A 109,594-nucleotide genomic window follows, 5' to 3' on the forward strand; every position below is an offset into this window, starting at 1 on the left:
GCAGGCAAACGCCGACCACCAGCCCGGTCAGCAAGCCACGGGCGGATTTGGACGATTTCGCCTGTTGCGATGGAGCCATCGGCTGAAAATGAACGAATTTCGTTGGGATCGGAGGGCCTTATAGCCCATCCGGCCGGGAACGCGAGCAGGATTGCGGTCAGGGTGCGCTCCCTTCCCCGCTTGCGGGGGAGGGTCGGGGAGAGGGTGCTTCCGCAATGGGACAGCCCCGATGAGGGGAGAGCCCTCACCCGGCGGGTTGCGCCGCCTCTCCCGCAAGCGGGAGAGGTTACACCGAGCCCGTCGCGCGAGCTCCCGGAAAACAAACGTCAAAGATACTTCTTCAAATCCGCCGCGGCTTCTTCCGGGGTTCGCTTCAGGTTGAACGGCGAGACGAAGCGGCCGTCGCGGTCCATCAGATAGATCAGTGCGGTGTGGTCCATGGTGTAGTCGCCGTCCTTGGTCGGGACTTTTTTGGCGTAGACCCGGTAGGAGGAGACGACCTTGGCGGTCTCGGCGGGATCGCCGGACAGGCCTTCGAGACGCGGATCGAAGCTCGACAGATACTCCTTCATGGTCGCGGGCGTATCCCGCTCGGGATCGACCGAGATGAAGACGGCATTGACCTTGTCGGCATCCTTGCCCATCGCGCGCAGCACTTCCGAGATCTCGAACAGCGACGTCGGGCAGACGTCGGGGCAATGGGTGTAGCCGAAGAAAATCAGCGTCGGCTTGCCCTTCAGGCTCTTGTCGGTGACGGCCTTGCCGTTCTGGTCGGTGAGCTGGAACGGGCCGCCGATGGCGGCCGGTTGCGCCACTTTGCTGACCCCGCCCATGGCCCAGAACATGATCAGGAGGCCGACAATGAGGCTTGCGGCAAAGGCGGTCGCGATCACCAGCGGACGGGCGGCGGAACTCATGAGCGGAAACTTCCTGTCGCGAATCAGAAGCAGGCGGCGAAACCGGTCCTGATCATTTCGAAGAACATCTGCGTGCCGTAGTGGAACCACAGCGCCAGCGCGCCGAGCACGAGCAATCCACCGATCGCCACGCCGGCCAACAGCAGCACGGACGGCGTCCGGCCGGCAGTGGGCGAATTGTCCTGGAGGCGATGTGCCGGATGTACTGGTTGAGCCATGGCAATGATGGGGGCAAAAGCCCGGGTTCCCAACCCTCAGATAGGCTTCGGCCCGCCCGTGGGCAAGGCGCCGCCAGCAGGGAAGCGCCGCCAGCAGGGAAGCGCCGCCAGCGGGCCAAGGCACTGCCGGCGGGCTAGAACGCCACAGTCAGGCCGAGAACGTCAGCGCAGGAGCTGGCCGCGGGCGGATTCGATCTGGTCCGCTTGCGGCATAGGCCGTCGCGACGGCTTGATCGCCGAGGCCTGGGCGTCCAGGTAGCAGGGCTTGTACATGGCCTGGAGCTGCCTGCCCTTCAGGAAGAGCATGTGCGGGGTGAGGCCGCCACGCTGGCTGATCCAGCGCTTCACCTGCGATGGGTACATCGCATAGAGCATCTGGGTCGCCTCGGCATTGGTAATGGCGCGGCCATTGCTGCCGAAATCCCAGGCCGCGTGGAAGCCAAGCGTCGCGCTCGAGGTCACGCAGATGCGGTCATGCGGGATCGCGCCGAGGACGATGGTGCAGGCGGAGGCGCAGAGGCCGTCGATGATGACGGTTTCGCCGGACTGACGCAGATCCTGGTACTTGTCGACGTAGGTTCCGATCCGGCCGCCGCGATCATCGGCGATCCGAACCACCGCGTGAGAAGCCCCCATGCCAGCGATCAACAGAACCGCCGCAAGCAACCCCGTCAGAAACTTCATTGGCCCCCGCCCCGGTCGAATTCGAATCTGCTTGTCAGGTGGTGATGCACGGCTAGCGTCCGTCGTAACCGAAGTTTTGTCTAGGCGGGCCGGCTCGCTCAAACCAAATTCAATTCCAGTGTTGCGTCCGCGCTGCACTCGGACAGTCTTTATCCCAAAGTGGAACAAGTTAAGGATGTCTTGCGCGCCACACACTTGATCTCAGTTACAACCGCTGGCTTCAATCCGGGCAAATACAGGGAATTTAGGGTGGGGGAATACATGGCTGAAGAGACGGACGTGATCGTCGTCGGCGCGGGACTGTCGGGACTGGTCGCCGCAACCGAAATCGCCGAAGCGGGCAAGCGCGTGATCGTGGTCGACCAGGAAGGCGAGCAGTCGCTCGGCGGCCAGGCGTTCTGGTCGTTCGGCGGATTGTTCCTGGTCGATTCGCCGGAGCAGCGCCGGCTCGGCATCAAGGATTCCTTCGCCCTGGCCATGCAGGACTGGATCGGTGCCGCGGGCTTCGACCGGGACGAGGATTTCTGGCCGCGGCAATGGGCTGAGGCCTATGTGGCGTTCGCGGCCGGCGAGAAGCGCGCCTGGCTGCGGGCCATGGGCCATCGCATCTTTCCCGTGGTCGGCTGGGCCGAGCGCGGCGGCTACGACGCCATGGGCCACGGCAATTCCGTGCCGCGCTTTCACGTCACCTGGGGCACCGGCCCCGGCATTGTCGAGCCGTTCGAGCGCCGCGCGCGAGAGGCTGCCAACGGCGGCCGGCTGAGCTTCAGGTTCCGCCACCGCGTCGACGCGCTCTCCATCACCAACGGCACGGTGGATGGCGTCGGCGGCGCGATCCTCGCCCCCGACAATGTCGAGCGCGGCAAGAGCTCCTCGCGCAACGTCGCCGGTGAGTTCTCGCTGAAAGCGCAGGCCGTCATCGTGGCGTCCGGCGGCATCGGCGGCAATCACGAGCTGGTCCGGCAGAACTGGCCGAAGCGGCTCGGTGATCCCCCGAAATTCATGATCTCCGGCGTGCCCGAACATGTCGATGGCCGCATGATCGGCATCACCGAGAAATCAGGCGCGCGGCTGATCAATCGCGACCGCATGTGGCATTATGTCGAGGGCATCCAGAACTGGTCACCGATCTGGCCGCGTCACGGCATCCGTATCCTGCCCGGGCCGTCCTCGATGTGGTTCGACGCCACAGGCACGCGGCTGCCGGCGCCGCTGTTTCCGGGCTCCGACACGCTCGGCCAGCTCCAATACATCATGGCGACGGGTTACGATTATTCCTGGTTCATCCTGACCCAGAGCATCATCAAGAAGGAGTTTGCGCTATCGGGCTCGGAGCAGAACCCCGACCTGACCGGCAAGAGCTGGCGCATGACGATCAAGCGCGCCACCAACAAGGGCGCACCGGCGCCGGTGGAAGCGTTCAAAAGCCATGGTGTCGACTTCATCGTACGCGACAAGATCGAGGACCTTGTTGCCGGGATGAACAAGCTTGCCGGCAGCGACCTTCTCAAGCTCGAGCACATCAGGATGCAGATCGAGGCGCGCGACCGCGAGATCGCCAATCCCTACGTCAAGGACGCGCAGGTGATGAACATTCACAATGCGCGCCGCTATATCGGCGACAGACTGATCCGCACCGCCTCCCCACACCGGATCCTGGATCCCGCGCAGGGGCCGCTGATCGCGGTCAAGCTCAACATTCTCACCCGCAAGACGCTGGGCGGCTTCGAGACCGATCTCGACTCCCGCGTGTTCGGCAGCGAGGGACGCGTCATTCCCGGCCTCTACGCGGTCGGCGAAGCCGCCGGCTTCGGCGGCGGCGGCGTGCACGGCTATCGCTCGCTGGAAGGCACGTTCCTCGGCGGCTGCCTGTTCTCGGGCCGCAATGCGGGACGTGCCGCGGCCAAAGCGGTCGGCTAGATCATGCGGCGGCTGCGCATCGCGGCGTTTGTTGCGGCATTGGCCGCCGCTTCGGTCGCATCCGCCGAGACGATCGACGTCAACGGCGTGAAGCGCTCCTACACCGCGCAACTGCCGGCGAAAAAGCCTGCAGCGCTCGTGATCGTCCTGCATGGCAAGACCCAGCGCGGCGCCGACATGGTCACGCGGACGGCGTGGCCGCAGGTCGCGAAACGAGAAGGTTTTGCCGTGGTGTTTCCCGACGGCCTCAACCACGCCTGGGCCGATGCGCGGACGAAGGCGGGACCCGCCCTGCGCGGACCACCGGTGGGTACCGATGATGTCGCCTTCATCGCAAAGCTGGTCGAAAAGCTGGTGGCCGACGGCACGGCCGATGCAAAGCGCGTCTATGTCGCCGGCAGCTCCAATGGCGGCGCCATGGCGATGACGCTGGTTTGCGCCCGCGCCGATCTGTTTGCCGCGGGCGCGAGCGTGATCATGAATCTCACCGACGAGGCCGCGGTCACGTGCCATCCGTCACGGCCGCTGCCGATGTTGCTCATCAACGGCACGGCCGATCCGCTGGTGCCTTACGAGGGCGGACGCGGATCGAGCTATTATGCCGCAGATGGATTCTGGTCGACCGACGAGACCCTGGCGTTCTGGCGCAAGCTCAATGGCTGCGAGACAGGTGACGCGGGGACGGTCGATCTGCCCGACAAGAATCCTGCGGATCAGTCCACGATCACCCGGATCACCTCGCGCTGCCCGGCCGGGCACGACGTCGTGCTCTATCGCATCAATCATGGCGGTCACCGCATGCCCGGCTTCGCCCCGGATGCCCGCTTCCCAAGGGTCGCAACCAGTCTGCTGGGGTCACAGAACAGCGACATCGACGGAGCCGAGACAATCTGGACATTTTTCAGTCAGCTTCCGTAAACGACGCATGCATCGGCAGGCAACGCATGCGCGCCGGGGGTGGCAGAGCCCGAGGCACTGGGCTAGACAGGGCCGCCATTCCAGTGAGGAGATCCCCCAATGAGCATCGAGCGTTTTGAAACCGGCCCGCGCATGAGCCAGGTCGTGGTGCACGGCGACACCGTCTATCTCGCCGGCGTCGTCGCGAACAAAGCCGGCGGCGAAAGCGTGACGAAGCAGACCCAGGACATCCTGGCGACCATCGACGGCCATCTCGCCAAGGCCGGCACCGACAAGTCGAAGCTGCTCTCGGCGACGATCTACATCACCGACATGAAAACCTTCGGCGAGATGAACGCTGTGTGGGACGCCTGGGTCTCGCCCGGCAACACCCCGGCGCGCGCCACCGTCGAAGCCAAGCTGGCGGCGCCGCAATACACCGTCGAGATCATGGTTACGGCTGCGAAGTAGTCGTCGAACATCGCAGGCGATGGAGCGCGATGACAACATCATCGCGCTCTTATTTTTTCGCGCAACGATGACCTCTGAGGTAATCGATCGGCGCGCGTGAACCTTCGATAGTGACGGTCAGCCGAATACGGCCCCATCGAAGGAGAGCCCCATGACCGACCCCATCACCATCGCCCGCCGCTACATCGAGCTCTGGAACGAGCGCACGGCCGGCCGGCGCCGCGAGCTGCTCAGCGAAAACTGGACGACGGATGCGAGCTATGTCGATCCCCTGATGAAGGGCGATGGCCGCGACGGCATCGAGGCGCTGATCGCAGGCGTGCAACAGCGCTTTCCCGATTTCAAGTTTCAGCTGATCGGCGAGCCCAACGGCTACGGCGATCACATCCGCTTTTCGTGGGGACTTGGTCCCGATGGCACCGACAGCCCGATCAAGGGCACTGATTTCGCCGTGCTGAAGGACGGCCGCATCAGAAGCGTGACCGGCTTTCTCGACCAGGTGCCGGCCGGAGCGTGAGACCGCTGACCCTCCTCGCCGTCGGCGGGAGGGACCCCACCCCTCGACGAACCCACCGCCACGGCTTACGTGTCATGCCGTGCCGCCCCGTATTCTCCAAACATCGGCCGAGCCGGCCGCGCTGCTGCCTGGCCGCTTCCAGCAATGGTTCGCGGCACGGGGCTGGTCGCCGCGCGCGCATCAATTGGCGCTGCTGGAAAAGGCGCGCGAGGACGCTAGCGCGCTGCTGATCGCGCCGACCGGCGCCGGCAAGACGCTGGCGGGATTTCTGCCGACGCTGGTGGAGCTTTCGACCGAAGCGGCCGAACGGAACGCAGGTGCGAAGCAAAGCCTCGTCTCCACCGGCCGCAGCGTGCAACGTTCCGGCGGCCTGCATACGCTCTACATCTCGCCGCTGAAAGCGCTCGCCGTCGACATCGCGCGCAATCTGGAGCGGCCGATCGCCGAGATGGCGCTGCCGATCAAGGTCGAGACCCGCACCGGCGACACGCCGGTATCGCGGCGCCAGCGGCAGCGGCGCTATCCGCCGGACGTGTTGCTGACGACGCCCGAGCAACTTGCGCTGCTGCTGTCCTCCGACGACGCGCCGTTCCTGTTCTCCTCCCTGAAGCGCATCGTGCTCGACGAGCTGCATGCGCTGGTGACGTCCAAGCGCGGCGATTTGCTCTCGCTCGGCCTTGCACGGCTGTGGCGCCTCGCGCCGCAGATGCGCGCGATCGGCCTGTCGGCAACCGTGGCCGAGCCGGATCAGCTCGCGCGCTTCCTGGTGCCGCAGCCCGGCGGCAAGGAAGCCGCCGCCGACATCGTGGTCGCCGGCGGGGCGGCGCCGCCTGAAGTGGAGATGCTCGACACGCGCGAGCGCCTGCCCTGGGCCGGCCACAGCGCGCGCCACGCGCTCCCTGAAATCTACGAGCTGATCAAGGCCAACAAGACCACGCTCGTCTTCGTCAATACCCGCAGCCAGGCCGAGATGCTGTTCCAGAATCTCTGGAGCATGAACGACGACGGCCTCGCGATCGCGCTGCATCACGGCTCGCTCGACGTCGCCCAGCGCCGCAAGGTCGAGGACGCGATGTCGGCGGGCAGATTGCGCGGCGTTGTCTGCACCTCCTCGCTCGACCTCGGCGTCGACTGGGGCGATGTCGATCTGGTCGTCAATATCGGTGCGCCCAAGGGCTCCTCGCGCCTGATGCAGCGCATCGGCCGCGCCAACCACCGCCTTGACGAGGCCTCGCGCGCGGTGCTGGTGCCGGCCAACCGTTTCGAGGTGCTGGAGTGCCGCGTCGCGATCGACGCGATTGCCGAGAACGCGCAGGATACGCCGCCGTTGCGCACGGGTGGCCTCGACGTGCTGGCCCAGCATGTGCTGGGCTGTGCCTGCGGCGAGCCGTTCCTCTCCGATGAACTCTATGCCGAGATTCGCACCGCGGCGCCTTACGCCGACCTGTCGCGGCAGGATTTCGACGACGTCGTCGATTTCGTGGCGTCCGGCGGCTACGCGTTGAAGACCTATGAGCGCTTCGCCCGCATCAAGCAGGACAAGGAGGGGCGCTGGCGCGTCGCCAACCCGAAGGTGCGGCAGAGCTACCGCATGAATGTCGGCACCATCGTCGAGGACGACATGCTGAAGGTGCGGCTGGTGCGCTCGCGCGGCGGCCAAGGAAAAGCGGGCGGTTCGACCGGCGTGATCGCGCGCGGCGGCAGGTTGCTTGGCGAGATCGAGGAAGCCTTCATCGAGGGCCTCAGCCCCGGCGATACCTTCGTGTTCTCAGGCGAGGTGGTGCGCTACGAAACCCTGGTCGAGGACCAGGTCTATGTCTCGCGCGCGCATGACAAGGACCCGAAAGTGCCGTCCTATATGGGCGGCAAATTCCCGCTCTCGACCTATCTTGCCGAGCGCGTGCGCCGGCTGCTCGACGACGGGCGCGCCTGGGGCGGCTTGCCGGAGCAGGTGCGCGACTGGCTGTCGCTGCAAAGGGACGTCAGCCAAGTGCCGGCGGTACGCGAGCTCCTGGTGGAGAGCTTTCCGCGCTCCAACAAGCACTATCTCGTCTGCTATCCCTTCGAGGGACGCCTCGCGCATCAGACCCTCGGCATGCTGCTGACGCGGCGCCTCGAGCGCGCCCGCGCGCGGCCGCTCGGCTTCGTCGCCAATGAATATGCCATCGCAGTCTGGGCGCTCGGCGACATGTCCTTCATGATCCGCGATGGCCGGATCGACCTCAACGCGCTGTTCGACCCTGATATGCTCGGCGACGATCTCGAAGCCTGGCTTGCGGAGTCTGCCTTGATGAAGCGCACGTTCCGCAACTGCGCGATCATCTCCGGCCTGATCGCGCGCCGGCACACTGGCGAGGAGAAGAGCCGCCGCCAGGTGCTGTTCTCGACTGATCTCGTCTATGACGTGCTGCGCAAGCACCAGGCCGATCATGTCCTCTTGCGCGCCGCCCGCGCCGACGCCGCCACGGGTTTGCTTGACCTGCGCCGCCTCAGCGACATGCTCGCCCGCATCCACGGCCGAATCACGCACCGGGAACTCGACCGCGTCTCCCCGCTCGCGGTGCCCGTGATGCTGGAAATCGGCCGCGAGTCAGTCTATGGCGAAGCTGCAGACGAACTTTTGGCGGAAGCCGCCGATGAGCTCGTCAAAGAGGCGATGGGATAAGAACGGGTTTTGACGTGACTGTTGGCGCGCAGGTATCGGGGGATGTCAACGACATGCGCGTGTCCACCGTCACCATCACCGACGTGACCTTCGCCGCCGATCTCTCCGGCGCGCTGTTCTGGGAAGAGCAGCGCCTGCTGGTCGTCTCCGACCTGCATCTGGAAAAAGGCTCCAGCTTCGCCACCCGCGGTGTGCTGCTGCCCCCTTACGATACGCTCGCAACGCTGAGCCGTCTCGCTGCTGCCATCTCCCGCCATGATCCGCGCACCGTCATCGCGCTCGGCGACAGCTTTCACGACCGAAAGGCGCATGAGCGGTTGTCGTCGGACGACCGCGATGCCGTCGCCGCGCTCCAAACCGGCCGCGACTGGATCTGGATCTCCGGCAATCACGACCCGATACTGCCCCGCGATCTCGGCGGCACCATCGCCGACGAGGTCGCGATCGGCCCGATCACCTTCCGTCATGAGCCCACCGGCGTGCGCGGCGAGATTGCCGGCCATCTTCATCCCAAGGCGCGCGTCTCCGCGCGCGGCCGCTCGATGGAGCGTCGCTGCTTCGCCTCCGACGGGATGCGCGCGGTGATGCCGGCGTTCGGGGCTTATGCCGGCGGCCTCAGCATCCGCGACGTGGCGTTCGCAAAGATCTTCCCGGCCAATGGCTTTGTCGCCCATCTCTTGGGCGACCGCCGCGTCCACGCCATTGCGGCCTCGCGCTGTTCCTGAGATTTCCTCGGAACAAATTAAGAACACTTTAGCAAGTCTTTGATATATCATTGTGATTCGGCGCGCTGCCCACAATATCTAGCGTCTGTCAGACTTTGCGAGGACTAGATGTCCACTATCGCCTTCGATCAATTTGCCCTCACCCGTATCGCCGATTTCGCGCGCTCGCTGTCGCGGCTGCATCAGGCCGCGGCGCGCCAGAGGATCGACGACGACCAGTTCGACCGCGAATTCAACGCGGTGTGCCAGTCGATCTGGGGCTACACCATCGACGATGTCAGCGATGCTCTGTTCTCGACCGAGGATCACCTGTTTCTCGACACGCTCGACGAAGCGCATGCGCGCATCTTCGCGGCTGAGCAGGGCTACGATCTCGTCGGCGATCAGGGCATGCTGACGGACTGGTGGGGCTTCTGCTGGATGATCCTGGCCGAGAAGCGCGGACTCTTGACGCCGGACAACCGCGCCGCCGCACGCGCGGCGATCGAGGAGAAATATCTGGCGGCGCCGAACGTGATCGGGGTGATCATCGGAAGGTGATCGCCGTGCCCCGGACAAAGCGCAGCCCGCCAAGCGATGCGCTGCAGTGCCGGGGACCCATCTCGCGGCATTCTGCGTCCCGGCTCTGCGTCGCGTCATTGCATGCCGCGCCGCGTCCGGGACACGAGAGCGAGTTAATCCAATCCCGCCCGCTTCGCCGATCTCTGCGCCGCCGTCTTCGGCACCGCCACATTGGACGGCGTCTCACGCATGATCTCCGCAGCGGGCGCATCGGCCGACACCGTTTCCGCTCGCACCGGAGCCACCTTCATCTCGCCGAGGCGCGCGCGGACCTGGGCGGTGAGGCCGGGATAGGACGCAACCGGGGTGAAGTCCGCCGCCTGGTCGTTGCCGACGCGGATGCCGGTATAGGCGACGAGGCCGTCAGTGGTGGCGATCACGTCGCCCGCTTTCAGGGAGGAGTCCAGCGCGAGATCGACCGGGGCAAGGCCGACCGGCTCGCGGCCGTTGCAGGTGCAGTCGGCGCGCAGCGCCTTGCGGTAGGCGAATGCGTTCTCGCTGTCCGCGTAACGCTCGCCGGTCTGTGAGGCGGCACCGTCGATCGAGGAGCCGAAAAAGACCTTGGTCGCGGCGGCAGGACAGAACGCCTGACACATCTGTGCCGGCGAGGTGAGGCCGCGCATCAGCGGAAAATATTTGCCGTCGCAGCTGCGCACGCAGAAGGCCGGGCCCGAACCGCCTGCCGCAGCGGACCGTGTCGGCGGCACATATTGCGGGGTTGCGGCATTTTGCTGGCCGGTGAAAGGATCGGCGTAGGAGCTCGCCTGTTGCGGCACCTCGCGCTGCGGCCGCTGCTGTTGCATGCCGCCGAAGAAAAAATCGAACAGGCCTTCGGCCGAAACCGGGGCGGGAGCCGCAAGCAGCGGTGCTGCCAGGGTAGCGGCTGCAAGCATCGCGCGACGCCGCCGGCGCGCATGGGACAGGACTGTACGCAACGCTCACTCCACCCGACGCTACTGAACCGGCCGAGATCCCAAGGGGGGTCTCAGCACATGATTCACCATAAGGCCGGATGGTAAATGAGCGGTTGAGGGAGAGTTGGTCTCGTGCCCCGGACGCAGCGCAGCGCTCCTTCAGCGGTGCGCTGCAGAGCCGGGGCCCATCCCGATGCGGAAACAGCTGGGTCCCGGTTCAGCGGCCCACCGTACCGGACGATGCTTCGCATCGCCGGAACGCTGCGCCGCGCCCGGGACACGGAAGGCCTCACGCCTTCAAGAATTCCGATGCCTTATACAGCGAACGGAACGGCAGGCCGGCCGCACCGAACGTATCGGTGGCGCCTTCCTCGCGGTCGACCATTGTCAGCACCAGCACCACCTCGGCGCCGGTCTCGCGCACGGATTCCACCGCCTTCATCGCCGAGCCGCCGGTGGTGGTGACGTCCTCGACGATCACGACGCGCTTGCCTGCAAGCGTCTCGCCCTTTGGCAGGCCTTCGATCGCGAGCTTGGCGCCGTGCTCCTTCGGCTTCTTGCGCACGAAGAAGGCTGCGATCGGATGGCCCTTGATCCAGGAGATCTGCGCCAGTGCACCAGCGAGCGGCACCGCGCCCATTTCGAGGCCGCCGATGAAATCGAGATTGTCGTCCTTCAGCGCCTCAAAGGTCAGCTCGGCGAGCAGGGTCGCCCCCTCGGGGTCGAGCATGGTCGGCTTGAGGTTGAAGTAGAAATCACTCTTGCGGCCCGACGCGAGCGTCACCTCGCCGCGGCCGAAGGAGCGCCGGCGGATGATTTCGAACAGGCGGGCGCGGGAGGCAGATTTCGACACGACGGTCCCTCGAACAGCTTTTTAGAGGAGGCGGAATTTATCCGCGACGGCCGCGACATTCCAGAGGGGGCGTCCCTCGTCAACAGGGATCGGCCGTCCAGGGCTGACGGTTGTGGGGGCGCGACCTTCTGGAGTAGTTGAGAGCCGAAGTCGGGCACGACGCCTCCTGGGAAGGACATGGGAATGACCATCGAGCTGCACACCTGGAACACGCCGAACGGCCGCAAGATCTCGGTCGCGCTGGAGGAGATGGGGCTGCCGTACAAGGTGATCCCGGTGAACATCACAAAGGGCGAGCAGATGGCACCTCGGTTCCTCGAGCTCTCCCCGAACAACAAGATCCCCGCGATCGTCGATCCCGAGGGCCCCGACGGCAAGCCCGTCAGCATCTTCGAATCAGGCGCGATCCTGCTCTATCTCGGCGAAAAGACCGGCAAATTCCTGCCGAAACCGCTTGGCGCCCGTATCCCCGTCTACGAATGGCTGATGTGGCAGATGGGCGGCTTCGGCCCGATGCCGGGCCAGGTGCACCATTTCATCGCGCTCGAGAACGAGCAGGACCGTGCCTACGGCCTGAAGCGCTACATGGCGGAGACGCGCCGGCTCTATGGAGTGCTCGACCGCCGCCTGGAGGGGCGCGATTTCGTCGCCGGCGACCTCTCAATTGCCGATTTTGCCATCCTGGGCTGGGCCTGGCGTCATCCTCGCCACAAGGTTGAACTGGCGGACTTCCCCAATGTCAGGCGCTGGTATGAAGCCCTGATGGCCCGTCCGGCGGTGAAGCGGGGGATGGACGCGAAGCTGGATTAGCCTGCCAGCCCCTCGTACCCCGGACACGAGCGCGAGGCTTACGACGGCGGTCAAGCCTTCTTCGCTTCGACCGCCATCCGCACCGCGAGCCCCGCCAGCACCGTGCCCATCAGCCAGCGCTGCACCAGCATCCAGCTCGGCCGGCTCGCCAGGAATAGCGCGATGGATCCGGCGGCGAGTGCGATCATCGCATTCACGCTGACGCTGATCGCGATCTGGATCGCGCCGAGCACGACCGACTGCACCAGCACGCTCCCAGCGGCGGGATCGATGAACTGCGGCAGCAGTGCCAGATACAGCATCGCGATCTTCGGGTTGAGCAGATTGGTGACGAACCCCATCGCGAACAATTTGCGCGGGCTGTCGATGGCCAGCTTCCTGACCTGAAACGGCGAGCGTCCGCCCGGCTTCACTGCCTGCCAGGCGAGCCACAACAGATATCCGGCGCCGGCGAGGCGCAGCGCGTCATAGGCAAAGGGAATGGCCAGCAGCAGCGCCGTGATGCCGAACGCAGCGCACAGCATGTAGAACACGAAGCCGAGCGCCACGCCGCCGAGCGAAACGATGCCGGCCGCGGGCCCCTGCGTGATCGAGCGCGAGATCAGATAGATCATGTTCGGTCCGGGCGTGAGCACGAGACCGAGGCAAATAAGGGCGAAGCCGAGCAGGGCGGAGGTGTGGGGCATGATTGAACCGGCGCGGGAGATAACACCGGTTCTAATATGCGCGGCGAAATGGGGCCATCACGCAATTGCTCGGAGGACAATTCAACTCTCGTGTCCCGGACGCGGCGCAGCGTGAACGGTGCGCCGCAGAGCCGGGAGCCCAGTTGGCGCGGCGTGGACCCCGGATCAGCAGCGCACCACGCCGCGAAGGGCGGCGCGCTGGGCAGCATCCCGCGGAAGCGGCCTCAATGCGCTTCGTCCCAGTTGTTCGCCGCGCGCGCATCCACATGCAGCGGCACTGATAGCAGCACGGCCGGGAACGGCGCGTCCTGCATCACGTGCTGCACGACGGGGATCGTCGCTGCGACCTCCGCGTCGGGCACCTCGAAGATCAATTCATCGTGGACCTGCAGCAGCATCTGCGCCGACAGCCTGTTTGCGGCGAGGGCATCCTCGACCCGCGTCATGGCACGGCGGATGATGTCGGCCGCGGTGCCCTGGAGCCGCGCGTTGATCGCGGCGCGCTCGTTGAAGGCGCGCACCGAGGCATTGGACGCCTTGATGTCAGGATAGTGCATCTTCCGGCCGAACAGCGTGGTGACGTAGCCGTGGCTCCGGCAGAAATCCCGCGTCTCGTCCATGTAGGCGCGGATGCCGGGGAAGCGCTCGAAATATTTCTTGATGTAGGCCGAGGCTTCCTCGCGGGCGATGCCGAGCTGGTTGGCGAGGCCGAATGCCGAGATGCCGTAGATGATGCCGAAATTGATCGCCTTGGCGCGGCGGCGGATTTCGCTCGGCATGCCCTCGATCGGCACGCCGAACATTTCCGAGGCGGTCATCGCGTGAATGTCGAGGCCGTCGCGGAACGCCTGCTTCAGCACGGGAATGTCGGCGATCTCCGCGAGCAGCCGCAGCTCGATCTGCGAATAGTCCGCCGAGACGAGCTTGTGCCCTGGCGTCGCGATGAAGGCGCGCCGGATCTTTCTGCCGTCCTCGGTGCGGACCGGGATGTTCTGCAGATTCGGCTCGTTCGACGACAGCCGCCCAGTGGTGGTCGCGGCCAGCGCGTAGGTGGTGTGGACGCGATGGGTCTGCGGATTGACATAGGTCGGCAGCGCGTCGGTGTAGGTCGATTTCAGTTTCGAGACCTGGCGCCACTCCAAGATCTTTCTCGGGAAGTCGTGGTCCTGCTCGGCGAGTTCGTCCAGCACTTGCGCGGTGGTCGACCATGCCCCGGTTTTCGTCTTGGTCCCGCCTGACAAGCCCATCTTGCCGAACAGGATGTCGCCGATCTGTTTGGGGCTGCCGACATTGACGGGCTCGCCCGCGATCTCCTGGATCTCGGCCTCGACGCGCGCCGCGGTCTGGGCAAAGTCGCCGGAAAGACGCGACAGCACCTGGCGGTCGATCGAGATGCCCCGCCGCTCCATGCGCGCGAGCACCGACACCAACGGCCGCTCCAGCGTCTCGTAGACGGTATTCATGTGCTCGGCGACGAGGCGCGGCTTGAGCACCTGCCAGATGCGCAAGGCGACGTCGGCGCCTTCGGCCGACAGCGCCGCCGCCTTGTCGACCGGCACCTGGTCGAAGGTGATCTTGCCCTTGCCGCTGCCGAGCAGCTCATTTTCTTTGAGCATGGCATGGCCGAACCAGCGCTCCGACAGCTGCTCCAGCGCATGCGAGCCGCGGCCGGCGTCGAGCACGTAGGAGATCAGTTGCGCATCGTCGATGTTGCACAAAAAGATGCCATGCTGCGCCAGCATCACAGCGGTGAATTTGACATCGAAGCCGATCTTGAGAATGCCTGAGGATTCCAGCACCGGCCGCAGGGCTTCGATCGCATCGCTGTGCCTGACCTGATCGGGCGCAAGGCCGGCGTCGAACAGGCCGGCACCACCGCCGGACTGCTTGTGCGCCAGCGGGACGTAGCAGGCCTCGTTCGGCGCCAGCGCCAGCGCGATGCCGCAGAGATCGGCCTGCATCGGATCGATGGAGTTTGCCTTGATCTCGATCGCGACATGGCCGGCATCATGGATGCGCGCGACGAATGCGTTGAGCTCCTTTAGTGTCTTGATCGTCTGGTACTTGCTGCGATCGACCGGAATCTTGCGCAGAGCCTCTTCGCGTGCGACGGCGAGCGAGATCGGTGCACCCTTCGGGCTCGCGGCCTTGTCCTGCTTGCCGGCGGATTTGTTAGGCTGGCCTGAGGCGGCTTGCGCTGGCGTGCCGGTCCCCGGTGTGGGCACGACGTCCGACGCCGGCAGCGGCGTAAACACGCTGGCGCCGCTTGCATAGCCGGGGTCGGCATCAACATTGGCGGGATCGATCTGCGAATAATCCGCGACGCGTCGCGTCAGCGTGGTGAATTCCATTGCCTTGAGGAAGGCAATCAGCTTGCGCGGGTCGGGCTCGTGGACGGCAAGGTCATCCAATGGCACCTCGAGGCCGACCTTGTCATCGAGCAGCACGAGCTGCCGCGAGATGCGAGCCTTCTCCGCGTTCTCGAGCAGCGCCTCGCGGCGCTTGGGTTGCTTGATCTCGCCGGCGCGGAACAGCAGTTGGTCGAGGTCGCCATATTCGATGATCAGCTGCGCCGCGGTCTTGATGCCGATGCCGGGCACGCCGGGCACGTTGTCGGTGGAATCGCCGGCCAGCGCCTGGACCTCGACCACCTTCTCCGGCGGCACGCCGAACTTCTCGATCACCTCGGGAATGCCGATGCGGCGATCCTTCATGGTGTCGTACATGGTGACGCAATCGGTGACGAGCTGCATCAGGTCCTTGTCGGAGGACACGATGGTGGCGCTGGCGCCGCGCTCGCAGGCCTGCCGCACATAGGTGGCGATCAGATCGTCGGCCTCGAAGCCAACCTGTTCGAGGCAAGGCAGGTCGAAGGCGCGCACCGCTTCTCGGATCAGCGAGAATTGCGGGATCAGGTCGTCCGGGGCAGGGGACCGGTGCGCCTTGTACTCAGGATAGATCTTGTTGCGGAAGGTGATTTCCGACTTGTCGAAGATGATCGCCAGATGCGTCGGCCGGTTGTCTTCGGGCATCTCGCGCAAAAGCTTCCACAGCATGTTGCAGAAGCCGAGCACAGCATTGACCTGCAGGCCGTCGGACTTGCGGTTCATCGGCGGAAGCGCATGGTAGGCGCGGAAGATGTAGCCGGAACCGTCGACCAGGAACACGTGGTCGCCCTTGCCGGCCGCCTTGGCTGCAACAGGTTTGGCAGCAGCGGTCGCCAGAGGCTCGCTCCCGGCGGCATTTGGCGCAGCCTTGGTGTCAGCTTTGGCGGAGGTCGTCGGGGATGTCTTGGGCATGGCCGCAATGTATGAATTTTTGCGGACTTTGACAGCCTTGGAAGGGGGATTTTTGAGCGGATTCCCACACCTCTCGTACGCCGCAACTTCTTCCTGTGGTTATGGCACCCGCTTTTCCTGGGGACGACAGCGATTGCGCAGCTACTCGGCCGCCTGCAACACCGGCCCCGTCTTCCTCGGTGCGATCCAGAATGCATCGGGCCGTTCGAACAGGAAGCGGGCATTGAGCAGCAAGGCGGTCTTCCAGATCGCGAGCGCACCGATCACCCCGGCGACGGTGACGATCAGCGAAACCGTGCCGATATCGGGAATGATTCCGGAGCGCAGCAGCAGCGTGCGCGTCGCCGCCATCGGCAGGAAGAAGGCGAGATAGATCACGATCGAATGTTCGCCGCAGAAGCGCAGGACGTTCATCCAGCGGGCGCGTGCGAGCAGCGTCCCGGTCGTGATGATCGCGCAGGCGCCGGCAAAACCGAGCACGAGCGAGACGATCATCCATTCGCTGGCCCCCAACACGACGAGGCCGGTATTGACCAGTGTCCAGGTCGCGAGCGCTACGAGCGCAAGCGCCGGATGCTTCCGCGCGCGATCCGACAGCGCGAACACGTAAGGCGCGAACAGATAGCCCGAATAGAAATAGACGAAACGCGAGCAGAACTCGTCGATGACGGTCCACCCCGTCGTGATGCGTGCCGTCTCCAGCGCGGCGGCGAGGAGCCAGATCGCGAGCGGCGGAATCCTGCGTGTCAGTTTTGTGACCACGAAGAAGATCGGCAGCAGATAGATAAACCACAGCGTTCCGAACGGCTCGACGAAGGATTCCAGATACGACAAGCCAACGTGCTGCCAGCCCGTCTCCGCCGCGAAAGCGGGCGCCTTGAAGCCGAACTGGATCGTCACCCAGACGACATAGAAATAAACGAAATGCACCAGCTTGCGGTCGAGATAGGTTCGCCAGTCCCGGTCGATCACCAGCGCCAGGAACAGGCCCGAGATCAGGAAGAAATCCGGCATCCGGAACGGCTTTGCGAAGGCCACGACAACATGCATGAAACCGGTCTCGCCGGCGGCGAACTCGACCCCCAGCACCGAATGCATCATCACGACCATGATGATGCAGATGCCCTTGGCGTAATCGACCCAGTCGACACGCGCGGCGGACGAGGCTTTGATGCCTCCGTTCCCTGCGATTGTGTCCGTTGGTGCCACGGTGTCCCTTTTCGAGGCGTGTTCCGCCCGTCCTGTTCGGGTGTGGGGCAGTGTGGGGCCCCAGCGGTTTCCGACTTCTTTACCGGTTCAATTCCCGTGCCGCTTTTTTGTCTCTCGGACTGTTCCCTCCCCTCGGGAAAATGCTAAACCGCCCCGCGTCGGGTTTCGTTAACCAATCTGAAACAGGGATTTTCATGCGTATCGCGATGATCGGCACGGGCTATGTTGGTTTGGTGTCCGGGGCCTGCTTTGCGGATTTCGGTCACGACGTCACCTGCGTCGACAAGGACGAGAAGAAGATCGCGGCGCTTCATCGCGGCGAGATCCCGATCTACGAGCCCGGCCTCGACGAGTTGGTTGCGACCAACGTCAAGGCCAAGCGGCTCGGCTTCACCACCGACCTGAAGAAGCCGGTCGCGGACGCCGATGCCGTCTTCATCGCGGTCGGCACGCCCTCGCGCCGCGGCGACGGTCATGCCGATCTGTCCTACGTCTATGCCGCCGCGCGCGAGATCGCGCAGTCGCTTTCCGGCTTCACCGTCGTGGTGACGAAGTCGACCGTGCCGGTCGGCACCGGCGACGAGGTCGAGCGCATCATCCGCGAGACCAATCCCAACGCCGACGTCGTGGTCGCCTCGAACCCCGAGTTCCTGCGGGAGGGCGCGGCGATCCGCGACTTCAAGTTTCCCGACCGCATCGTGGTCGGCACCTCCGACGAGCGTGGCCGCAAGGTGATGAGCGACATCTACCGTCCACTGTCGCTGAACCAGGCGCCGCTGATGTTCACGGAACGCCGCACCGCCGAGATGATCAAATACGCGGCGAACGCCTTCCTCGCGACCAAGATCACCTTCATCAACGAGATCGCCGATCTGTCCGAAAAGGCCGGCGCCAATGTCCAGGAAGTCGCGCGCGGCATTGGCCTGGACAACCGCATCGGCACCAAGTTCCTGCATGCAGGTCCCGGCTTCGGCGGCTCGTGCTTCCCAAAGGACACCAAGGCACTGATTAAGATTGCGCAGGATCACGACGTGTCGCTGCGCATCGTTGAATCCGTCTTGGCCGTGAACGAGAACCGCAAGCGTGCGATGGCGCGGAAGGTGAGCCAGGCGCTCGGCGGCTCGCTGCGCGGCAAGACCGTTGCGGTGTTGGGCCTCACCTTCAAGCCCGACACCGACGATATGCGCGATGCGCCGTCGATCCCGCTGGTGACAGGCCTGATCGACATGGGCGCAACGGTCAAGGCGTTCGATCCCGTCGGCATGGAGCAGGCGAGGGGCGAGCTGCCTGACATCACCTACTGCGAGGACGCCTATTCCTGCGCGGATGGTGCGGATGCGCTCGTCATCGTCACCGAATGGGTCCAGTTCCGCGCGCTTGATCTCGATCGGCTGAAGACCATCATGGCGCAGCCCGTCATCGTCGACTTGCGCAACATCTACCGCCCCGAAGACATGGAAGCTGCCGGCTTCACCTATGACAGCGTCGGTCGCCCGCTGGTGCAGGGCTGACGATTCGCTTTCGCGAATAATTTCGGCATGGCCGGGCTTGTCCCGGCCATCCACGTCTGTTTTCTAGTCCAAGACGTGGATGCCCGGCACAGGGCCAGGCATGACGAGTGGATAGACATTGCCCCGCAGCTTCGACACGCCTCTGCCGATCGATGCCGTGCTCGACGATTTGTCGCGCACGCTGGAGGCCAACAACGCCGCGGTGCTGGTGGCGCCGCCGGGCGCCGGCAAGACCACGCGGGTGCCGCTGGCGCTGCTGGACGCGCCCTGGGCAAAAGGCAAGAAGATCATCGTGCTGGAGCCGCGCCGCATCGCGGCGCGCGCCAGCGCGGACCGCATGGCCAAATCGCTGGGCGAGCGGCCCGGGGAAACCGTTGGTTACCGCGTCCGGTTCGGCTCGAAGATCTCGCGCGCCACGCGCATCGAGGTGGTGACCGAGGGCATCTTCACCCGCCAGATCCTCGACGATCCCGAACTTTCAGGCGTCGCGGCCATCCTGTTCGACGAATTCCACGAGCGCTCGCTCGATGCCGATATGGGCCTCGCCCTGGCCCGCGACGCGCAAACCGGCCTGCGCGAGGATCTGCGCATCCTCGTGATGTCGGCAACGCTCGACGGCGCGCGCGTGGCAAAGCTGCTCGGTGAGGCGCCCGTCGTCGAAAGCGAGGGGCGCGCCTTTCCGGTCGACACGCGCTATCTCGGCCGCAAGGCGGACGCACCGGTGGAGCGGCAGATGGCGGACGCGATCGCATCCGCGCTGCGCGCCGATGGCGGCTCGGTGCTGGCCTTCCTGCCGGGCGCCGCCGAAATCCGCCGCACCCAGAATTTCCTCTCCGAGCGCGTGCAGGACGCCTCGATCGAGATCGTGCCGCTGTTCGGCGCGCTCGATGCCGCCGTGCAGGACCGCGCCATCGCGCCGGCGCCCAAGGGCATGCGCAAGGTGGTGCTGGCGACATCGATCGCCGAGACCTCGCTCACCATCGAAGGCGTGCGCATCGTGGTCGATTCCGGTCTTGCCCGCGTGCCGCGCTACGAGCCGGACATCGGCCTGACGCGGCTCGAGACCGTGCGTGCTTCGCGTGCGGCGGTGGACCAGCGCCGCGGCCGCGCCGGCCGCACCGAGCCGGGTGTCTGTTACAGGCTCTGGGACGAGCCGCAGACGGCCTCGCTGGCGCCTTACACCCAGCCGGAAATCCTCAGCGCCGATCTGTCCTCGCTGGTGCTCGATCTTGCGCAATGGGGCGTCACTGACCTCTCGGCGCTGTCGTTCCTCGATCCGCCGCCCGCGCCGGCCTGGAAGGAGGCCAAGAGCCTTCTGGCCGAGCTCAACGCGCTCGATGGCGACGGCCGCATCACCGCGGAAGGCAAGAGCCTCCGTGCCTTGGCACTGCCGCCGCGGCTTGCGCGCATGATCGTGGATTCGCATCGTGCCGGCGAGGGCGAGGCCGCCGCGGAGATCGCGGCGATCATTACCGAGCGCGGGCTTGGCGGCGACAGCGTCGATCTCGAGCACCGCCGCGACCAGTTCCGCCGCGACCGCTCGCCGCGCGCGTCGAGCGCGCGCGACCTGGCGCGGCGCTGGGCCTCGCAGGTGGCGGCGTCGGAGAAGGCGGGGCCACAAGACGACATCTCGGCTGGTTTGATGCTCGCCTACGCGTTCCCGGACCGCATCGCGCGCAATCGCGGCAATGGCAGTTTCGTGCTTGCCAATGGCCGTGGCGCCGCCGTCGAGCAGACCTCCTCGCTCGCCCGCGCGCCCTACATCGCGATCGGCGAGATGACGGGAACGGCAGCGAGCGGGCGTATCCTGCTCGCCGCGCAAATCACCGAGGGCGAGATCGAGCGGCATTTCGCCGAGCATATCGAGACAGCCGACGAGATCTCCTTCGATCGCGGCGCGATGGCGTTGCGGGCGCGGCGCAAGCGCGTGCTGCATGCCATCACACTGTCCGAGGCGACGCTGGCCGTCTCGCCCTCGGAAGACACCGTGCGCATTTTCGCCGACGGCTTGATCGCCGCCGGTCTCGACCGGTTGCCTTGGTCGAAGGCCGCAAAGCAGTGGCGCGACCGGGTGATGTTCCTGCGCAAGACGGAGGGCGACAGCTGGCCTGATCTTACGGACGACGGATTGAGCGCGCGGCGTGACGACTGGCTGGTGCCGGCGCTCTACGACAAGATCGCGCTGAAGGATATCTCGCCGGGCGATCTCTCCGACGCGCTGATGGCGCTGCTGCCGTGGGAGATGCGCGCGCGGCTCGACCGCGAGGCGCCGACGCATTTCGAGGCGCCGACCGGAAGTGTGCTCGCGATCGACTACGAGGCCGAGCAGGGGCCGACCATCGCGGTGCGGCTGCAGGAATTGTTCGGTCTCAATATCCATCCCTCGATCGCAGCCGGCAAGGTGCCGCTGGTGCTGGAGCTGTTATCGCCGGCACAGCGCCCGGTGCAGGTGACGCGCGATCTCCCGGGTTTCTGGCGCGGCAGCTACAGCGCAGTGCGCTCCGATCTGCGCGGCCGCTACCCGCGCCATCCCTGGCCGGACGATCCGGCAAATGCGCTGCCGACCCGGCGCATCAAGCCGCGCGGGACGTGAGAAACACGGCGGCCCGTTAACCGTTCGCTCATCCTTTTCGCCAAAATGACACCGTCCCGGCCGCAGCTCCGCTCGCGGCCGGGCGTGCCGCGTGGTGAAATCGAGCTTTCGGCTCGGAAGTGGTGTAATGCGTAACATTATGATCTTCGCGGCCGTCATGATCGGCCTCGGTACCTTCATGGCCCAGATGGCGGACAAGATGAGCTCGGCGTCCGCGACGTCGGCGCCGCGCACGACCGTTGCCGTCGCGGCCGCGGCACCGACCGGGGGCCGCAGCCTCGCCATTTCCCGCGATGGCCGTGGTCACTTCCAGACCGAGGGCAGGATCGAAGGCCAGCGCATCGGGTTCATGGTCGACACCGGCGCCTCCGTGGTTGCGCTGAATGAGACCTCGGCCGCCCGCTTTGGCCTCCGTCCCTCGCGCAGCGAGTACAGCGCCACCGTCTCCACTGCCAACGGCACCATCAAGGCTGCCCGCACCCGCATCGCCATGCTCGATGTCGGCGGCCTCATTGTGCGCGACGTCGACGCCATGGTGCTGCCCGACGCGGCGCTGTCGGAGAACCTGCTCGGCCTCTCCTTCCTCTCCCGCCTCAAGCGCTTCGAATACGCCAACGGCCAGATGGTGCTGGAGCAGTAGGCCCGCCCGGAGGGCCCTCGACGGGGTTCCCGCCGGGCCAAACAGGGTGCTATATTCTGCGAATGAATGGCCCCGATGCGATAGCGATCCTGCGAAAGTCTGAGCCTGCTCTTCGCGAGCGCGGCGTTTTGCATGCCGCGTTGTTCGGCTCGGTGGCGAGGGGCGAAAATCACTCTGGCAGCGATGTCGATATCATGGTCGAGATTGATCCAGCTGCGCGGATTACAGTCTTCGACTACGTCGAGCTCAAAGAATACATCTCCAACCTCTTCGACGAGCCGGTTGACGTCGTCAATCGCGACGGTCTGAAATCATACGTCGCTCCTGCCGCGACGGCCGACGCTGTCTATGCCTTCTGATCGCACCGACGGGATCCTCCGGGATATCCTGCATCACATCGATTTGGCGATTGAGTTCGCCGCAGGTGCTGATCGCGACGCGTTCGCGGCGGACCTGCGGACGGTCTATGCGGTTACGCGATGCCTGGAGATTATTTCAGAGGCATCCCGTCGCCTGCCCGATGATGTGAAATCGCGGCATCCAGCCATCGCATGGAGGCAAATGGCGGCCGCGGGCAATGTCTATCGACACAACTACGAAGACGTTGCTGCCCATTTCGTCTGGGAGACTGTTCAACAGGCTCTGCCGCCTCTCAGGGAGGTCCTTGAAGAAGAGGTTGCCCGGCTACAGACTTAACCCCATTCTGGTCAGACATTTATATCGTGACGTCGGCACTTTCTTCGTTGCCAAACTGCCGCAATTAACGGCCATAAGCCTTCATTCCCGCCTTCCGCTGCGGCCCGGCATTCGCTAAGGCTGCATCATTTCCTGCCCCCTTTTCACGAGATCGTCGCAATGTTCCCGAAGCCGAAATCCGTATTGTTGCCCAACACCTACGCCTTCGAATCCGAGCCGATGGTGAAACCGACCGGCTTTCGCGAGTACGACGCGCGCTGGTTGTTCCAGAAGGAAATCAACCTGATGGGTGTGCAGGCGCTCGGCATGGGGCTGGGCGCGCTGATCGCTGAGCTCGGCGTCAAGCAGGAGATCGTCACCGGCCACGATTTCCGCGGCTATTCGGCTTCGATCAAATACGCGCTGATCTCCGGCCTGATGGCCGCGGGCTGCAAGGTGCACGACATCGGGCTGGCGGTGACGCCGATGGCCTATTTCGCGCAGTTCGATCTCGGCGTGCCTTGCGTCGCTATGGTCACGGCCTCGCACAATGACAACGGCTGGACCGGCGTGAAGATGGGCGCCAACCGTCCGCTGACCTTCGGCCCCGACGAGATGACGCGGCTCAAGGAGATCGTGCTCAATGCCGATTTCAAGAACAAGGCCGGCGGCTCCTACCAATTTCACGAGAACTATCCGGCGCGCTATATCGCCGACCTCACCTCTCGTTCGAAGCTGACGCGCAAGCTCAAGGTCGTCGCCGCCTGCGGCAACGGCACCGCCGGCGCGTTCGCGCCGCAGGTGTTGGAGGCAATCGGCTGCGAGGTGGTCCCGCTCGACACCGAGCTCGATCACACCTTCCCGAAATACAATCCGAATCCGGAAGACATGGAGATGCTGCACGCGATCCGCGATGCGGTGCTGCATCACAAGGCCGATGTCGGGCTCGGCTTCGATGGCGACGGCGACCGCTGCGGCGTCGTTGACAATACCGGCGAGGAGATCTTTGCCGACAAGGTCGGCGTGATGCTGGCGCGCGACATGTCGGCGATCCACAAGGACGCGCAGTTCATCGTCGACGTGAAGTCGACCGGCCTGTTCGTGACCGATCCGGTGCTGCAGAAGCAGGGCGCGAAGGTGGCCTATTGGAAGACCGGCCATTCCTACATGAAGCGCCGCACCAACGAGACGGGTGCGCTGGCAGGCTTCGAGAAGTCCGGCCACTTCTTCTTCAACAAGCCGTATGGCCGCGGCTATGACGACGGTCTGGTATCGGCAATCGCAATCTGCGACATGCTCGACCGCGCGCCTGGCAAGTCGATGGCGGACCTGAAGAACGCGCTGCCGAAGACCTGGTCGTCGCCGACGATGTCGCCGCACTGCGCCGACGAAACCAAATACGGCGTCATCGACCAGGTGGTGAAGCACTTCGAGGGCTTGCAGGCTAAGGGCGCCAAGATCGGCGGCCAGTCGATCCGCGATCTCGTCACCGTCAACGGCGTGCGCGTCACGGTCGAGGACGGCAGCTGGGGGCTGGTGCGCGCCTCTTCCAACAAGCCCGAACTCGTCGTCGTGGTCGAGAGCCCGGTCTCCGAGCAGCGCATGCACGACATGTTCGAGATGGTGAACAGCGTGCTGCGCACGCATCCGGAGGTCGGCGAGTACAATCAGAAGATCTGAGGTGTAAGCGAAGGCGCGCCTTGAGCCGCGACTTCCGCCGTCATGCCCGGGCTTGTCCCGGGCATCCACGTCCTTCTGCCTGTGTCGCTACGCGTGGATGGCCGGGACAAGCCCGGCCATGACGACGACCCATGAAGCCGCGCCAAGGAGTAAGTAGACTCTAAGCCGCCACCACCGCGGGGATCGGCAGCGTGGTGACCGACTTGATCTTCTCCATCGCGAAGCGCGAGGTGACGTTTTTCAGCGGCACCGCGCTGATCAGCTTCTTGTAGAACACGTCATAGGCCTGCATGTCCGCGACCACGACGCGCAGCATGTAATCGACGTCGCCGGCCATGCGATAGAACTCCATCACCTCGGGCATGGCGCTGACGGCTTCGGCGAACTTCTTCAGCCAGGCGTCGGAATGGTCGGAGCTCTCGACCGACACGAACACGGAGATGCCGAGCCCGATCTTGTTCTGGTCGACGAGGGCGACGCGCTTGATGATCACGCCGTCGGCCTCGAGTCGCTGGATGCGCTTCCAGCAGGGGGTCGAGGACAGGCCGACGCGGTCGCCGATCTCGGCGACGGACAGCGAGGCATCCTCCTGCAGCACCATCAGGATCTTGCGGTCGATGGCATCGAGGCGGCGGCTGGTCTCGGGGATCTGGACGGCGACGTCGGTCATTTGAAGAACTTTGTTCCATTTCAGGGGCTGATTTCCCTGATATAGAGAAAATCCTTCCACGACAAGCCCAAATCTCGGCGCGAGAGTGGAGTAGCTCTACGGTCCTCCGCGCAAAAGTCCTTCAACTTCAATGCGTTGAGGGGCGGCTTGGCCGCCGCCATGGCGGGTGCATTTCAGCGCCGCGGCGGCCGCGGCGAATCGCAGCGCCTGCCGCAGCCCCTCGCCCTCCGCGGTGCCAAGTGTGAACGCGCCATGGAAGACATCGCCGGCGCCAAGCGTATCGACCGCCTGGACCGGAAAGGCCGCAGTCTCTTCCAGCTCGCCCGTCTCGTTCAGCCAGATCGTGCCGCGCGGACCGCGGGTCGCGGCCAGGAAGGCGGGCGTCAGCTTGGCGAGAAGCCTCAGGGCCCCGCCGTCATCAGTGATCCCGGCGGTCTCCTGCACCTGCTCGCTGGCGAACAGCAGGTGCGAGGCCGCGGTGAGCAGGCCGTCCTGCAACGACATCGAGCGGTCGACGCCGACGACGACGGGAAGGCCGCGCCGGCGTGCCTCGGTGCAGAGCGGGATCGAGAACGCGGCGCAGCGGCTCTCGACGAGGACAGCCTGACAATCGTCGAGCAGCTTGTCGGCATCACCCAGCTCGACCGTCCAGAGAGCAGGATCGCGATAAATGGTCAGCGTCCGCTCACCGGTCGCGTCGATGATGATCGCCGAGACCGGCGTGCTCGCAGCCGGCATGCGCACGATATGGCTGGTCTCGATGCCTTCTGCGGTCATGCGTTCGAGGATGAAGTCGCTCGACATCTCGCGAGCATCGCCCATCGGTCCTGCGAAGGCGACGCGGCCGCCAAGTCGCGCGATCGCGATGGCGGCGTTGAGCGCATTGCCGCCGCAAATCTCGGCGAGATGCGTGGCGTTGGCCTTGCTGCCGGGTACGGGCACGGCCTCGACGCGAAAGGTCAGATCGCGCACCGGAATTCCGATGCAGAGGATGCGCGGCGCGGCCTTAAGTAGCGCCATGGGCGGTCAGCTCTTGTCGTGTACCCAGCGGCCGAGCAGGTGATGGGCGATGGCGAAGGGATGCGGGCCGGCGAACCCGTCCGGATGCGTCCGTGTCAGCATCAAGGCGGCCTCCTCGCGGGTGAACCAGCGCGCGTCTTCCAGCTCCGTGCGATCGACGACGATGTCTTCGCTCACGGCCCGGGCGCTGCAGCCGATCATCAGCGAGGACGGATAGGGCCATGGCTGGGTCATGTAATACTGCACGTCGGTGCATTTGATCCCGGACTCTTCGAGGATCTCGCGGCGCACGGCGTCCTCGATCGTCTCGGCAGCCTCGACGAAGCCGGCGAGGCACGAATACATGCCCGGCGGAAACTGCTTCTGGCGGCCGAGCAGGCACCTGTCGCCTGAGGCGACATGCATGATCACGACGGGGTCGGTCCGCGGGAAATGCTCCGCCTTGCAGCTCGGGCACTCGCGCTTCCAGCCGCCTTCCTTCATCGCGCTGCGCGTGCCGCAATTGGCGCAATAGCCATGGCGCTGGTGCCAGCTCACCATCGACTTCGCCATCGCGATCGCCGAGAGCTCCTCCGGGGCAATCGCGCCCTGCATCGCCATGCCGCGCAACTCGGTCAGGGTGTAGTCCTCGCGTCCCACCAGCTTCTCGGCGGCAGCCTGCGACAGGCCCATGCCGAACATCGCGGCGCCATCGCGCAGGCCGAGGAAGATCGTGCCGGGATTGGCGCCGCACTTCAGCGCCTCGTCGATCGAGAGCAGCGCACGCGTCTTGTCGCCTTCGCGCCTGACCAGGAGCGAGTCTCGGTAGACGACATAGGCGCGCGAAGTCGGCTTCTGCTCCATCGCGAACAGCTTCTCGTCGTCGCGGCGCAGATGCGCGGCGCGGTCGAGGATGTTGGTTACGAAGGCCGGCTGCCCCAGAGGAAATGCGTCGAATGCTGACATTATCGTTCTTTCAACCCAACCAGATCTTGCGGCGGAGCGCGCTGATGAAATTCTGAACCTCTGCGGTGTCATGCGCCAATGGCGGCATCACGCCCCAGACCGGCCGTGGCCAGGCGGCGTCACTGGTGCGGCGCGCGATGATGTGAACATGAAGCTGCGGCACGAGGTTGCCGAGCGCGGCGACATTGAGCTTGTCGCAATTGGTGATCTCCTTCAGCGCACGCGAGACGCGGGAGATCTCCGTCATCAGCTGCGCCTGCTGCACCTCGTCGAGATCGATGATCTCCACCGCGTCGGGACGCCGCGGCACCAGCAGCAGCCAGGGATAATGCGCGTCCTTGATGACCAATACCTTGGACAGCGGCAGATCGCCGATGTCGATGGTGTCGTCTTTCAGGCGGGAGTGCAGCGACCAGGCGGGTTCGGGCATACAGTGTTCTCTTGATTGATTCTTACCGTCGCAGAGACCTCGCTCTCAGACAACATCCGTATGCGCCGTGGTCCGTATGCGCCGGACTGGGCAAGCCACGCCGCTCTTTCGCTTGGAAACTGCTCCGGAAAGGGAAAGGAGCGATTCGGGCCAGGAAGGACCCAGCGGCTGCGGGAACAGCATTACGGCCCGCTTGCTTTCCGGTCCTTTTGGCCCCAAATAGGGACCGGGAGATTGGCGGTGGACGAGCCACTCGCCAACCGGGTCAGGTCCGGAAGGAAGCAGCCCTAACGAGGTCCGGATCGGGTCGCTCGTCAGTCTCCTACCTGTTTTTCGAGCGAAACCAGCGCCGGCGGCACCAGCCGCCAGCGCGCTCCTTTCCGCAAAAGCCGGCCAGAGACATTTCATTGCGGATCGATCGATGACCGACGCTGGCGCCCCTCCCAATCCCGATAGCGCCGGTCAGGCCGCCAACGCGCCTTACCGGGTGCTGGCGCGCAAATACCGCCCCTCGAGCTTTGACGATCTGATCGGCCAGGAGGCCGTGGTCCGCACCGTCTCCAATGCGTTTGAGACCGGCCGCATTCCACAGGCCTGGATCCTCACCGGCGTCCGCGGCGTCGGCAAGACCACCACCGCGCGCATCCTGGCCCGTGCGCTCAACTACGAGATGTCGGATGGCTCGGTGAAGGGCCCGACCATCCACATGCCGACGCTAGGGGTGCATTGCCAGGCGATCATGGAAAGCCGGCACATGGACGTGCTGGAGATGGACGCCGCGTCGCATACCGGCGTCGACGACGTTCGCCAGATCAACGACAGCGTGCGCTATGCGCCGGCCAGCGCCCGCTACAAGGTCTACATCATCGACGAAGTCCACATGCTGTCCACGGCGGCGTTCAACGCCTTCCTGAAGACGCTGGAGGAGCCGCCGGAGCACGCCAAATTCGTGTTCGCGACCACTGAGATCCGCAAGGTTCCGGTCACGGTGCTGTCGCGTTGCCAACGCTTTGATCTTCGCCGCGTCGACGCCGATGTGCTGATGAAGCATCTCGCCAACATTGCGGCCAAGGAGAGCGTTGAGATCGAGCCGGAGGCGCTCGGCATCATCGCCCGCGCCGCGGAAGGTTCGGTGCGCGATTCGCTGTCACTGCTGGACCAGGCGATCGCCCATGCCGCGGGCCAGGTGAAGGCCGATGCGGTCAGGCAGATGCTGGGGCTCGCCGATCGCACCCGCGTCATCGACCTCTTCGATTCGCTGGCGCGCGGCGACATCGCCAGCGCCTTCAATGAATTCCGCGATCAGTACGATGTCGGCGCCGATCCGGTCGTCGTACTCTCGGATCTCGCCGAATTCGTCAATTTCGTCACCCGCGTGAAGATCGTTCCCGCGACCGCCGACAACGTCGCCTATGGCGAGACCGAGCGCGTGCGCGCGAAGGAGTTCGCCTCGAAGATCTCGATGCGCGTGCTGTCGCGGATGTGGCAGATGCTGCTCAAGGGCATCACCGAGGTGCAGGCGGCGACACGCCCCGCTGCGGCCGCCGAGATGGTGCTGGTGCGCATTGCCTATGTCGCCGACCTGCCGACGCCGGACGAAGCGATCAAGATGCTGGAGCAGAACGGCGGCAGCTCGCCGGTCGTGAGCAGCGGCGGTGTTGCGCGCAGCAGTGCGCCGGCTGCGCCGGTGGCCTCCGCAGCGCCTGTTCGTATGCCGACGTCGTCGCCATCATCGTTCGGCGGTGGGGGCGCGCGGCCGCAGATGGCGGCGCCCGCACCGGATCCGCAAGCTGCTGCGCCCGTGTTGCGCGTCACGAGCTTCGCCCAGCTCGTCGCGCTTGCTGGGCAGAAGCGCGACATCATGGCAAAGAGCGCGCTTGAAGGCGATATGCGCCTCGTCCGTTTCGAGGAAGGCCGGCTGGAAGTCGCGTTGGAGCCGAACGCCTCCAAGACCATGATCTCCGAGCTCGCGAAGAAATTCGAGCTGTGGACCGGCCGGCGCTGGACCATGATCGTCTCGAATGAGGCGGGCCAGCCGACGTTGCGCTCGGTGAACCAAGCCGCCAAGCAGGAGCATGCGCGGACCGCGGAGGCCGATCCGCGCGTGCAGGAGGTGCTGTCGCGCTTCCCCGGCGCAAAGGTCGTCGAGGTTCGCAGGCTTGCCCCCGAGACGCCGGAAGCCAATATAAACGCTGACTATGGCAGTGACGATCCGCCCGACGGTTCCGACGGCGACGACGATCTCTGAGCCATTCTTTCTTTCCAAGGACACGCACCCATGGCTGATTTTCTCGGCATGATGAAGCAGGCGGCGCAGTTGCAATCCAAGATGCAGGAGATGCAGGAGCAACTCGCCAACGTGGAAGTCGAAGGCATCTCCGGCGGCGGCCTCGTTGCCGTGCGGATGACCGCGAAGATGGACGTCAAGGGCATCAAGATCGATCCCTCGCTGATGAAGCCGGAAGAGCGCGAGGTGCTGGAAGACCTGCTCGTCACCGCCATGGGCGATGCGCGCCGCAAGGCTGAGGCCGCGATGCAGGAGAAGATGCAGGCGCTCACCGGTGGGCTCGGCCTGCCGCCGGGGTTGTTCGGCCAATAATATGGGCGCTGTTGCAGGTCCCGAAATCGAACGGCTGGTCCAGCTGCTCGCACGGTTGCCGGGTCTCGGTCCGCGATCGGCGCGGCGCGCGGCGCTGCACCTGATCAAGAAGCGCGAAGCGCTGATGATGCCGTTGTCCTCGGCCATGCAGGTCGCGCTCGACAAGGTCGAGGTCTGCAAGAGCTGCGGCAACATCGACACGCAAAATCCCTGCACCGTATGCACCGATCCGAAGCGCGACCCGACCATCATCGTCGTCGTCGCCGACGTCGCCGATCTCTGGGCGCTGGAGCGGGCCAATGCCACGCAGGGGCGCTATCACGTGCTGGGCGCGACATTGTCGCCGCTCGACGGCGTCGGCCCGCAGGATCTGACCATTGACGCGCTGGTGGCGCGTGCCCATGATTCGCAGGTGCACGAAATCATTCTGGCGCTGAATGCGACGGTGGACGGCCAGACCACCGCGCACTACATCACCGACCTGCTTCAGGACGCCAATGTGAAGGTGACGCGGCTTGCCCACGGGGTTCCCGTCGGCGGCGAGCTTGATTATCTCGATGAAGGTACGCTATCGGCAGCGATGCGGCAGCGGACCCTGTTCTAGCAATCCCAAGATCTCACGGAACGGACGACATGACGAAACTTTTCGCCACACGATTAGCTTTGCTCGCGACAATGGCGATGCTGGCGAGCCCTGCCATCTCCGCGCAGCAGGGCGACGAAGCGGCGCCGCCGTCCAAGCCCGGCAAGCCGATCAACACCGGCGACGTGCTGTCGGGCGAGTTGAACGCGATGAAGGTGCGCGACGTCAAAAAGGCGGGCAAGCGGATCGCGATGTACCAGATCACCTCCGAGCCGCGCCGCCTGCCGGCGCCGAACGGACTGTGCAATCTCGAGACCGGGCCCGAGACGTTCCAGCTGGTCCTCTCCAGCGACGCGCAGGCCACGCAGTTGAAATCGTTCGTCGGCAAGGAGATCTCGGTCAAAGTCGACGAGATCGCCTGCGCCAGCGATCCCGGCCAGATGAGCGAAGCCGTGATCACGAAGTGGAGCTTGATCAAGAAGCAGTAGGGGGACACGCGCGCCACCCTCTCTGTCGTCATTGCGAGGAGCACTTTGCGACGAAGCAATCCAGACTGTCACCGCGGCGGCAGTCTGGATTGCTTCGCTTCGCTCGCAATGACGAAATTGAGAGAGTCGTCCTACACCCTCACCGGCCCCAGCGCCTCGAAATGCCCACGCCTCTGCAAGTACGTCAGCAACACCAGGCTCGGGATCGCCACCAGCACGCAGATCACGAAGAACAGCGGCCAGCCGGTGGTATCAGCCACGAAGCCGGCACTCGATGAGAGATAGGTCCGCCCAACCGCCGCGAGCGCAGTGAGCAGCGCATATTGTGTCGCCGTGTGCAGCGGGTTCTGGCACAGCGCCGAGAGATAGGCGACGAAGATCACGGTGCCGATGGCGCTGGTGAAGTTTTCGGCACAGATGGCGAGGGCCAAGGCCCATTGATTGGTGCCGACCACTGCCAGCCAGGAAAAGGTCAGGTTGGCCAGCGCCTGCACCACGCCGCCGATCCAGAGCGATGTTGCCAGCGGATAACGCCGCGCCAGGAAACCGCCGGCAAATCCGCCGATCAGCGTCGCAGCCAAGCCGACGCCCTTCACGATAGCCGCATAGTCATTGCGGGAGAAGCCGAGGTCGATCACGAACGGCGCGGTCATCGTGCCTGAGAAGGCGTCGGTGAACTTGAACAGGACCACGAAGGCAAGCGCGGCAGCTGCGTCCTTCCGTGACAGGAATTCCGAGAATGCGCCGACCGCCGCGCGCAGCACGCGCGCGAATGCGGTCTCTGTTTTCGTCGCAGCTTCGGCCAGGACCGATTGCCCGGGCTCGGTCGCGGCCAGCGCGGTGATCGTGCCGATCAGCACCATCGCAGCCATCACAACGTAGCCCCACATCCAGGCCGAGGTGCGGGTGATGCCCGTGCTCTCGAAACCCGAGACGATGAACAGTGCGCCCGCGGTCGAGACCAGCATGCCGATCCGATAGGCCGCGACGTAAGCGGCCATGCCGGCAGCCTGCTCGCTTTCAGGCAGGCTCTCGACGCGGAAGGCGTCGACCACGATGTCCTGCGTCGACGACATCGTCGCCACCAGCAGCGCGCCGAGCGCGACATAGAACGGCGATCGCGCCGGGTCGGTCATCGCCAGCAGCAGGATGGCGACGATCAGCAGCAATTGCGAGAACAGCAGCCAGCCGCGCCGTCGCCCGAACGCGCGCGTGAACAGCGGCACGTGCAGCGCATCCACCAGCGGCGCCCACAGGAATTTCAGCGTGTAGGGCGTGCCGACCAGTGCAAAGAGTCCGATAGTCTTGAGATCGACCCCGGCCTCGCGCATCCACACCAGCAGCGTCGAGCCCGACAGCGCCAGCGGCAGGCCGGAGGAGAAGCCGAGGAACAGCACGATCAGCACCCGCGGCTGCAGGTAAACGGCTAAGCCGTCGCGCCAGGTGGTCGCAGGAGCGGAAGTCGCGGCAGGGGAGGTCGCGTCGGGTGCGGTCATGGGGAGGTGTTAGCAGATTCTGGGGGCGGTGCCTCTGCTCCAGAACTCGTCATGCCCGGGCTTGTCCCGCCTGCGCGGCCGAAGCCGCTTCGGCGAGGCGAAGGCCCGGGCATCCACGTTCTTGGTGCGGCTGAAGGACCGTGGATGGCCGGGACAAGTCCGGCCATGACGACTGAACTTACTCCCCGGCCCGGAGTTTCCGCGGGAACAGCTCGGCAGCGCCGGTCGCCACGAGATGCGGGCCTTCGGGCGCATCTGCCTTGCTGAAATCCAGCTCCTCGATTCGTCCGGCGCGCTTTTCGATCTTGTCGGCGGAGATCAGCACCTGCCGCACGTCCTCATTCGCGTCGGCAAAATGTTTCTGCAGCTTGAGCACGCGGTCGCGCAGGCGCCCCAGATCGTCGCCGAGCTTGATCACCTCGGTGCGGATCTGGTCGGCGGCATCGCGCATGCGCGCGTCCTTCATGATCTGCTGCATCACCTGGATCGCGAGCATCAACAGCGAGGGCGACACCAGCACGACGCGGGCGCGATAGGCCTTCTGGATCACGTCGTCGAAGCCGTCGTGGATCTCCGCGTAGACCGATTCCGACGGCACGAACATCAGCGCCATCTCCTGGGTCTCGCCGGCGACGAGATATTTTTCGGCGATGTCGCTGACATGCTTCATCACGTCGCCGCGCAGGCGTTGCGTGGCGACGCGCCGCTCCTCGTCGGTTCGCGCATCGTGCAGCGCGGTCACCGCCTCCAGCGGAAACTTTGCGTCGATGCAGAGCGGACGCTGGTCGGGCAGGAACACCACGCAATCGGGCCGCTTGCCGGTCGACAGCGTGAACTGGAACTCGTAGGCGCCCTTTGGAAGTCCGTCCTGGACGATCGCCTCCATCCGCGCCTGACCGAAAGCGCCGCGCGACTGCTTGTTGGCGAGCACGTCGCGCAAGGTCGTCACCTGCGTGGTGAGGTCGGTGAGGTTCTTGTGCGCGCTGTCGATGATGCCGAGCCGCTCGTGCAGCGCGCGCAGGCTCTCCATGGTGTTGCGGGTCGAGTGTTCCATGGACTGGCCGACGCGATGGGTCACCGAATCCAGCCGCTCGTTGACCGCCCGCGCCATCTCGGCTTGGCGGCCGGCCAGCGTCTGGGTCATGGCATCGACCCTTCCAGAGGATTCGCTCTGCGCGTGCAGCACCTGGCTGAGGCGCTCCTCGAGCTCGTCGGCCCGGATCGCGTGCGCCATGGCGAGTTCCGCCCCGCGCCGCCCGGACCGCGCGAGGACCAGGGCGATCACCCCCAGCAGGACGAGCACAAGCGCACCAAAGCCGATCAGCGCGTGGATGGTGCGCACCGGCCAGTCGCCGAGCATGAAAATAATCTCGTTCATGCCCACCGTTCTAACCGATTCGCCGGGGTCCGCGAACGAATAGCGAACGCTTATGGTTAACCACTCCCTAATTTTTATGGTTAACAAAGCGCGAAGTTTTATGGTTAGCGGAGCGTTAACGGGTTCCTGGCCGCATTGACCGGCCGAAGGCAGCGGCTTAAATCGCGGCCATGGCCCTCAGAGAAATCATCATCCTGCCCGACAAGCAGTTGCGTCTGGTCTCCAAGCCGATCGAGAAGGTCACGCCGGAGATCCGCAAGCTTGCCGACGACATGTTCGAGACCATGTACGATGCGCCTGGCATAGGCCTCGCCGCGATCCAGATCGCGCAGCCGCTGCGGCTGATCACCATGGACCTCGCAAAGCGAGACGAGAACGGCGAGACCACGCCGCTTCCGCGCGTCTTCATCAACCCCGAAATCATCGCCTCGTCCGAGGAACTGTCGGTCTACGAGGAAGGCTGCCTCTCGATCCCCGAATATTACGAGGAGGTCGAGCGCCCCGCGAAGGTGCGCGTGCGCTTCACCGATCTCGACGGCAAGGTGCACGAGGAGGATGCCGAAGGCCTCTACGCCACCTGCATCCAGCATGAGATCGACCACCTCAACGGCGTGCTGTTCGTCGACTATCTGTCGAAGCTCAAGCGCGACCGCGTCATCAAGAAGTTCGAGAAAGTCGCCAAGCGCGCGGAGTGAGTTAGGTTTGGTGCTGCTCGCACTCCCCTGCGCTCCCTCCCCCCTTGTGGGGGAGGGCGGGGGAGAGGGGTAGCCCAGGCGGAAGTCTATCCATGATCTGAATCAAGTGTGTGCCGCGAAAGCTCAACCGAGAGAGCGCGTCGTGTGGCACCCCTCTCCCTAGCCCTCCCCCACAAGGGGGGAGGGAACGTACCGAGTGCTTGTCATGCCTCTCCGCCTGATCTTCATGGGCACGCCTGATTTCTCCGTGCCGACGCTGCTCGAGCTGGTCGCGCATGGCCACGAGATCGCAGCCGTCTACACCCGCGCGCCTAAGCCCGGCGGGCGGCGCGGCCTGCAATTGCAGCCGACCCCGGTCGAGGAGGCCGCGCGAAAGCTCGGCGTGCCCGTGCTGACGCCGAAAACGCTGAAGACCGAGGAAGCGGCGCAAGAGTTTCGCGCGTTCGACGCCGATGCCGCCGTCGTCGTCGCCTACGGCATGATCCTGCCGCAGGCGATCCTCGATGCGCCCAAGCTCGGCTGCTACAATCTGCACGCCTCGCTGCTGCCGCGCTGGCGCGGTGCTGCTCCCATCAACCGCGCAATCATGGCCGGTGATGCCGAGAGCGGCGTGATGGTGATGAAGATGGATGTCGGTCTCGACACCGGCGACGTCGCGATGGCCGAGCGGCTCGCCATCACCGACAGCATGACCGCGGCCGATCTGCATGATCGCCTGTCCCGGCTCGGTGCCGACCTGATGGTGCGCGCCATGGCCGCGCTCGCCCGTGGCGGGCTCCAGCTCAAGCAGCAGAGTGAGGACGGCGTCACCTACGCGGCCAAGATTGACAAGGCCGAGGCGCGGATCGACTGGACGAGGCCGGCGCGCGCGGTGCTCCGCCACATCCATGGCCTGTCGCCGTTTCCAGGCGCCTGGGCCGAGCTGACAGACGTCAGCGAGAACGCGCGCGTCAAGATCCTGCGCTGCGAGCTGGCGAAGGGCTCGGGCGCACCGGGCGAGGTGCTCGACGATCAACTCACCATCGCGTGCGGCGAAGGCGCGATCCGCGTCATCGAGCTGCAGCGCGAAGGCAAGGCTCGGATGCAGGCCACCGACTTTTTGCGCGGGGTGCCGCTCACGCCGCCAATGCGGCTGGCCTGATGCCGCGCTACAAGCTCACCATCGAGTATGACGGCGCGCCGTTCTTCGGCTGGCAGGTACAGGAGACGCTGCCTTCGGTGCAGGGCGCGCTGGAAGCGGCGGTGAAGGCAATGACCGGCGCGGATCTGCGCGTGCATGGCGCGGGCCGCACCGATGCCGGTGTCCATGCGCGCGGCCAGGTGGCGCATGTCGATGTCGACAAGCAGTTTCCACCGGGCCGTTTTCGCGACGGGTTGAATGCGCATCTGCGCCCGCATCCGATCGCGGTGCTAGAGGCCGAGATCGTGCCCGACAGTTTCGAGGCGCGCTTCTCTGCTGTGAAGCGCCATTATCGCTACCGCGTGATCAACACGCGCGCCAATCTCGCCCTCGACATCGGCCACGCCTGGCGCGTGCCGCGCCGGCTCGATGCCGACGCGATGCATGCGGCAGCGCAACGTCTGCTCGGCAAGCACGATTTCACCACCTTCCGCGACACCGAGTGCCAGGCCAGGTCGCCGGAGAAGACGCTCGATCAGCTCGACGTGCTGCGCGACGGCCGCGAGATCACGATCATCACCTCGGCGCGCTCCTTCCTGCACAGTCAGGTCCGCTCGATGGTGGGATCGCTGGTCTGGGTCGGCGACGGCCGCTGGACCGCCGACGATCTCTCCGCAGCGCTTGCTGCGCGCAACCGCGCTGCGTGTGGCATCGTCGCGCCGCCGGACGGGCTGTATCTGATGAAGGTGGATTATTAGGGCTTGATGCCGCCACAAGCGTTATGGCCGAGCTCGTCCCGGCCATCCAGCATCTTTCTTGTTTGCAGCGGCCAAGTACGTGGATGCCCGGGCCTTCGCCTCGCCGAAGCGGCTTCGGCCGCGCAGGCGGGACAAGCCCGGGCATGACGGCGGAGTGAGTAGCTGGCAGCAGAGCCTAGCCAAAATACCTTGCCAAAATCCCGCGATACACCTTCGTCAGCTTCTCCAGATCCGTCACCGGCACGCGCTCGTCGACCTGGTGCATGGTCTGGCCGACCAGGCCGAACTCGATCACCGGACAATAGCTGGAGATGAAGCGCGCATCCGAGGTGCCGCCTGACGTCGACAGCTCCGGCTTGCGACCGGTCACCTCCTCGATCGCGGAGACCGCGAGGTCGGTGAACGGGCCGGGCTTGGTCACGAACACGTTGGAGTTCGAGGGCTCCCAGACGATGCGTGCGCGGATGCGGTTGCCGCAGGCTGTTGTCAGCCGCGTCTCGACCAGCTCGCGCAGGCTCGCCTGGGTGTGGTTGTCATTGTAGCGGATGTTGAATTTTGCGCGGGCCTCGCCGGGAATGACGTTGCTCGCTTTGTTGCCGACGTCCACTGAAGTAAATTCGAGATTGGAAGCCTGGAACTGGGCGCTGCCGTGGTCGAGCGGCTCGTCGGAGATCGCGACGATCAGCCTGGAGATGTCAGGTACCGGATTGGAGGCGCGGTGCGGATAGGCGACATGGCCCTGCACACCGTCGACATAGAGCGTGCCCGATTGCGAGCCACGGCGGCCGACCTTGATGGTGTCGCCGAGCGTCTCAACATTGGAGGGCTCGCCGAGCACGCAATGATCGAATTTTTCGCCGCGCTCGGCGGCCCATTTCAAGAGCTTGATGGTGCCGTTGATGGAGACGTCTTCCTCGTCGCCGGTGATCAGGAACGAGATCGAACCTGTTCCATCGGCGCGCGGCTTGCCTTCATTGGCGGCGAGATGCTCCAGCACCGCGGCGACGGAGCAGGCGATGCCGCCCTTCATGTCGACCGCGCCGCGGCCGTGCAGGATGCCGTCCTTCACCTCGCCGGAGAACGCGCCGACGCTCCATGCGCTCTCATCGCCTGGCGGCACCACGTCGGTATGGCCGGCAAAAGTGATGTGCGGTCCCTCGTTGCCGATGCGCGCATAGAGATTGTCGACGTCGGCGGTGCCTTCCTCGCTGAACGTCACGCGATGGCAAGTGAAGCCGGCGGCGGAGAGGGCTTTTTCGAGCACCCCGAGCGCACCGGCATCTTCGGGGGTTACCGAGGGGCAGCGGATGAGATCGCGGGCAATGGAGAGAGCATCGGTCATGCGTCCCGCTTAACATGCATGCCGCCGGGTGGGCTAGCACGGGGCGGAACAAATTCGATCTCGCGGCTCTGGTCCCAGCTTTTGGCAGGGGGCACGGCGCAGCCGTCCTCGATGTCGGCGAGCGGATCGGGGCCGAACCTGTTGTCGCCAATACTGCCGGGGATGCAGAACATCTCGACGAAGCCCCACAGCCACAGGCTGGAAGCGGTTAGGCTGAACGGAAGCATCCAGTTGGAGTCAGGCAGCAGGTCCGAGAACTGGCTGAACAGGCCGGTTACGAAAAAGAACGGAACGATCCACCAACCGCTCCTGTCCCGATCGTGCAGCCGCTTGATGCCCGTCGCGAGGAAAATCCATGAGAACAGCGCCAGGCCGGACGACTTCAGGATCAGATCCGTGCGGTCAACGGACGCCAGCGAGTGATAGGCCCGGGGGTCGACCAGCTTGAAGAGGTCGTCGAGGCCGAAGTCAAAATCGAGCTTGATGGATAGCTTGGGCGATCCCTCGGCGCTGACGAGGTGGATCAGCTGACCGACCGTTCCCAGCAAGGCTGCCAGCACCGCAACGATCAGCAGCGCCTGCCACAGCAAAGCGCGGTTGATGCGGCCGTCGAAGCGGAAAAGATACCAGGTCCAATCCATCCAAGAGGGCTCCGGACGGTGGAGGCCGCCCGGAAATTGGTCGCGACGGAGGGAGGGTGGGTTCGATTTAGGGGTGAAATGGTGAATAGCGAATGGCGAACAGGGTGCGGATGCATTCGCCACCCGCCATTCGCCTGGCATCAATCCCGCAGCAGCTCGTTGATGCTGGTCTTGGACCGCGTGCGCTCGTCGACGCGCTTGACGATGACGGCACAGGCGGTGCTGGGGCCGATCTGGCCGTTCTTCATCGGCTTGCCGGGCAGCGCGCCGGGCACCACCACCGAATACTCGGGCACTTCGCCCATGAAGACCTCGCCGGTCTCGCGGTCGACGATCTTGGTCGAAGCGCCCAGGAACACGCCCATCGCCAGCACCGCGCCCTTGCGCACGATCACGCCTTCGGCGACCTCGCTGCGCGCGCCGATGAAGCAATCGTCCTCGATGATGACGGGCTCGGCCTGCAGCGGCTCGAGCACGCCGCCGATGCCGGCGCCGCCGGAGATGTGCACGCGCTTGCCGATCTGCGCGCAGGAGCCGACGGTCGCCCAGGTGTCGACCATGGTGCTCTCATCGACATAGGCGCCGAGATTGACGAAGGACGGCATCAGCACGACGTTCTTGGCGATGAAAGCCGAGCGGCGAACGATGGAGCCGGGAACGGCCCGGAAACCGGCATCGCGAAAACGGTTCTCGCCCCAGCCTTCGAACTTCGAGGGCACCTTATCCCACCAGGTCGCCTTGCCGGATCCGCCGGGGATGACACCCATGTCGTTGAGGCGGAACGACAGCAGCACGGCCTTCTTCAGCCACTGGTTGACCTTCCACTTGCCGTCAGTGCCGCGCTCGGCAACGCGCGCCTCGCCCTTGTCCAGGATCTCCAGCGAATGGTCCACGGCCTCGCGCACCTCGCCCTTGGTCGAGGTCGAAATGCCGTCACGCGCGTCGAAGGCGCCGTTGATGGTGGATTCGAGGGCTGCAAGGGACATCGGGATTTTCTCTTTCGGAGCAGGAATTTTGATGAATTGGGGCGCTTTTTCGGGATTCGGGGGGACGGAGTCAAGGCATACTCCGCCGTCGTCCCGGCTCCCGGGCTACGGCTCACCGCGCCAGCCTGTCCAAAAACCCCGTCAGATCATCCGTGACGTGATCGACATGGGCGGCGTCCCGGCCCTCCAGCTCCCAATCCTCGCGCACCACGAGCACGGTGGTCATGCCGAGTTGGTGCGGGACGGTGAGGTTGCGGGCGAGATCCTCGAACATGGCGGCGCGTGTCGGATCGACCGCATGGTCGGAGAGGAATTTCCGATACGTCTGCTCAGCCGGCTTCGGCTCGAACTCGGCGGCGATGATGTCGAACACGCCGTCGAAATGGCTGGCGAAGCCGAGCCGCGCCAACACCGCGTCGACATGGTCGACCGAGCCGTTGGTCAGGATCAGCTTGCGCCCCGCCAGCTTGGCGATGGCCTCGCCGAGCGCCGGGTTCGGCTCCAGCGGCGAATGGTCAATCTTGTGGACGTAGGCGAGATAGTCATCGGCGGAAACGCCATGCAGGGTCATCATGCCGCGCATGGTGGTGCCGAAGCGCCGGTAATAGTCCTTCTGGATCTTTCGTGCGTCCTCCTTGCCGACGTTCAGCCAGTTGCAGACGAACTCCCCGATCCGCGCGTCGACCTGTTGCCACAGATTGACGTGATGCGGATAAAGCTGTTGTCGAGGTCGAACACCCAGGTATCGACGTGGTCGAAGGTGCGGGGCGAAGTCATCAAAACCCTCTCGATCACGGCACCGCGAAGCGCAGCGTCTTGCCGCCGCTCGACATGTCCACCGCGCCAAAGCCCGTTGGCGCAAATCCGCGCGCGCCGCAATCGGTCTGCTCGTTGGTCTCGAACTTGGTCTCGCGCGTGCACAGCTGCCTGTCGCCGCCCCAGTTCAGCGGCCGGTCCTTCAGCTTGACGGCGCGGTTGTCGCCATCGACGGCTTCCGCAAAGCTGAAGATCTGTTTCGGCTGGCCGGTCACATCAGGGTGCAGGCACGTCTTGGGATCGATGCGATACCAGCCGCGGCTGGTCACGGACTTGCCGTCATCGGTCGCGATCGCCGCCATCACCTTGTGCGGCGTGTCGTTGCACCAGGTGAGGCCGGTCGCCGACGGCGTCTGCACCGCATCGACCATGGTCTTGAAGAAGTTTTGCGAGCCGACGATGTCCGACGACAATCCGCGGCTTTTCAGGAACGCTGCCAGAGCGCCTTGCGTCTTCGGCCCGTCGACGCCGTCGATCGGCGCGGCGTCGTAACCTGCGATCACCAGCAGGCGCTGGATCCCGGCGAGGCGGGCCTGCTCGTCGTCATATTCCGAATCCTCGGCGAGATAGGCGGTGAGGTTGCCGTCCGCTGCTTGCGTCGGCGTCACTTGCGTGAACGCGACTTGCGCCTGGCCGCTGCGGCACTGTCGTGCTGCCGCGATGACGAAATTGTCCTGCGCCACGCAGAGCATGTCGCGGCCGTTCTGCGGGATCGGGGAAGCGCCATAGACGCCGAGCGCGCGGGCGTGGAGCAGGATGCGGTCGGCGGTCAGCGTGCCCTGCACCACCACGCGGCAGGTGGCGGGATCGATCCTGAACCAGCCCCGCGTCGCGGTCGCAGCCTTGTCGTCGATGCCGATTGCGGCTTCGACGACATAGGACATGCGGTTGCAGATCTTGAGGTCGGCGAAAGCCGGCGCGGAGGAGAACAAGAACGAGACGGCTGCGGCCGGCAGCGTCATCAGCAAGCGCGTCAGGACGGAGCGGCGAGGCCGCCGCTCTCCCAGTTCTGTCCCTGGCCACTCATCTCTCACTTGTGGATCAGCGTGCCCGTGCCCTGGTTGGTGAAGAGTTCGAGCAGCACCGCATGCTGCATCTTGCCGTCGATGATGACGACGCCCTCGACTCCTTGTTCCAGCGCGTAGATGCAGGTCTCGACCTTCGGGATCATGCCGCCGGAGATGGTGCCGTCGGCGATCAGCTTGCGCGCGTCCTTCACCGAGAGCTGCGGGATCAGCTTCTTCGACTTGTCGAGCACGCCGGGCACGTCGGTGAGAAGCAACAGGCGCTTGGCCTTCAGCGCGCCGGCAACGGCCCCGGCAAAGGTGTCGGCATTGACGTTCAGCGTCTGGCCGTCCCTGGAGGTCGCGAGCGGCGCCAGCACCGGGATCAGCTCGTAGCCGATCAGCTGGTTGAGCAGCGTGAGGTCGACCTTCTCGGGGTCGCCGACGAAGCCGAGATCGATCGCCTTCTCGATGTTCGAGCCGGGATCGATGATGGTCCGCGTCGTCTTCGACGCTTTCACCATGTTGCCGTCCTTGCCCGATAGCCCCACGGCCTTGCCGCCGGCCTCGTTGATGTAGCCGACGATCTGCTTGTTGACGGAGCCGGCCAGTACCATCTCGACGATTTCGATGGTGGCGGCATCGGTGATGCGCAGGCCGGCGGCGAATTCCGAGACGATGCCAAGACGCTTGAGCATGGTCGCGATCTGCGGCCCGCCGCCATGCACCACCACCGGATTGATCGCGGTCTGCTCCAGCAGCACGATGTCGCGGGCAAAATTCTTCGCGGTCTCCTCGTCGCCCATGGCATGGCCGCCATATTTGATGACGATGGTTTCCTCGTCATACTGCTGCATGTGCGGCAGCGCCTCCGACAGGATGCGGGCCTGGTCGAGCGGGGAGATGTCGGTCATCGGCGGATCTCGCTGGCGGGACTAACGCGGCCTGCGTTCTATCCGATTGGCGCGCGCGGCGCAAAGTGGTCTTCGTGCCCCGGAGGCTGCGCAGCGTCGCTGCGTGCCGCCCCGCGTCCGGGACACGCACGTCACTTCTTCGCCACCGCCGCCAATGTCACCGCCAACCAGCTCGCAATCATCACCGTCCCACCGGACGGCGCCGCATAGGGAAACAGCGAGTGCCCGGCATATTGCCGCAAGCTGAGATCGCCGGCGAACAGCACAGCGCCGATCGCGAAGCCGGATGCGCCAACGAGGCCAATTCCGCCATGCAGAAGGCCGCGCGCGAGCAAGCCAATCACCGCAAGTATGGCAGTTGCATGAAACAGCAGCATCGCACTGCCCGAGGCCAGCCGGCTCGCATCGCCGCCATGCGCCGAGGCGGCGGCCAGTGCGACACCGGCGGCGCCCATCAAGCCGGCAAGCCCGATCAGCAGGCGGTGCGCCGCGGTCACGAGGCCCGCTCCTCCAGGAGCTTCGCCATCGCGGCGCGCAAGCTCTCCACGCCGGTCGAACTGCGTGACGACGTCGCGAGCACGTTCGGGAACGCAGCCGGATGTTTGGCCAGCGCAGCCTCGGTCTCGGCGATGCGCGCTTGCAGCTCGGCGGCCTTCACCTGGTCGGTCTTGGTCAGCACGACCTGATAGCTGACCGCTGAGCGGTCGAGCGTCTTGAGGACTTCGAGATCGACGTCCTTGATGCCGTGCCGCGCGTCGATCAGCACGTAGACGCGCGCCAGTGAGGCACGTCCCAGCAGGAATTTGTGGATCAACTCGGTCCAGGACGCGACCCGGCTCTTGGGCGCCTTGGCATAGCCGTAGCCGGGCATGTCGACGAGGCGCAGGTCGGTCTTCCCCGGGACTTCGAAGAAGATCAGCTCCTGGGTGCGGCCGGGCGTGTGCGAGGTGCGCGCAAGCGCATTACGGCCGGTGAGCGCGTTGATCAGGCTTGACTTGCCGACGTTGGAGCGTCCGGCAAAGGCGACCTCCAGCCCCGCCATCGGCGGCAGCGTCTGGATCGAGGGCGAGGCCCAGATGAACTGCCAGTCGCGGGCGAACAGCTTTCGCCCGGCCTCGATCAGCTTCGCATCCTCGTCGTCGGTCATGCGAAGGCCTCACCTTTGGTCATTGCCGGGCTTGTCCCGGCCATCCACGTCTGTCCGCGGTACCCTCCAAAACGTGGATGCCCGGGACAAGCCCGGGCATGACGATGTGGAGACATTTGCGCTCCTCGCAACGACGTCGCTACGTCGCCTTCCTCGCGAACGTCGCCTTGAGATTGTCGAACAGCTCCACCTTCACGCCGTTGCGGCGCATGATGTAGCTCTGTTGCAGAACCGAGAGCGTGTTGTTCCAGGCCCAGTAGATCACGAGGCCCGCCGGGAAGCCCGCCAGCATGAAGGTGAAGATCAGCGGCATCCAGTTGAAGATCAGCTGCTGCGTCGGATCCGGCGGCGTCGGGTTCAGCTTCATCTGGAACCACATCGTGATGCCCATGATGATCGGCCAGATGCCGAGCGCGAGGTAATGGCCGAACAGCGGGATCGTGGTCGGGTCGAACGGGATCAGCCCGAACAGGTTGAACAGGTTGGTCGGATCCGGCGCGGAGAGGTCCTTGATCCAGCCGATGAACGGCGCGTGCCGCATCTCGATGGTGACGAACAGCACCTTGTAGAGCGAGAAGAACACCGGGATCTGGATCACCACGGGAAGACATCCGGCGACCGGATTGATCTTCTCCTTGCGGTAGATCTCCATCATCTCCTGCTGCTGCTTCACCTTGTCGTCGGGGAAGCGCTCCTTGAGCGCCTGAAGCTGCGGCTGGACCGATTTCATCTTCGCCATCGAGGCGTAGGATTTGTTCGCCAGCGGGAAGAACAGCAGCTTCACGATCACGGTCACCAGCAGGATCGACCAGCCGAAATTGCCGAAGAAGCGGTAGAAGAAGTCGAGGCCTAGGAACATCGGCTTGGTGATGAAGTAGAACCAGCCCCAATCGATCAAGAGATCGAAATGGTTCAGCCCCAGCTCCTTGTTGTAGCCGCCGTGGCCGGCCAGCGGGAAATTGAGGCCGACGACGCCGGCTTCCTTGGCGCCGGCGAACAGCCGCGCGTTCGCGGTCGAAGTGCCGCCGATCGGCACCGTGACGGGATCGAGCAGATAGTCGGTCTGATAGGTGTGGACGTTGCCGCTTGGGTTGGATGAGAACCTCGCCTGCAGCCGCGCACCGGTGTCGGGCAGCAGTGCGGAGGCCCAGTACTTATCGGTGATACCGAGCCAGCCGTTGGTGACGCTGTTGAAGTTCACCTGCTTGGATTCGTCGACCTTCTTGTAGGCGTATTCCTGCAGGCCTTGATCGCCGAGATAGCCGATCAGGCCTTCATGCAGAATGTAGTAGCCGGAGACCTGGGGCGCGCCGTGGCGCGAGATCAGCGCGAACGGATACAGCGTGACGGGCGCGTTTCCGACATTGCTCACCTCGTCCTTGACCGTGAAGAGATAATGCTCGTCGACCGAGATGGTGCGGCGGAAGGTGAGGCCCTCGCCATTGTCCCATTTCAGCACCACCGGCGTCGTCGGCGTCAGGCTGCCGCTGCCGTCCTGCTGCCAGACCGTCTGCGCACCCGGCAGTTTTGCGGTCACGCCGGTGGCCGGCACCCAGCCGAACTCGGCGTAATAGGGTTCGGCGGTGCCCGAGGGCGAATAGAGGATGATCGGCGGCGACTTCGGGTCGACCGTCTCGCGGTACTGCACCAGTGCGATGTCGTCGATGCGGCCGCCCTTCAGCGAGATGCTGCCGGCAAGCCGCGGCGTGTCGATCTTCACGCGCGGGCTCGCGGCAATCGCGGCATCGCGCGCCATGACCGGCTGGGCCTGCTGGTTCGCGCCCGGCGTTGCCGGCTGAGCCGCGCCCGGCTGCTGCGGCGCGCTGCCCGGGGTCGCGGATGCGGTCGGCTGCGGCGTGCCCTTCTGGAGCTCGGCCTGGGTCTGCTGCTGGGCGCGCTGCTTCTCCATCGCCGGCACATTGTAGAAATACTGCCATGCGATCAGCACCAGGCCGGAGAGTATGACGGCGAGGATGGTATTACGATTGTCGGTCATCACTATTGTCTCGTCATCAATCCGGTTTGCGGCTGGTCGCAGGAGCGCGGCCTGGCGTCGGGCCGCGTCGTTCCGACCGTGCTTTGGACGGTGCCTTGGACGGTGCCTTGGATGGTCTATTGGCCGGTGTCTTGGCCGGCCCTTTGTGCGTATGCCGCGCGGGCTTCGTGAACGCTATGCGCAGATCGTCGAGCATGGTCGCGAAGTCGCGCGAGAGCGCGTCCCTCCGGCCGACCAGCACATAATCATGATGGGGCTGCATCGACACCGGATCGAGCCGCTTCACCAGTTCGCGAAGCCGGCGCCGGATGCGATTGCGCGCGGGGGCGTTGCCGTTCTTTTTGGTCACGGTGAAGCCGACCCGGATCGGGCCGCTGTCATCGCGGGGGCGGCTTTGCAGGACGAACGCGGGACTATTCACCCGCGCGCCATTGGCAACGGCGACGAAATCCGCCCGCTGCCTCAGCCGATCCATGATGAAATCCCGGAAAAGGGGGTCCGGCTCAGGCGCTCAGACGCTTGCGGCCGCGAGCGCGGCGAGCGGCGAGAACCTTGCGGCCGCCGGCAGTGGCGAGACGGGCACGGAAACCGTGACGGCGCTTGCGCACCAGTTTGCTGGGTTGATAAGTCCGCTTCACGGGTTTTTCTCCGCTGACCGGGCAATTTGCCTGTAGAATTGATGGTAAAGTCCGGAAGATGCGGCCCAAAACGGACCGTTTCCGGCCCCAAGAGAGCCGCTCCCGGTGTCGCACCGGGTCATCGCGGACAATTTGCGCGGCTTATAAGCGAGCGCCTTCTTCTCGTCAACGCCGCACAAGCGCACGTTTCCGGTGAATATCGCTGTTTGATCGGGGTTTTTAACCCTTGAGGTAGCGGCTCGCGATATCTGAGCTTACATCCTACCTCGGCACATTGGCGATCCGTAATTTGACCCGACCGGGGTTGGGCCGCATCTTCATACCGCCAATCCTTCACCCGCCAAAGGCAGCGAGGGCGAATTCCGTGGCAGCGACAGACCTCCAGCCGATCCAGGATCAGGATCAGCCGGACCCGCCGGCGATGCGTCCCCGCGGGACGCGCGGGCTTGGGCTGTCAGGCAAGCTGCTGCTGCTCACCGTTCCCCTGGTGATGATCGCAGCCGTCCTGCTCTACGTGCCTGCCATCGCCAACTTCTGGGTCAACCGGCTGAACGACCGCGTCGCGGCGGCCAACACGGCGGCGCTGGTGCTCGATGCCGCCCCGCTCGGCATGGTCCCCGATTCGCTCTCGCGCGAGATCCTGAAAAGCATCAATGCCCGCGCCGTCGCCATCAAGATGGGCCAGCAGCGCCGGCTGCTCGCCAGCGACAACATTCCGGCCGCGATCGAGCACGACATCGACCTGCGCGACATGACCGTGTGGGAGGCGATCACCGGCTCATTCCGGATGATGCTGGAGACCGGCAACCAGGCCATCCGCATCGTCGGGCCCGGCGTCGGCAATGCCCAGTTCATCGAGATCGTGACCGACGAGCTGCCGCTGCGGCAGCAGATGTATCGTTTCTCCCGCAACGTCGTGGTGGTCGCGCTGATCATCGCGGCGCTGACCGCGGGCCTCGTCTATCTCGCGCTTCATTATCTGTTCGTGCGCCCGATGCGGCGGCTGACCGCGAGCCTGGTCGGTTTCCACGAGAACCCTGAAAGCTCCGCGGGCATCATCGTGCCGAGCCAGCGCAGCGACGAGATCGGCGTCGCCGAGCGCGAATTGTCGGACATGCAGCGCGATTTGATGTCGATGCTGAATCAAAAGAGCCGGCTCGCCGCCCTTGGCCTCGCGGTGTCCAAGATCAATCACGATCTGCGTAATCTGCTCGCCTCGGCCCAGCTTCTGTCGGACCAGCTCGCCAGCGTGCCGGATCCGCGGGTGCAGCGCTTTGCGCCCAAGCTCGTGCGCTCGCTCGAGCGCGCCATCGCCTTCTGCCAGTCGACACTGTCCTATGGCCGCGCCCAGGAGGCCGCGCCCGACCGCCGCATGATCCTGATCGAGCCCGTGGTGCTGGAGGTGCGCGAGACCGCGGGCCTCGCCTCCGACGCCTCGATTGCCTGGGTCGCTGCGATCGAGCGCGGGCTTGCGGTCGATGCCGATCCCGATCAGCTGTTCCGGGTGCTGCTGAACCTCGTCCGCAACGCCGCCCAGGCGTTGGAGAGTCATGCCTCCGGGGAGGGTGGTCCGCAGCAGATCCGGATCACCGGAAAACGCGAGGGCGCCGTGGCGATCATCGAGGTGTCCGACACCGGGCCCGGCGTGCCCCGGAAGACCCGGGAGCACCTGTTCGAGGCGTTCCAGACCTCCGGCCGTCCCGGTGGCAGCGGCCTTGGCCTCGCCATCGCTGCCGAGCTGGTCCGCGCCCATGGCGGCGACATCCACCTGGTCGAAGGCACCATCGGCGCCACCTTCCGCATCGTCATCCCCGACCGCCCCGTGGAACTGCTCTCCATCCGCAACGAGCGGCAGAGGGCGTAGGTCGGCCAGGGGCCGAGTAGGACATGCACGAAAATACCCCCACCCCGGACCTTGCCAACCGGGGAAAGAGCGGTTAGTCAGAGCGCTCTTTCGCACCCCCTCCGGCTCCGCCGGGGGCTGCTTGCGGGTCATGCCCGCGCTGTTCGCGAAAAACGCGCCCGTAGCTCAGCTGGATAGAGCATCAGACTACGAATCTGAGGGTCGGACGTTCGAATCGTTCCGGGCGCGCCATTCTTCGACGCAAGATCAGGACAAAGCCGCATCCGGTCGCCGTCGCCAGATGGCCTGAGACCAGGTGGCCGTGCCGTGTGAGAAAGCTGGATGAAGATATCGCAGGCGTTCAAGTTCGAGGCAGCGCATCGGCTGCCAAACGTGCCCGAGACCCATCGATGCCGGCGCCTGCATGGTCATTCCTACCGGGTCGAGGTCCAGTTGGACGGGCGGGTCGATCCGCACACCGGCTTCGTCGCAGACTTCTTCGACATCGAGAGCTGCTTCGCCGACATCATGGGTGCGCTGGACCACCAATGCCTGAACGAGGTCGAAGGCCTCGAGAACCCGACCGCCGAGAACATCGCGATCTGGATCTGGGATAGGTTGAAGCCGGGCCTTTCGCAGCTATCGGCTGTCCGGGTCTATGAAACGGCCGACTGCTGGGCCGAATATCAGGGGCAGTGACGGGCGTTTCAAATCGGATGTCGTCCGGCTACACCGCCAGCCCGCAAGCCCGCCGGATCGCGATCTGAACCGGCGAGGGTTGCAGCGCCGGATCAAACTCGCCCTTCGGCAGCAGCGGAGGCTGTGCCATGAAGCGCGGCCGTTTCCCGCGGTGGGCTTGCGCGGCATGAACGAGGAACGGGTGGCACAGATAAACGCTGCCTGCCGCGCCGGTCGCCAGTTCGATCTCGCAATCCCTGGTCGAGGCCCAGTTCTCGGCAGCGAGCTGCCGGAGCGTCGCGCCGTCCTCGCCATAAGGCAGCAACTCCCGCGCGATGGTGGCATGCGAGCCTTTCCGGATCCGCGTCGGCGCATCATCCGCGCCGACATCCGAGAACAGAAAGAGCATCAGCAAAGCACGCCCGCTGCTTTTCACATTGGCGCGCCACTCCATGAAATCCGGATTGGCGGTGCCGAAGCTCATGTCCACGTGCCAGCCGTCATCATCAGGTGATTCCGCTGACGGGAAGCGGATCGGAAAACTTCCGAGGCCTTTCGGCGGGAGCCAGCGTCCTTCGCCGACGAGCTGATCGTAGGCTTTGTGCAGGGGAGGCGCGTTCGCGGCTTCAATGAAAGCGGGCGAAGCCTTGAATCCCACCCGCACGAGGGGGCGAGTCCAATGTTCGGGTTGGTTCGGTGACAGGCCGATATCCGCCCACAGCTCGTCCCTGCATTGCTTTGCAAGCTGGAAGCTGAAGGCGTTCTCGAATTTGACGAAACCATCGTCGATGAAGTTCTGGATCTGACGAGGCGTCAGGCCATCCCGGTCGGTCTGGGACATTGCACATTCTCCGTTCGGCTACTGCATCAAGCGCAGCCGGTTGATCTGATTGGCGCGGATGCGCCGAACGACTTTCAGCCGTTCAGATCAGCGGGAAGAATGAGGACATGAACATCATGGTGCGAACGTATACCGCGGCGGACCGGGGAATCAAGACTCGCTGGGCGCAGCTATCCGTCCTCGCCGTCGCGCCGGCGGAAGGGATCGGCGACATCATCGTGACCGCTGCGGCTACTGAAGAACATCAAGGCCATCAGCCCGCAACCGATGAGCAGCGAGAAGAAGCTTCCGAGACCAAGCGCGATCCAGCCATGCTTGCCCATCTCAACCCCGCTGCTGGCTCCCCAGACCGAGAAGGCCCAAACGCCGGTGAGGATCAGCATGGTGCCGAGAGCGATCAACACGGAGATCTGGCCGGCACTGATGTTCTTCATGACGGTTCCCGCTGTCGTGCCTGACCAGAGTCAATTGCGAAGAGCGAGGAGACGTTCCTGTCACGACGCTGGCCTCTGCGTGGCTCTTCTGAATTTCTGTGCCGGGCACGCGCTCGGTGAAACTTAGGGAGGAACTTGCTGCAAGGCAACGTCCAGCCATTCGAGCTTCACTCCTACAGCTCAGGCATTCTGGATTTAGATGCGCTGCGGGCAGCTCGATCAGGAATTCCGCGTCGCGCGCGAGATGACGGGACCTTGTTCGGCTCGTCCTTGGTGGCACGCCCGTGACAGAACCTGCGCTGACCGTCGACGGTGCCGTCGCACGGCTCCAGATCATCCATCTGTAGCAATGATGATCTCGACTACACATGCTAGAGCGATACGCAAGTCGCGGCTCAAGGCTCTTGATCGCGACAATCGCAACGCGCATTGGAACCCGAGGACTCGATGGGACGCCTCCTGAACATCGTGACGCCACTGCATACGGCGACCAAGCGCGACTACATGGGCCGCATGAACGACGACAAGATCGGCTGCTCGCTGAAGGCGAGGGAATACGAGGCCGATTATTGGGATGGCGACCGCCGCTTCGGCTACGGCGGTTATCGTTTCATCGAAGGGCGCTGGGCGCCGGTCGCAAAGGCGCTGATCGAGACCTATGGCCTGAAGAATGGGTCCAGCGTGCTCGACGTCGGCTGCGGCAAGGGCTTCCTGCTGTACGAGATGCAAAAGATCCTGCCGGGTTTGAAGGTCGTCGGCTTCGACATCTCCAAGCACGGTCTCGAAAATGCGCACGAGCAGGTGAAGCCGTTCCTTTTCAACTATCGTGCCCAGGACATCTATCCCTATGGCGACGACAGTTTCGATCTCGTCATCTCGCTCGGTACCCTGCACAATCTGCGGCTGTATGAACTCGAGGCGGCGCTCAAGGAGGTCGAGCGCGTCGGCAAGAACAAATACGTCATGGTCGAGAGCTACCGGAACGTCGCTGAATTGCACAACCTCGAATGCTGGGCGCTGACGGCGGAGTCCATTCTGCACATGTCGGAATGGATCTGGCTCTACGGCAAGCTCGGCTACACCGGCGATTACGAATTCATCTATTTCGAGTGATCCGTCGCTCGTCATGGACATCAAGGCTGCCAAGGCAGCCATTCTCGTTAGGTCGGGCAAGTCGCTGATCGGCGACGAATTCACCCTGCCGGATGCGCTCGAGCACGGCCAGGTGCTCGCGCACGTGCACATCTCGAGCATCTGCGGCGCGCAGATCAACGAGATCGACGCCGTCAAGGGCGTCGACAAGTTCCTGCCGCGCCTTCTGGGCACGAAGCGCTGGCAGCGATCGTCGAGACCGGACCAAGGCGGGCAATGCCAGCCGGCGCGCGATATTCCACGTCTCGTTCGGCTGAGCGATACAGGCGAGGTGAGCTACCGCGGGATCGTGACCCATGAGTTCGCTCTTGATGACGTCAATGACGCGCTGGACCTGATGCGCTGCGGCACATCGGCGCCAATCCTTCTGAACATCAGCTGAATCTCGCGGCCACTCGATCCAGAACGCCGGCAACGAAGGCGCACCGCACCAGTCACGGCGCTCATCTGCCGATGCTGACCCAGGCCTGCGACATTCTCCGCCGTTCCGCGCTATCGGGTCACGCCGCTCCACATGATCCAGTGCTCTGACGCAGGCTGGCGACGTCGGCGCGGCCTTGGCTTTCCGTGACCTGGATCAGCGTGATCGCGCCGGGTGTCACGATTCCCATCTGCGGCTGGGCGGAGAGGTAAGTGGTGCTGCCGGCGCGCAGGTCCAGGCTCACTTTCTCGCTTCCCTGCCCGAACAGATTGGTGCTCAGCGGTAAATTGTTGACAGTGACCTCGTGGCGGCCCGGAGGCAGATCGCAAGCCACGAATCCTGCGGCTTGGCTGCCGCCAATTACGCGTCCGTCGACGGCATAGCTAGGCTGGATCGCAAATCCCAGGGCCGACGTACGGTAGATGATGAGACGTGCGCCGCTTGGTTTGACGTTCTCCGTCAGAGCTAGGTTGGCCGTCGGGCCCGATGCACATCCAGAAAGTAACGCAGCGACGAAAAAAATCCCCAGATACCCACGACGCATTCCAGCCTCTGATTCCCATGTCCCCGCCGTATCATTGTCAGGGTAGTGACTGAAGTCAACCGCGACCCCCGATTGAACATCGACGGGGCCCCGGCAATTTCATTTGGAGTATTCGAGAATAGGCGTGAGGCTCACGCCGCGGCGAGCGCGGGTTGCACCGGCCGCCGTGCAACACCCATTCCAGCCTTCGAGGGGAGCTCTCAGTGCCGGCGCAATGGCGAGGCTGCGGCCCATGACGGTTCTCGCCGGGCGTAACCGCCGGTTAACCATGGATATTTACGGTGTAGCAAGCCTCTGAACTTTGTCAGTTGATTTCGAGTCCACCCCCATGGCGTTCGGTAGCCGCCCATCTCCGCGAAGCATCGCCCCGACGGAGCCAGCGGCTTCGTGGGAAGCGCCGCGGGCTGTGCGGACCAAACCCGATGGTGCCGCGCCAGCGCTGATCAAGGGATCGCTGACCGTCTCCGGAGCACTCTCTTTTCTGCGCGAGAACGGCCGGCGCATTCTGACGCTGGCCCTGGCGCTGTTCGCCCTCGGCGTCATCGTTCTCATGGTTCTGCCGGTCCGGTACGCCGCGACGGCCCTGGTCGTGCTCGATCCCCGGGAGCTGCGGGTCACCACGGAGCAGGACGTTCTGCCGGGCATCGGCCAGGACGCCGCGGCGCTTCAGAGCCAGATCGAGATCGCCAAATCGGACGGCTTTCTCCGCCACCTGATCGAGCAGCTCAAGATCGCCGACGACGAGGATATCGCGGGTGGTCATACCGACATGACGCGCCTGCTCGAAAAATTCCGCGGCCGCCTCGAGATCACCCGCCGCGGGCTCACCTATGTCATTGCGGTTTCCTTCACCTCGAACCGCCCCGAGCGGGCCGCTTACTATGCCAACGCCATCGCCGAGGCGTTCGTGGCGAGCCAGGGCCGTGTCCGCACCGAGGCCACGGACGAGGCCGCCGACTGGCTCAAGAACCGGCTGAAGGCATTGAACGAGCGCCTGCGCGCCTCGGAAGACGCCGTCGCCACCTTCAGGCTCGAGCACAAGATCCTCAACGCCGGCAAGGATTCAACCACCCAGCAATTGCGGGTGACTGATCTCAATCAGCAGGTTTCCGCCGCACGTCTCCGCACCGAGGAAGCCAAGGCGCGCTACGAGCAGGTACAGCGCGATCTCAAGGCCAATGTCGAAGGACCGGTGAAGCAGGACCTTCTGAGCATGCTGCGGGCGCAGCGCTCGACCCTGAACGACCAGATCGCGCAGAAGAAGGCGGTGTACGGCGAGCGCCATCCCGATCTCGCCATCTCCTACAGCCAGCTGGCCGATATCAACCGCCAGATCGAGGCCGAGCGGAAGAAGAACATCGATACCGCCAAGTCCGAATATGAAGCCCAGCTGGAGCAGCAGAACGCGCTGGAGAAGCAGCTCAAGGCGGTCGAGACGCAGATGCTGGTCGACGGGCAGGCGCTGGTGAAGTTGCAGGAGCTGCAGCGCGACGCCGACGCCAACAGGAATATCTACGAGCAGTTCCTGTCGCGGTTCAAGACCACCAACGAGCAGCGCCAGCTGCAGGCGTCCCAGACCAAGATCGCGTCGCCCGCCATTCCGCCGCTGCGTTCGACGCATCCGCCGCTCGCTCTGCTGCTGGCGGCGCTGGCGATCGGTTCGCTGCTGACATCGACCGCTGCAACTGCGGTGATGACGAGCCTGTCCGACCAGTCTGGGCCCACTGAAGCTCCCATGCCTGCGCCGTCGGCGGACGCGCAAGGTCGGCAAGTTCAGGCTCAAGTCCCCGCTCAAGTTCAGCCTCAAGTCCAAGCTCCGGCCGCTGCCGCAGGCCGGCCCGAGGCGATGCCGCGCCTTCCCGTCTGGGCCCGCATCCCCGATCTTTCGTCCGGCGCCGGGACCAGCACCAACACCGTCTGGCAAAGGCCGATTGCGACCGCGGACGAGCTCGATCTCGGTCCCTATCTGAGGCCGCTGCTCGAGCGGATCGATCGCGTGCCGGTGCGCGGCTGCAAGGTCGCCCTCGTGTTGTCGGTCGGCAAGAGCGCCGGTGGCAACACCGTTGCACGCTCCCTCAATCGCGCCGCCGTGGCGCGCGGCATGATGAGCGTGTTGATCCGTCTGCAGCCGGAGTTCGCAGGTCAGCAGCCCCCGGTGACCGAATGGAATGACGGCTCGACTACGGCGGGACTGCAGTCGATCGACGAGCTCTTGAGTGCCGGCCGAAAGGCCGATGCGAGTCCCGAGGATGATATTCGCTCCGAATTCGATCTGATCATCGTCCATGCCGGCAATCTCGCCTTGCAGCCCGACGCCATCGCGCTGGCGGCGCACGCGGATCTTATCGTCCTCGTGGCGCGCGCCGGCGAGCTCGGTTCGGCGGCGATGCGCAGGGTGACCGCGGCGCTGTCGAGCTATGACGCCGTGCCGATGGGTCTCGTCGTCAATCATGCGCCGGCAGGCTCGCTGTCGCCGCACCCCGAAGGTGGCGCATTGGGCCTTGCGGTCTGACGATGACAGCGTTGCGCCGTCGTTTGCTGACTGCTGCGATGCTGCTGTCGATCTCGTTCGGCCCACCGGTCTTCGCTGGCGATTGTGTGCCCTTGCCGCGGACCGTCGCACCGGAGCGGCTTGCCGCGCTGTCCCGCGGCTTCAACGCCGATGGCTGGATCAACGGTGCGCCGCCCGGCCGGGAGTTGCTGCAGCAGCTGCGCAGGGCGGGAATGAGCCATGTCCGCCTTCCGGTGCCGGCAGAGCGCGTGATGCCTCGCTTCGCATCGAAGGCCGAGCGCGACGAGACGCTGCGCGTGCTCGATAACGCGTTGAAGCAACTCACCGCGCTCGGCTATTCCACCTCCGTCGATCTTCATCCCGGCGAGCGCTTCAATCGCCTGCACAAGGAAGATCCGGACGCGGCCCTGGGGCAGATGCGGGAGGCCTGGAGCGGTCTTGCGGAGGTTATCCGCTCCTATCCTGCAAATCGCATTTTCGCCGAGCTGCTCAACGAGCCCGATGTGGACGCCGACAAATGGCAAACCGAGGTCGAGGCGCTCGCCGCCTTCGTGCGCGGACTGCTTCCCAAGACGACCCTCGTTGTCGGTCCGGTCAACTGGCAGCGTGCGGATTCGCTGCCACGGTTCCGGCCGCTGCCCGATCCCGACATCGTCTACGCCATCCACTTCTATGATCCGATGGTGTTCACCCATCAGGCCCACTGGGACGCACAGGATCCGCTGCACGACATCATCGATCTGCCTTATCCGATCAATGCCGGCGATCCCAAGGTCCGGGCGCTGCGCCAGGATTTGCAGGATCGGGGCGCGACCAAGGCGCTCGGCATGCTCGACGTTGCGATCGCTGCCGCCAAGGACAGGCCGGACGCCGATCGCTGGCTCGCGCCCGCGCTTCAATGGCAGCAGCAGTTTGCGCGACCGATCATCATCAACGAATTCGGCGTGTTGAAAGCCGGCGCTCCCAGGGAGAGCCGCGTGCGCTGGCTCGCGGAAGTCACCACTTATGCCCGCGACCATTGCTGGGGCTGGGCGCATTGGGAACTGGCGCAGGGTTTTGGCCTCGTCGACCGCAACACCGGCAAGCCCGATCCTGAGGTGATGCGGGCGCTGCTCGGCGCGCCGCGGCCCGGCCGGCGCTGACCTCCCGTCGCGTTCCGCCATCGTTAACGAATGCTTACACACCCCCCGTTATCGTGCCCCGCGCGATGCCAAAGGACGATTGATGAGCGCCGGGTCCTCACCCCAGGTTCAGACCGTGCAGGCCGAGCCATCGCCGCCGGCCTGGCGCGAGCTGGTCCTGACCTTCTGCATCGCCGCGGCGACGATCGGCTTTGCGCCGGTCCTGTACCTTGCCAATCCGGCACTGGCCATTGCCGTCGTGGTCCTCGTCGGCATCGCCATCGTCGTGGCGGTCCCGACCTACGCGCCCGCCATCGCGATCTTCGTCCTGTTCTTCCAGAATTTGTTCGTCTCGATCCTGTCGCCGCTGATCCCGCTGCCGTCCGATCTCGACTTCATCAAGGGCTATAATTTCCTCGTCTGCTCCGTCATGTGGCTGGCGACGTTCGGCCTCTACGTGCTGGGCCAAAGGAATCAGTCGGCTGAGGTGAACCGGATCATGCGCTGGGGTGTCGTCACCCTGGCCGTGGTGTCGCTGTATTTCGCGATCGGCTTTGGCCAGAACGGACAGGCGGCCGCGGTCTATCTGCGCAACATCGTGCTTCCGCTGTTCCTGTTTCAGCTGGCGCTGCTGACGGCCGCAACCTATGAGGTGCGCATCACGCCGTTCCTGGTGACGCTTGCGGTCATCCTCGTCTGCTGCGGCTATATCGAGCTTGCCTTCCGCGATTTCTGGCTGGCCATCACCAATGGCTATGCGTTCTGGGGTTTCGACGAGCTCAAGGCGACCCATTCGGGCGTCTGGGAAGCCGAGATGCGGGCCACCGGCAACGTGCCAGTCGACCTCAAGGATCGTTTCAGCTTCGACTTCCTGAACACGCCTCTGCTCGAAGGGTTCGGCCTCTCGAAGATGCTGCGCATCCACGGTCCGAACATGCACCCGATCAGCTTCGCCTACGGTGTCGGCTTTCTCGGCCTGTTCCTGTTCTCGGTGGGACGTCCGCTGCTGGCCCTCGCGGCCTTGCCGCTCCTGGTGTTTTGCAGTGTGAAGGGAGCGCTCATCGTCGTGGTCTTCGTGGCCGCGGCCTGGATCTCGACCCGGCTGCTCGGCGCGGTGGTGACGCTGCTGCTCGGCTTTCTCGGCCTGATCGCCTTTGCGATACTGGCGATCCGTGTCGGCTTGCAGATCGGCGACTATCACGTCATTGGCCTCATGGGCGGCCTGAACGGATTCTTGGAGAGACCGTTCGGCAGGGGCCTTGGTGTCGGCGGCAATTTGTCGGACAGCTATTTTTCCATCGACTGGAGTGCCGCGCAGGCGGCCGGGACGATCGACGGCGCGGTCGAAAGCGCGATCGGCGTGCTGCTGTACCAGATGGGCATCGGCGCCTTGGTGCCGCTTGCCTTCTATTTCGCGATGGCGCTCAAGGCCTGGCGCCTGTACGCGTCCTCAGGATATCTGACGCAGGGCCTTGCAGGCTTCGGCGTCATGGTGGTGCTGCTCAACGGATTGTTTCAGGAGGAAGCCTTGTTCGCGCCGCTGGCGCTCGGCCTCATGCTCTCGCTCACGGGCCTCGTCATCGGCAGCCATGTGAGAATGCAGGCCGTCGCCGCGGAGGAGGCTGAGTTCGAGCAGCTGACGCGCTACCAGCCTGTGACGTAGGCTTGGGGATCGACGACGGTCCTGCGCGGCGCGGCTGTCAGGTCGCGCGCCCATCCAGGAACTTCCGCTTTTTCCCGGTGTTGAACAGCGGCCTGAACCAGCGGCCGACACACGCAATGAAGAACTTTTCCAACACCGCGTTCTCCCCTGAGGTGGTCGAGCTCATGACCACCGCTCTGGAAGCTGCGGTTGCCACGCTGCCGGAGCCCGTGCACTCTTCGCACGTCAACGCCCTCGCTGAATCCATTCTCCGTACGGCTGGTGCGGGCGAGCGCAACGTCGCGACCTTGCAGCGGATCGCCCTGATGGAGCTGCAATTGGCGCCGCGCAATTGATGAGGACCGCATGAAGACGATCACTGTTGCCGCCATTGCGCTGTCTGCCACCTTGTCCGTTGCCCGGGCCGACAGCTGGACCAGCTACCGGATTCCCGAGGCAGGCACCTCGGTCGACCTTCCCGCCTCTGTTTTCACGGAGATGGCCGGCAAGCCCGACGGCTACGGCCAGCAATTTCGCACCTCCGACGGCAGGGCCGATCTCACCGTGCAGGCCGTTGCCAACCAGCAGGGCCTCTCGCCGGCTGAATTCCTCGCCAGGAAGAATCCTCCGTCCGGGATTATCTACAAGCGCATCACGCGGAACTTCTTCGTGGTCTCCAGCATCAAGCGCGGCAAAATCTGGTACGACCGCTGCAATTTCTCGCGCGGCTATGTGCACTGCGTGCTGATCAATTATCCGGCGGCCGAGAAGCGGCAGTGGGATCGGCTTGTCACACGCGTCAGCAACAGCCTGAGGGGCAGCTGAACGGAATCGCAAAACAAGCTGCCCGGGCGAGCCGGGCAGCTTGTCGTGAGGGTTAGCGCGCCGTCGTTGACGTGGTCGACATGGTCGGCTTCGAACCGGGCACATGCGACATCGTCTTGGTGGTCGAACCGACCTCTTCGCCGGCCTTGACCTTGGTGCGGGTGTGCGAGCGGCTGAACGTGCCGCCCTCATGGGCCTGCGCCCGGGCGTTGGAATTGAGCACGGGACCGTTGCCCTTGTTCGTGCTGACGCCGGTCTGCGTCTTGCCATTGACGGCAGCGGCGCTCCCGCCGGCCGCAATCGACGAGCCGGTGCTGCCGGTCGGCGAGGTCGAGGTGCCGCCGGTACCGACGGTGGAGGCGGAAGTGCCGCCCACGGCGGCCGAGCCGCCCGATCCGCCCGTGATACTTTTCTGGGCGAGAGCCGGTGAAGCGGCGGCGAGCAGAAGCGCGACCGCCGAGGTCGTGAGTAACGTTCTCATGTCTCAATCCTCTCTATGAATCTAGGGTGACGACGTCGAGATCGTGCAGCCGTTGACGGTGATGGTGCTGGCGCTGGTGGAGCCAGGCCCGCCCGCCGTCGACGACGAGCTGGAGACGTGGCCGCCGCCGGCCTGCACATTTACGGATGATCCACCCGCCGAGCTCGAACTCGACAGCGCACCACTCGACGATGTCGATCCGGTGGTGCCAGAACCCGATGAGCCGAGCGCGGTGATGCTGCCGTCGGCATGTTTTTCGACCGTGACCTTGCAGGTCTCGCCCGATGCCGTCTTGCCGGTCTTTTCCATGGTTGCTGCCTGAGCAGCGCCACCCATCAAGGCCAACGCTGCGATCGCAATGATTGATCTGTTCATGCGAGTTCTCCTCCAACAAAGACGAAGGAGCGGCATTGCTGCCGCTCCTGGTCAAGGCATCAATCCTTGTCTTTCTTCATCTCGCCCTTGTGGTGGCCTTTGCCCTTGTCCATGCCCATGTCGCTGGCATGGCCTGCGGACGAGCCGGCCGCACCGACCGTCGAGCCGCTCTTGCCGTCGCCCGCCGACGAGCCGCCGGTGCCGACGGTCGACGCGGAGTTCGAGCCGGAGCCCGAGCCCGCAGCGGACCCGCCGGTGCCGACGCTGGACGAGCTCTTGCCGCCGCCGGCCGATGAGCCACCGGTGCCGAGCGTCGAAGCCGAGCCGCTACCCGAGCCGGTGCCGGCAGCCGAACCACCCGTACCCACGCTCGAGCTGCTGGTGCCGCCGCCCGCGGACGAGCCGCCGGTGCCGAGCGTCGAGGCCGAGCCCGACCCGCTGCCGCCAGCGGACGAGCCGCCGGTACCGACCGTCGAGTTGCTCGTGCCGCCGCCGGCCGAAGAGCCGCCGGTGCCGACGGTCGAGCTCGATTGCGCAACGGCGAGCGCCGTGCCGGCGAGCAGCGCGGCCGCAGCCGCAGAAAGCTTCAGGATCCTCATGTCCATCTCCTCAAGGGTTTCCAAAAATAGATTGCCAAATTAGGCCCGGGATAAACTGGCAGTCGCGCAAACGTTCCTTGCGTCGGACACCTTGACGCGTCGATGTTGCCTCATGCAGTTCCGCGATCGCTGAGCGCACGGTTTCATTCATCCGCCGTTCATCTGCGGAGTGCGCGTGGCTGTGCGTCGTGTGCAGCGCGATTGCGAGCCGCCGGCCGCTCTCAGAATGCCCCGACCATCACCTGACGTAGGGAGCCGCGATGCGATGACGCCGGGCGCGACGTCCGATTCGAACGCAGACCGGCTGCTCGCGTTGCGTCGTGGCGAGGTGCCGGCGTGATGTTCGTCTCCGGCTTTGGCGGTTCGACCATCGCCAGTGCATCACTGCCGGCATGCTTCGGCGCCTCGGCCGCGAGCAGGGGCGGGGAGACGGTGGCGGCGACCGGAGACGTGTCGAAAATGATTTTCTCAGGCAAGGCTCGTGCGGAGTGGATCCGAATGATGCTCCGGTCGACCTCGGGGCTTGGCGAAGCCTCTCTCAGTGGCGGTAGGTTGCGGTCGAGGACGAAGAGCAGCGCCAGGGCGAAACTGCCGGCAAAGACAACATATCGAACGATGAGCATCAGGCAGTACCGCGAAATGAAGCAAACCGGAGATGCGCGGCGGGCCGCCCCTCAACGCCCCGCCGCGCGGCGGAGTTAGTCCACCTCCTGAACGACCATGCGGGTCTCGGGATCGACCAGCATCACTTGGCTGCCTGAATAGACGTAGCGATATCTGGTCAGCGAGGGGCCCCAGTCGCTCGGAACGGCCGCGAGCTCGACGTCGCGCGGGACCGGCGAGCCGACCACGATCTTTTCGCGCGTTTCCACGGGACGGATCTTATGCTCGGTGACGTAAGACCGGATCTTGGTGCGATACTCAGGTTCGATCTGCACGGCAGCGCCATGCCCGGCGCCCGTGGTGGTGGTGGTGACAGTGGTCTGCGCCATCGCGCTCGTGGAGACGAGCACAGCGGCAGCCGACATCAACAGAAACTTCTTCATCGCGTTCTCCTCGCCGCTGCATGCGGCGCAGCGATGAACTCGCGATCAGGCCGACCGTTCCGCCAACGCCGGAACGTTTGCCGGTTTTTCCCGTTCTCATCCCGGGCGCAACGCAACTGGAGGAGAGTTCCCCGGCCGATTGCGGCAGCTCGCTTCGATGCAGGCCGCAAGCCCACCTGTAATCTGCTTCACACGCACAGCCGGCGCAATGACGCTAGATGAACCAAGGCCTCGCCACCGCGCGGCCCAGTTCGGAGCTGGCGATGTTGGCTGCACTGGCAAAGGCAATCTCCCTTGCGACACGAACCAATATCGATGTCGAGACTCTGAAGGTGCTGCTGATTTTCGCGGGCGCGGGACTGCTGCTTTCCCTCGTGGCCGCGATGATCTACGAGCAGGCCGCCAACGCCGCCTTGCTGTGAGATCGCGCGGACCCGCCATCATCGAACCGTCACCATGCACGACTGTCGTGCCCCAGGGGCATCTCGGCCAGTCGCCTCAACGCCACCCCAGCGCCGGCGCGACGTGCTTCAAGATCGCCTCGATCGCATGCGCGCAGTAGTCGACGCCGAGCTGGTTGGGGATGGTCAGCAGCAGCGTATCCGCGTCGGCGATCGCCTCGTCCTGCCGTAGCTGCTCGATCAGAACATCCGGCTCGCCCGCATAACTCCGGCCGAAGATGGCCCGGGTCTGCGGGTCGATGAAGCCAATCTGGTCTTCGCCGCCGCGCTCTCCGCCGAAATAGGCGCGGTCGCGATCGTTCATCAGCGCGAAGATGCTGCGGCTGACGGACACGCGCGGCTCACGGATGTGGCCGGCCTGTTTCCACGCGGCGCGATAGGCGCGAATTTGTGCGGCCTGCTGCACGTGGAAAGCTTCGCCGGTTTCGTCGTTCTTCAGCGTCGAGCTCTGCAGGTTCATGCCGAGCTTCGCCGCCCACACCGCGGTGGCGATCGAGCCGGCGCCCCACCAGATGCGCTCGCGCAAGCCTTGCGCATGCGGCTCCAGGCGGAGCAACCCCGGTGGGTTCGGAAACATCGGCTGCGGATTGGGCTCGGCGAAGCCCTTGCCGCGCAAAAGGTCGAGGAATACTTCGGCGTGGCGCCGGCCCATGTCGGCATCGCTCTCACCATCGGCCGGCTGGTAACCAAAATAGCGCCAGCCGTCGATCACCTGCTCGGGCGAGCCGCGGCTGATGCCGAGATGCAGCCGGCCGCCGGCGATGAGGTCGGCGCTTCCTGCATCCTCCACCATGTAGAGCGGGTTCTCGTAGCGCATGTCGATCACGGCCGTGCCGATCTCGATCGTGCTGGTCTTGGCGCCGACGGCGGCGAGCAGCGGAAAGGGCGAGGCCAGCTGGCGCGCGAAATGATGCACGCGGAAATAGGCGCCGTCCGCGCCCAATTGCTCGGCCGCGACCGCAAGCTCGATCGATTGCAACAGCGTATCCCGCGCCGAGCGGGTCTGCGACTGCGGCGAGGGCGTCCAGTGCCCGAAGGAAAGGAATCCGATCTTTTTCATGAGGGCAACATATGGCCGATCGGGAGCGTTTGCGAGACCGCCGGCCGAGGGAAAGATGGCGACAAGGCGTGGCCGTAAGCGCCTCCTGGAGGAAGCAGGCGCGGGCTGGGCTGCTCGCGGAGTTTTCAGATTTCGCAGCGGGTCAAATTCAAAGCCTTGAGCAAGCCGCCGAACGCCTTGAGCCGACAGGGCTCAGTCGAGCCGGCGGCCTTTGCGCGCTGAACATTGGCGGTCCGCTTGACAACGATTGGCTTTGGCTTCGGCTTGGGAGGTTTGACGGCCGCGATCGTCTTCGGATCCGGCCGATGACGGACGATCGCTTCCGGCGCGGGCGAGCGGACATGGATGTCCTTGGGAGCACCGGCGTTTTCGACTGAAGCTGCCTCTGTCGGCATCGCGCTGCCCGCAGCGGCAACCTCGAGGCGATCGGCCTTCGCCGGCGCGTCATACGAAGCAGAGAGGTTTGCGCTCTGCCCGGCAAGCGGCTGGATGGTCGCGATGAGGCGACGCGGCGGCGCGCTCAGCTCCATGGCCGACAGCACTCCGACACTGAACAGGATGAGGAGGCCCAACAACGCCATTCTCAGCATAATGCGCCTCTGATCCAAGTTCGTGCCGTCGGAAATTCTCCGCGGCAATGAGGCGGCTTGTCGGCAGCTGCGCGGCGCGCGAGCTATCATTTGCCGACAGGGTTAACGTCGTGATGCCCGCATGGGCCGAGAATGCTCGCGCTCAGGTGTGGGCAGACCGCATCTGGTCACACAAGACGGGTCTGCGAAACCCTGAGCTGAACACCACGAGAGCGATCAGCATGTCTGCTATTCGGGGGAAGCCTGACGTCGCCTGGCGGATTGGCCAACGGCTGCATTGCCCCTAAGCAGTCGTTCGCAGCCTACTTGCGCACGAGAAAAACGCTGGACGGCTCCACCTCGATCAGGAATGCGTCGTTGGCGAGGCTCGGAACCCCGATCCACGTTGCGCAAGGCATATTGTCTTCCGAATGCTGCCCTGAGCGCGCCACTGATTGCTTCGCTTTCGTGCAGATGATCCTGCTTGATGTATAGGCGAAGCGCGCCGACGTCGTTGAGCGTTGCGCCAACCGAAACCAGTGCGACAGCTAGATTTTCAAGGCTCTTTTCAAGTTGACGTCTGATGTCACCGGGACCAACGATTTTTCGATCGGCATCCCAAGCGACTTGGCCGGAAAAATTGGCGACGTCACCGAATGGCGTCCGGACGAGTGCGACCTGAGCAAAGCCATACGGCCGACTTTCAAACAGTCCTGCAACGACCTGGATGGATCGGCTCATTGTAGCTCCTTATCTGTTGGTCGGGCTGAAGACGCCACAACGTAATTGAGCATACAGGCACGATAAACGACACTTCAGCTTGTGGCCCGTCGGAGAAGTGGCCCCGGTTCCTCCACGGCCTGCTCACCGAGCATTGCGGACAAGATTTTCCTAAGTTGGTTCTTCGCAGTTTGACCCAAAGCGGCGCGTCGGCTCATCCCATAGTTCGCCAGCTATAGCACTCCGATGCGGCTGATGTTTTTGCCATCGCTTTAGAGTTGTGGCAATTAATTCACGCTATTGGCTCACCTTGTGGCCTTCGAGCTGGAAACGGTTGGCGAAGGATAGCGTCTAATGTACTTCCTCACTGCCTGTCTGATCGTTGTAGTCGTGAGTGCCGCGGTATCGCTTCGTCGATCTAGAACTCTATCGCAGCCTCAGTGGGCTACCCGGGCCCAGCGGCTCGCAGCGCGGCGGCGGGCGCTTTGGCCAACAATCTGCGCGGGGTTTTTTCTGCTGGGGGTGCTCGGATTTTATCATTTTCAACCCGAGCAAGAAACCACCGCGACGACCTATCTCATGATGCTTGTTGGCTCTTTCTTCGGCGGTTCGCTTCTTGGCGTCATTGGCGGGATGGATTGAGGGAGCGGCGATCAACGCAGGGCAAAACTCGCCGGACTATGACAACCGACAGGCTGCCGTCCTGTTGATGTCCGGATTTGGCCCATCAGCGAAGTTGCGCCGGGGCGGTCGAAGTCCGCTCGTTGAGCCAGAGCGGACCAGATTTGCTCAACTTGAGTTCTTCGCGTTTTGACCCGAAGCTGACCTGACCGCCCACATGAACCGTCATGCGGTAATCACAAATGGATGGCGTATCCCCTGATCTCATTTCTTGATCTTGCCGGTTACGAATGAAATCAATTGCCTGATCGTCGCCTCGCCATGCTCAAAGAAGCAGCGCTCAACCGTCGCTGCAACACTCATCTCAACATCGCGGGTCAACTGTATGTTGAGTCGAGTCATCGGAGGCTGGCGATAGAAAGTTATCTGCTCGCCCCAGAAATCCTTCAGATCGGACGCCTCGAATTGGTATATATCGGGCGCCGATTGCCGGGATGGCGACCTGAGTTGCGAAATGCCGGGAAACTCGGTGGCCGTCGGCGTATAGTCGACAAAGAGCCGCTGCCGCACGACCGGCTCGATGGTCTGGTTGGTTAAGATTACCTGTCCAATTTCCAGGCACGCCGGAATTGCAAATGGGGGCGTGAAGAAAACGGACGCATTATTGGGAAGTATTAGTGTTGATTCTGCCAATTGATCCGGCTTCTTTTGATAGCCGCTGATCGAATTGATTTCGCCTCGCTCGAACGCAATGGTCGTTGCCCCAAACCGGAGCTCTAACAATCCCGATTGCGCCTTTTGCGTTGGAGACGGCTCAATCGATACTGCATGCACTTGAGTGCTCGACAGAATGCCCCAATAGATGGCGACCCAAAACGAGATCAGAAGCCGCTGCATTGGTGCGCCGGCCACAGGGAATTTCGACAACCATTGGTTGTGCAACAAGACGCGCTATTCTTCGGTAAATTTCCAGATGCAGTTCCGCTTTTGGCCCATGGCGTCGGCTGGCGCAGTGCAGCGGCGGTCTGGAGTTGGAGGTAGAGCAGAAGTCATCGCCTCGGGTGCAGACTGCCGCCTTTGACCCATAATTGACGTTGCTGGAGCCTTCCCCAACGGCCTCGGGACGAGCGTTGTTGTTGCTCGAATTAGGTCCGTGAATTGGAAGAGTAACGATCGTTCTGCAGCCAGTATTCAGTCACTTCAAATTGATTGGCCGGCCAATCTTCTTCTGTTGGACGTCGCGCGATCTGCCGAATACCCGCCCGCGCAAGATCATCTACTTTCAAGGCTAGGGCCCGGTAAGTTGATCGCTCAATCCGGGGGCGTAAGCGCCTGCCCGGCGATCGCGAACGCGCCGTGAGGCGACCACGACCGTCTACCCCTGAATGTCAACTACTAAACATTGAAGTGTGCGCTCGTATGGTACCGATGCCTCGTCTTATTGGCAGGAGGCGGGATGGCACCGGTGATCAATGCAACTTCGTAAGCATTCCGAGTCCACGGTAGCCTTTTCGCTAGGCGTAATTTCGTCCGGACGCTAAGGCGGGTCCGGGTGCTTAATTCACCGATCTCCTTGTGGAAGCGCTCGGCGGAATTCCCCACCCGGATCGGCTAAAGCAGTTCAGTTTGATCGGAGATTGGCAGATGATAGCGGATGATGCTCTGCCCTATCGGCTGGCTAATGGTCTCAATGTCGAGACAGCCTGGCTGAAACAACATGGCCCCACGATCTTCGTCGCGCTCGAATTGAAAGAACATGTCAGCTGCTTCGAGGCGCCCGGCGCGCCACGGTCGGCTGGGGAGCACATTCATGGCGCTGTCGGCTGAAACATTGGGTGCGCGGCTGCTGTCGCCGAAGTGGAGCATCGCCATTGACGGTGTTGACGAGGTGCAGCGTCAGGTAATTCTTGATCGCATGAAAGAACTCCATTTCGCTCCACGCGATACTTTATTCGACCAAGGCGAGCCGAGCGATACTCTACTTTTGATTACCAAGGGCCGCGTGCGGTTATTCCAAACCCTCGACAACGGCGAAGAGTTCACCTTTGGCATCAGCCTGCCGGGCACTGTTTTGGGGCTGGCTTCGTTGGTAACTGGACAACCGCGGGTACTCTCGGCCACGGCGCTGGAGGGGACGTCGATCTCCGTGATGACACGTAACGACTTTCGTTTTTGCCTCACGACAATCCCCGCCTTCCATTGGAATATCACGCGCCTGCTTGCAATCCTCTCTATTGAAAGCATCGAGCGCAGCGGACCGATGGCGCTGGATTCGGCCCCAGTGCGGCTCGGGTCAGCGCTCAAATCGCTTGCGCGACGGGAGAGTGCCCGAGGAGTGCAAGAGCTCGCGATCTCTGGTGTCACCCAGCAGGAACTCGCAAAAATGGTCGGCGTCAGCCGGAGCTGGGTTGCGATCGCCCTGTCCGAATTTGAGCGGCATGGGCTTATCTCGAAACGTCGCGGCCGCATCGTAATCGAGAGTGTCAAGCGGCTGGACGGTTTCATTGCTGCAGAGCGTAACATTGAGCGGAGATCTTCATGAGCGTCTACATCATCGCACAACTGAAATTCAAGAAACGCGAGGTCTATGACGGCTATCAGGCGCGCTTCCTTGGCGTGTTCGAGAAGTTCAACGGCAAGGTCCTGGTTGCGGATGAGAATCCAGTCGTATTGGAAGGCGAGTGGCCCCGCGACAAGGTCGTACTGCTTGAGTTCCCTGACAAAGACTCGGCCCAGCAATTTCACGAGTCACCCGAGTACCAGGCGATCGCCGTGGATCGCAAAGCGGGTGCCGATGGGATAGTGCTGATGTTGCAGGGCTTTTCAAAGCAACGATAGCAAGCACTCGATCAACCATTCTCCTTCATTCACTATAGGTGACACGATGTCGCGCAATGACGCCGCGTTGATTACATTCGACGGCTCTGTCGCTACCATTACCCTGAACCGACCGGACGATCTCAATTCGCTCAACCTGGCCGCTGCGAAAAAGCTCCAGCAGCTTGGCGAAGAAGTGGAAGCCAACCCTCACATCAAGGTGGTGGTAATCCAAGGCGAAGGGCGCGCTTTCTCAGCCGGCGGCGACCTGCGAACTCTTGGTGCAGCGGCCGAAGCAAACAAGATTGCGCCGGTGGTTGGACAAATGCTGCACCACTATCACGCCTTCATCGAGAGGGTGCGCCGGATGCCAAAGATTGTACTCTCAAGCGTGCATGGTTCGGCGGCAGGAGCGGGTATGGGCCTTGCGTTCATCGCTGATCTATGCATCGCCGCGGAGGACGCGAAGTTTACGCCGGGATACGCGAAGATCGGCGTCTCGCCGGACGGCGGCAGTACAGTTGGTATGGTAGGCACCGTTGGCGTACGCCGCGCCTTCCAGATATTTCTTGCTGAAGATAGCTTTACCGCTCAGCAGGCGTTCGAATGGGGACTTGTGGCGAAAGTCGTCCCGACGGCTGAGCTAAGAGCGGAAACGAAGAAATTCGCGATGCGGCTGGCAAACAATCCGGCCGCAGCAATTGCTGGGACCAAGACGCTGCTCTACCAGGCGGCGACCACTGCAACGAAGGCACAGCTTGATGCCGAGGAGGAGAAGATCATCGGCTGCATGCTCACGGAAGAATTCCGCGTTGCCGTGAGAAAGTTCACCGCAAAATCGCAGTGATCGACCCTGACGATGCACAAGACCACACTCCGTTTGCTGTCGAGTGAGATACAATGTCATCCAATGAAGTCGAGCAAACCTGCAATGTGAATACACTCGTCGATAGCTATTGCGCGGCATGGAATGAGCGCGACGGGATCAAGCGCTTGGTGATGCTGGCTGAGGTCCTCACACCGGACGTTCGATACGTCGATCCTGCGGTCGAACTATCCGGCCGAGAAGCTCTGGCGACCCACATCGATGTCGTCTTCGCCCGGTATCCCGGTTCGGGGATACTGCGCACCACGCGCATCGACCGACATCACAACAGGGCACGCTTCGGCTGGAGAAAGGTTCTGGCTGACGGATCGCTGCTGGCCGACAGTGTTGATTTCGTTGAGTTCGCCAGGTGCGGGAAGATATGTCTGATCGTCGGTTTTTTCGGACCGCTCATTGCCTGCGAGTGAATGAGGCGCGACAAGCAGGTGAATCACAGGCCGACGTCACCTGAGCAACGTCGGGCGAGATGCCATGCGCGCCCTGCCACGCCAACGAACCGCTAACGCTTCCGCACTGGAAAAGTCCAAACAGGCGACGCACCGTCCCAGCCGCGAAGGCGGCCCGACAGCCGCACGTTCAGCCCGGCTTCCTCGATCCGCTCGAGAAAAAGATGCAGCGCGATCACGTCTGACAGCTCCACACAGTCGCGCTTCCGCAACCACACGGCGCCCGGGAAGCGGAACAAGTTCGCCTTCAGCCATCGCCCGCTGCGCACCGTCAGCGGTTCTAAGTCGACCTGGGTTCCGGCCCAAGTATGCAATGTTGCGATCTCGGTTCATACTACGGATCGGTCAGGAGATTTTGATGTTCGTTCCCACCCTGCTTGCCGAAACACGTCCTGACGTCCTCTGGGAGCTTATGAGGCAAAATCCGCTCGGGACAATTGTGGTCGGGGGCGATCAGCTAGATGCGAACCACCTACCATTTGAAATTGATCGGCAACGCAACACGCTGCAAACGCACGCCTCCCGATCAAACGATTTAGCCCGTTGCGCTGGTGAAAACGCCTTGGTGATTTTTCAGGGGCCGAACCACTACATCTCGCCGGGATGGCAGCCTGGTCGCGCGAGACATGGCCGTGTGGCTCCAAGCTGGAACTATGCTGTCGTGCATGCTTATGGTCGCATCAATCTGATCGATGACGAGCGGTGGTTACTCAAACATCTCGACGCGCTTGCCAAGCCTCACGAGGCTCACAGAACCGATCCTTGGGATGTGTCATCAGCGCCCGCGGATTTCGTGGGCGGTCTCATCAAGCGCATCATTGGAATCGAAATTCACGTTGATCGCCTGATCGGTAAGAGTCAGGCGTGCCAGCAGTATAATGCGGCGACGCGTGAGGGGGTTATAGCAGGGCTTAAATCTGAGGGGTCAGCGAAGGGCGCCGCGATGGCCAACATCGTGGCAGAAGCGTCCACGCCCCGATCAACTGCAAACGAGACGGAATAGGTCGCTCTATTCGCAGCCTCTTTTTACTGATGCGATCACGTCATGTCGCCTGTTGGCCCGTCGCCGACACGCAGGGGCGAGCTGGCGATGTCCGGGCTTCAAGGCAGAACGGACGCGGCCTGTGTTGCGGCTCATCTGTTGTGACCGCACGCCGGGCGTATCCGGCATCGCATGATGCTCAGCCGCGTTGGCCAAACCGTGCAGCCTCACGCGTAGGCCACCCAGCCACGGAATGTGAAACCGGTATAGAACAGGGTCGGCTCCGAGAAGCCGGCCTCGCGCAAAATCGTCTCGTCCTGCGCGGGCGTGAGGATTTCCAGATGATTGGTGACGGCGTCTCGTGCGGCTGCCGCCCTGTCAGGCTCGACGCCGGAGAAGGCGAGGAACGCGGAATACCGCGACAGCCATAGCGGGCGCTCGTTTTCGCCATCAGGCGCGCTTAAATGCGCGACCACGAAGGGCGCGCGCGGCTTGAGCCGTCGGCGGACCTCCGAGACGATGCGGCGCCGCTCCGCGACGTCCACGAAGTGCAGCGTCAACAGGCAGCTGGCGCCGTCAAACGGTCCCTCCGGTGCATCGTCGATGTAGCCTTGATGAAAGCGCGCGCGCGATGCGAGCGGGCCCAGGGTTTGCCCGGCGAGCGCCAGCATCGCCGCGGAGGGGTCCACCCCGTCGAAGCTCCAGCGCGGCTGCGCCTGTGCAAACGTCTTCAGTTCGAGGCCGCCGCCGGCGCCGAGCACGAGGATTCGCGCATCTTCGCGCGCGCGCTCGTGCAGCAGGATCGCCGCCATCGACAGCATGGCATTGTAGCCGGGCACGAAGCGCGGCGGTCCTTCCGTGTATCGCGCCACGGCCTGCGGATCGGAGAACATGGCTTGAATGTCGGTCATGATGCGTCCTTGAATGGTCCGATCACGCACCATGTGCGCGCAGGCCCTGATGCTTGCGGGACCCGAGGCGCTTGCGAAACTCCTCGGCCAGCATCGCCAGCGTGACCTTGCCGAGGCGCGACAGCAGCAGCGCCTCGGCTTCGCCAAAGGCCTGATCGAGCGCGGCGTTGACGGCCTGTTCGACGAGGCAGCCGGGTGCCTTCGTCCGGTTGCCCATGGCCAGCAGCGCCGGGCTGCCGAGCGCGGTGTAGACGTCGCGCAGCGTCACCTTCGAAAGGTCGCAGGCAAGCGTCCAGCCGCCGCCATGGCCCTTTTCGGAGCGGACGTAACCGAGCTCCCGCAGGCCGGCCATGATGCGCCGGATCACCACCGGGTTGGTGTCCATCGCCTTTGCCAACGTCTCGGACGTGAACGGGCCGGGTTGTTGCGCCATGTGCAGCAGAATGTGGAGCACGCCGGATAAGCGGGAGTCGCGTCTCATGCAACTTTATATGTGACATAACTCGCACGGGTCAAGGGGGTAGGATTTGCGACCTTCGCGTCCTCATGGACCGTGTGTTGTCTCCCCAGGGGAAATCCACAATTGGCCATCACGACGGATCGACGATTCTTCCGCTCGCCCGCGGGATGCGGAGACGCAGGAGCTGTTGTCCTCCGTCGCAGCAAGCCAGCCGGGGCTGAGTCTCAGGTTGTTGCCGGTTTTTCCTGCATCCTTAGATTGCTGAAATACCGAAAATTCGTGCCCTCGGGGTTGTCCGAGAAAACATAACTTAACGATTTGCCTGCAATTTAATCATCCCGCCCAAGCGTTCATCACGCCGACGCTCGTCGATGTCGCAAAAGACCTCCAGGAATACTGCATGTCGAAGCCCGGCTTCTACCACGCGGCACTTCTCGTAGCGGCGATCGCCTCCACAGCGTCATGTCTCGTCGGTTTCAGCACCATCGGCTTCGGCGCCGCGGTGGTCGGCGAGAGCCGCAAGGTCGAGATACCTCAGAACGCTCGGAGCGGTCTCGACGCGCTGAAGGCGCAATACCGCCGGCCGGTGACGATTCCATTTCCAAGGGAAAATCCCTACACGCCTGAGAAGGCGGCGCTGGGTAAGAAGCTCTACTTCGACACCCGCCTGTCGGTCACGTCAGCACAATCATGTGCGAGCTGCCACAGCCCGGGCTTCGGCTGGGGCGATGGGCTCGCAGTCGGCGTCGGCCACGGCATGGTCAATCTTGGTCGTCATTCGCCCACCATCATCAATGCCGCCTGGAGCGCGATCTTCATGTGGGATGGGCGACTGCCGACGCTGGAAGAGCAGGCGCTCGGTCCGATTCAGTCTCCTGGCGAGATGAACATGAAGCTCGACCAGCTGATGGAACGGCTTGCGGCGATACCGGAATACAAGCCGATGTTCGAGGCGGCGTTCCCCGGCGAAGGCATGAAGTCCAAGACGCTTGGCCAGGCGATCGCCACTTACGAGCGCACGGTAGTCTCCGAGCGCGCGCCGTTTGATGCCTGGATCGAGGGGGACGAGAAGGCGATCTCCTCGGAAGCCAAGCGAGGCTTTGAAGTTTTCAATGGCAAGGCGCAATGCGCCGCCTGTCACGAAGGCTGGAACTTCACCAATGAGGGGTTCCAGGACATCGGCCTGCCGAGCAAGGACGTTGGTCGTGGCGAATTTCTACCCGGTGTCATCAAGATGCAGCACGCCTTCAAGACGCCCGGCTTGCGAGAGATCACTCACCGCAGCCCCTTCATGCACGACGGCTCCTTGGCCACGCTCGAGCAGGTGATCGATCATTACGACCATGCCGGCGTCGACCGGCCGAGCCGGTCGGATCTGATGCGACCGCTCGAATTGAGCGCGCAGGAGAAGGCCGACCTCGTCGCGTTTCTCAAGACCTTGACCAGCGAACTCGGCCCAACCGCCGTGCCGGTCCTTCCCCGTTAGCCTATCAAAGTAAGGATATTCCATGCGCACGCTCGCCTTGTTTACTGGAGTCATCATGTGCGGTCTTTCGGTGGGCGCTTACGCCGCAACCGAAGTGATCCATCAGCGAGGCAGGGTGTTCTCGTCCGAGACCCTTTCGGTCAAGAAGGGCAGTGCGGTCACGTTCCTCAACGACGATACCGTGCCGCATAACATCATGTCAGCCAGCAAGGGCAACGAGTTCAATCTCGGCTCGCAGACGCCGGGAACGTCGACCGACGTCACCTTCAAGGAATCCGGCGACGTCCAGGTGATCTGCGCGATCCATCCGCGCATGAAGATGATGGTCAAGGTGACTGAATAGCGGCCGCCCTGCACCGGAGATTGATGATGTCGATACGCTACAAGATATTCGGTGCTTTCAGCGTCGTGGTCCTGCTTGCCTGCGCCATTGCATTCTACGGCATTCGGAGCATCGGCAACGCCGGCGACACGGTGGTCCGGCTCTATGACGGCCCGCTCATGGGCATCAACCACGCGCGTTCGGCGCATGCCGCGTTGCACGAGGCGCGCCTGGTGTTGCAACGCAGCCTCCTTGCAGGTGCCTCGAGCGGCATGGTCGAAAAGTTCGAGAAGCTGGTGCGCAGCGGCTTCGACGATCTCGGCGTGGTGCGCGAGCGAGCTCCATCGCCGTCCGTCGCAGCCGCGCGCGAAAAGGTCGAGAGCGAGCTCAAGGACTGGTCGAATGCTGCCCTGAAGATCCTGAAGCCGTCTCGCGGAGGCGTGCACGAAATCCCGACCAGCTTTCTGCTCGCGCAGCAGGGCGACAAGCTGATGGCCTCGATCGACGATCTGGTCGAACTCGTCGCCGCCTACGGCTATGAATTCCGCACGGCCGCAGAGGCCGCGGTGGAGCAGGCCCGCACGACGATGCTTTCGGTCGCCTTGGGCACGGTGGCCGTCGGACTGATCATCGCACTGGCATTCTCCTACTCCATGAGCCGGCCGATTTCGGCGGCGGTGCGCATCGCCGAGCGCGTTGCGGCCGGCAATCTTTCGGACGACATTTCGGTGCGTCGTCGCGATGAGCTTGGCCGCCTCTTGAAGTCGCTTGCCGTGATGCAGACCAGCCTCAAGGCTCGCGCCGACGACGACCTCGCCTTGATCGCAGCCAAGGACCAAAGCAGCGCTGAGCAGATCGGCCGCCGTCAGCGCATGGAAACAGAGATTGATGCCTTCCGGTCCGCCTTTGGCACGGTCCTGAGCAACACCGATCGCATGACCGGAGAGCTCACGGACACGGCGCAGAACCTCGCAGCCACCTCGCGCACCGCCGGAACACAATCGAACCAGGCCGCCTCCACGGCGCAGGAAACCTCGGCCAGCGTGCAAACGGTCGCCAGTGCCGCCAGCCAACTCGGCGCGTCCGCGCAGGCGATTACCTCTCAACTGACCGACGCCACGGCGATCGTGCAGCGTGCCTCGGATATGGCCGAATCCGCCAATCAGACTATCGGCAGGCTAGCTGCGGCCGCTCAGCAGATCGATGAGGTCGTCGGGTTCATTCGTACCATCGCGGGGCAGACCAATCTCCTGGCGCTCAATGCAACGATCGAGGCGGCGCGGGCCGGCGAAGCGGGCCGGGGCTTCGCCGTGGTGGCCTCGGAGGTGAAGGCCCTCGCGACCCAGACGGCAAAGGCCACCGAGGAGATCTCCTCCCAAATCACCGATGTGCAGTCCGCCACGCGCCAAGCCGTCGATAACGTCGGCGCCATTGCGCTCATCATTGGGGACATCGACAAGTTCACCGGCCGCATCGCTGCCGCGGTCGATCAGCAGAATGCCGCCGCGAGCGAGATCTCGCGAAATATCGGCGATGCCGCGAACGGTACGGCGTTCGTCGCACGCAGCATCGCCGGCACGGCGGAGGCGACGGATAACGCCAATCGCTCGGCTGACCTGGTCCTCGCCACTGCGCACGACCTTTCCCATCAGGCAGCCCAGCTCCGCGCCTCGGTCGACCGCTTCATTGCAAACGTGGCGGCCTGAAGGAGGCGAGGGCGCCTCTCGCCCATCCGGGCACAGGCGCAAGATGCCATCATGCCCGTGTTTTGCCCGACGGAGCAACACGTCTCCGCCTGGTGGATTGAGCGCTTCGCGCGTGCTTTAACTCATTGATTCCGCTAGCCCCGGCTACTGTGCATGGGGTTGTTTTCGACTTTTTGTTTCGGCACGCCCAAAAGACCAAGATCGCCATGCTGATTTGTCACGGTGACGCCGCCGCGCGCGAGGGCAACAATCGGCTAGGCAACGCGTGGACTTTTCCTCCTGACCCGGCGCGGCGCCCTTTTTCATCCATCCATTTTTCGGAGGCGCACCATGCAGGTTTACAATGTGGTCAAGTTCAAGGTGAAGCCGGGTGAGGAAGCCGCCTTCCTCGACGCGCACCGGAATGGCAAGGCCAAATGGCCGGGCCTGGAGCACGGGGTCATCATCAAGACCGGCGAGCAGACCTTCTGCCTCATCGGTGCATGGTCCAGCCAGGATGCGCTGCTCGCGGCACGATCGGCGATGATCAAGACCCTCGACAGTTTCAGGTCCGTGCTCGAGGATCAGGGCAACGGCCGCGGCGTGACGGACGCCGTCTCGGGCGAGGTGGTGCTCGATCTTTAGCAGGCGAGCGGCCCGCTACTTCATCACCCGCAAGCCCTTGGTCGTGAACCGCTGGGGCTTCTCGCCCGGACGGACCGGCCGCCGCGTGCCGGCGGCCTTGCCGGTGCCGGGCGGCTGGTGCGTGGGGACGAGCTGGTGCGGCTGCGAGCCGATCAAATCGGCGCGGCCCATCTCTTTCAGCGCCTCGCGCAGCACCGGCCAATTGTCGGGATCGTGATAGCGCAGAAACGCCTTGTGCAGGCGGCGCTGGCGCAGGCCCTTGATCGCCTCGACCTTGTCGCTGCCGCCGCGGCGCACGCCGCGCAAGGGATTGACGCCGGTGTGGTACATCGCCGTCGCCGTCGCCATCGGCGAGGGCAGGAAGGTCTGCACCTGATCCGCGCGATAGCGGTTCTTCTTGAGCCACAGCGCGAGGTTCATCATGTCCTCGTCGGTCGTGCCCGGATGTGCCGCGATGAAATAGGGGATCAGGTAATATTTCTTGCCGGCCTGCTCGGCCGCGGCATCGAACATCCGCTTGAAGCGGTCATAGGCGCCGATGCCGGGCTTCATCATCTTGTCGAGTGGACCGCGCTCGGTATGCTCCGGCGCGATCTTCAGATAGCCGCCGACGTGATGGGTGACGAGCTCCTTGATGTATTCGGGGCTCTCGACCGCGAGGTCGTAGCGCACGCCGGAGGCCACCATCACCTTCTTGATGCCCTTGGTCTCGCGCACCTTGCGATAGAGCCGGATCAGATCGTCATGCGAGGTGTTGAGATTCGGGCAAATCTCGGGGAAGACGCAGGACGGCCGCCGGCACGCCGCCTCGACCTTCGGGTCCTTGCAAGCCATCCGGTACATGTTCGCGGTGGGGCCGCCGATGTCGGAGATCACGCCGGTGAAGCCGGGCGTCTTGTCGCGGATCTTCTCGATCTCGCGCAAAATAGAACCCTCGGAGCGGTTCTGGATGATGCGGCCCTCGTGCTCGGTGATCGAGCAGAAGGTGCAGCCGCCAAAGCAGCCGCGCATGATCGTCACGGAGAACTTGATCATGTCCCAGGCGGGAATCTTGGCGTCGCCATAGGACGGATGCGGGGCGCGCGCATAGGGCAGATCGTAGACTGCATCCATCTCGTCGCTTGTCAGCGGGATCGGCGGCGGGTTGAGCCAGAGGTCGCGGTCGCCATGACGCTGCACCAGCGGCCGCGCATTGCCGGGATTGCTCTCCCGGTGCAGCACGCGTGACGCGCGGGCATAAGCTTCCTTGTCTTGCTCGACCTGCTCCAGCGCCGGCAGCCGGATCACACTCGCGCCCTTCTGGCGCGTTGCGCCCTCGTCCGCGGAATCGAGATCGTCGGCGTGCAGCTCCGTGTAATCCTGGGGCACCCTGCGGAACAAGGCGACGCCCCTGATGTCGTCGAGGGCGCGCGCCGCTTCGCCGGCGGCAAGGCGGTTGGCTACCTCGACCACGGCACGCTCAGCATTGCCGTAGAGCAGCAAGTCGGCCTTGGCGTCGGCGAGCACCGAGCGGCGCACCTTGTCGGACCAATAGTCGTAATGCGCGATCCGGCGCAGCGAAGCCTCGATGCCGCCGAGCACGATCGGCACGTCCTTGAACGCCTCGCGGCAGCGCTGCGCATAGACGACGGTGCAGCGGTCCGGCCGCTTGCCGCCTTCGCCGCCGGCTGTATAGGCGTCGTCATGGCGCAGGCGGCGATCCGCGGTGTACCGGTTCACCATGGAATCCATGTTGCCGCCGGTGACGCCGAAGAACACGCGTGGCTTGCCGAGTGCCTTGAACGGCTCGGCCGAGTGCCAGTCGGGCTGGGAGATGATGCCGACGCGGAAGCCTTGCGCCTCCAGCAGCCGGCCGATGATCGCCATGCCGAAGCTCGGATGGTCGACATAGGCGTCCCCGGTCACCAGCACGATGTCGCAGGCGTCCCAGCCGAGCGTATCCATCTCGGCGCGGCTCATCGGGAGGAACGGCGCCGGCTTGCGCGGGCGAGCCTGAGCCATCAGCGGCGTCTGGGCGGTAACGATCTGGGTGTCCATGGCGCCTACGCATAGGACTCCAGGCCCGTGAATTCAACCGGCAGGGACGCCGTCTTTGCCGATTAAGGTTCCCCCGTGGCGCAGAATTCGGCTGTACGCCGCGCGCGGGATGGCGCGGTTCGGACTGTGACGCCATCCACATACCGGCCGGCGCCGCCGCGTCACTCTCCGCCTCGTTGAGAGGGAGGGATCCATGTTTCTGGTCGACGCGCTGCTGATCCTGGCGATGTTGTTTTTCCTGTTTCTGCCGATCACCGATCGCAGGACGGTGCGGATGAGGCTCTGCATGGTCTGCGCGCTGCTAGCGGTGTTCTCGGCCTCGGTCACCCGCGCCCGTGTCGTGCCGGTGCTGCTCGCAGGCCTCGCTTCGTCCCCTGAAGCACTGCGGCCGCCGCCTATGTTCACAAGCGATCCGGCTTCCAGGCACTCACCGCGCTCGACATGGGACGTGCACTTGCTCCATGGGCAGGGAAAGTTCTGAGGCCGTCCAAAGTGGTCGCTGCCGTAGTTCCATCGATCCAACCCTTGTGGTTCATTTGCAGGAACGAACCGCCGCCGCGGACATTCTGACCCAGGCACCGGCGCGAGCACGCTCGCGCACGTCTCGATGATCCCGGCGCCAGTGTCGCAACGGGATTTTTGGCCTCGATGCTCGCTTCGGGGCGATGGGGGACTTGTGAGCACGGTCATAGAGAACTTGCTGTTGCGGAAGCAGAAGCTCGTGGAACAGCTCGACAAGGCGCCGTCGGCCGAGGACCGCGACAAGATCGAGCACCAGCTCGATCAGATCAATACCGCGCTGGATTTTCTGGCCAGGCCGGGATCGAAGGACGCGCGATAGGCGCGCTCATTCCACTTTGAGCGCTCTTGCGTAGACCAGGCCGGAATTGGTGATGTGCGTGGTCATCAGTTCTTCGAAGGCGGTGAACTCGCCGCGCGCGAACAAATCGAGCAGCTTGCGATGCTCGTCGAACGACGTGCGGGTCCTGACGTCGATCGGCGAGGTCAGATTGGTGCGGAGCGCGGCGACGCGGCCGGACACCAGCTGATAGGATTCGGCGAGGTAGCGGTTGCCGCAATGGGTGAACAGCGCCTCGTGAAAGGCCGCATCGGCGCGGCCATAAGCGATGTTGTCCTTCGTCGAGATCGCCGGCTCCATCGCCGCGACCGCCGCGGTCATCGAGGCGGCCGCACCGTCGCGATCGTGGCGATAAGCGAGTTCGGCCGCCTTGGGTTCGAGCGCGATGCGGAACGTGCAGAGCGCAGTGATGTCATCGGCGCTCGGCGTGAACACAAAACTGCCGACCTGGGGGCGGATCACCACGAGGCCCTGCGCCTGCAGCTGGCCCATGGCCTCGCGCACCGGCGTGCGGCTGACGCCAAAGGAATTCGCCACCATCTCCTCGGAGATGGCGGCCCCTAACGCGAACTCGCCCTCTATGATCGCCTGCCGCAACTGCTGCATCACCCGCTGCGACAGCGATTTCGGCGTATCGAGCTTGAGCGATCGCATTTCCTTCTCTCAGATCACCTTGCCGGGATTGAGCAAGTGATCCGGATCGAGCGCGGCCTTCAACGTCCGCATCAGCGCGATCTCGGCCTCGCTCCGGGCATGCCCCAGCCACTTCTTCTTCAGCGTGCCGATGCCGTGCTCGGCGGAGACGCTGCCGCTGAGCTCACGGACGAGACCGTAAATGATCATGTCCATCTCTTCCTTCGGCTGCTGCTCGATAGAAAGGCCGGTGACCCAGGACACCAGATGCAGATTGCCATCCCCGATATGGCCGTAATAGACGCTCTCGCAACCCTTGATGCCGGAAGTCAGCGCCGCCTTGCAGCGCGTGACGAACTCGTCCATCCGCTGGACTGCAAGGCCGATATCGTAGGAGATATGCGGGCCCAGCACCTGGCCGAATTCGGCGCAGATGTCGCGCACGCGCCAGAAGCTCTGCGTCTGCGCCAGCGATTGTGCGACGGCGGCATCCGCCAGCAACCCGCGCTCCATCAGCTCTTCGAGCCAGGCCTGGAAGCGCGGCGCGTCGAGATTCTCATCGGTGCCTTGCGCCTCCACCAGCACGTAGAGGCCGTGGCCCGCGGCGACCGGCGGCTTCACGCCGGCGCGATTTGTGATCACGTCCCAATAGTCCGGCCACATCACCTCGAAGGCCGACAGCAGTGGGCCGAGCCCGCTGCGCGCCGCGTCCAGCAGCGCGATCACCGCGGCATAGTCCTTCAGCGCGCAGAGCGCAGCCATGGTCGAGCGCGGCTTCGGGAACAGTTTCAGTACCACGCGGGTGATGATGCCGAGCGTGCCTTCCGAGCCGATGAACAGATGCTTCAGATCGTAGCCGGCATTGTTCTTCATCAGCTTGTTGAGGCTGGTCATGACGGTGCCGTCCGGCAGCACCACTTCGAGACCGAGCACCAGCTCGCGCGTCATGCCGTAACGGATCACGCGGTTGCCGCCGGCATTGGTCGAAAGGTTGCCGCCGATCGCACAGGAGCCGCGCGAGCCGAGATCGAGCGGAAAGAAGAAGCCGGCCTCGTCCGCAGCCTTCTGGATCGTCTGCAGCGGCGTACCCGCCTTCACTGTCATCGTCGCCGAGGCAGGGTCGATCTCCTCGATGCCGCTCATGCGCTCCAGCGAGATCGCGACCCAACCTGCTTCGGGCGAAGCGCCGCGGCACAGCCCGGTCAGTCCACCCTGCGGCACGAAGGGCAGGCGGGCCTGCCGGCAGGCCAGAATCGCCTCGGCGACACCTTGCGCATCCACGGGGCGGATCACCGCAAGCGGCGTCTGCGGCAGGCTCGCGCTCCAGTCGTTGCAATTGCGTGCCGGCACGTCGGCGCCGACCAACACGGCTGCTGCGCCGAGCTTGCCGCGGAGCGCCCCGAGCAATTGGTCGGGACGCCCCATGGGGGTCACCATGTCCATGCGAGATCTCCTCGAGATCTGGCTGCGCCGCTCGCGCGCCAAAGGCGGTGGAAAGGGTTTGCGTTGGTCTTGTATGTAAGGTACAAGGCGGAAAGTAAAGCAAAAACAGGACCGGGCGAGGGTGATGCCAGATGGTCGGGAATCAAAGGCCTGGTTCGAACTCAGAGCAAAGGGTGGTGTGATGACGGAGGCAATTCGCGGGTTCTGGGTGGCGTCAGCGACGCCGCTGGCGGCCGACGGCAGCGTGGACTCTGCAAAGCTCGCGGATCACGCCAAGCAGCTCTTCGGCAGGGGCGTTGACGGCGTCGTGTTGTTCGGCACCACCGGCGAGGGCACCTCCTTCAATGTCACCGAGCGCGTCGCGACCATCGAAGCCGTGCTCAAGGCCGGCGTTGCGCCGGAACGCATTGGGATCGGCGGCGGCTTTCCCGCCATTACCGACAGCGTGGCACTCTCGCGCGCCGTGCTTGGCCTCGGCCTGCGTCATGTGCTGCTGCTGCCGCCCTACTTCGACCGCAGCGTCACGGCCGAAGGCATCGAAGATGCCTTTGCCGCGATCATCGAAGGCATCGGCGACGACCGGCTGCGCGCCTATCTCTATCACATCCCGCAGATGTCGGGCGTTGCGATCCCGACCAGCGTCGCTGCGAACTTGCGCAAGCGCTATGGCAAGCAGGTCGCCGGCCTGAAGGACTCCAGCGGCGACTTCAAGCAGTTCCAGGCCTTCCGTGCCGCAGCTCCCGAGCTCGCCATCACCGTCGGCAATGAAGCCGATATCGCCCGCGCGATCGCCGCCGGTGGGGCCGGCACCATCTGCGGCATGGCCAATGTCGTGCCCGAGCTCGTCAAGGGCATGGTCGACGGCAAGGATGTCGAAGCGCGTATGCAAGCTGCGATCGACATCGTGCTGAAGACGCCCTCGTTCACCGCGACGCTCAAGGCTATCCTGGCGGCACAGACCGGCGACGCCGCCTGGTTGCGCGTGCGGCCGCCGCTCCGCGCATCCTCTGACGGCTCCACGTTCAAGCGGAAGCTCGACGAGTTGATGGCGCCCGCCATCGCGTGAGACCGCACAACATCGTGAGACATCGCCGCGGAGTCGCGCGTGACGCGTCGCGGCCGGAACGACGGCAATCGAAGATTGCCGCTCGGTGCCGATCTATTCTTAGAACGATTCAACACTAGAGCGATTCAAGTCCGCCTGCGGTTCTCTTCACCTATCGCGGCTGTTAGACGCGAGCTTCAATGCCGTGTCTGACGTGGAAGTGAATCGAACGTGCGTGCTCATCTGGATGGCCAACGCGCCAGCGGCCATCGTGCCGGCAAGCGCCGTGCAGGTCTTCTCATCGGAGCAGCCGTCCTGCTCGCCGAATGCCCCTCCAACGCGACGACCGCGCAAGCGCAATCGACCCTGCCGCCGGTGACGGTGGAGGCGCCGGGACAGCGCCCGAAGCCGGCGCGCGCGTCGGACCAGTCTTCACGCCGCACGCAGACCGCCGCCCGCCAGCGCAATCGCAATGCCGTACCCGCAGCGCCGACGCTTTCGGAGCGGGCGGCCGCGCAAGCCGCCGCGCAGCAGGCCGCAAAGCTCGGCTACCGTGCGATGCCGAGCGCGACTACGCTGCGCAGCAGCGCATCGCCGCTCAATACCTCGCAGGCCGTCAACGTCGTGCCCGAGCAGGTGTTGAAGGACCAGCTCCCGCGCAACATCGATGATGCGCTCATCAACGTCTCCGGCATCACCCAGACCAACACGCTCGCAGGCAGCCAGGACGCCGTGATCCGCCGCGGCTTCGGCGACAATCGCGACGGTTCGATCATGCGCAACGGCATGCCGCTGGTGCAGGGCCGAAGCCTCAATCCCGCGGTCGAAAGCGTCGAGGTGCTGAAGGGGCCGGCCTCGCTGCTCTACGGCATCATGGATCCCGGCGGCATCGTCAACACCATCAGCAAGCGCCCGGAGCTCTATCAGCACGGCTCGGTGACGCTGCTCGGCTCGGCGTTCAATGCTGCCAAGACCGGCGCCGACGGCCTGCTCGACATCACCGGGTCGATCGGCGACCAGGGTCTTGCCTATCGCTTCATCGGCTATGGCGTCAGCGAGGACTATTGGCGCAATTTCGGCCGTCACCGCGAGATGCTGGTCGCGCCGTCGCTGGCCTGGTACGGCCAGGACACCACGGTCCAGCTCAACTACGAGCATCGCGAGTTCATCTATCCGTTCGATCGCGGCACGGCGTTCAATCCGGTGACGAAGGCGCCGCTCGCAGTTCCCGCCACGCGGCGGCTAGATGAGCCTTTCAACAACACCTGGGGCACGTCCGACCTGCTCCAGACCTCGGTCGAGCACCGCTTCAACCAGGATTGGAAGCTCTATGCCGGCTACGGCTACAACACCGAGACCTTCAGCGCCAACCAGCTCCGCATTACCGGAATCAACTTCACAACCGGCAACGAGACGCGCAGCAATGACGGCACGCAGGGCTCGCTCAGCAATGTCAGTTACGGAACGTCCTACGTCTCGGGCGGCTTCTGGCTCGGCCACATGCGCAACGAGGTGGTGTTCGGCGGCGACGGCCAGTATCGCACCATCTACCGGGATAAGCTGATCCGGCAGACCACGCCCGCCTTCAACGTCTACAATCCCATCTATGGACTGATCGGCCCCGGTACGACGGTATCGAACAACGACAGCGCCCAGACCGACAAGCTCGGCCAGTGGTCGCTGTTCTTCCAGGACACGCTGCATTTGACCGAACGGTTCGCGCTGGTCGGCGGCGTGCGCTACATGGATTACGACCAGATCGCCGGGCGCGGAAAGCCGTTCAACACCAATACGAATGTGTCCCAGGACAAGGTGCTGCCGCTCGGCGGCGCCATTCTCAAGCTCACCGACCAAATATCGCTGTATGCGAGCTACACGCAGTCGCTGAAGCCGAACGCGACGATCGCGCCAATCGGCGTGGTGATCGATTCCAACGTCGCGCCGGAGGAGGGCGTGTCATACGAGGCCGGCGTCAAGTTCGATTTGAACAAGCGCATCTCCGGTACGCTGGCGCTCTACGATCTCGACAAGAAGAACGTGCAGACGACGAAGACGAACAGTGCGGGCATCGTGGAGCTCCACACTGTGGGCCGCGCCCGCTCGCGCGGCGTCGAGCTGGACGTCACCGGTAGGCTCACCGACAGCTGGGCCTTGATTGGCAGCTATGGCTATACCGATGCCCGCGTGACGGCGTCCGAGGATATGACGTTGCTCGGCAAGAAGCTGCAAAACGTCGCCTTGAACACAGCATCGCTCTATCTGGTCTACGACTTCGGCACCGCATTGCCCGGCCAGCTCCGCCTCGGCGGCGGCGCGCGCTATGTCGGGGACCGTCCCGGCGATTCCATCAACTCCTTCTTCTTGCCGTCCTATGTGGTCGCCGACATTTTTGCGACCTATGAGACGAAATACCAGAACACGCCGGTGATCTATCAGTTCAACGTCAAGAACCTGTTCGACACCGTCTACTATCCCTCCGCCGTCAACAATTTGAATGTCGCGATCGGCGATGCGCGGCGCGTCTCGCTGTCGGCAACGGTGAAGTTCTAGCGATGGCAGCGCGGCTGGGGCACACCATCAAGGCGATCCTGTTCCAGGTCCATTCCGTCGTGGGTCTGGTCCTCGCGCTGCTGGTGTCACTGATCGCGCTCACCGGCGCGATCATGAGTTTTGAGGACGAGATCGTCCATCATCTTAATGCCGACATCATGCAGGTCGCGCCGCGTCAGGCGCCGGCGCTGATGCCGGACGCGCTGGTGGCGCGGCTGAAAGCAGCCCAGGATCTCGGCAAGGTCTCGGCCGTCACGCTGTCGAGCGATCCGTTTGCGGCGGTCCATGTCCGCTTCGGCCGCGATGAGCAGGGCGGACGGCCGGCCTCGCTCTATGTCGACCCCTACGACGCGCGCGTGCTGGGCTCGCTCCGCGGCGAGGCGTTCTTCGCGACGGTGCGCCAGCTGCATCGCTGGCTGCTCATTCCCGGCGACGGCAAGGGCTGGGGACGCCCGATCACCGGCACCATCGCGCTGGGCCTCATCGTCATGCTGGTGTCGGGCCTCGTGCTGCGCTGGCCGCGTCGCGCCGACAGCGTGAAGATGTGGCTGAAGCCGAATCTCGGGCTCGGCGGCCGCGCCCTGCACCGCTCGCTGCACACCGTGATCGGCACCTGGGTTCTCCCGATCTATCTGGCGATGACGCTCACCGGGCTGTATTTCTCCTTTGAATGGTACAAGGACGGCGTGACCTGGCTGTTGGCGCGTCCGCACGTCACCGCAGCTAAGATGACTACAAAGCCGCTGCGTGCGGCCGGCCATGCCGAGCCGGCCTCGCCAATCGGATTCGATCGAGCATGGACGGCATTCCAGCGCGAGGAGGGCGATCGGTTTTCCAGGGCCTTGCTGACGCTGCCGGCGGGGCCGGGTGCGGCAATACGGATCCGCTCATGGGGGAAAGCGTCGTTGCTCGAGACCACGCGCGACGAATTCCGCATCGATGCTATCACCGGGCAGTTGGTGTCAGCCGAGCGCTACGCCGACAAGACGTTCGGCGAGACGATCATCGCCGCCATTTACGACATCCATCGCGGCGAGATTATCGGCTGGCCCGGGAAGCTCGCCTTCATGATCGCTGCGATCCTGATGCCGCTGTTCGCGGTCACCGGCATCCTGCTCTATCTGTCGCGCCGCAGGCTGCGGCGCCCGGCACAGCCGCCGCTCGGGCGGCTCGTTCCCGGCGAGTGAGCCGCCAAGGTGGCTCGCCGAATGCTTGTAGATCGCTCGATCACCCTCGCCGAGGCCGTGGTAGATCAACATATCGCTTGCGGCTACAAGAAGCTCTTGTCTCACCCAGCGTGGAATGGTTCGATCTGCCTCGCACATCTTAAGGTCACTGCCTGCGGTGCTCGTCAGACGCAGCGATCTGCCCGTACCGCTGGCTCACCCGGCGCGAAGTTTCTTCGGCGGGCTGCCCAGACTGCCCCCGCAAATCGACTGGCCGATGGCGGGTCAGGTCGGACGAAACATGAGAGACTGTCGCGCTCACTTTCGTGGGCCAGATCGACTTGGCTGAAGTGCCTGGCTCCGGCTGGTCGCCGCTTCCGCAACGAGGCACGCTCTATTTCTTCTGCAGCTCGATGTTCGTCGGCGAAGGACATCCACCGCGTCACGTCGTCTACAGTCCTGCCGACGGTAATTGGCATTCCAGTGTCGGCGGTGTGCTCCATTTTTGGGTCAATCGGGAATGCGCTTGACCGGTGCGACTTTTCGCAAGTCGTCGCTACATACGAGTGCGATTAGCTGATCTCTGCGCGCTGCCCTGTTCTCCGATATCGCTAGCCAACACCACCGCGATGGTTCAAAAGATCATGGCCCTCGTCTCACGGTTCACGCCATGAAGCTTCCCGCCGTCACTCCCGCCGATATCCGCTGCGCGCTGCTCTTGCGCGAGGAAATCGCGCTGCTCGATCTCAGATTCGAGGCAGGCTTCGCGACCGGGCATCCGCTGTTCGCCGCCAACATGGCGGTCGATCGGATCGCGATCGAGGCCGAGGCGAGGATGCCGCGCAAGGACGTGCCGATCGTGCTGTATGATGATGGTGAGGGGCTGGTCGCGACTGGCGCCGAACGTCTCGCCGCACTCGGCTATTCCAACATCAGCACGCTCGAGGGCGGGTTGAAGGCCTGGCGTGCGGCGGGCTATGAAATCTTCCAGGACGTCAATTCCTATTCGAAAGCGTTCGGCGAATTGGTCGAAGCGCGGCGGCACACGCCGTCGCTCAGTGCCGACGAGGTGGCCAAGCTGATTGCCGACAAGGCCAACATGGCTATCCTCGACGTCCGCCGTTTCGACGAATACGCGACCATGAACATTCCGGGCTCGGTCAGCGTGCCCGGCGCTGAGCTGGTGTTGCGGGCAGGGCAGGCTGCGCCCGACCCTGAAACCACCATCATCGTCAATTGTGCTGGCCGTACTCGCTCCATCATCGGCACCCAGTCGCTGATCAATGCCGGCGTGCCGAACAAGGTGCGCGCGCTGCGCAACGGCACCATCGGCTGGACGCTGGCGCGGCACACGCTCGACCGCGGCGCCGACAGGCGCGGCGCGATCGGGCCGTTCGACGGCGGCCCGGCCAATGCGCGCGATGTCGCCTATCGCGCCGGCGTGCGCCACATCGGCGCGAACGAGATGGCTGCACTTGTTGCGCAGTCTGGCCGCACGCTCTACCGCTTCGACGTGCGTGACGCCGAGGAGCATTCGGCCGGCCATCTGCCGGGCTTCCGGCATTATCCGGGTGGCCAGCTCGTCCAGGAAACCGACATGGCCGCGCCGGTGCGCGGAGCGCGCATTGTCCTGACCGACGACAGGTGCGTCCGCGCCGACATGACGGCGTCGTGGCTGGCGCAGATGGGTTGGGAGGTCTATGTGCTGGAGGGCGGCTATGACGGCGCGCTCGAGATCGGCCCGCCGCGCGTGCTGCCCAAGCCGGATCCGGCCCACCGCTACCGCCGTCCTTATGAAGGTGCCGACGTCGCGCAAGCCGCAATGCAGGCCTATCTCGATTGGGAATATGGCCTCGTCGAGCAACTCCGCCGCGACGGCACGCACGGGTTTTATGTGATCTAGTTCTGGATGCCGTCACCTTGAAGTGGCCGCTGCTTCAGCGGCCCTCGAAGGGCGACGGCCCCGCTGCATCGGGGCCGTTCATCCTTCGAGGCTCGCCAAAGAGGCGAGCACCTCAGGATGACGGAACGGCCACTGTGCGTGCGGGAATGACGGAGCCGGGGGGATGCCAAGCGCATCTCCGCTCCCCGCTATCTTCTGCCCGGATCCGACCCCTATTGTGCTGGGCCTCCTCCGCGGTCTAAGAGCTGCGGCAAAGCCGCCATTTATGGAGACACCATGCCAGCCCCAGGCCAAAGCCCTGAGCGGAGCGCCAAGGCGCTGCTGCTCGAAGGCGTCAATGACAGTGCCGTGGACCTGTTCAGGAGCGCGGGCTTCACCAATCTCGAGCGGTTGACCAAGGCGCTGGACGGTGAGGATCTGCGGCGCGCCCTCAAGGGCGTGTCGCTGCTCGGCATCCGCTCGCGCACCCAGATCACCGACGAGGTGCTCGGGGCCGCCGACCAGCTGCTCGCGGTCGGCTGCTTCAGCGTCGGCACCAACCAGGTCGATCTCATGGCCGCACGCAAGCGCGGCATTCCCGTGTTCAACGCGCCGTTCTCCAACACGCGCAGCGTCGCCGAGCTCGTGATCGGCGAAATTGTGATGCTGCTGCGGCGGATATTCCCGCGCTCCGTGTCGGCCCATGCGGGCGGCTGGGACAAGTCGGCGACCGGCAGCCGCGAGGTGCGCGGCCGCACCCTCGGCATTGTCGGCTACGGCAATATCGGCTCGCAGCTCTCGACGTTGGCCGAAGCGATCGGCATGCGCGTGATCTATTTCGACCGCACCGACAAGCTCCGCCACGGCAACACCGAACCGGTCGAGAGACTGGAAGAGCTGCTGGCGCAGAGCGACGTCGTCAGCCTGCACGTGCCGGAGACGCCGGAGACATCTGGCATGATCGGCGAGACGGAGTTGCGGACGATGAAATCAGGCTCCTTCCTGATCAACAACAGCCGCGGCACCGTGGTCGATCTTGACGCGCTCGCGCGCGCCTTGCGCGACGGTCATCTTGCCGGCGCCGCCATCGACGTGTTTCCCGTCGAGCCGTCCTCGAACGCGGATCGCTTCAACAGTCCGGTGCAGGGCCTGGAGAACGTCATCCTCACCCCGCATATCGGCGGCTCCACCGAAGAGGCGCAGGAGCGCATCGGCGGCGAGGTCGCGCGCAAGCTGGTCGACTATTTCATCACGGGCTCGACCATGGGCGCGGTGAATTTCCCGGAAGTTCAACTGCATCTGCGTCCCGCCGGCGCCCGCTTCAGCCATGTCCATCGCAACGTGCCCGGCGTGCTGCGGCGGCTGAACGAGGTCTTCCTCCAGCGCGACATCAACATTGCCGCGCAATATTTGGAGACGGCCGGCGATCTCGGTTACGTCGTGCTCGATGCCGATCTCGGCGGCCAGGATTCAGCCGCGCTGCTCCAGCAGATCCGCGCCCTCGACGGCACGATCGGCGCAAGGCTGGTGTTCGAGCACTAGATCTCTGCTTGACGGCTGCCGGGAGGTCCGCCTGAATGCGGCCTCCTGGTCGAGCGAACCAGAATAGAAAAAGCAGGGGGAAGCGATGACGCAGATGCGTACGAAGCTATCGGTATGGCTCGTGGGTGCGGCGGTCGTGTGCAACGCGAATTCCGCTATGGCGCTGACCCTCGCAGAGGATGCAGAAACCGTCTGCAAGGGTCTCGCCGGCGGGACCGATGCCGTGAAGATGGATTCGACGACGTTTCAGTCGCCGTCGCCTCTCGCCGTTGCCGAACGCGGGCCGACGCCATCGGGGCGCGTCACGCCGGCCAATCCAGCCTTCTGCAAGGTGCTCGGCCATATCGACCCGGTCGACCCCAAGGCGCCGCCAATCAGATTCCAGGTCAACCTTCCCGTCGAATGGAACGGGCGCTCGGTGCAATATGGCGGCGGCGGGTTCAACGGCGTGCTGATCACCGGCCTTTCGCTGCCGCCGGCCTATCCGTTCGACAAGCCGTCGCCGCTCGCGCGCGGCTTCGTCACCTACGGCACTGATTCCGGCCATGAAACGAAGCAAGGCGAGCCGCCGCAAGTCTTCGCGCTCAACGACGAAGCCTTCGAGAATTTCGCGCACCGCGCCTACAAGAAGGTGCGCGATGCGGCCGTTGGGCTGATGGAGCGCGCTTACGGCAAGAAGCCGGAGAAGATGTACTTCATGGGTTCATCCGAAGGCGGCCGCGAAGGCCTGACCATGGCGCAGCGCTACCCGGATGATTTCGACGGCATCTTTGCCCGCGTACCCGTGATCAACTGGGTCGGCCTGCAGCACGCTGGCACCCGTTCGGGACTCGCGACCATGGGCGCGGGCTGGATCAATCCGGCGCAGGTGAAGCTCGTCGGCGAAGCCGTGCGGGCGGCCTGCGACAAGGCCGACGGCTCCGACGATGCGCTGGTGCAGGACCCGGTTGCTTGCAAGGCGGCATTCAAGGTCGAGACGCTGCGCTGCCCGTCTGGCCAGAGCGGCGATCAGTGTCTGACCGATCCGCAGATCAAGGCGATCGAGACCCTGCACGGCACCTACAAATTCCCCTTCGCGCTTGCCAATGGGCTCGACGATTATCCCGGCTGGGGGGTGTCGGGCGAGGACACGCCGGCGATCGGCCCGACCGGTGGCTGGGTCGCGTGGTGGCTCGGCACCGCGCCCCCGGCGCAGCCGCCTGCGCCCAACAACGGCATCGCCTGGATCTACGGCGCCGGTGGCATTCAATATGTGTTCGCGCGGGATCCCAAGCTCGACGTCACCACCTACAAAGTGGAGGACCACAAGGCGCGGCTGCTCGAGGTCTCCAAGCTGATGGATTCGACCGACCCCGATCTCAGCCGTTTCCGGATGCGCGGCGGCCGGCTGATCATGCTCGAGCACATGGCCGACTATGCGCAGAGCCCCTATGCCGGCATCCGCTATTTTGAAAGCGTCGAGCGCAAGCTCGGCAAGGCCGAGACCGCGGAGTTCGCGCGGCTCTACACCGCCCCCGGCGTCGATCACGTCGGCTCCGGCGCCCCGGCCAATGTCGACATGCTGAGCGTGCTGGTCGACTGGGTCGAGAAGGGCCAGCCGCCCGCCGATCTGGAAGTTATCGAGCAGAAGGTCGAGGCGCCGTCGTTCGCGACACTGCGCGCGCTGCCGCTGTGCCGCTGGCCCGCCTGGCCTCACTACAAGGCGGGTGCGGTGACGGAGGCGGCAAGCTTCACCTGCGCGCCGTAAGGAACGGCTGGTTTGACAACCGCAGCGCGCTTGGCTATATATTTCGTATGCGAAATAAATCGGCCGGCGCGCGGCATCACCGGCTGATCTATCTGCTGAGCGTCGCACATCGCCGCTTGCAGCGCTGGATGGCGACGCGGCCTGAGAGCGAGGTCACGCCGGCGCAGGCCGGGCTGTTGTTCATCCTCGGCAAGCGGGACGGCATGCTGATGGGCGAGGCGGGCGCGGCGCTCGATCTGGGGCCGGCGGGCATTTCCGGCCTCGTCGACCGCACCGAGGCTGCCAAGCTGATCGAGCGGCGGGCCGACCGCGAGGACGGACGCGCCTCGCGCATCTTTTTGACGCCGAAGGGACGGACCGCGCTGGCGCAGGCGAAGGCCGGCGCGGCCGAGGTCAACGCGGCGCTGACGGACGGATTCACGGCCGCGGAGATTGACATCGTGGCGCGGTGGCTGACCAGCATTCAGGACAAGTTTCCAAGAAATTCAGAAGACTAGAAGGAGAGAGCGATGACCGAGCACGTCCGCATCGAGAACAACGGCGGCATTCTTACCCTCACGCTGGCGCGTCCCGACAAGAAGAACGCGCTGACCGATGCGATGTACGGCAAGCTCGCCGACGCCATCGAATCCGCCGAGCGCGATCCGTCGGCCCGCGTGATCCTGATCCGCGGCGAGGGCGACATGTTCACGGCCGGCAACGACGTCGGCGAATTCGCGGCCGTCGCCGCCGGCAAATCCGAAGGCAGCCGCAACGTCGTGCGCTTCATCCAGTCGCTGGCCCGCTGCACGAGGCCGCTGGTCGCCGCAGTGCAAGGCCGCGCCGTGGGCGTCGGCACCACGATGCTGCTGCATTGCGATCTCGTCGTGCTCGCCGACAACGCGCAATTGTCGACGCCGTTCGTCAGCCTTGCGCTGGTGCCGGAAGCCGCCTCCAGCCTGCTGATGCCGGCGCGCATCGGCTATGCCCGCGCCTATGAGATGTTCGCGCTCGGCGAGTCCGTTCCTGCCAGGTCGGCGCTGGAATGGGGCCTCGCCAACCGCGTGGTGCCGCTCGACAAGCTCGATGCGGAGGCGCTCGCGCTCGCGCAACGTCTCGCCCGCCAGCCGGCCGGCGCCCTCACCGCCACCAAGCGCCTGATGCGCAACGGCGAGGCGCTGGTTGCGCAGATGCAGGCCGAGGGCGAGCAGTTCGCCCAGCGCCTGCGCACCGCCGAGGCGCGCGAGGCGTTCACGGCCTTTGCCGAGCGCCGCCCGCCGGATTTCACCAAGGTCGCGTGAGGGGACGCGGCCTGCCAGGAGTACGGCGTCCATTGCTCGTCCCTTCGCTCCACGTCAACAGCAGCAAGCCGCTCGACGACGCTCAGAAGCGGTCAGTGGCGCAATCGGATGGTACGATCACCTCTGCCTGGGCAGGCATGGCAGAATTGCCGGCGGCGCCCGACGTGACCGCGGAACTGGCGACCGCGGCCACCGATCTCCCGCAACTTCCAGCGGGCCGCGCAAGGCAACCCTGAGGTCACCGGCACCATCGGCAGCGTCGCCAGGCTCAACCAGGAGGCCGGCAACGCCGGTCCGGTGTTGTCGGACTCCGTCAAGAAGATGTGGGCCGACGCCGATCGCCTCCGCGTCGCGGTCGAGCGCTTCTTGGGAGCGGTGAAGACGGCGTGGCTTCGCCTCCTTCTTCCATTCTGACGTCGTGCGTTCGGCATTGCCGCCGGTCCGCGCGGCGGGTACATCTGTGGCGCCGCATCAATTATGCGGCGAGAGACGTAAGACACATCAGGATGGAGAGTTCGATGCCGGTCACCCCTCACAAGGCCCAGCGTCCCTATCGCGGCGTGTTCCCGGTTGCGCCCACCATCTTCGACGAGCGCGGCGAGCTTGACCTCGAGGGCCAGCGCCGCTGCATCGATTTCATGATCGATGCCGGCTCCAATGGTCTCTGCATCCTTGCTAATTTCTCCGAGCAGTTCGTGCTCACCGATGCCGAGCGCGAAACCGTGATGCATGCTGTGCTGGAGCATGTCGCGGGCCGGGTTCCCGTGATCGTCACCACCACCCATTTCAGCTCGGCCGTTTGCGCGGCCCGCAGCCAGCAGGCGGAGGCGGCGGGCGCCGCCATGGTGATGGTGATGCCGCCCTATCACGGCGCGACCTTTCGGGTGCCAGAGAAGGGCGTCGTCGAATTCTTCCGCGTGCTCTCGGGCGCGATCAACATTCCCATCATGATCCAGGACGCACCGGTGGCCGGCACGCCGCTGTCGGTCGAGCTGCTCGCGCGGCTGGCGCGCGACTTCTCGAACATCCGCTATTTCAAGATCGAGGTCGCAGGCGCGGCTTCGAAGCTCCGCGGGCTGATCGAAGCCGGCGGCAAGGACATCGAGGGACCGTGGGACGGCGAGGAGGCGATCACGCTGCTGGCCGATCTCGACGCCGGTGCCACCGGCGCGATGACCGGCGGCGGTTATCCCGACGGCATCCGCCAGATTGTCGATCCCTATTTTGCCGGCGATCGCGAGAAGGCGAAGGCCGCTTACGAGCGTTGGCTGCCGCTGATCAACTACGAGAACCGCCAATGCGGCCTGATCGCCTGCAAAGCGATGATGCAGGCCGGCGGCGTGATCAAGTCGGATACCGTGCGCCATCCGCTCCAGCCGCTGCATCCGGCCACGCGCGCGGGCCTGCTGGAACTCGCCAAGGAGCGCGACGCGCTTGCGCTGCGGTGGGGGAAGTAACGCCCAACACGCGGCTCTCGCAGGGTGGGCAAAGGCGCGGAGCGCCGTGCTCACCACCTTTACCGACGGCGACATGTGGTGGGCGCGCTCCGCTTTGCCCGCCCTACGAGGCCTGCGGTGGAGGAAGCAAGTCTCTCCGCCGTCATTGCGAGGAGCTCTTGCGACGAAGCAATCCAGACTGTGTCCGCGGGGGCAGTCTGGATTACTTCGCTGCGCTCGCAATGACAGGGTTTGTTGCGGCTACCGGGCCAATCCCCATTCACCGATGATGCGAAAGCGCGCCTTCGCATCATCCTGCTTGAACAGCGCGATGCGGTCGATCTCGAGCGTCTCGATCCCCAGCGCCGCAAAGCGCGCCCGCAGCATCTCCAGGATCGGCCCGCGCCGCTCCGCATCCAGCCGTCCGGTCAGCGTCATGTGGAAGCGGAATTCTTCCATCACATACGGGTAGCCCCAGCGGTCGAGATGGTCGCGCTGCCGTTCGCTGAGCTTCTCGGGTCTGCGCCGCGCGCGGTCTTCCGCCGACAGAGCGGCGCGGAACGAATCGAACTCGCGGACGCAATCGGCCGCGAGTGCTTGAAGCGCCTCGACGGGCTCGGCCGGAATGACGGCGATGAAGCCGCTAATGGCATCGACGACCGGCCGGATTACGGGAGGCGGCCGCGCCCTGCCGGCGAACATCGCGCAGGCGGCAATCAACTCGGCTTCGGTTTTGCCAGATGCGAGCGCCATCGGCGCCTTCAGCGTGGCGTGAAAACCATATTTGCGGGGATCGGCGCTGACGTCACGCCAATCGGGCGCGACGCGCAATGCATCGGCGGGAAAGGCCAGCTCGTCGCCGGTATAGGCATCGTAGCCGAGCAACTCCGCGCCGAAACGCGTGAGCGCATCGTCAGCTCCTGCGGCAAAATAGATCGCGTAGCGGGGAAAACCTGTCATTGCCCGAGCATAGCCGGTTTAAGCCGCGACGACAGCTTCGCGCGGCGTGCTCGTCGCCGCGACCAGTCGTGTCGCATCGGTGAGATGGACCAGCCTGCCGCCTGAAATCACCGCGATCAGCCGCGGCCGCAATGGCACGCCATCATCGACCAGCAGAATGTCGGCGCGGCGGCCATCCGCGAGCACGCCCCGATCGGCAAGGCCGGTCGCGCGCGCAGGGCCGGCGGAGACCAGATTCCAGGATTCCGCCAGCGGCAGCACGCCGTCGGCGGCGAGGCGGAAGGCGGCGAGCAACTGAGCGGGATAGTAATAGTCCGACGCCAGCACCGAGCAGAGCCCCTTGGCGATCATGTCGGAGGCCTTGGTCCAGCCGGTGTGGCTGCCGCCGCGCACGACGTTCGGCGCGCCGTAGACGATGGCATCACCGTGGCTTGCCGCCGCCCGCGCCGTCTCCTCGTTGACCGGAAACTCCGCGATCTCAGCGCCGAGCGCGCGAAACTCCTGGCGCATCGCCGGTGACGCATCGTCGTGGGAGAGCATCCGCACCTCGGCGCTGCGGGCCGCAGCGGCGAGGCGCGCCACCGAAACCGGTACCTCGGCTGCGCGCGCGACCACGCGCTCGACCAGCCGGTCGAAATCCTCAGCCGACAGGCCGGTGCGCTCCACCATGCGGTTGCGCTTGCGCGGCTTGTCCATGTCGCCGACGGTGCCGTCCATATGGTCGTTGAAGGCGAACAGGTCGATGCGGCCCTCGGCGAGCCATTGGCTGATCTCGGCCTCGGCGTCGAGATTATAGGTCTCGTGCCGCAGATGGAAGCGGGTGTCGGCGGCAAATTGTGGACGCTGCCGCTCGATTGCCTCCATCAACCCGCGTGCATTGTCGGCACTGCGCAGGCCCGGCTCCCACGAACAGGTCGTGGCGTGAAACACCGTGGTGATGCCGTTGCTGATCGCCTGGCGGTCGCTGTCGGCGAGCGCAACATCGATCGGAAAGTCGACGCCGGCGCGGGGCATCATCTGCCGCTCGAAGGCATCGCCATGAAGATCGACGATGCCGGGCAGCACCAGCAAATTGCGCGCATCGATCGCCAGCCGCGCCCGGCCGCGAGAGGCGTCGATCGCGGCGATGTCCTGTCCGGACACTGTCAATGACGTTTCGACGAACTCGGCGCCGATCAGGGCCCGGCCGCCTTCAAGGAAGATGTCTGTCACGCGACCGCGCTTCGTTTGCTGGCAGGGAAACTGGCATGAGAATTGGAGAGAGAGCTCGCCCGTGCTTCGTATGTCGCAAGGAAATCTTCAATCCCAAGTTTGCGGAAATCGGGCAGGGCCTCATGCAATTTGTCGTGATCCCAGTCCCACCAGGCCAGCCGCGCAAGCCGTCCGGCAATCTCGTCAGAGAACCGCCGCCGCACGATGCGGGCCGGATTGCCGGCGACGATGGTGTAGGCCGGCACGTCCTTCGTGACGATGGCGCCGGCCGCGATCACCGCGCCGGTGCCGATGTAGCGGCCCGGCAGCACGATCGCGCCGTGGCCGATCCAGACGTCGTGGCCGATATGGACGTGATGCTGGCGCCGCCAGTCGAAGAACTCGGCATCGTCGCTCTCGCCTTCGAAATAGGCGCTGGAGCGATAAGTGAAATGCGCCTGCGCCGCGCGATGCATCGGATGATTGCCCGGATTGATCCGCGTCATCGCCGCGATCGAGCAGAACTTGCCGATGGTGGTGTAGGTGATCTGGGCGTCGTTGACGACATAGGAGTAGTCGCCCATCGCCACGTCATGCAGAATCGTGCGCGCGCCGACCTCGGTATAGGCGCCGAGCCTGGTCTCATGCAGCTTGGCGGACGGATCGATGGTCGGCTGGACTGAAAGGGCTTTGGCGGCCATGTTGAATCCGGAGCGCGAGGGCGGGCGTTCCTCTTCGAGCGGCTTGATGACAATGTTATGACGCAGCGATGACAGGGGATGACGTGTGTTGGATCGCCGTACCGCAACGCCCGTGTCACACAAGTGTTAAGCGCTGGCGCTAGCGATTGGCTCGATCTAATCTGGAGCCCTGCATGCTGGTGGTGGAAGGTCTGACGTGTCGCTTCGGCGCAAAAGCCGCGGTGGACGACGCTTCGTTTCAAGTGTCTCCCGGCGGCTTCGTCGGTGTGATCGGACGGTCCGGGGCCGGCAAGTCGACCCTGCTGCGGAGCATCAACGGCCTGGTGACGCCGACTGATGGACGCATCCTGTTCGACGGGATCGACGTCACCGCCATGCGCGGCAAGGAGCTGCGGCAGTGGCGGGCGCGTTCGGCGATGATCTTCCAGCAGTTCAACCTGGTCGGGCGGCTCGATGTTCTCACCAACGTCCTGATGGGGCGCCTTGCGGCGATGCCGGTCTGGCGTTCGCTATCGCAAATCTGGCCGGAACGGGACAAGGCGCTGGCGATGTCCGCACTCGAACAGTTCGACATCGCATCGCTCGCCGCCCAGCGCGCCGACCAGCTCTCCGGCGGCCAGCAGCAGCGCGTCGCGATCGCGCGCGCTTTGGTGCAGCAGCCCGACATCATCCTCGCCGACGAGCCGATCGCCTCGCTCGATCCGCGCAACACCAAAATCGTGATGGACGCGCTGCTGCGCATCAACAAGCATTTCGGCATCACCGTGCTCTGCAATTTGCATTCGCTCGATCTGGCGCGCAGCTATTGCGACCGCCTGATCGGCATGGCGCAAGGGCGCGTGGTGTTCGACGGCGCACCGTCCGCGCTGACCGACCACGTCGCACGCGAGCTCTACGATCTCGAAGCCGCCGAGGTCATGGGCGCCATGCCGATCCCGGTGCCCGAAGATGTCCCGACGCTCGGAACGGCCGCGGCCGCCTGAGCGACGTCTGTTTCTTTTGCAAACCGACCCAACCGATGAAGAGGGTATCATGATCACTCGCAGATTAGTCCTTGCCGGCGCCGCCGCGCTCGCGCTCACGGCTTCCGCCTCCGCGGACGACTGGAAAGCCAAATATCCCGAGCTGACTTTTGCGGTCGTCCCGGCCGAGAACGCCTCCGGCGTCACCGAGCGCTGGGCGCCGTTCGTGAGCTATCTCTCCAAAGAATTGGGCGTGAAGGTCACGCTGCGCATCGCCAACGACTATGCCGCTGTCATCGAAGGCCAGCGTGCCGGCAACATCCACATCGCCAGCTACGGCTCGGCCTCGTTCGCGCGCGCCCGCCTGACTGGTGTCAAGTCCGACGCCTTCGCCAACGACATCAACGCGGACGGCTCGACCGGCTATTATTCGGTATTCTTCGTCAAGGCGAGCAGCGCCTACAAGAAGGTCGACGACCTCAAGGGCAAGAACCTCGGCCTGGTCGATCCGAACTCGACTTCCGGCAACAACGTGCCGCGCTTCGAGCTCGACAAGATGGGCATCCACGATGCCGACGGCTATTTCAGCAGGGTCGTCTTCACCGGTAGCCACGAGAACGCGATGCTGGCGCTGTCGCAGGGCACGGTCGACGTCGCCGCCAACCAGTGGACCAGCGACGACGATTCCACGCTGGCGCAGATGCTGACCAAGGGCATGCTGAAGAATGCCGACGGCTCGGCGATGAAGAAGGACGATTTTCGCATCATCCACAAGTCGGCGCCGATCATCAACGGCCCCTATGCCTACAACTCCGACCTGCCGGAAGATGCCAAGGCCGCCATTGCGAAAGCGTTCTTCGACGCGCCGGCCAAGGACAAGGCGGCGTTTGACCGTCTTTCCGATGGCCAGAAGAAGGGCTTTCATCCCGCCACCACCAAGGACTGGGAGGGCACGATCGAGCTGATCAGGTTCGTCGACGCGCTGCGTAAAAAGAAGGCGTCCTAAATTCGGGACGATGCCACTGAGGCCGGGTCGATCGACCCCGCTCTTTCTTTGACGCGACTTAATCTCAGGCCGATGACAACAGCGGTTTCGATCCTTCCCGAGCAGCAGCTTGCCGTGCTCAACGCCGCCTATCGCCGGGCGGTTGGGCGCAAGCGGCTCCGCCTGCTGTTGGAACTTGTGATCTTCGCCGCGGCGCTGCTGCTCGCCGCAATCGGCGCCGAAGTGAATCTGCGCACGCTCTTCACCCATTTCGGCAATTTCTTCAGCTATTTCGACCGCATCCTCACGCTCGACACGGGCCAACGCGTCTGGACCGATGTCGGCGAGTGGCTGTGGGGCTGGCGCAAATGGCTGAAGATGCTGGGCGAGACCTTGCTCATCAGCTATGTCGGCACGCTGATCGGCGCGACCCTGGCATTTTGCCTCAACTTCTTTGCCGCGGAAAATACCTCACCCGCCCCCTGGCTGCGCTTCACGGTGCGGCGCCTGCTCGAATTCGCCCGCACCGTACCGGGCATCGTCTTCGCGCTGATCTTCGTGATCGCCTTCGGCCTGGGTCCGATGGCGGGCGTGCTCGCGATCGCGATCCACTCCACCGGTGCGCTCGGCAAGCTGTTCTCGGAGATCGTCGAGAACGCCGACATGAAGCCGGTCGAGGGCATCCGTTCGACCGGCGCGAGCTGGCTGTCCTGCATGCGGTTTGCGGTGGTACCACAGGTGACCGCGGGCTATGCCAGCTACGCGCTGCTGCGCTTCGAGATCAACGTCCGCGAAGCCTCCGTGATGGGCTTTGTCGGCGCTGGCGGCATCGGCCAGGAGCTCGTTGTCGCCATCCGCAAATTCTATTACTCGGACGTCAGCGCGATCCTGCTCACGATCATCATCACCGTCTTCATCATCGACATCACCACTGGCTGGTTGCGCGGCCGCCTGTTCGGCGGCGAGGCGCGCACGTGACGGGGCCGCACGAGGTCGATGCACGACAACTTCGGGCGCGCTACCCCGATATATTCGACCGGCCCGCCTCGGCGCGCCTTGCCATGCCGGCGATGATCTTCGCGGCATTCGCGATCCTCATTTATGGCCTCGTCGATCTCGATTTTTCGCCGTCGCGATTCGTCGCGGGTCTCAGCCAGCTCGGCTGGATCTCTTTGATGATGATCCCGCCCGATCCCGGCTCCTCGCTGCCGATCTATCTGAAGGCGCTCGGCGAGACGCTGTCGATCGCGCTGCTCGGCACGACGCTGGCTGCGGTGTTCGCACTCCCGGTCAGCCTGCTGGCTGCGCGCAACGTGGTGCCGTCCAGCCTCCTGCGCTTTCCCGTTCGCCGCGTCCTGGATTCGATCCGCGGCGTCGACACGCTGATCTGGGCGCTGGTGTGGATCAACGTCGTCGGGCTCGGCCCGTTCGCCGGCGTGCTCGCCATCGCGGTGTCGGATTTTGGCGCCTTTGGAAAACTGTTCTCAGAGGCGATCGAGAGCGCCGACCAGAAACAGGTCGAAGGCATTCGCGCCTCCGGCGGCAGCCCGCTGCACGAGATCCGCTTCGGCCTGCTGCCGCAGGTCCTTCCCGTCATCGCCGGCCAGGTGCTCTATTTCATCGAATCCAACACCCGCTCGGCCACCATCATCGGCATCGTCGGCGCCGGCGGCATCGGCCTCCAGCTTGCCGAGCAGATCCGCGTCTTGGAATGGCAAAAAGTGTCGTTCCTGATCCTGATGATCCTGATCGCAGTGGCCGCGATCGATTTCGTCTCGGGAAAATTGCGCTTCGCCATCATCGGCCGGAGGGCAGTGGCGTAGGTTCTTCTCTTCCCTTCTCCCCTTGTGGGAGAAGGTGGCGCGAAGCGCCGGATGAGGGGTTGCATCCGCAAATCCAACTGTGGAATCTCTTCGCGAGAGAGACCCCTCACCCGGATCGCATCTTGCGATGCGATCCGACCTCTCCCACAGGGGGAGAGGTGCACCGCGGGCGTGGCACCAACTCACCCGTTCTCCACCAGAAACTCCACTCGCTCCGCGGCAAAGCGCGAATGCTTGGTCATCAGCGGCTTGCCGTGGAGATCGTGGTCGGTCGCGTCGACCACCAGGATCGGCCGTCCCAGCGCAAGATCAAGCCGGGCGGCGTCGGTTGCGTCGACGATGCCGGCGGTGATTCGGGTCGCGCCGCGGCGATAGTCGCGCACGTCATAATGTTCGAGCAGTTTTGTCATCGAGCGCGTCGCTGCGAACACGGCGCCGGCGCCCGGAAACAGCACGGCGGACAACCAGGTGGTCGAGATGCAGATCGGCGTACGATCGGCGAGGCGGATCGCCTCGATCCGCACCAGCGGCGCGCCGGTCTTCAATCCGAGCTCCCGCGCCAGCTCACGCGTCGCGACGTCCTCCCTTGCCTCGATTAGCCGGCCATGCGGTTCGCGCCCCTCGGCCCCGACAATCTCTGAGAAGCGGGTGCGCGAGCGCAAGGGATAGGCGAGCTTCTGCGCCTCGACATAGGTTCCGCTGCCGCGCTCTGCCCGCACCAGGCCACGTTCGGCAAGGGCTGCCAGTGCCCGCCGCACGGTGTGGCGGTTGACGCGATAGGTCTCCGCGATCTCGATCTCGCCCGGCAATTTGTCGCCGGCCGCAAAGCGGCCGTCGGCGATGCCACGCTCGATGCCGTCGGCAACGAGGCGCCATAACGCAACGCCCGACGATGCAGTGTCTTGCATGCTCATATCGCCGGTCAGCCTAGCCCGGGAATCGGCTTTGTCACGAAACAGTCATGGCGTTCATTTATAAAGTTGTCTAGTATCATAGACAACTTTGATGCGGCAAGTTCTGTAAGGTTCGGTGGATCAGGTGACCCAACACAACGACCAGCAAGCCCAGCGCAAGGCCGCAATGGCCGTGCTGGCGCACGCGGAGGCGGGCGAGATCGCCGCCCGGCTCCGCGACTTGACCCTGCCCCCCTATCAGGATCTGCGGGCGCCCGAAAACGGTCTCGTCATGCTGCGCGGCCGCGCCGGTGGCGACGGCGCGCCGTTCAATCTCGGCGAAGCCACGGTCTCGCGCGCGGCGGTGCGGCTTGCGAGCGGCGAGGTTGGTTTCGGCTACACGCTCGGGCGTGACGGTGAAAAGGCGCGGCTGATCGCCCTGTGCGATGCGCTGGTGCAGTCCCGCGATTTCGGCGGAGCGGTCGAACGGGACGTTATTGCCCCGTTGCGTGAGCAGCTTATGACGAGGCGCACGCAGGCAGCGGCCGAGACCGCTGCGACGAAGGTTGATTTCTACACCATGGTGCGCGGTGAGGGGTGAGATCATGACCACGATTGCGGAACTGCCGCCGGGTTTCGCCGACAAGGTGCTGTCGGCGCAATCGACCTTTCGCTCGGTGATGGACGCGATGGCGCGCCCCGGCTCGGTCCAGCGCATCGTGCCGGGAGCCGGGACGCCCGAGACGATGATGCGCGGCACCGCCGCGATCGCGCTGACGCTGTTCGACCACGATACGCCGCTTTGGCTCGATTCGCGGATGGCGGAGAGCTCGGGCGTGGTGAAATGGCTGAAATTCCACACCGGCGCGCCGGTGGTGCAGAATTCCTCCGTCGCGAGCTTCGCGCTGATCAGCGATGGCGGAGCGCTTCCGCCGCTCGAGCGCTTCGCGTTCGGGACGAGCGAATACCCAGACCGTTCGACCACATTGATCCTCCAGGTCGAGCGCCTGGATGCAGGCCGCAGCTTCGAGCTGCGCGGTCCGGGGATCGACGGCGCCGCGACGCTCCAGGCGGCGATCGAGCCGTTCGATCTGTTCGAGCGCCTGCATGTCAACGAGGCGCTGTTTCCGCGCGGCATCGATGTCGTGCTGGTCGCCGATGACGCCGTGGTGGCGATCCCCCGCACTACGCGCGTCATGAGCAAGGGAAGCTGAAGCATGTATGTCGCAGTCAAAGGCGGCGAACGCGCCATCGAGAACGCCCATCGCCTGCTCGCACATAAGCGGCGCGGCGTCCAAAGCGTTCCGGAGGTCACGCTGGACCAGATCTCGGAGCAGCTTGGCCTTGCCGTGGACCGCGTCATGAGCGAAGGCTCGCTCTACGACCGCGAGCTGGCCTCGCTCGCGATCAAGCAGGCGCGCGGCGATCTGATCGAGGCGATCTTCCTGGTTCGCGCCTTCCGCGCCACGATGCCGCGTTTCGGCGCCAGCGAGCCCGTGGACACCGGCGCGATGCGGGTGCAGCGGCGGGTGTCATCGACCTTCAAGGACATTCCGGGCGGCCAGATCCTCGGGCCGACCTTCGACTATACCCACCGCCTGCTCGATCCCTCGCTCGCGGAAGGATACGTGCCGGAGGCGCCGGCAACCGCCGAAGCCTCGGCGGCGCCGACGCCGCGCGTGACGGATATTCTCGGACGCGACGGGCTGATCGAACCCTCGCCGCAGGCCGAAGACGGCGCCAGCGTCGGCGATCTCACCCGCGAGCCGCTGAACTTCCCGGCCGACCGTGATTTGCGTCTGCAAAATCTCGCGCGGGGTGACGAAGGGTTTTTGCTGGCGATGGGCTATTCCACCCAGCGCGGCTATGGCCGCAACCATCCCTTTGCCGGCGAGATCCGCTTCGGCGAGGTCGAGGTGGAGTTCGTCGCGGAAGACGCCGGCTTCGCCGTGCCGCTGGGTTCGATCGAACTCACCGAGTGCCAGATGGTCAATCAGTTCAAAGGCTCTGCGACGGAAGCGCCGTGCTTCACCCGCGGCTATGGCCTCGCCTTCGGCCAGAGCGAGCGCAAGACCATGTCGATGGCGCTGGTTGATCGCGCACTGCGCGCCCGCGAACTCGGCGAGGAGGTGCGCGCGCCGGCGCAGGACGAGGAGTTCGTGATGTCGCATTCGGACAACGTTCAGGCCACCGGCTTCGTCGAGCATCTGAAGCTGCCGCATTATGTCGACTTCCAGTCCGAGCTCGGCCTCTTGCGCAAGCTGCGTCAGGAGTTCGCGGATGCCCAGGCGCCCGACGCCATGAAGGAGGCCGCGGAATGAACGCGCCCGCCTACAACTTTGCCTATCTAGACGAGCAGACCAAGCGGATGATCCGCCGCGCGATCCTGAAGGCGATCACGATCCCCGGCTATCAGGTGCCGTTCGCCAGCCGCGAAATGCCGATGCCCTATGGCTGGGGCACCGGCGGTGTCCAGGTGACCGCCGCAATCCTCGGTCCCGCCGACGTGCTGAAGGTGATCGACCAGGGATCCGACGACACCACCAACGCGATCTCGATCCGCAAATTCTTCGCCAAGACCGCGGGCGTCGCCACGACCACGGCGACGGATGCGGCGACCGTGATCCAGACGCGTCACCGCATCCCGGAGACAGCGCTGCACGAAAATCAGGTGCTGGTCTATCAGGTGCCGATCCCGGAGCCGCTGCGCTTCCTCGAGCCGCGCGAGACCGAGACGCGGCGCATGCACGCGCTCGCCGAATACGGCCTGATGCATGTGAAGCTCTATGAGGATATCGCCCGCTTCGGCCACATCGCGACCGCCTATGCCTATCCGGTGAAGGTGAACGCGCGCTACGTGATGGATCCCTCGCCGACGCCGAAATTCGACAATCCCAAGATGGACAATTGCCCGGCGCTGCAACTCTTCGGCGCCGGCCGCGAGAAGCGCATCTATGCGATCCCGCCCTATACGAAGGTGGTGTCGCTCGATTTCGAGGATCATCCGTTCGAGCCGTATCGTTTCAACGCGCCCTGCGCGCTGTGCGGCGCGGAGAATTCCTATCTCGACGAGATCGTCACCGACGACAAGGGCAGCCGCATGTTCGTCTGCTCGGACACCGACTATTGCGAGGGCCGCCAGACCGCCGGCCATCACGGCAGCCTCAGCGCCGCGCCGTACAAGGAGAAGGCGGGCTCACATGGTTGATCAAGACTTGGTCGGTCAAGACTTGGCTGATGTCGATGCCCTTGAAAACGACCAGCCGTTGCTGGCCGCGACGTCTCTCAGCAAATCCTTCGGCCGCATCGCCGCCTGCCGCGAGGTGTCGTTCGCGCTGTATCCCGGCGAGGTGCTGGCGATCGTCGGCGAGTCCGGCTCGGGCAAATCGACGCTGCTTCAGCTCCTCTCGGGTCAGCTGGCGGCCAGCGGCGGCCATGTATCCTACCGGATGCGCGACGGTGTCGCTCGCGATCTCGCCACGCTCGGCGAAGCCGAGCGGCGCTTTCTGTTCCGCACCGATTGGGGCTTCGTGCATCAGGATCCCGCCCAAGGCCTGCGCATGGCGGTGTCGGCCGGCGCCAATGTCGGCGAGCGGTTGATGGCGGTGGGGTGGAATCACTATGGCCGCATCCGCAACGCCGCGTCGGACTGGCTGACGCGCGTCGAGATCGACGTCGCCCGGATCGACGATGCGCCCCGCACCTATTCCGGCGGCATGCGCCAGCGCCTCCAGATCGCCCGCAACCTCGTCACCGAGCCGCGGCTGGTGTTCATGGACGAGCCGACCGGCGGCCTCGACGTGTCGGTTCAGGCACGCCTGCTCGATCTCCTGCGCAGCCTCGTGGCCGAGCTGCACCTCGCCGTCATCATCGTCACCCACGATCTCGCGGTGGCACGCCTCTTGTCGCACCGCGTGATGGTGATGAAGGGCGGCAGCGTCATCGAGACCGGGCTCACCGACCAGGTGCTCGACGATCCACGCGAGCCCTATACGCAACTCCTCGTCTCCTCGATTCTGCCGCCATGAGCATTGCAATGACCGCCATGATCGATATCGCCGACGCCAGGAAGACCTTTACCATGCACCTGCAGGGCGGCATCCAGCTGCCCGTCGTCAGCGGCGTGACCTTCCAGGTCAATCCCGGCGAGTGCGTCGTGCTGTCGGGACCGTCAGGCGCCGGAAAATCGTCGATCCTGAAGATGATCTTCGGCAATTACCGCTGCGATTCCGGCCGCATCGGCATCCACCACCGCGGCGCGCTGATCGATCTTGCCGCCGCCGAGCCGCGCCAGGTGCTCAACGTCCGCCGCTCGACCATCGGCTATGTCAGCCAGTTCCTGCGGGCGGTGCCGCGCGTGGCCACCGTCGACGTCGTCGCCGAGCCGCTGGTCGCTGCCGGCATGGCCCGCGCCGACGCAAAGGCCCGCGCCGGCGAGTTGCTGCATCGCCTCAACATCCCTGAGCGGCTCTGGCAGCTTCCGCCCGCGACCTTCTCCGGCGGCGAGCAGCAGCGGGTCAACATCGCCCGCGGCTTCATCTCGGATCTGCCCATCCTGCTGCTCGACGAACCGACCGCCTCGCTCGATGCCGCCAACCGCACTGTGGTGGTCGAGCTTGTCGCCGAGAAGAAGCGCCAGGGCGTCGCCATGGTTGCCATTGTCCACGAAGACGAAATCCGCCATCTGATTGCCGACCGTATCGTCGACGTCACCAGCTTTGCCGCGGCCTGAAGGAATTGGACATGAACGCCCCGAAGGATATCGTGATCGCCAATGCCAGGATCGTGCTGGCGGACCGGGTGATCGAAGGGGGCTGGCTTGCTCTTGCCAACGGCCGCATTGCCGAGATCGGCGAGGGCAGGGCGCCTGCGGGTGCGGAGAATGCCGGCGGCGATTTGATCATGCCGGGCCTGATCGAGCTCCACACCGATCATCTCGAAGCCCACTACGTGCCGCGGCCTAAAGTGTTCTGGAATCCGGTCGCGGCCGTGATCTCCTATGACGGCCAGCTCGCGACCTCAGGCATCACCACGGTGTTCGATTCGCTCCGGGTCTGGCGCGAGGATGGCGCCGAGGAGGTCGACGGCCGTGCCGGCGTGCTCGCCGCCGCGATCACCACCGCGCGCGATGCCAGCCTGCTGCGCGCCGACCACTACCTGCATCTGCGCTGCGAAATCCCGATGCCGAGCGTGGTGGAGGAGGCCAAGGAGTTGATCGACCGTCCCGACGTCAAGCTGATGTCGCTGATGGATCACACCCCCGGCCAGCGCCAGTTCCGCGATGAGGTCAAGCTGCGCGATTATTACCGCGGCAAGGGCGGTGGCAAGACAGACGCCGAGCTCGACGAGCTGTTCGCAAAGCGTTTCGAATATCAGAAGGCCTATGCGGCTACCAACATGCGTGCGATCGTGGCGCTGGCGCAGGCCTACAAGATCCCGCTCGCAAGTCATGACGACACTACCGACGAGAACGTCGCGGACGCCGTGCGCGACGGCGTCGCCGTGGCGGAATTTCCGACCACGCTGGAGGCCGCGCGCGGCTTGCATGAGGCGGGCATCGACATCCTGATGGGCGCACCGAACGTCGTGCGTGGCGGCTCGCATTCCGGCAACATCGCCGCGGTCGATCTTGCCCGCGAAGGCCTACTCGATATCCTGTCGTCGGATTACATCCCGTCGAGCCTCTTGATGGGTGCGCTGCAGCTGCCCGAGCATGTGCCGGCCACCAGCCTTCCCGCCGCGATCCGCACGGTGACGAAAGCGCCCGCCGAGGCGGTTGGCTTCACCGACCGCGGCGAGGTCGCGATCGGCAAGCGCGCCGACCTCATTCGCGTGCACGTCGCCGGCAGCGTTCCGGTCGTCCGCAGCGTCTGGCGCGTAGGAAGCCGCGTCGCATGAGCGAGACCGCGACCATGGCACAGGACGCGGCAGGCGGGATCGGACCCGGGCGGCTCGTGCTCGTGGTTGGCCCCAGCGGCGCCGGCAAGGACACGCTGCTGCGACTAGCGCGGGCAGCGTGCGTCGATGACCCCAGCGCCGTCTTTCCGCGCCGTGTGGTGACGCGCGAATCCACCGCCGACGAGGACAACATCGCGGTGACGTCAGACGAATTCCGCCGCGCGCGCGAGCACGGCGATTTCGCGGTGCATTGGGAGGCGCACGGGCAGTCCTATGCGTTGTCGACCGAGATCGACGACGATATCCGCGCCGGACGCACCGTCGTCGTCAACGTCTCGCGCACGGTGATCCGCGCACTTCGCCGGACCTATGCGAATGTCGTGGTGGTCGCGGTCACGGCGCCGCCGGAGGTGTTGGCGCAGCGGCTTGCCGCGCGCGCGCGGCACAGCGACGGCAACATCGCCGAACGCCTCACCCGCAGTGTCGTTGAGGCCTCTGCGGCTGCCGATGTCACCATCCTCAATGCCGGCAGCGCGGACTATCATAGCCGCCAGCTTCTGCGCGTGATCAGGAACCAGGGCTGGCAGGAATAGCCGGCACAACCAGGAGAACGGAATGTCGGTGATCGAAACGGTCGAACAGCTGGAGGCCATCTACGGCGTCGCCAATGATGCCTCGACCGTGAAAGTCGCCGACCATGTCACGCCGCTCTATCGGGTCTTCATCGAGAAAGCGCCGTTCGCGGCGCTCGCCACCATCGGATCGGAAGGGGTCGATTGCTCGCCGCGCGGCGATCTGCCCGGCTTCGTCCGTATCCACGATCCCAAGACGCTGATGCTGCCGGATCGCCGCGGCAACAATCGCGCCGATTCCCTGCGCAACATCGTGCGCGATCCCAGGGTGTCGCTGATGTTCCTGATTCCTGGCTCCGGCAATGCCACCCGTGTCAACGGCCGCGCGCATCTGTCGGTCGATCCCGAACTGCTGGCCTCGTTCAAGGTCGAGGGCAAGGCGCCGCGCAGCGTCATCGTGATGAAGGTCGACGAGATCTACTTCCAGTGCGCCCGCGCCATCGTCCGCTCCGACCTCTGGAATCCCGACAAGCGCGTCGATCCGAAGACGCTGCCGACGCCCGGTCAGATCCTCGCCGAAATGAGCGCGAACAAGGTCGGCGGCGAAGAGTACGATCGCGCCTGGCCGGCACGTGCGGCAGCGACGATGTGGTGAGAGTTGTTTCCCTCTCCCCCTTGTGGGAGAGGGTGGCTCGCGGCGATAGCCGCGGGACGGGTGAGGGGTTTCTCTCCACGAGCTCGTCTAGCAGTTGTTGCTGACGATAGAACCCCTCATCCGGCGCTTCGCGCCACCTTCTCCCACAAGGGGAGAAGGGAAAGCAGCACCATTCTCGCCCTAATTAAACGCCATCCCGCCGCTCAGTGCGACCGTCTGCCCGGTCATGTAGGCATTGTCGACCAGCAGCATCACCGCTTTCGCCACCTCCTCCGCCGTGCCGAAGCGGCCAAGCGGGATGCGGCTGACGAGCTGCGGTTGGCCACTCATCATGTCGGTCTCGATCAGCGACGGCGCCACTGCGTTGACGGTGACGCCGTCCTTCACCAGCCGTGCCGCATAGCCGCGCGTCAGGCCCTCCAGGCCAGCCTTGGACGCGTTGTAGTGCGGTCCGATGGAGCCGGCGCCGCGCGCCGCACCGGAGGAGATATTGACGATGCGGCCCCATTTCTTCGCGCGCATCGTCGGCAGAACCGCCTGGGTGCACAGGAAGACGGATTTCAGGTTGACCAGAATGGTGCGGTCGAAATCGTCTTCAGTCAGGTCGTCGATGCCACGAGTGATGGCGATGCCGGCATTGTTGACGAGGATGTCAATGGAGCCGAGCTCGTTCGTGACTCGTTCGATCATGCCTGCCACGGCTTCGCGACGCGATACGTCGGCAGTGATGGCGGTGGCGCGGCCGCCGCGCTTGCCGATCTCATCCGCCAGTTGCTCGGCCTGGCCGACCCGCTCGCGGCAGTTGATCGCCACGGCCGCGCCGGCTGCGGCCAGCGCGCGGCAGACTGCAGCGCCGATTCCGCGCGAGCCGCCGGTGACGAGTGCCGTGCGTCCCCTCAGATCATCCGTCATGACTGGATCTCCCTGTCATTTGTTGACTATGGAGCGGACAGTACCACGGCCGGATGGGCACCGGCGTTGAACTCATCGCGAGAGGAATTCGTTTGTCTGCGGTCGCGCCCGGGAAAAGTGCCGGTGCGCGGCAGTGGCAAATATGGATAGCCATTTCATTGACCGAATGGGCTAAACGCTCGATGTTTGCAGCATCGAAACTGCTCATGGAGCCGAAGCCGCAACATGACCGCCAGCGCAATCGGAACGGCGTGCATACGTGCATGACGCGGCGCTGTTTCTCGGCGGCCACCGGCCAAACGCCTTCTACATCGCCGGCACGGACTTCGTCGAAAAGTATCCTTCTAGTGGCAAATCTCAACGCGAGTTTAGCCTCCGAAGGCGTGTGGGCGGAATCTCACCATGACGAGGTCGCAAAAGCCCAGGCCGAAGCGACGGGCGTCGACAGCGAAGCGATCCGCCGCTTTGTCAATCGCTCCACCTATCGCGTGGTGCCGCTGGACGCGGAAGTGAACAACAGCCAGCAGGCCGTCGCCGACCGGTTTGCAAAACTTGGCCTGATTCCGAAGCCGGTCAACGTCTCCGACATCGTCTGGAAGTGGACGCCAGGTTCCTGACAGAGCTCAAGCTTTCAGCGCCATCAGCAGTTCATCGGGGCGCTCGGCCATGATCATGTGACCGGCGCCCGGCACCACGACAGTCTTTGCGTGCGGGATTGCGGCCGCGAGCGCCTTGCCGGCTTTCGCCGGCGTCATCATGTCTCCTTCGCCGAGGATGAGAGTCGTGGGAACCGTCACGCTCGCGGCCGCTTCAAGCGCATTCGCGTAAGCATTGCAGGCCGACAAATCCCTGAACAGCACGCCCGGCTCGCAAGCCTTCAGCACCGCCTGCGCGCCGCCATGCATCCACAGGCCCGGCGCGAGGCTGCCGCCGAGCTCCGCGTTGAAGCCGAGGCCCCAGATCGAGACCATGTCGAGTGCGTCCTGGTTGTTGGCCTCGGCCGCCTTCAACAGATCCGGGCCAACCGTCATTGTCGCGGCAGTGCCGATCAGGCTCAGCGCGGAAACCTTGTCCGGATGTTGCGCGGCGGTCTCCAGCGAGATCAGCGATCCCATGGAATGACCGATCAGATGCGCCTTCGTAGCTCCGGCCGCATCGAGCAACGCCGCGGTCCAGTCGGCCATCTCGGCGATGCTGCCGAGCGAAGGCCCGCTCGAGCGGCCATGGCCGGGCAAATCAGGCGCCAGCACGCTAAAGCCGTGATGAGCGAACCAGCGCGTATGCAGCGCCCAGGCCGAATGATCGAAGCCGGCGCCGTGGATGAAGACGACCGCGGGCAGGGATTTGTCGAAGTCGCGGCCGCCGGTTGCGACAAACACATCAAGGCCGTTGACGGAGAGCTTCATGGTGTCAGACCTTTTGCGAGATGCGCAGCGCTTGGGCGAGATCGTCGATGATGTCGCTCGCCGTCTCGATGCCGACCGACAGCCGCACCAGCTCCTCGCCGATGCCGGCGTCCCTGAGCTGTTCGGCGTCCATCTGCTGATGCGTGGTCGAAGCCGGGTGGATCACCAGCGTCTTGGCGTCGCCGACATTGGCGAGATGGCTGATCATGCGCAGGGATTCGATGAACTTGCGGCCCGCGGGCCGTCCGCCCTTGATGCCGAAGGAGATGATCGAGCCGGCGCCGCGCGGCAGGAGCTGCTTTGCGAGCTGATAGTCCGTG

Annotated in this window: 115 protein-coding genes, 1 tRNA gene, 1 other RNA gene and 3 pseudogenes (2 of these 120 only partly in view); 70 read left to right on the forward strand and 50 right to left on the reverse strand. The window is 64.5% G+C overall.

Going from position 1 to position 109,594, the window contains the following annotated elements; all coding sequences use genetic code 11:
* The 4 genes from IVB28_RS02080 to IVB28_RS02095 form a co-directional block, all read right to left on the reverse strand.
* Positions 1-79, reverse strand: partial view of a transporter substrate-binding domain-containing protein gene (locus tag IVB28_RS02080; protein WP_247524401.1) — the 5' portion only. Its footprint begins 857 nt before the window's first position; 79 of the gene's 936 nt are visible here — the first part of the coding sequence; its start codon is at positions 77-79; its stop codon lies beyond the left edge, outside the window.
* A gap of 247 nt (positions 80-326) precedes the next feature.
* On the reverse strand, positions 327-917 hold the full coding sequence (locus tag IVB28_RS02085) for an SCO family protein (RefSeq protein ID WP_247524402.1): 591 nt from the start codon (positions 915-917) through the stop codon (positions 327-329).
* Positions 918-940: 23 nt separating this feature from the next.
* Positions 941-1,135 (reverse strand): hypothetical protein, encoded by a 195-nt coding sequence (locus tag IVB28_RS02090; protein WP_247524403.1) that lies wholly within the window; start codon positions 1,133-1,135, stop codon positions 941-943.
* Between the two features lie 162 nt (positions 1,136-1,297).
* Positions 1,298-1,819, reverse strand: a complete 522-nt coding sequence (locus IVB28_RS02095) for a hypothetical protein (protein ID WP_247524404.1) — start codon at positions 1,817-1,819, stop codon at positions 1,298-1,300.
* A 261-nt stretch (positions 1,820-2,080) separates the two neighbouring features.
* Here IVB28_RS02095 and IVB28_RS02100 point away from each other — a divergent pair, with 261 nt between their 5' ends.
* The 7 genes from IVB28_RS02100 to IVB28_RS02130 all read left to right on the forward strand — a co-directional run bounded on the left by IVB28_RS02100 (position 2,081) and on the right by IVB28_RS02130 (position 9,554).
* Positions 2,081-3,739 (forward strand): FAD-binding dehydrogenase, encoded by a 1,659-nt coding sequence (locus IVB28_RS02100; RefSeq protein WP_247524405.1) that lies wholly within the window; start codon positions 2,081-2,083, stop codon positions 3,737-3,739.
* Positions 3,740-3,742: 3 nt separating this feature from the next.
* On the forward strand, positions 3,743-4,657 hold the full coding sequence (locus tag IVB28_RS02105) for a PHB depolymerase family esterase (protein WP_247524406.1): 915 nt from the start codon (positions 3,743-3,745) through the stop codon (positions 4,655-4,657).
* A 99-nt stretch (positions 4,658-4,756) separates the two neighbouring features.
* Positions 4,757-5,107, forward strand: a complete 351-nt coding sequence (locus IVB28_RS02110; RefSeq protein WP_247524407.1) for a RidA family protein — start codon at positions 4,757-4,759, stop codon at positions 5,105-5,107.
* 151 nt (positions 5,108-5,258) lie between these two features.
* Complete coding sequence (locus tag IVB28_RS02115; RefSeq protein WP_247524408.1) at positions 5,259-5,624, forward strand: nuclear transport factor 2 family protein; 366 nt, start codon at positions 5,259-5,261, stop codon at positions 5,622-5,624.
* 79 nt (positions 5,625-5,703) lie between these two features.
* The gene (locus IVB28_RS02120; RefSeq protein WP_247524409.1) at positions 5,704-8,289 is read left to right on the forward strand and encodes a ligase-associated DNA damage response DEXH box helicase; all 2,586 of its coding nucleotides are present in this window, start codon (positions 5,704-5,706) and stop codon (positions 8,287-8,289) included.
* Between the two features lie 53 nt (positions 8,290-8,342).
* Positions 8,343-9,014, forward strand: coding sequence for a ligase-associated DNA damage response endonuclease PdeM (gene pdeM, locus IVB28_RS02125; RefSeq protein WP_247524410.1), 672 nt, complete (start codon positions 8,343-8,345; stop codon positions 9,012-9,014).
* Between the two features lie 108 nt (positions 9,015-9,122).
* On the forward strand, positions 9,123-9,554 hold the full coding sequence (locus IVB28_RS02130; RefSeq protein ID WP_247524411.1) for a hypothetical protein: 432 nt from the start codon (positions 9,123-9,125) through the stop codon (positions 9,552-9,554).
* Between the two features lie 134 nt (positions 9,555-9,688).
* Here the strand turns inward: IVB28_RS02130 and IVB28_RS02135 are convergent, their stop codons facing one another.
* Positions 9,689-10,468, reverse strand: a complete 780-nt coding sequence (locus IVB28_RS02135) for a DUF2865 domain-containing protein (protein ID WP_247524412.1) — start codon at positions 10,466-10,468, stop codon at positions 9,689-9,691.
* Positions 10,469-10,778: 310 nt separating this feature from the next.
* Complete coding sequence (gene pyrE, locus IVB28_RS02140; protein ID WP_247524413.1) at positions 10,779-11,342, reverse strand: orotate phosphoribosyltransferase; 564 nt, start codon at positions 11,340-11,342, stop codon at positions 10,779-10,781.
* A 183-nt stretch (positions 11,343-11,525) separates the two neighbouring features.
* Between pyrE and IVB28_RS02145 the strand changes: the two genes are divergently transcribed.
* The gene (locus IVB28_RS02145; protein WP_247524414.1) at positions 11,526-12,152 is read left to right on the forward strand and encodes a glutathione S-transferase family protein; all 627 of its coding nucleotides are present in this window, start codon (positions 11,526-11,528) and stop codon (positions 12,150-12,152) included.
* Between the two features lie 50 nt (positions 12,153-12,202).
* On the opposite strand, the gene IVB28_RS02150 is transcribed toward IVB28_RS02145, so the two are convergent.
* The 3 genes from IVB28_RS02150 to IVB28_RS02160 form a co-directional block, all read right to left on the reverse strand.
* A complete protein-coding gene (locus tag IVB28_RS02150; protein ID WP_247524415.1) occupies positions 12,203-12,838 on the reverse strand; it encodes a LysE family translocator in 636 nt (211 codons plus the stop codon).
* 224 nt (positions 12,839-13,062) lie between these two features.
* On the reverse strand, positions 13,063-16,137 hold the full coding sequence (gene polA / locus IVB28_RS02155) for a DNA polymerase I (protein WP_247524416.1): 3,075 nt from the start codon (positions 16,135-16,137) through the stop codon (positions 13,063-13,065).
* 141 nt (positions 16,138-16,278) lie between these two features.
* Positions 16,279-17,346 (reverse strand): acyltransferase family protein, encoded by a 1,068-nt coding sequence (locus IVB28_RS02160; RefSeq protein ID WP_247524417.1) that lies wholly within the window; start codon positions 17,344-17,346, stop codon positions 16,279-16,281.
* A gap of 194 nt (positions 17,347-17,540) precedes the next feature.
* Between IVB28_RS02160 and IVB28_RS02165 the strand changes: the two genes are divergently transcribed.
* From IVB28_RS02165 to IVB28_RS02190, 6 genes are all read left to right on the forward strand, one after another.
* Positions 17,541-18,857 (forward strand): UDP-glucose/GDP-mannose dehydrogenase family protein, encoded by a 1,317-nt coding sequence (locus IVB28_RS02165; RefSeq protein ID WP_247524418.1) that lies wholly within the window; start codon positions 17,541-17,543, stop codon positions 18,855-18,857.
* Between the two features lie 118 nt (positions 18,858-18,975).
* On the forward strand, positions 18,976-21,450 hold the full coding sequence (hrpB, locus tag IVB28_RS02170) for an ATP-dependent helicase HrpB (protein WP_247524419.1): 2,475 nt from the start codon (positions 18,976-18,978) through the stop codon (positions 21,448-21,450).
* Positions 21,451-21,577: 127 nt separating this feature from the next.
* Positions 21,578-22,090: a TIGR02281 family clan AA aspartic protease gene (locus tag IVB28_RS02175; protein ID WP_247524420.1), complete on the forward strand. Its 513-nt coding sequence runs from the start codon at positions 21,578-21,580 to the stop codon at positions 22,088-22,090.
* A gap of 62 nt (positions 22,091-22,152) precedes the next feature.
* On the forward strand, positions 22,153-22,449 hold the full coding sequence (locus IVB28_RS02180; RefSeq protein ID WP_247524421.1) for a nucleotidyltransferase family protein: 297 nt from the start codon (positions 22,153-22,155) through the stop codon (positions 22,447-22,449).
* Positions 22,439-22,786, forward strand: a complete 348-nt coding sequence (locus IVB28_RS02185; RefSeq protein WP_247524422.1) for a HepT-like ribonuclease domain-containing protein — start codon at positions 22,439-22,441, stop codon at positions 22,784-22,786. The genes IVB28_RS02180 and IVB28_RS02185 overlap by 11 nt, the downstream gene beginning before the upstream one ends.
* Positions 22,787-22,945: 159 nt before the next feature.
* Entirely contained in the window at positions 22,946-24,445 is a 1,500-nt protein-coding gene (locus IVB28_RS02190; protein ID WP_247524423.1) for a phosphomannomutase/phosphoglucomutase, read from the forward strand.
* 160 nt (positions 24,446-24,605) lie between these two features.
* Here the strand turns inward: IVB28_RS02190 and IVB28_RS02195 are convergent, their stop codons facing one another.
* From IVB28_RS02195 to IVB28_RS02210, 4 genes are all read right to left on the reverse strand, one after another.
* Positions 24,606-25,115: an Lrp/AsnC family transcriptional regulator gene (locus IVB28_RS02195; protein ID WP_247524424.1), complete on the reverse strand. Its 510-nt coding sequence runs from the start codon at positions 25,113-25,115 to the stop codon at positions 24,606-24,608.
* Between the two features lie 96 nt (positions 25,116-25,211).
* Positions 25,212-26,135: a sugar kinase gene (locus tag IVB28_RS02200; protein ID WP_247524425.1), complete on the reverse strand. Its 924-nt coding sequence runs from the start codon at positions 26,133-26,135 to the stop codon at positions 25,212-25,214.
* 6 nt (positions 26,136-26,141) lie between these two features.
* Positions 26,142-27,080, reverse strand: coding sequence for an NAD(+) diphosphatase (gene nudC, locus IVB28_RS02205; protein WP_247524426.1), 939 nt, complete (start codon positions 27,078-27,080; stop codon positions 26,142-26,144).
* A gap of 10 nt (positions 27,081-27,090) precedes the next feature.
* Positions 27,091-27,510, reverse strand: a complete 420-nt coding sequence (locus tag IVB28_RS02210) for an HIT family protein (protein WP_247524427.1) — start codon at positions 27,508-27,510, stop codon at positions 27,091-27,093.
* A 229-nt stretch (positions 27,511-27,739) separates the two neighbouring features.
* Between IVB28_RS02210 and ffs the strand changes: the two genes are divergently transcribed.
* From ffs to IVB28_RS02235, 5 genes are all read left to right on the forward strand, one after another.
* An RNA gene (gene ffs / locus IVB28_RS02215) (signal recognition particle sRNA small type) lies at positions 27,740-27,836 on the forward strand.
* A 95-nt stretch (positions 27,837-27,931) separates the two neighbouring features.
* On the forward strand, positions 27,932-29,758 hold the full coding sequence (locus tag IVB28_RS02220; protein ID WP_247524428.1) for a DNA polymerase III subunit gamma/tau: 1,827 nt from the start codon (positions 27,932-27,934) through the stop codon (positions 29,756-29,758).
* A 30-nt stretch (positions 29,759-29,788) separates the two neighbouring features.
* Complete coding sequence (locus IVB28_RS02225) at positions 29,789-30,109, forward strand: YbaB/EbfC family nucleoid-associated protein (RefSeq protein ID WP_028138899.1); 321 nt, start codon at positions 29,789-29,791, stop codon at positions 30,107-30,109.
* A 1-nt stretch (position 30,110) separates the two neighbouring features.
* Positions 30,111-30,713 carry a recombination mediator RecR gene (gene recR, locus IVB28_RS02230; RefSeq protein ID WP_247524429.1) on the forward strand — a complete coding sequence of 201 codons (603 nt, stop codon included), beginning with the start codon at positions 30,111-30,113 and terminating at the stop codon, positions 30,711-30,713.
* Between the two features lie 29 nt (positions 30,714-30,742).
* On the forward strand, positions 30,743-31,180 hold the full coding sequence (locus IVB28_RS02235) for a hypothetical protein (protein ID WP_247524430.1): 438 nt from the start codon (positions 30,743-30,745) through the stop codon (positions 31,178-31,180).
* A gap of 131 nt (positions 31,181-31,311) precedes the next feature.
* On the opposite strand, the gene IVB28_RS02240 is transcribed toward IVB28_RS02235, so the two are convergent.
* Positions 31,312-32,676: an MFS transporter gene (locus tag IVB28_RS02240; RefSeq protein ID WP_247524431.1), complete on the reverse strand. Its 1,365-nt coding sequence runs from the start codon at positions 32,674-32,676 to the stop codon at positions 31,312-31,314.
* A 178-nt stretch (positions 32,677-32,854) separates the two neighbouring features.
* Positions 32,855-34,054, reverse strand: a complete 1,200-nt coding sequence (gene rmuC, locus IVB28_RS02245; protein WP_247524432.1) for a DNA recombination protein RmuC — start codon at positions 34,052-34,054, stop codon at positions 32,855-32,857.
* 170 nt (positions 34,055-34,224) lie between these two features.
* On the opposite strand from rmuC, the gene def reads away from it, so the two are divergent.
* The 3 genes from def (at position 34,225) to truA (ending at position 36,627) form a co-directional block, all read left to right on the forward strand.
* Positions 34,225-34,749, forward strand: a complete 525-nt coding sequence (gene def / locus IVB28_RS02250) for a peptide deformylase (protein WP_247524433.1) — start codon at positions 34,225-34,227, stop codon at positions 34,747-34,749.
* 205 nt (positions 34,750-34,954) lie between these two features.
* On the forward strand, positions 34,955-35,890 hold the full coding sequence (fmt, locus tag IVB28_RS02255) for a methionyl-tRNA formyltransferase (protein WP_247524434.1): 936 nt from the start codon (positions 34,955-34,957) through the stop codon (positions 35,888-35,890).
* A complete protein-coding gene (gene truA / locus IVB28_RS02260; protein WP_247524435.1) occupies positions 35,890-36,627 on the forward strand; it encodes a tRNA pseudouridine(38-40) synthase TruA in 738 nt (245 codons plus the stop codon). Before fmt ends, truA begins: the two co-directional genes overlap by 1 nt.
* Positions 36,628-36,802: 175 nt before the next feature.
* Here truA and dapE read toward each other — a convergent pair whose 3' ends face one another.
* The 11 genes and pseudogenes from dapE to rpmH all read right to left on the reverse strand — a co-directional run bounded on the left by dapE (position 36,803) and on the right by rpmH (position 46,111).
* Positions 36,803-37,969 carry a succinyl-diaminopimelate desuccinylase gene (gene dapE, locus IVB28_RS02265; protein ID WP_247524436.1) on the reverse strand — a complete coding sequence of 389 codons (1,167 nt, stop codon included), beginning with the start codon at positions 37,967-37,969 and terminating at the stop codon, positions 36,803-36,805.
* Positions 37,966-38,610 (reverse strand): DUF805 domain-containing protein, encoded by a 645-nt coding sequence (locus tag IVB28_RS02270; protein WP_247524437.1) that lies wholly within the window; start codon positions 38,608-38,610, stop codon positions 37,966-37,968. Before IVB28_RS02270 ends, dapE begins: the two co-directional genes overlap by 4 nt.
* Positions 38,611-38,750: 140 nt before the next feature.
* Positions 38,751-39,596: a 2,3,4,5-tetrahydropyridine-2,6-dicarboxylate N-succinyltransferase gene (gene dapD / locus IVB28_RS02275; protein WP_247524438.1), complete on the reverse strand. Its 846-nt coding sequence runs from the start codon at positions 39,594-39,596 to the stop codon at positions 38,751-38,753.
* Between the two features lie 112 nt (positions 39,597-39,708).
* Positions 39,709-40,373, reverse strand: a pseudogene (locus IVB28_RS02280) (pyrimidine 5'-nucleotidase).
* Positions 40,374-40,387: 14 nt separating this feature from the next.
* The gene (locus IVB28_RS02285; protein ID WP_247524439.1) at positions 40,388-41,374 is read right to left on the reverse strand and encodes a DUF1036 domain-containing protein; all 987 of its coding nucleotides are present in this window, start codon (positions 41,372-41,374) and stop codon (positions 40,388-40,390) included.
* Between the two features lie 68 nt (positions 41,375-41,442).
* Positions 41,443-42,330, reverse strand: a complete 888-nt coding sequence (gene argB / locus IVB28_RS02290; RefSeq protein ID WP_247524440.1) for an acetylglutamate kinase — start codon at positions 42,328-42,330, stop codon at positions 41,443-41,445.
* Positions 42,331-42,461: 131 nt separating this feature from the next.
* Positions 42,462-42,827, reverse strand: a complete 366-nt coding sequence (locus IVB28_RS02295) for a DUF423 domain-containing protein (protein WP_247524441.1) — start codon at positions 42,825-42,827, stop codon at positions 42,462-42,464.
* Positions 42,824-43,477: a ribosome biogenesis GTP-binding protein YihA/YsxC gene (gene yihA / locus IVB28_RS02300; protein ID WP_247524442.1), complete on the reverse strand. Its 654-nt coding sequence runs from the start codon at positions 43,475-43,477 to the stop codon at positions 42,824-42,826. The genes IVB28_RS02295 and yihA overlap by 4 nt, the downstream gene beginning before the upstream one ends.
* A gap of 139 nt (positions 43,478-43,616) precedes the next feature.
* Positions 43,617-45,473: a membrane protein insertase YidC gene (yidC, locus tag IVB28_RS02305; RefSeq protein ID WP_247524443.1), complete on the reverse strand. Its 1,857-nt coding sequence runs from the start codon at positions 45,471-45,473 to the stop codon at positions 43,617-43,619.
* A 16-nt stretch (positions 45,474-45,489) separates the two neighbouring features.
* Positions 45,490-45,948, reverse strand: coding sequence for a ribonuclease P protein component (gene rnpA, locus IVB28_RS02310; protein ID WP_247524444.1), 459 nt, complete (start codon positions 45,946-45,948; stop codon positions 45,490-45,492).
* Between the two features lie 28 nt (positions 45,949-45,976).
* On the reverse strand, positions 45,977-46,111 hold the full coding sequence (gene rpmH / locus IVB28_RS02315) for a 50S ribosomal protein L34 (protein ID WP_008542748.1): 135 nt from the start codon (positions 46,109-46,111) through the stop codon (positions 45,977-45,979).
* A 421-nt stretch (positions 46,112-46,532) separates the two neighbouring features.
* Here rpmH and IVB28_RS02320 point away from each other — a divergent pair, with 421 nt between their 5' ends.
* The 3 genes from IVB28_RS02320 to queD all read left to right on the forward strand — a co-directional run bounded on the left by IVB28_RS02320 (position 46,533) and on the right by queD (position 48,653).
* Entirely contained in the window at positions 46,533-47,975 is a 1,443-nt protein-coding gene (locus IVB28_RS02320) for a HAMP domain-containing sensor histidine kinase (protein ID WP_247525322.1), read from the forward strand.
* Between the two features lie 154 nt (positions 47,976-48,129).
* Positions 48,130-48,206, forward strand: a tRNA-Arg gene (locus IVB28_RS02325).
* A gap of 90 nt (positions 48,207-48,296) precedes the next feature.
* Entirely contained in the window at positions 48,297-48,653 is a 357-nt protein-coding gene (queD, locus tag IVB28_RS02330) for a 6-carboxytetrahydropterin synthase QueD (protein ID WP_247524445.1), read from the forward strand.
* A 28-nt stretch (positions 48,654-48,681) separates the two neighbouring features.
* Here queD and IVB28_RS02335 read toward each other — a convergent pair whose 3' ends face one another.
* A complete protein-coding gene (locus tag IVB28_RS02335; RefSeq protein ID WP_247524446.1) occupies positions 48,682-49,473 on the reverse strand; it encodes a phytanoyl-CoA dioxygenase family protein in 792 nt (263 codons plus the stop codon).
* A gap of 170 nt (positions 49,474-49,643) precedes the next feature.
* Positions 49,644-49,907 (reverse strand): hypothetical protein, encoded by a 264-nt coding sequence (locus tag IVB28_RS02340; RefSeq protein ID WP_247524447.1) that lies wholly within the window; start codon positions 49,905-49,907, stop codon positions 49,644-49,646.
* Positions 49,908-50,354: 447 nt separating this feature from the next.
* Between IVB28_RS02340 and IVB28_RS02345 the strand changes: the two genes are divergently transcribed.
* The gene (locus IVB28_RS02345; protein WP_247524448.1) at positions 50,355-51,020 is read left to right on the forward strand and encodes a class I SAM-dependent methyltransferase; all 666 of its coding nucleotides are present in this window, start codon (positions 50,355-50,357) and stop codon (positions 51,018-51,020) included.
* Between the two features lie 13 nt (positions 51,021-51,033).
* Complete coding sequence (locus IVB28_RS02350; RefSeq protein WP_247524449.1) at positions 51,034-51,441, forward strand: hypothetical protein; 408 nt, start codon at positions 51,034-51,036, stop codon at positions 51,439-51,441.
* Between the two features lie 118 nt (positions 51,442-51,559).
* Here IVB28_RS02350 and IVB28_RS02355 read toward each other — a convergent pair whose 3' ends face one another.
* Positions 51,560-52,024 (reverse strand): DUF2846 domain-containing protein, encoded by a 465-nt coding sequence (locus IVB28_RS02355; RefSeq protein ID WP_247524450.1) that lies wholly within the window; start codon positions 52,022-52,024, stop codon positions 51,560-51,562.
* 328 nt (positions 52,025-52,352) lie between these two features.
* On the opposite strand from IVB28_RS02355, the gene IVB28_RS02360 reads away from it, so the two are divergent.
* From IVB28_RS02360 to IVB28_RS02380, 5 genes are all read left to right on the forward strand, one after another.
* A complete protein-coding gene (locus IVB28_RS02360) occupies positions 52,353-54,536 on the forward strand; it encodes an exopolysaccharide transport family protein (protein WP_247524451.1) in 2,184 nt (727 codons plus the stop codon).
* Positions 54,537-54,538: 2 nt separating this feature from the next.
* On the forward strand, positions 54,539-55,678 hold the full coding sequence (locus IVB28_RS02365; RefSeq protein WP_247524452.1) for a cellulase family glycosylhydrolase: 1,140 nt from the start codon (positions 54,539-54,541) through the stop codon (positions 55,676-55,678).
* Positions 55,679-55,760: 82 nt separating this feature from the next.
* Positions 55,761-57,320 (forward strand): hypothetical protein, encoded by a 1,560-nt coding sequence (locus IVB28_RS02370; protein WP_247524453.1) that lies wholly within the window; start codon positions 55,761-55,763, stop codon positions 57,318-57,320.
* Positions 57,321-57,436: 116 nt separating this feature from the next.
* Positions 57,437-57,655, forward strand: a complete 219-nt coding sequence (locus IVB28_RS02375) for a hypothetical protein (protein ID WP_247525323.1) — start codon at positions 57,437-57,439, stop codon at positions 57,653-57,655.
* Between the two features lie 10 nt (positions 57,656-57,665).
* The gene (locus tag IVB28_RS02380) at positions 57,666-58,124 is read left to right on the forward strand and encodes a hypothetical protein (RefSeq protein WP_247524454.1); all 459 of its coding nucleotides are present in this window, start codon (positions 57,666-57,668) and stop codon (positions 58,122-58,124) included.
* Positions 58,125-58,176: 52 nt separating this feature from the next.
* Here IVB28_RS02380 and IVB28_RS02385 read toward each other — a convergent pair whose 3' ends face one another.
* The 5 genes from IVB28_RS02385 to IVB28_RS02405 form a co-directional block, all read right to left on the reverse strand.
* Positions 58,177-58,605: a hypothetical protein gene (locus tag IVB28_RS02385; protein ID WP_247524455.1), complete on the reverse strand. Its 429-nt coding sequence runs from the start codon at positions 58,603-58,605 to the stop codon at positions 58,177-58,179.
* Positions 58,606-58,626: 21 nt separating this feature from the next.
* Positions 58,627-58,980, reverse strand: coding sequence for a hypothetical protein (locus IVB28_RS02390; RefSeq protein ID WP_247524456.1), 354 nt, complete (start codon positions 58,978-58,980; stop codon positions 58,627-58,629).
* Positions 58,981-59,039: 59 nt separating this feature from the next.
* On the reverse strand, positions 59,040-59,579 hold the full coding sequence (locus IVB28_RS02395; protein WP_247524457.1) for a hypothetical protein: 540 nt from the start codon (positions 59,577-59,579) through the stop codon (positions 59,040-59,042).
* A gap of 221 nt (positions 59,580-59,800) precedes the next feature.
* Positions 59,801-60,202 (reverse strand): hypothetical protein, encoded by a 402-nt coding sequence (locus tag IVB28_RS02400; protein ID WP_247524458.1) that lies wholly within the window; start codon positions 60,200-60,202, stop codon positions 59,801-59,803.
* A 75-nt stretch (positions 60,203-60,277) separates the two neighbouring features.
* Entirely contained in the window at positions 60,278-60,625 is a 348-nt protein-coding gene (locus IVB28_RS02405) for a DUF1236 domain-containing protein (protein WP_247524459.1), read from the reverse strand.
* A gap of 218 nt (positions 60,626-60,843) precedes the next feature.
* On the opposite strand from IVB28_RS02405, the gene IVB28_RS02410 reads away from it, so the two are divergent.
* Positions 60,844-61,047, forward strand: a complete 204-nt coding sequence (locus tag IVB28_RS02410) for a hypothetical protein (protein ID WP_247524460.1) — start codon at positions 60,844-60,846, stop codon at positions 61,045-61,047.
* Between the two features lie 76 nt (positions 61,048-61,123).
* Here IVB28_RS02410 and IVB28_RS02415 read toward each other — a convergent pair whose 3' ends face one another.
* From IVB28_RS02415 to IVB28_RS02425, 3 genes are all read right to left on the reverse strand, one after another.
* Positions 61,124-62,146, reverse strand: a complete 1,023-nt coding sequence (locus tag IVB28_RS02415) for an LLM class flavin-dependent oxidoreductase (RefSeq protein ID WP_247524461.1) — start codon at positions 62,144-62,146, stop codon at positions 61,124-61,126.
* A gap of 125 nt (positions 62,147-62,271) precedes the next feature.
* Positions 62,272-62,826: a hypothetical protein gene (locus IVB28_RS02420; RefSeq protein ID WP_247524462.1), complete on the reverse strand. Its 555-nt coding sequence runs from the start codon at positions 62,824-62,826 to the stop codon at positions 62,272-62,274.
* 138 nt (positions 62,827-62,964) lie between these two features.
* Entirely contained in the window at positions 62,965-63,456 is a 492-nt protein-coding gene (locus IVB28_RS02425; protein WP_247524463.1) for a RidA family protein, read from the reverse strand.
* Positions 63,457-63,789: 333 nt separating this feature from the next.
* Here IVB28_RS02425 and IVB28_RS02430 point away from each other — a divergent pair, with 333 nt between their 5' ends.
* Positions 63,790-64,077, forward strand: coding sequence for a hypothetical protein (locus IVB28_RS02430; protein WP_247524464.1), 288 nt, complete (start codon positions 63,790-63,792; stop codon positions 64,075-64,077).
* Between the two features lie 243 nt (positions 64,078-64,320).
* Here IVB28_RS02430 and IVB28_RS02435 read toward each other — a convergent pair whose 3' ends face one another.
* The gene (locus IVB28_RS02435; RefSeq protein ID WP_247524465.1) at positions 64,321-65,001 is read right to left on the reverse strand and encodes a hypothetical protein; all 681 of its coding nucleotides are present in this window, start codon (positions 64,999-65,001) and stop codon (positions 64,321-64,323) included.
* Between the two features lie 630 nt (positions 65,002-65,631).
* Here IVB28_RS02435 and IVB28_RS02440 point away from each other — a divergent pair.
* From IVB28_RS02440 to IVB28_RS02465, 6 genes are all read left to right on the forward strand, one after another.
* A complete protein-coding gene (locus IVB28_RS02440) occupies positions 65,632-65,883 on the forward strand; it encodes a hypothetical protein (protein ID WP_247524466.1) in 252 nt (83 codons plus the stop codon).
* Positions 65,867-66,598, forward strand: a complete 732-nt coding sequence (locus IVB28_RS02445; protein WP_247524467.1) for a Crp/Fnr family transcriptional regulator — start codon at positions 65,867-65,869, stop codon at positions 66,596-66,598. The genes IVB28_RS02440 and IVB28_RS02445 overlap by 17 nt, the downstream gene beginning before the upstream one ends.
* Complete coding sequence (locus IVB28_RS02450; protein ID WP_247524468.1) at positions 66,595-66,894, forward strand: DUF1330 domain-containing protein; 300 nt, start codon at positions 66,595-66,597, stop codon at positions 66,892-66,894. Before IVB28_RS02445 ends, IVB28_RS02450 begins: the two co-directional genes overlap by 4 nt.
* Positions 66,895-66,940: 46 nt before the next feature.
* A complete protein-coding gene (locus IVB28_RS02455) occupies positions 66,941-67,720 on the forward strand; it encodes an enoyl-CoA hydratase-related protein (RefSeq protein WP_247524469.1) in 780 nt (259 codons plus the stop codon).
* 53 nt (positions 67,721-67,773) lie between these two features.
* Complete coding sequence (locus IVB28_RS02460) at positions 67,774-68,166, forward strand: nuclear transport factor 2 family protein (protein ID WP_247524470.1); 393 nt, start codon at positions 67,774-67,776, stop codon at positions 68,164-68,166.
* Between the two features lie 397 nt (positions 68,167-68,563).
* Positions 68,564-69,208, forward strand: a complete 645-nt coding sequence (locus IVB28_RS02465; protein WP_247524471.1) for an FMN-binding negative transcriptional regulator — start codon at positions 68,564-68,566, stop codon at positions 69,206-69,208.
* Positions 69,209-69,414: 206 nt separating this feature from the next.
* On the opposite strand, the gene IVB28_RS02470 is transcribed toward IVB28_RS02465, so the two are convergent.
* Positions 69,415-70,098 carry a class I SAM-dependent methyltransferase gene (locus IVB28_RS02470; RefSeq protein ID WP_247524472.1) on the reverse strand — a complete coding sequence of 228 codons (684 nt, stop codon included), beginning with the start codon at positions 70,096-70,098 and terminating at the stop codon, positions 69,415-69,417.
* A 22-nt stretch (positions 70,099-70,120) separates the two neighbouring features.
* Entirely contained in the window at positions 70,121-70,579 is a 459-nt protein-coding gene (locus tag IVB28_RS02475) for an Rrf2 family transcriptional regulator (RefSeq protein ID WP_247524473.1), read from the reverse strand.
* A gap of 379 nt (positions 70,580-70,958) precedes the next feature.
* On the opposite strand from IVB28_RS02475, the gene IVB28_RS02480 reads away from it, so the two are divergent.
* The 4 genes from IVB28_RS02480 (at position 70,959) to IVB28_RS02495 (ending at position 74,696) form a co-directional block, all read left to right on the forward strand.
* Positions 70,959-72,044 (forward strand): cytochrome c peroxidase, encoded by a 1,086-nt coding sequence (locus IVB28_RS02480; RefSeq protein WP_247524474.1) that lies wholly within the window; start codon positions 70,959-70,961, stop codon positions 72,042-72,044.
* Positions 72,045-72,066: 22 nt separating this feature from the next.
* On the forward strand, positions 72,067-72,387 hold the full coding sequence (locus tag IVB28_RS02485) for a plastocyanin/azurin family copper-binding protein (RefSeq protein WP_247524475.1): 321 nt from the start codon (positions 72,067-72,069) through the stop codon (positions 72,385-72,387).
* A 26-nt stretch (positions 72,388-72,413) separates the two neighbouring features.
* Positions 72,414-74,072, forward strand: a complete 1,659-nt coding sequence (locus IVB28_RS02490) for a methyl-accepting chemotaxis protein (protein ID WP_247524476.1) — start codon at positions 72,414-72,416, stop codon at positions 74,070-74,072.
* A gap of 330 nt (positions 74,073-74,402) precedes the next feature.
* On the forward strand, positions 74,403-74,696 hold the full coding sequence (locus tag IVB28_RS02495) for an antibiotic biosynthesis monooxygenase (RefSeq protein WP_247524477.1): 294 nt from the start codon (positions 74,403-74,405) through the stop codon (positions 74,694-74,696).
* A gap of 15 nt (positions 74,697-74,711) precedes the next feature.
* Here the strand turns inward: IVB28_RS02495 and IVB28_RS02500 are convergent, their stop codons facing one another.
* Positions 74,712-76,733 carry a YgiQ family radical SAM protein gene (locus IVB28_RS02500; RefSeq protein WP_247524478.1) on the reverse strand — a complete coding sequence of 674 codons (2,022 nt, stop codon included), beginning with the start codon at positions 76,731-76,733 and terminating at the stop codon, positions 74,712-74,714.
* A gap of 193 nt (positions 76,734-76,926) precedes the next feature.
* On the opposite strand from IVB28_RS02500, the gene IVB28_RS02505 reads away from it, so the two are divergent.
* Both IVB28_RS02505 and IVB28_RS02510 read left to right on the forward strand, forming a co-directional pair.
* Complete coding sequence (locus IVB28_RS02505) at positions 76,927-77,214, forward strand: hypothetical protein (RefSeq protein ID WP_247524479.1); 288 nt, start codon at positions 76,927-76,929, stop codon at positions 77,212-77,214.
* Between the two features lie 222 nt (positions 77,215-77,436).
* The gene (locus IVB28_RS02510; RefSeq protein ID WP_247524480.1) at positions 77,437-77,574 is read left to right on the forward strand and encodes a hypothetical protein; all 138 of its coding nucleotides are present in this window, start codon (positions 77,437-77,439) and stop codon (positions 77,572-77,574) included.
* A gap of 6 nt (positions 77,575-77,580) precedes the next feature.
* Here IVB28_RS02510 and IVB28_RS02515 read toward each other — a convergent pair whose 3' ends face one another.
* Positions 77,581-78,246, reverse strand: coding sequence for a GntR family transcriptional regulator (locus tag IVB28_RS02515; protein ID WP_247524481.1), 666 nt, complete (start codon positions 78,244-78,246; stop codon positions 77,581-77,583).
* A gap of 9 nt (positions 78,247-78,255) precedes the next feature.
* Positions 78,256-79,668, reverse strand: coding sequence for an FAD-binding oxidoreductase (locus IVB28_RS02520; protein ID WP_247524482.1), 1,413 nt, complete (start codon positions 79,666-79,668; stop codon positions 78,256-78,258).
* A gap of 181 nt (positions 79,669-79,849) precedes the next feature.
* Here IVB28_RS02520 and IVB28_RS02525 point away from each other — a divergent pair, with 181 nt between their 5' ends.
* The 10 genes and pseudogenes from IVB28_RS02525 (at position 79,850) to IVB28_RS02575 (ending at position 92,337) form a co-directional block, all read left to right on the forward strand.
* Entirely contained in the window at positions 79,850-80,734 is an 885-nt protein-coding gene (locus IVB28_RS02525) for a dihydrodipicolinate synthase family protein (RefSeq protein ID WP_247524483.1), read from the forward strand.
* 210 nt (positions 80,735-80,944) lie between these two features.
* Positions 80,945-83,263 carry a TonB-dependent siderophore receptor gene (locus IVB28_RS02530; protein ID WP_247524484.1) on the forward strand — a complete coding sequence of 773 codons (2,319 nt, stop codon included), beginning with the start codon at positions 80,945-80,947 and terminating at the stop codon, positions 83,261-83,263.
* 2 nt (positions 83,264-83,265) lie between these two features.
* Positions 83,266-84,450 carry a PepSY-associated TM helix domain-containing protein gene (locus IVB28_RS02535; RefSeq protein ID WP_247524485.1) on the forward strand — a complete coding sequence of 395 codons (1,185 nt, stop codon included), beginning with the start codon at positions 83,266-83,268 and terminating at the stop codon, positions 84,448-84,450.
* Positions 84,451-85,099: 649 nt separating this feature from the next.
* Positions 85,100-86,332 (forward strand): rhodanese-like domain-containing protein, encoded by a 1,233-nt coding sequence (locus IVB28_RS02545; protein WP_247524486.1) that lies wholly within the window; start codon positions 85,100-85,102, stop codon positions 86,330-86,332.
* Between the two features lie 276 nt (positions 86,333-86,608).
* Positions 86,609-87,853, forward strand: coding sequence for a phosphoglycerate dehydrogenase (gene serA, locus IVB28_RS02550; protein ID WP_247524487.1), 1,245 nt, complete (start codon positions 86,609-86,611; stop codon positions 87,851-87,853).
* 85 nt (positions 87,854-87,938) lie between these two features.
* On the forward strand, positions 87,939-89,600 hold the full coding sequence (locus tag IVB28_RS02555) for a tannase/feruloyl esterase family alpha/beta hydrolase (protein WP_247524488.1): 1,662 nt from the start codon (positions 87,939-87,941) through the stop codon (positions 89,598-89,600).
* Positions 89,601-89,647: 47 nt separating this feature from the next.
* Positions 89,648-90,097, forward strand: coding sequence for a MarR family winged helix-turn-helix transcriptional regulator (locus tag IVB28_RS02560; protein ID WP_247524489.1), 450 nt, complete (start codon positions 89,648-89,650; stop codon positions 90,095-90,097).
* Positions 90,098-90,109: 12 nt separating this feature from the next.
* Complete coding sequence (locus IVB28_RS02565; protein WP_247524490.1) at positions 90,110-90,880, forward strand: enoyl-CoA hydratase; 771 nt, start codon at positions 90,110-90,112, stop codon at positions 90,878-90,880.
* Between the two features lie 195 nt (positions 90,881-91,075).
* Positions 91,076-91,294, forward strand: a pseudogene (locus IVB28_RS02570) (hypothetical protein); the annotation flags it as partial.
* Between the two features lie 104 nt (positions 91,295-91,398).
* Positions 91,399-92,337, forward strand: a complete 939-nt coding sequence (locus IVB28_RS02575) for a dihydrodipicolinate synthase family protein (protein ID WP_247524491.1) — start codon at positions 91,399-91,401, stop codon at positions 92,335-92,337.
* A gap of 240 nt (positions 92,338-92,577) precedes the next feature.
* Here IVB28_RS02575 and IVB28_RS02580 read toward each other — a convergent pair whose 3' ends face one another.
* The 3 genes from IVB28_RS02580 to IVB28_RS02590 are packed head-to-tail and all read right to left on the reverse strand — an operon-like array spanning position 92,578 to position 95,168.
* Positions 92,578-93,276 carry a DUF1045 domain-containing protein gene (locus tag IVB28_RS02580; protein WP_247524492.1) on the reverse strand — a complete coding sequence of 233 codons (699 nt, stop codon included), beginning with the start codon at positions 93,274-93,276 and terminating at the stop codon, positions 92,578-92,580.
* 18 nt (positions 93,277-93,294) lie between these two features.
* A complete protein-coding gene (locus IVB28_RS02585; protein WP_247524493.1) occupies positions 93,295-94,488 on the reverse strand; it encodes an alpha-D-ribose 1-methylphosphonate 5-triphosphate diphosphatase in 1,194 nt (397 codons plus the stop codon).
* Positions 94,485-95,168: a chloramphenicol acetyltransferase gene (locus IVB28_RS02590; protein WP_247524494.1), complete on the reverse strand. Its 684-nt coding sequence runs from the start codon at positions 95,166-95,168 to the stop codon at positions 94,485-94,487. The genes IVB28_RS02585 and IVB28_RS02590 overlap by 4 nt, the downstream gene beginning before the upstream one ends.
* 173 nt (positions 95,169-95,341) lie before the next feature.
* Here IVB28_RS02590 and phnC point away from each other — a divergent pair, with 173 nt between their 5' ends.
* The 4 genes from phnC (at position 95,342) to phnE (IVB28_RS02610) (ending at position 98,938) form a co-directional block, all read left to right on the forward strand.
* The gene (gene phnC, locus IVB28_RS02595) at positions 95,342-96,151 is read left to right on the forward strand and encodes a phosphonate ABC transporter ATP-binding protein (protein ID WP_247524495.1); all 810 of its coding nucleotides are present in this window, start codon (positions 95,342-95,344) and stop codon (positions 96,149-96,151) included.
* A 49-nt stretch (positions 96,152-96,200) separates the two neighbouring features.
* Positions 96,201-97,136: a phosphonate ABC transporter substrate-binding protein gene (gene phnD / locus IVB28_RS02600; protein WP_247524496.1), complete on the forward strand. Its 936-nt coding sequence runs from the start codon at positions 96,201-96,203 to the stop codon at positions 97,134-97,136.
* A gap of 72 nt (positions 97,137-97,208) precedes the next feature.
* Positions 97,209-98,093 carry a phosphonate ABC transporter, permease protein PhnE gene (phnE, locus tag IVB28_RS02605; RefSeq protein ID WP_247524497.1) on the forward strand — a complete coding sequence of 295 codons (885 nt, stop codon included), beginning with the start codon at positions 97,209-97,211 and terminating at the stop codon, positions 98,091-98,093.
* The gene (gene phnE / locus IVB28_RS02610) at positions 98,090-98,938 is read left to right on the forward strand and encodes a phosphonate ABC transporter, permease protein PhnE (protein WP_247524498.1); all 849 of its coding nucleotides are present in this window, start codon (positions 98,090-98,092) and stop codon (positions 98,936-98,938) included. The genes phnE (IVB28_RS02605) and phnE (IVB28_RS02610) overlap by 4 nt, the downstream gene beginning before the upstream one ends.
* Positions 98,939-99,120: 182 nt before the next feature.
* On the opposite strand, the gene phnF is transcribed toward phnE (IVB28_RS02610), so the two are convergent.
* On the reverse strand, positions 99,121-99,852 hold the full coding sequence (phnF, locus tag IVB28_RS02615) for a phosphonate metabolism transcriptional regulator PhnF (protein WP_247524499.1): 732 nt from the start codon (positions 99,850-99,852) through the stop codon (positions 99,121-99,123).
* Between the two features lie 115 nt (positions 99,853-99,967).
* On the opposite strand from phnF, the gene phnG reads away from it, so the two are divergent.
* From phnG to IVB28_RS02660, 9 genes are read left to right on the forward strand one after another with little or no spacing between them, the layout of a single operon-like run.
* Positions 99,968-100,432, forward strand: coding sequence for a phosphonate C-P lyase system protein PhnG (phnG, locus tag IVB28_RS02620; protein WP_247524500.1), 465 nt, complete (start codon positions 99,968-99,970; stop codon positions 100,430-100,432).
* Positions 100,433-100,436: 4 nt separating this feature from the next.
* Positions 100,437-101,045 (forward strand): phosphonate C-P lyase system protein PhnH, encoded by a 609-nt coding sequence (gene phnH, locus IVB28_RS02625; protein WP_247524501.1) that lies wholly within the window; start codon positions 100,437-100,439, stop codon positions 101,043-101,045.
* Positions 101,046-101,048: 3 nt separating this feature from the next.
* Positions 101,049-102,152: a carbon-phosphorus lyase complex subunit PhnI gene (locus IVB28_RS02630; RefSeq protein WP_247524502.1), complete on the forward strand. Its 1,104-nt coding sequence runs from the start codon at positions 101,049-101,051 to the stop codon at positions 102,150-102,152.
* Positions 102,149-103,039, forward strand: a complete 891-nt coding sequence (locus tag IVB28_RS02635; RefSeq protein WP_247524503.1) for an alpha-D-ribose 1-methylphosphonate 5-phosphate C-P-lyase PhnJ — start codon at positions 102,149-102,151, stop codon at positions 103,037-103,039. The genes IVB28_RS02630 and IVB28_RS02635 overlap by 4 nt, the downstream gene beginning before the upstream one ends.
* A 22-nt stretch (positions 103,040-103,061) precedes the next feature.
* A complete protein-coding gene (gene phnK, locus IVB28_RS02640) occupies positions 103,062-103,859 on the forward strand; it encodes a phosphonate C-P lyase system protein PhnK (RefSeq protein WP_247525325.1) in 798 nt (265 codons plus the stop codon).
* Positions 103,860-103,867: 8 nt separating this feature from the next.
* Complete coding sequence (phnL, locus tag IVB28_RS02645; RefSeq protein WP_247524504.1) at positions 103,868-104,563, forward strand: phosphonate C-P lyase system protein PhnL; 696 nt, start codon at positions 103,868-103,870, stop codon at positions 104,561-104,563.
* 11 nt (positions 104,564-104,574) lie between these two features.
* Positions 104,575-105,729: an alpha-D-ribose 1-methylphosphonate 5-triphosphate diphosphatase gene (locus IVB28_RS02650; RefSeq protein WP_247524505.1), complete on the forward strand. Its 1,155-nt coding sequence runs from the start codon at positions 104,575-104,577 to the stop codon at positions 105,727-105,729.
* The gene (phnN, locus tag IVB28_RS02655; RefSeq protein WP_247524506.1) at positions 105,726-106,322 is read left to right on the forward strand and encodes a phosphonate metabolism protein/1,5-bisphosphokinase (PRPP-forming) PhnN; all 597 of its coding nucleotides are present in this window, start codon (positions 105,726-105,728) and stop codon (positions 106,320-106,322) included. Before IVB28_RS02650 ends, phnN begins: the two co-directional genes overlap by 4 nt.
* Positions 106,323-106,344: 22 nt before the next feature.
* Positions 106,345-106,956, forward strand: coding sequence for a pyridoxamine 5'-phosphate oxidase family protein (locus IVB28_RS02660; protein WP_247524508.1), 612 nt, complete (start codon positions 106,345-106,347; stop codon positions 106,954-106,956).
* Positions 106,957-107,136: 180 nt separating this feature from the next.
* Here the strand turns inward: IVB28_RS02660 and IVB28_RS02665 are convergent, their stop codons facing one another.
* Positions 107,137-107,868, reverse strand: coding sequence for an SDR family NAD(P)-dependent oxidoreductase (locus IVB28_RS02665; RefSeq protein ID WP_247524509.1), 732 nt, complete (start codon positions 107,866-107,868; stop codon positions 107,137-107,139).
* Positions 107,869-108,157: 289 nt separating this feature from the next.
* On the opposite strand from IVB28_RS02665, the pseudogene IVB28_RS02670 reads away from it, so the two are divergent.
* A pseudogene (locus IVB28_RS02670) lies at positions 108,158-108,485 on the forward strand (sulfonate ABC transporter substrate-binding protein); the annotation flags it as partial.
* A 6-nt stretch (positions 108,486-108,491) separates the two neighbouring features.
* On the opposite strand, the gene IVB28_RS02675 reads toward IVB28_RS02670, so the two are convergent.
* Both IVB28_RS02675 and IVB28_RS02680 read right to left on the reverse strand, forming a co-directional pair.
* Positions 108,492-109,274, reverse strand: coding sequence for an alpha/beta hydrolase (locus IVB28_RS02675; RefSeq protein ID WP_247524510.1), 783 nt, complete (start codon positions 109,272-109,274; stop codon positions 108,492-108,494).
* Between the two features lie 4 nt (positions 109,275-109,278).
* Positions 109,279-109,594, reverse strand: partial view of an O-acetylhomoserine aminocarboxypropyltransferase gene (locus tag IVB28_RS02680; protein ID WP_247524511.1) — the 3' portion only. Its footprint extends 980 nt past the window's final position; only the last 316 of its 1,296 coding nucleotides appear in the window; its start codon lies beyond the right edge, outside the window; its stop codon occupies positions 109,279-109,281.

Origin of the sequence: Bradyrhizobium sp. 199 (assembly GCF_023073355.1) — a bacterium.
In the GTDB taxonomy this organism is placed as follows: Bacteria; Pseudomonadota; Alphaproteobacteria; order Rhizobiales; family Xanthobacteraceae; genus Bradyrhizobium.

Excerpts from the sequence above, each read along its gene's own strand:
- IVB28_RS02085 (WP_247524402.1), bottom strand. The coding sequence starts at position 917 with ATGAGTTCCGCCGCCCGTCCGCTGGTGATCGCGACCGCCTTTGCCGCA.
- IVB28_RS02090 (WP_247524403.1), bottom strand. The coding sequence starts at position 1,135 with ATGGCTCAACCAGTACATCCGGCACATCGCCTCCAGGACAATTCGCCC.
- IVB28_RS02095 (WP_247524404.1), bottom strand. The coding sequence starts at position 1,819 with ATGAAGTTTCTGACGGGGTTGCTTGCGGCGGTTCTGTTGATCGCTGGC.
- IVB28_RS02100 (WP_247524405.1), top strand. The coding sequence starts at position 2,081 with ATGGCTGAAGAGACGGACGTGATCGTCGTCGGCGCGGGACTGTCGGGA.
- IVB28_RS02105 (WP_247524406.1), top strand. The coding sequence starts at position 3,743 with ATGCGGCGGCTGCGCATCGCGGCGTTTGTTGCGGCATTGGCCGCCGCT.
- IVB28_RS02110 (WP_247524407.1), top strand. The coding sequence starts at position 4,757 with ATGAGCATCGAGCGTTTTGAAACCGGCCCGCGCATGAGCCAGGTCGTG.
- IVB28_RS02115 (WP_247524408.1), top strand. The coding sequence starts at position 5,259 with ATGACCGACCCCATCACCATCGCCCGCCGCTACATCGAGCTCTGGAAC.
- pdeM (WP_247524410.1), top strand. The coding sequence starts at position 8,343 with ATGCGCGTGTCCACCGTCACCATCACCGACGTGACCTTCGCCGCCGAT.
- IVB28_RS02130 (WP_247524411.1), top strand. The coding sequence starts at position 9,123 with ATGTCCACTATCGCCTTCGATCAATTTGCCCTCACCCGTATCGCCGAT.
- IVB28_RS02135 (WP_247524412.1), bottom strand. The coding sequence starts at position 10,468 with ATGCTTGCAGCCGCTACCCTGGCAGCACCGCTGCTTGCGGCTCCCGCC.
- IVB28_RS02145 (WP_247524414.1), top strand. The coding sequence starts at position 11,526 with ATGACCATCGAGCTGCACACCTGGAACACGCCGAACGGCCGCAAGATC.
- IVB28_RS02150 (WP_247524415.1), bottom strand. The coding sequence starts at position 12,838 with ATGCCCCACACCTCCGCCCTGCTCGGCTTCGCCCTTATTTGCCTCGGT.
- polA (WP_247524416.1), bottom strand. The coding sequence starts at position 16,137 with ATGCCCAAGACATCCCCGACGACCTCCGCCAAAGCTGACACCAAGGCT.
- IVB28_RS02165 (WP_247524418.1), top strand. The coding sequence starts at position 17,541 with ATGCGTATCGCGATGATCGGCACGGGCTATGTTGGTTTGGTGTCCGGG.
- IVB28_RS02175 (WP_247524420.1), top strand. The coding sequence starts at position 21,578 with ATGCGTAACATTATGATCTTCGCGGCCGTCATGATCGGCCTCGGTACC.
- IVB28_RS02180 (WP_247524421.1), top strand. The coding sequence starts at position 22,153 with ATGAATGGCCCCGATGCGATAGCGATCCTGCGAAAGTCTGAGCCTGCT.
- IVB28_RS02185 (WP_247524422.1), top strand. The coding sequence starts at position 22,439 with ATGCCTTCTGATCGCACCGACGGGATCCTCCGGGATATCCTGCATCAC.
- IVB28_RS02190 (WP_247524423.1), top strand. The coding sequence starts at position 22,946 with ATGTTCCCGAAGCCGAAATCCGTATTGTTGCCCAACACCTACGCCTTC.
- IVB28_RS02195 (WP_247524424.1), bottom strand. The coding sequence starts at position 25,115 with ATGACCGACGTCGCCGTCCAGATCCCCGAGACCAGCCGCCGCCTCGAT.
- IVB28_RS02200 (WP_247524425.1), bottom strand. The coding sequence starts at position 26,135 with ATGGCGCTACTTAAGGCCGCGCCGCGCATCCTCTGCATCGGAATTCCG.
- nudC (WP_247524426.1), bottom strand. The coding sequence starts at position 27,080 with ATGTCAGCATTCGACGCATTTCCTCTGGGGCAGCCGGCCTTCGTAACC.
- IVB28_RS02210 (WP_247524427.1), bottom strand. The coding sequence starts at position 27,510 with ATGCCCGAACCCGCCTGGTCGCTGCACTCCCGCCTGAAAGACGACACC.
- IVB28_RS02220 (WP_247524428.1), top strand. The coding sequence starts at position 27,932 with ATGACCGACGCTGGCGCCCCTCCCAATCCCGATAGCGCCGGTCAGGCC.
- IVB28_RS02225 (WP_028138899.1), top strand. The coding sequence starts at position 29,789 with ATGGCTGATTTTCTCGGCATGATGAAGCAGGCGGCGCAGTTGCAATCC.
- recR (WP_247524429.1), top strand. The coding sequence starts at position 30,111 with ATGGGCGCTGTTGCAGGTCCCGAAATCGAACGGCTGGTCCAGCTGCTC.
- IVB28_RS02235 (WP_247524430.1), top strand. The coding sequence starts at position 30,743 with ATGACGAAACTTTTCGCCACACGATTAGCTTTGCTCGCGACAATGGCG.
- IVB28_RS02240 (WP_247524431.1), bottom strand. The coding sequence starts at position 32,676 with ATGACCGCACCCGACGCGACCTCCCCTGCCGCGACTTCCGCTCCTGCG.
- rmuC (WP_247524432.1), bottom strand. The coding sequence starts at position 34,054 with ATGAACGAGATTATTTTCATGCTCGGCGACTGGCCGGTGCGCACCATC.
- def (WP_247524433.1), top strand. The coding sequence starts at position 34,225 with ATGGCCCTCAGAGAAATCATCATCCTGCCCGACAAGCAGTTGCGTCTG.
- fmt (WP_247524434.1), top strand. The coding sequence starts at position 34,955 with ATGCCTCTCCGCCTGATCTTCATGGGCACGCCTGATTTCTCCGTGCCG.
- truA (WP_247524435.1), top strand. The coding sequence starts at position 35,890 with ATGCCGCGCTACAAGCTCACCATCGAGTATGACGGCGCGCCGTTCTTC.
- dapE (WP_247524436.1), bottom strand. The coding sequence starts at position 37,969 with ATGACCGATGCTCTCTCCATTGCCCGCGATCTCATCCGCTGCCCCTCG.
- IVB28_RS02270 (WP_247524437.1), bottom strand. The coding sequence starts at position 38,610 with ATGGATTGGACCTGGTATCTTTTCCGCTTCGACGGCCGCATCAACCGC.
- dapD (WP_247524438.1), bottom strand. The coding sequence starts at position 39,596 with ATGTCCCTTGCAGCCCTCGAATCCACCATCAACGGCGCCTTCGACGCG.
- IVB28_RS02285 (WP_247524439.1), bottom strand. The coding sequence starts at position 41,374 with ATGACGCTGCCGGCCGCAGCCGTCTCGTTCTTGTTCTCCTCCGCGCCG.
- argB (WP_247524440.1), bottom strand. The coding sequence starts at position 42,330 with ATGACCGACATCTCCCCGCTCGACCAGGCCCGCATCCTGTCGGAGGCG.
- yihA (WP_247524442.1), bottom strand. The coding sequence starts at position 43,477 with ATGACCGACGACGAGGATGCGAAGCTGATCGAGGCCGGGCGAAAGCTG.
- yidC (WP_247524443.1), bottom strand. The coding sequence starts at position 45,473 with ATGACCGACAATCGTAATACCATCCTCGCCGTCATACTCTCCGGCCTG.
- rnpA (WP_247524444.1), bottom strand. The coding sequence starts at position 45,948 with ATGGATCGGCTGAGGCAGCGGGCGGATTTCGTCGCCGTTGCCAATGGC.
- IVB28_RS02320 (WP_247525322.1), top strand. The coding sequence starts at position 46,533 with ATGCGTCCCCGCGGGACGCGCGGGCTTGGGCTGTCAGGCAAGCTGCTG.
- queD (WP_247524445.1), top strand. The coding sequence starts at position 48,297 with ATGAAGATATCGCAGGCGTTCAAGTTCGAGGCAGCGCATCGGCTGCCA.
- IVB28_RS02335 (WP_247524446.1), bottom strand. The coding sequence starts at position 49,473 with ATGTCCCAGACCGACCGGGATGGCCTGACGCCTCGTCAGATCCAGAAC.
- IVB28_RS02340 (WP_247524447.1), bottom strand. The coding sequence starts at position 49,907 with ATGAAGAACATCAGTGCCGGCCAGATCTCCGTGTTGATCGCTCTCGGC.
- IVB28_RS02345 (WP_247524448.1), top strand. The coding sequence starts at position 50,355 with ATGGGACGCCTCCTGAACATCGTGACGCCACTGCATACGGCGACCAAG.
- IVB28_RS02350 (WP_247524449.1), top strand. The coding sequence starts at position 51,034 with ATGGACATCAAGGCTGCCAAGGCAGCCATTCTCGTTAGGTCGGGCAAG.
- IVB28_RS02355 (WP_247524450.1), bottom strand. The coding sequence starts at position 52,024 with ATGCGTCGTGGGTATCTGGGGATTTTTTTCGTCGCTGCGTTACTTTCT.
- IVB28_RS02360 (WP_247524451.1), top strand. The coding sequence starts at position 52,353 with ATGGCGTTCGGTAGCCGCCCATCTCCGCGAAGCATCGCCCCGACGGAG.
- IVB28_RS02365 (WP_247524452.1), top strand. The coding sequence starts at position 54,539 with ATGACAGCGTTGCGCCGTCGTTTGCTGACTGCTGCGATGCTGCTGTCG.
- IVB28_RS02370 (WP_247524453.1), top strand. The coding sequence starts at position 55,761 with ATGAGCGCCGGGTCCTCACCCCAGGTTCAGACCGTGCAGGCCGAGCCA.
- IVB28_RS02375 (WP_247525323.1), top strand. The coding sequence starts at position 57,437 with ATGAAGAACTTTTCCAACACCGCGTTCTCCCCTGAGGTGGTCGAGCTC.
- IVB28_RS02380 (WP_247524454.1), top strand. The coding sequence starts at position 57,666 with ATGAAGACGATCACTGTTGCCGCCATTGCGCTGTCTGCCACCTTGTCC.
- IVB28_RS02385 (WP_247524455.1), bottom strand. The coding sequence starts at position 58,605 with ATGAGAACGTTACTCACGACCTCGGCGGTCGCGCTTCTGCTCGCCGCC.
- IVB28_RS02390 (WP_247524456.1), bottom strand. The coding sequence starts at position 58,980 with ATGAACAGATCAATCATTGCGATCGCAGCGTTGGCCTTGATGGGTGGC.
- IVB28_RS02395 (WP_247524457.1), bottom strand. The coding sequence starts at position 59,579 with ATGAGGATCCTGAAGCTTTCTGCGGCTGCGGCCGCGCTGCTCGCCGGC.
- IVB28_RS02400 (WP_247524458.1), bottom strand. The coding sequence starts at position 60,202 with ATGCTCATCGTTCGATATGTTGTCTTTGCCGGCAGTTTCGCCCTGGCG.
- IVB28_RS02405 (WP_247524459.1), bottom strand. The coding sequence starts at position 60,625 with ATGAAGAAGTTTCTGTTGATGTCGGCTGCCGCTGTGCTCGTCTCCACG.
- IVB28_RS02410 (WP_247524460.1), top strand. The coding sequence starts at position 60,844 with ATGAACCAAGGCCTCGCCACCGCGCGGCCCAGTTCGGAGCTGGCGATG.
- IVB28_RS02415 (WP_247524461.1), bottom strand. The coding sequence starts at position 62,146 with ATGAAAAAGATCGGATTCCTTTCCTTCGGGCACTGGACGCCCTCGCCG.
- IVB28_RS02420 (WP_247524462.1), bottom strand. The coding sequence starts at position 62,826 with ATGATAGCTCGCGCGCCGCGCAGCTGCCGACAAGCCGCCTCATTGCCG.
- IVB28_RS02425 (WP_247524463.1), bottom strand. The coding sequence starts at position 63,456 with ATGAGCCGATCCATCCAGGTCGTTGCAGGACTGTTTGAAAGTCGGCCG.
- IVB28_RS02430 (WP_247524464.1), top strand. The coding sequence starts at position 63,790 with ATGTACTTCCTCACTGCCTGTCTGATCGTTGTAGTCGTGAGTGCCGCG.
- IVB28_RS02445 (WP_247524467.1), top strand. The coding sequence starts at position 65,867 with ATGGCGCTGTCGGCTGAAACATTGGGTGCGCGGCTGCTGTCGCCGAAG.
- IVB28_RS02450 (WP_247524468.1), top strand. The coding sequence starts at position 66,595 with ATGAGCGTCTACATCATCGCACAACTGAAATTCAAGAAACGCGAGGTC.
- IVB28_RS02455 (WP_247524469.1), top strand. The coding sequence starts at position 66,941 with ATGTCGCGCAATGACGCCGCGTTGATTACATTCGACGGCTCTGTCGCT.
- IVB28_RS02460 (WP_247524470.1), top strand. The coding sequence starts at position 67,774 with ATGTCATCCAATGAAGTCGAGCAAACCTGCAATGTGAATACACTCGTC.
- IVB28_RS02465 (WP_247524471.1), top strand. The coding sequence starts at position 68,564 with ATGTTCGTTCCCACCCTGCTTGCCGAAACACGTCCTGACGTCCTCTGG.
- IVB28_RS02470 (WP_247524472.1), bottom strand. The coding sequence starts at position 70,098 with ATGACCGACATTCAAGCCATGTTCTCCGATCCGCAGGCCGTGGCGCGA.
- IVB28_RS02475 (WP_247524473.1), bottom strand. The coding sequence starts at position 70,579 with ATGAGACGCGACTCCCGCTTATCCGGCGTGCTCCACATTCTGCTGCAC.
- IVB28_RS02480 (WP_247524474.1), top strand. The coding sequence starts at position 70,959 with ATGTCGAAGCCCGGCTTCTACCACGCGGCACTTCTCGTAGCGGCGATC.
- IVB28_RS02485 (WP_247524475.1), top strand. The coding sequence starts at position 72,067 with ATGCGCACGCTCGCCTTGTTTACTGGAGTCATCATGTGCGGTCTTTCG.
- IVB28_RS02490 (WP_247524476.1), top strand. The coding sequence starts at position 72,414 with ATGTCGATACGCTACAAGATATTCGGTGCTTTCAGCGTCGTGGTCCTG.
- IVB28_RS02495 (WP_247524477.1), top strand. The coding sequence starts at position 74,403 with ATGCAGGTTTACAATGTGGTCAAGTTCAAGGTGAAGCCGGGTGAGGAA.
- IVB28_RS02500 (WP_247524478.1), bottom strand. The coding sequence starts at position 76,733 with ATGGACACCCAGATCGTTACCGCCCAGACGCCGCTGATGGCTCAGGCT.
- IVB28_RS02505 (WP_247524479.1), top strand. The coding sequence starts at position 76,927 with ATGTTTCTGGTCGACGCGCTGCTGATCCTGGCGATGTTGTTTTTCCTG.
- IVB28_RS02515 (WP_247524481.1), bottom strand. The coding sequence starts at position 78,246 with ATGCGATCGCTCAAGCTCGATACGCCGAAATCGCTGTCGCAGCGGGTG.
- IVB28_RS02520 (WP_247524482.1), bottom strand. The coding sequence starts at position 79,668 with ATGGACATGGTGACCCCCATGGGGCGTCCCGACCAATTGCTCGGGGCG.
- IVB28_RS02525 (WP_247524483.1), top strand. The coding sequence starts at position 79,850 with ATGACGGAGGCAATTCGCGGGTTCTGGGTGGCGTCAGCGACGCCGCTG.
- IVB28_RS02535 (WP_247524485.1), top strand. The coding sequence starts at position 83,266 with ATGGCAGCGCGGCTGGGGCACACCATCAAGGCGATCCTGTTCCAGGTC.
- IVB28_RS02545 (WP_247524486.1), top strand. The coding sequence starts at position 85,100 with ATGAAGCTTCCCGCCGTCACTCCCGCCGATATCCGCTGCGCGCTGCTC.
- serA (WP_247524487.1), top strand. The coding sequence starts at position 86,609 with ATGCCAGCCCCAGGCCAAAGCCCTGAGCGGAGCGCCAAGGCGCTGCTG.
- IVB28_RS02555 (WP_247524488.1), top strand. The coding sequence starts at position 87,939 with ATGACGCAGATGCGTACGAAGCTATCGGTATGGCTCGTGGGTGCGGCG.
- IVB28_RS02560 (WP_247524489.1), top strand. The coding sequence starts at position 89,648 with ATGCGAAATAAATCGGCCGGCGCGCGGCATCACCGGCTGATCTATCTG.
- IVB28_RS02565 (WP_247524490.1), top strand. The coding sequence starts at position 90,110 with ATGACCGAGCACGTCCGCATCGAGAACAACGGCGGCATTCTTACCCTC.
- IVB28_RS02575 (WP_247524491.1), top strand. The coding sequence starts at position 91,399 with ATGCCGGTCACCCCTCACAAGGCCCAGCGTCCCTATCGCGGCGTGTTC.
- IVB28_RS02580 (WP_247524492.1), bottom strand. The coding sequence starts at position 93,276 with ATGACAGGTTTTCCCCGCTACGCGATCTATTTTGCCGCAGGAGCTGAC.
- IVB28_RS02590 (WP_247524494.1), bottom strand. The coding sequence starts at position 95,168 with ATGGCCGCCAAAGCCCTTTCAGTCCAGCCGACCATCGATCCGTCCGCC.
- phnC (WP_247524495.1), top strand. The coding sequence starts at position 95,342 with ATGCTGGTGGTGGAAGGTCTGACGTGTCGCTTCGGCGCAAAAGCCGCG.
- phnD (WP_247524496.1), top strand. The coding sequence starts at position 96,201 with ATGATCACTCGCAGATTAGTCCTTGCCGGCGCCGCCGCGCTCGCGCTC.
- phnE (WP_247524497.1), top strand. The coding sequence starts at position 97,209 with ATGACAACAGCGGTTTCGATCCTTCCCGAGCAGCAGCTTGCCGTGCTC.
- phnF (WP_247524499.1), bottom strand. The coding sequence starts at position 99,852 with ATGAGCATGCAAGACACTGCATCGTCGGGCGTTGCGTTATGGCGCCTC.
- phnH (WP_247524501.1), top strand. The coding sequence starts at position 100,437 with ATGACCACGATTGCGGAACTGCCGCCGGGTTTCGCCGACAAGGTGCTG.
- IVB28_RS02630 (WP_247524502.1), top strand. The coding sequence starts at position 101,049 with ATGTATGTCGCAGTCAAAGGCGGCGAACGCGCCATCGAGAACGCCCAT.
- IVB28_RS02635 (WP_247524503.1), top strand. The coding sequence starts at position 102,149 with ATGAACGCGCCCGCCTACAACTTTGCCTATCTAGACGAGCAGACCAAG.
- phnL (WP_247524504.1), top strand. The coding sequence starts at position 103,868 with ATGACCGCCATGATCGATATCGCCGACGCCAGGAAGACCTTTACCATG.
- IVB28_RS02650 (WP_247524505.1), top strand. The coding sequence starts at position 104,575 with ATGAACGCCCCGAAGGATATCGTGATCGCCAATGCCAGGATCGTGCTG.
- phnN (WP_247524506.1), top strand. The coding sequence starts at position 105,726 with ATGAGCGAGACCGCGACCATGGCACAGGACGCGGCAGGCGGGATCGGA.
- IVB28_RS02660 (WP_247524508.1), top strand. The coding sequence starts at position 106,345 with ATGTCGGTGATCGAAACGGTCGAACAGCTGGAGGCCATCTACGGCGTC.
- IVB28_RS02665 (WP_247524509.1), bottom strand. The coding sequence starts at position 107,868 with ATGACGGATGATCTGAGGGGACGCACGGCACTCGTCACCGGCGGCTCG.
- IVB28_RS02675 (WP_247524510.1), bottom strand. The coding sequence starts at position 109,274 with ATGAAGCTCTCCGTCAACGGCCTTGATGTGTTTGTCGCAACCGGCGGC.